The 114,058-nt window shown below is 61.8% G+C and carries 100 protein-coding genes, 1 other RNA gene and 1 pseudogene (1 of these 102 cut by a window edge); 21 read left to right on the top strand and 81 right to left on the bottom strand.

The genetic code is table 11. The annotated features are described in order from the left end of the window. The 3 genes in view from ACH2DG_RS10375 to ACH2DG_RS10365 are tightly spaced (at most 9 nt apart) and all read right to left on the bottom strand, a layout consistent with a single transcriptional unit that may run on beyond the window. Positions 1 to 271 carry the 5' portion of a TlpA disulfide reductase family protein gene (locus ACH2DG_RS10375; protein WP_395025940.1) on the bottom strand. The gene continues 293 nt to the left of window position 1, outside the view, so 271 of the gene's 564 nt are visible here — the first part of the coding sequence; it begins with the start codon at positions 269 to 271; its stop codon lies beyond the left edge, outside the window. A gap of 9 nt (positions 272 to 280) precedes the next feature. Then, a complete protein-coding gene (locus tag ACH2DG_RS10370) occupies positions 281 to 886 on the bottom strand; it encodes a hypothetical protein (RefSeq protein ID WP_395025939.1) in 606 nt (201 codons plus the stop codon). Then, entirely contained in the window at positions 879 to 1,001 is a 123-nt protein-coding gene (locus ACH2DG_RS10365; protein WP_395025938.1) for a hypothetical protein, read from the bottom strand. The genes ACH2DG_RS10370 and ACH2DG_RS10365 overlap by 8 nt, the downstream gene beginning before the upstream one ends. On the opposite strand from ACH2DG_RS10365, the gene mpl reads away from it, so the two are divergent. Further along, positions 1,000 to 2,403, top strand: coding sequence for a UDP-N-acetylmuramate:L-alanyl-gamma-D-glutamyl-meso-diaminopimelate ligase (gene mpl, locus ACH2DG_RS10360; protein WP_395025937.1), 1,404 nt, complete (start codon positions 1,000 to 1,002; stop codon positions 2,401 to 2,403). The genes ACH2DG_RS10365 and mpl overlap by 2 nt on opposite strands. 108 nt (positions 2,404 to 2,511) lie before the next feature. On the opposite strand, the gene ACH2DG_RS10355 is transcribed toward mpl, so the two are convergent. The 5 genes from ACH2DG_RS10355 to rodA form a co-directional block, all read right to left on the bottom strand. Continuing rightward, on the bottom strand, positions 2,512 to 2,823 hold the full coding sequence (locus ACH2DG_RS10355) for a hypothetical protein (RefSeq protein WP_395025936.1): 312 nt from the start codon (positions 2,821 to 2,823) through the stop codon (positions 2,512 to 2,514). Between the two features lie 119 nt (positions 2,824 to 2,942). Further along, positions 2,943 to 4,097 (bottom strand): 3-deoxy-7-phosphoheptulonate synthase, encoded by a 1,155-nt coding sequence (locus ACH2DG_RS10350; protein ID WP_395025934.1) that lies wholly within the window; start codon positions 4,095 to 4,097, stop codon positions 2,943 to 2,945. 408 nt (positions 4,098 to 4,505) lie between these two features. Continuing rightward, positions 4,506 to 5,972: a metalloprotease TldD gene (gene tldD / locus ACH2DG_RS10345; RefSeq protein ID WP_395025982.1), complete on the bottom strand. Its 1,467-nt coding sequence runs from the start codon at positions 5,970 to 5,972 to the stop codon at positions 4,506 to 4,508. A gap of 234 nt (positions 5,973 to 6,206) precedes the next feature. After that, on the bottom strand, positions 6,207 to 6,542 hold the full coding sequence (locus ACH2DG_RS10340) for a YegP family protein (RefSeq protein ID WP_395025933.1): 336 nt from the start codon (positions 6,540 to 6,542) through the stop codon (positions 6,207 to 6,209). A 54-nt stretch (positions 6,543 to 6,596) separates the two neighbouring features. After that, complete coding sequence (gene rodA, locus ACH2DG_RS10335; RefSeq protein WP_395025932.1) at positions 6,597 to 7,769, bottom strand: rod shape-determining protein RodA; 1,173 nt, start codon at positions 7,767 to 7,769, stop codon at positions 6,597 to 6,599. A gap of 70 nt (positions 7,770 to 7,839) precedes the next feature. Here rodA and ACH2DG_RS10330 point away from each other — a divergent pair, with 70 nt between their 5' ends. The 6 genes from ACH2DG_RS10330 to ruvC all read left to right on the top strand — a co-directional run bounded on the left by ACH2DG_RS10330 (position 7,840) and on the right by ruvC (position 13,893). Continuing rightward, positions 7,840 to 8,427, top strand: a complete 588-nt coding sequence (locus tag ACH2DG_RS10330) for a YqiA/YcfP family alpha/beta fold hydrolase (protein WP_395025931.1) — start codon at positions 7,840 to 7,842, stop codon at positions 8,425 to 8,427. 179 nt (positions 8,428 to 8,606) lie between these two features. Continuing rightward, positions 8,607 to 10,673, top strand: a complete 2,067-nt coding sequence (locus ACH2DG_RS10325; protein WP_395025930.1) for a ribonuclease catalytic domain-containing protein — start codon at positions 8,607 to 8,609, stop codon at positions 10,671 to 10,673. Positions 10,674 to 10,681: 8 nt separating this feature from the next. Further along, positions 10,682 to 11,554, top strand: coding sequence for an energy transducer TonB (locus ACH2DG_RS10320; RefSeq protein WP_395025929.1), 873 nt, complete (start codon positions 10,682 to 10,684; stop codon positions 11,552 to 11,554). Positions 11,555 to 11,613: 59 nt separating this feature from the next. Beyond that, positions 11,614 to 12,459 carry a shikimate dehydrogenase gene (aroE, locus tag ACH2DG_RS10315; RefSeq protein ID WP_395025928.1) on the top strand — a complete coding sequence of 282 codons (846 nt, stop codon included), beginning with the start codon at positions 11,614 to 11,616 and terminating at the stop codon, positions 12,457 to 12,459. 22 nt (positions 12,460 to 12,481) lie between these two features. Next, positions 12,482 to 13,267, top strand: a complete 786-nt coding sequence (locus ACH2DG_RS10310) for a transglycosylase domain-containing protein (protein ID WP_395025927.1) — start codon at positions 12,482 to 12,484, stop codon at positions 13,265 to 13,267. Positions 13,268 to 13,344: 77 nt separating this feature from the next. Next, positions 13,345 to 13,893, top strand: a complete 549-nt coding sequence (gene ruvC, locus ACH2DG_RS10305) for a crossover junction endodeoxyribonuclease RuvC (RefSeq protein ID WP_395025926.1) — start codon at positions 13,345 to 13,347, stop codon at positions 13,891 to 13,893. 315 nt (positions 13,894 to 14,208) lie between these two features. Here the strand turns inward: ruvC and ACH2DG_RS10300 are convergent, their stop codons facing one another. The 26 genes and pseudogenes from ACH2DG_RS10300 to dapF form a co-directional block, all read right to left on the bottom strand. Then, complete coding sequence (locus ACH2DG_RS10300) at positions 14,209 to 14,691, bottom strand: RcnB family protein (protein WP_395025925.1); 483 nt, start codon at positions 14,689 to 14,691, stop codon at positions 14,209 to 14,211. Between the two features lie 235 nt (positions 14,692 to 14,926). Then, positions 14,927 to 15,103, bottom strand: a complete 177-nt coding sequence (locus ACH2DG_RS10295) for a hypothetical protein (RefSeq protein ID WP_395025923.1) — start codon at positions 15,101 to 15,103, stop codon at positions 14,927 to 14,929. Between the two features lie 9 nt (positions 15,104 to 15,112). Beyond that, positions 15,113 to 16,036 (bottom strand): UDP-3-O-acyl-N-acetylglucosamine deacetylase, encoded by a 924-nt coding sequence (gene lpxC / locus ACH2DG_RS10290; protein ID WP_395025922.1) that lies wholly within the window; start codon positions 16,034 to 16,036, stop codon positions 15,113 to 15,115. A 338-nt stretch (positions 16,037 to 16,374) separates the two neighbouring features. Further along, positions 16,375 to 17,622, bottom strand: a complete 1,248-nt coding sequence (gene ftsZ, locus ACH2DG_RS10285) for a cell division protein FtsZ (RefSeq protein WP_395025920.1) — start codon at positions 17,620 to 17,622, stop codon at positions 16,375 to 16,377. A 165-nt stretch (positions 17,623 to 17,787) separates the two neighbouring features. Further along, the gene (gene ftsA / locus ACH2DG_RS10280) at positions 17,788 to 19,017 is read right to left on the bottom strand and encodes a cell division protein FtsA (protein WP_184706309.1); all 1,230 of its coding nucleotides are present in this window, start codon (positions 19,015 to 19,017) and stop codon (positions 17,788 to 17,790) included. A gap of 61 nt (positions 19,018 to 19,078) precedes the next feature. Then, complete coding sequence (locus ACH2DG_RS10275) at positions 19,079 to 19,876, bottom strand: cell division protein FtsQ/DivIB (RefSeq protein WP_395025918.1); 798 nt, start codon at positions 19,874 to 19,876, stop codon at positions 19,079 to 19,081. Between the two features lie 18 nt (positions 19,877 to 19,894). Beyond that, the gene (locus ACH2DG_RS10270; RefSeq protein ID WP_395025917.1) at positions 19,895 to 20,869 is read right to left on the bottom strand and encodes a D-alanine--D-alanine ligase; all 975 of its coding nucleotides are present in this window, start codon (positions 20,867 to 20,869) and stop codon (positions 19,895 to 19,897) included. Next, entirely contained in the window at positions 20,866 to 22,299 is a 1,434-nt protein-coding gene (gene murC / locus ACH2DG_RS10265) for a UDP-N-acetylmuramate--L-alanine ligase (protein ID WP_395025915.1), read from the bottom strand. The genes ACH2DG_RS10270 and murC overlap by 4 nt, the downstream gene beginning before the upstream one ends. After that, on the bottom strand, positions 22,296 to 23,357 hold the full coding sequence (murG, locus tag ACH2DG_RS10260; RefSeq protein WP_395025914.1) for an undecaprenyldiphospho-muramoylpentapeptide beta-N-acetylglucosaminyltransferase: 1,062 nt from the start codon (positions 23,355 to 23,357) through the stop codon (positions 22,296 to 22,298). Before murG ends, murC begins: the two co-directional genes overlap by 4 nt. Then, entirely contained in the window at positions 23,354 to 24,622 is a 1,269-nt protein-coding gene (gene ftsW / locus ACH2DG_RS10255; protein WP_395025912.1) for a putative lipid II flippase FtsW, read from the bottom strand. The genes murG and ftsW overlap by 4 nt, the downstream gene beginning before the upstream one ends. Continuing rightward, complete coding sequence (murD, locus tag ACH2DG_RS10250; protein ID WP_395025911.1) at positions 24,619 to 26,628, bottom strand: UDP-N-acetylmuramoyl-L-alanine--D-glutamate ligase; 2,010 nt, start codon at positions 26,626 to 26,628, stop codon at positions 24,619 to 24,621. Before murD ends, ftsW begins: the two co-directional genes overlap by 4 nt. Before the next feature lie 5 nt (positions 26,629 to 26,633). Continuing rightward, a complete protein-coding gene (mraY, locus tag ACH2DG_RS10245; protein WP_224151269.1) occupies positions 26,634 to 27,812 on the bottom strand; it encodes a phospho-N-acetylmuramoyl-pentapeptide-transferase in 1,179 nt (392 codons plus the stop codon). After that, on the bottom strand, positions 27,806 to 29,230 hold the full coding sequence (gene murF, locus ACH2DG_RS10240; protein ID WP_395025981.1) for a UDP-N-acetylmuramoyl-tripeptide--D-alanyl-D-alanine ligase: 1,425 nt from the start codon (positions 29,228 to 29,230) through the stop codon (positions 27,806 to 27,808). Before murF ends, mraY begins: the two co-directional genes overlap by 7 nt. 2 nt (positions 29,231 to 29,232) lie before the next feature. After that, complete coding sequence (locus ACH2DG_RS10235; RefSeq protein WP_395025910.1) at positions 29,233 to 30,753, bottom strand: UDP-N-acetylmuramoyl-L-alanyl-D-glutamate--2,6-diaminopimelate ligase; 1,521 nt, start codon at positions 30,751 to 30,753, stop codon at positions 29,233 to 29,235. Then, positions 30,750 to 32,495, bottom strand: coding sequence for a peptidoglycan D,D-transpeptidase FtsI family protein (locus ACH2DG_RS10230; RefSeq protein ID WP_395025908.1), 1,746 nt, complete (start codon positions 32,493 to 32,495; stop codon positions 30,750 to 30,752). Before ACH2DG_RS10230 ends, ACH2DG_RS10235 begins: the two co-directional genes overlap by 4 nt. After that, on the bottom strand, positions 32,492 to 32,773 hold the full coding sequence (gene ftsL / locus ACH2DG_RS10225; RefSeq protein ID WP_224152572.1) for a cell division protein FtsL: 282 nt from the start codon (positions 32,771 to 32,773) through the stop codon (positions 32,492 to 32,494). Before ftsL ends, ACH2DG_RS10230 begins: the two co-directional genes overlap by 4 nt. A gap of 43 nt (positions 32,774 to 32,816) precedes the next feature. After that, complete coding sequence (gene rsmH / locus ACH2DG_RS10220) at positions 32,817 to 33,746, bottom strand: 16S rRNA (cytosine(1402)-N(4))-methyltransferase RsmH (protein WP_395025906.1); 930 nt, start codon at positions 33,744 to 33,746, stop codon at positions 32,817 to 32,819. A 7-nt stretch (positions 33,747 to 33,753) separates the two neighbouring features. Beyond that, positions 33,754 to 34,179, bottom strand: coding sequence for a division/cell wall cluster transcriptional repressor MraZ (gene mraZ / locus ACH2DG_RS10215; protein ID WP_224151265.1), 426 nt, complete (start codon positions 34,177 to 34,179; stop codon positions 33,754 to 33,756). A 672-nt stretch (positions 34,180 to 34,851) separates the two neighbouring features. Further along, positions 34,852 to 36,168, bottom strand: coding sequence for an ATP-dependent protease ATPase subunit HslU (gene hslU / locus ACH2DG_RS10210; protein ID WP_395025904.1), 1,317 nt, complete (start codon positions 36,166 to 36,168; stop codon positions 34,852 to 34,854). Positions 36,169 to 36,334: 166 nt separating this feature from the next. Further along, positions 36,335 to 36,880: an ATP-dependent protease subunit HslV gene (gene hslV / locus ACH2DG_RS10205; protein WP_395025903.1), complete on the bottom strand. Its 546-nt coding sequence runs from the start codon at positions 36,878 to 36,880 to the stop codon at positions 36,335 to 36,337. 208 nt (positions 36,881 to 37,088) lie between these two features. Next, positions 37,089 to 38,747 carry a hypothetical protein gene (locus ACH2DG_RS10200; protein ID WP_395025902.1) on the bottom strand — a complete coding sequence of 553 codons (1,659 nt, stop codon included), beginning with the start codon at positions 38,745 to 38,747 and terminating at the stop codon, positions 37,089 to 37,091. 44 nt (positions 38,748 to 38,791) lie between these two features. Beyond that, positions 38,792 to 39,277, bottom strand: a pseudogene (gene dksA, locus ACH2DG_RS10195) (RNA polymerase-binding protein DksA); the annotation flags it as partial. Positions 39,278 to 39,700: 423 nt separating this feature from the next. Further along, on the bottom strand, positions 39,701 to 40,813 hold the full coding sequence (locus ACH2DG_RS10190) for a CobW family GTP-binding protein (protein ID WP_395025901.1): 1,113 nt from the start codon (positions 40,811 to 40,813) through the stop codon (positions 39,701 to 39,703). Positions 40,814 to 41,204: 391 nt separating this feature from the next. After that, positions 41,205 to 42,173 carry a tyrosine recombinase XerC gene (locus ACH2DG_RS10185; protein WP_395025899.1) on the bottom strand — a complete coding sequence of 323 codons (969 nt, stop codon included), beginning with the start codon at positions 42,171 to 42,173 and terminating at the stop codon, positions 41,205 to 41,207. Between the two features lie 8 nt (positions 42,174 to 42,181). Continuing rightward, positions 42,182 to 42,871 (bottom strand): DUF484 family protein, encoded by a 690-nt coding sequence (locus ACH2DG_RS10180; RefSeq protein ID WP_224151258.1) that lies wholly within the window; start codon positions 42,869 to 42,871, stop codon positions 42,182 to 42,184. Between the two features lie 87 nt (positions 42,872 to 42,958). Then, on the bottom strand, positions 42,959 to 43,831 hold the full coding sequence (dapF, locus tag ACH2DG_RS10175; RefSeq protein ID WP_395025898.1) for a diaminopimelate epimerase: 873 nt from the start codon (positions 43,829 to 43,831) through the stop codon (positions 42,959 to 42,961). A 99-nt stretch (positions 43,832 to 43,930) separates the two neighbouring features. Here dapF and ACH2DG_RS10170 point away from each other — a divergent pair, with 99 nt between their 5' ends. Beyond that, on the top strand, positions 43,931 to 45,619 hold the full coding sequence (locus ACH2DG_RS10170) for an MBL fold metallo-hydrolase (protein ID WP_395025896.1): 1,689 nt from the start codon (positions 43,931 to 43,933) through the stop codon (positions 45,617 to 45,619). Positions 45,620 to 45,753: 134 nt separating this feature from the next. Here ACH2DG_RS10170 and pssA read toward each other — a convergent pair whose 3' ends face one another. Next, entirely contained in the window at positions 45,754 to 46,377 is a 624-nt protein-coding gene (pssA, locus tag ACH2DG_RS10165) for a CDP-diacylglycerol--serine O-phosphatidyltransferase (protein ID WP_224151255.1), read from the bottom strand. Positions 46,378 to 46,417: 40 nt separating this feature from the next. Continuing rightward, positions 46,418 to 46,666, bottom strand: coding sequence for a DUF6139 family protein (locus tag ACH2DG_RS10160; RefSeq protein WP_395025895.1), 249 nt, complete (start codon positions 46,664 to 46,666; stop codon positions 46,418 to 46,420). 234 nt (positions 46,667 to 46,900) lie between these two features. Between ACH2DG_RS10160 and ACH2DG_RS10155 the strand changes: the two genes are divergently transcribed. Continuing rightward, complete coding sequence (locus ACH2DG_RS10155) at positions 46,901 to 47,668, top strand: RNA pseudouridine synthase (protein ID WP_395025894.1); 768 nt, start codon at positions 46,901 to 46,903, stop codon at positions 47,666 to 47,668. Positions 47,669 to 47,775: 107 nt separating this feature from the next. Further along, on the top strand, positions 47,776 to 48,123 hold the full coding sequence (locus ACH2DG_RS10150; protein WP_395025893.1) for a zinc ribbon domain-containing protein YjdM: 348 nt from the start codon (positions 47,776 to 47,778) through the stop codon (positions 48,121 to 48,123). A 192-nt stretch (positions 48,124 to 48,315) separates the two neighbouring features. Here the strand turns inward: ACH2DG_RS10150 and rnpB are convergent. The 7 genes from rnpB to ACH2DG_RS10115 form a co-directional block, all read right to left on the bottom strand. After that, positions 48,316 to 48,655, bottom strand: an RNA gene (gene rnpB, locus ACH2DG_RS10145) — RNase P RNA component class A. A gap of 48 nt (positions 48,656 to 48,703) precedes the next feature. Next, the gene (locus tag ACH2DG_RS10140) at positions 48,704 to 49,411 is read right to left on the bottom strand and encodes a hypothetical protein (protein ID WP_395025891.1); all 708 of its coding nucleotides are present in this window, start codon (positions 49,409 to 49,411) and stop codon (positions 48,704 to 48,706) included. A gap of 81 nt (positions 49,412 to 49,492) precedes the next feature. Next, positions 49,493 to 50,365 carry a hypothetical protein gene (locus tag ACH2DG_RS10135; protein ID WP_395025890.1) on the bottom strand — a complete coding sequence of 291 codons (873 nt, stop codon included), beginning with the start codon at positions 50,363 to 50,365 and terminating at the stop codon, positions 49,493 to 49,495. 190 nt (positions 50,366 to 50,555) lie between these two features. Then, the gene (locus ACH2DG_RS10130; protein ID WP_395025889.1) at positions 50,556 to 51,992 is read right to left on the bottom strand and encodes a sensor histidine kinase; all 1,437 of its coding nucleotides are present in this window, start codon (positions 51,990 to 51,992) and stop codon (positions 50,556 to 50,558) included. Positions 51,993 to 52,005: 13 nt separating this feature from the next. Then, positions 52,006 to 53,079, bottom strand: a complete 1,074-nt coding sequence (locus ACH2DG_RS10125) for a response regulator (protein WP_395025887.1) — start codon at positions 53,077 to 53,079, stop codon at positions 52,006 to 52,008. 22 nt (positions 53,080 to 53,101) lie between these two features. Further along, positions 53,102 to 53,674 carry a molybdopterin-dependent oxidoreductase gene (locus tag ACH2DG_RS10120; RefSeq protein WP_395025886.1) on the bottom strand — a complete coding sequence of 191 codons (573 nt, stop codon included), beginning with the start codon at positions 53,672 to 53,674 and terminating at the stop codon, positions 53,102 to 53,104. Between the two features lie 192 nt (positions 53,675 to 53,866). Beyond that, a complete protein-coding gene (locus ACH2DG_RS10115; protein WP_395025884.1) occupies positions 53,867 to 54,667 on the bottom strand; it encodes an AraC family transcriptional regulator in 801 nt (266 codons plus the stop codon). Between the two features lie 113 nt (positions 54,668 to 54,780). On the opposite strand from ACH2DG_RS10115, the gene ACH2DG_RS10110 reads away from it, so the two are divergent. Next, entirely contained in the window at positions 54,781 to 55,689 is a 909-nt protein-coding gene (locus ACH2DG_RS10110) for a DMT family transporter (protein ID WP_395025883.1), read from the top strand. Here the strand turns inward: ACH2DG_RS10110 and ACH2DG_RS10105 are convergent. Continuing rightward, positions 55,676 to 55,837: a hypothetical protein gene (locus tag ACH2DG_RS10105; protein WP_184706371.1), complete on the bottom strand. Its 162-nt coding sequence runs from the start codon at positions 55,835 to 55,837 to the stop codon at positions 55,676 to 55,678. The genes ACH2DG_RS10110 and ACH2DG_RS10105 overlap by 14 nt on opposite strands. A gap of 171 nt (positions 55,838 to 56,008) precedes the next feature. Here ACH2DG_RS10105 and cysK point away from each other — a divergent pair, with 171 nt between their 5' ends. Continuing rightward, positions 56,009 to 56,926: a cysteine synthase A gene (gene cysK / locus ACH2DG_RS10100; RefSeq protein WP_395025882.1), complete on the top strand. Its 918-nt coding sequence runs from the start codon at positions 56,009 to 56,011 to the stop codon at positions 56,924 to 56,926. 71 nt (positions 56,927 to 56,997) lie between these two features. On the opposite strand, the gene ACH2DG_RS10095 is transcribed toward cysK, so the two are convergent. The 7 genes from ACH2DG_RS10095 to ACH2DG_RS10065 form a co-directional block, all read right to left on the bottom strand. Beyond that, a complete protein-coding gene (locus tag ACH2DG_RS10095; protein WP_395025881.1) occupies positions 56,998 to 58,551 on the bottom strand; it encodes a tripartite tricarboxylate transporter permease in 1,554 nt (517 codons plus the stop codon). A gap of 3 nt (positions 58,552 to 58,554) precedes the next feature. Beyond that, positions 58,555 to 59,037, bottom strand: a complete 483-nt coding sequence (locus ACH2DG_RS10090) for a tripartite tricarboxylate transporter TctB family protein (RefSeq protein ID WP_395025980.1) — start codon at positions 59,035 to 59,037, stop codon at positions 58,555 to 58,557. 182 nt (positions 59,038 to 59,219) lie between these two features. Beyond that, complete coding sequence (locus ACH2DG_RS10085; protein WP_395025880.1) at positions 59,220 to 60,731, bottom strand: sensor histidine kinase; 1,512 nt, start codon at positions 60,729 to 60,731, stop codon at positions 59,220 to 59,222. Then, positions 60,728 to 61,423, bottom strand: a complete 696-nt coding sequence (locus ACH2DG_RS10080; protein ID WP_395025879.1) for a response regulator — start codon at positions 61,421 to 61,423, stop codon at positions 60,728 to 60,730. The genes ACH2DG_RS10085 and ACH2DG_RS10080 overlap by 4 nt, the downstream gene beginning before the upstream one ends. A gap of 303 nt (positions 61,424 to 61,726) precedes the next feature. Then, positions 61,727 to 67,744: an excinuclease ABC subunit UvrA gene (uvrA, locus tag ACH2DG_RS10075; protein ID WP_395025878.1), complete on the bottom strand. Its 6,018-nt coding sequence runs from the start codon at positions 67,742 to 67,744 to the stop codon at positions 61,727 to 61,729. A 330-nt stretch (positions 67,745 to 68,074) separates the two neighbouring features. Further along, on the bottom strand, positions 68,075 to 69,088 hold the full coding sequence (locus tag ACH2DG_RS10070) for a porin (RefSeq protein ID WP_395025876.1): 1,014 nt from the start codon (positions 69,086 to 69,088) through the stop codon (positions 68,075 to 68,077). Positions 69,089 to 69,396: 308 nt separating this feature from the next. Then, positions 69,397 to 71,055 (bottom strand): MFS transporter, encoded by a 1,659-nt coding sequence (locus tag ACH2DG_RS10065; RefSeq protein WP_395025875.1) that lies wholly within the window; start codon positions 71,053 to 71,055, stop codon positions 69,397 to 69,399. 277 nt (positions 71,056 to 71,332) lie between these two features. Between ACH2DG_RS10065 and ACH2DG_RS10060 the strand changes: the two genes are divergently transcribed. Together ACH2DG_RS10060 and ACH2DG_RS10055 are read left to right on the top strand one after the other, a co-directional pair. Then, on the top strand, positions 71,333 to 71,641 hold the full coding sequence (locus ACH2DG_RS10060) for a DUF485 domain-containing protein (RefSeq protein ID WP_395025873.1): 309 nt from the start codon (positions 71,333 to 71,335) through the stop codon (positions 71,639 to 71,641). Continuing rightward, positions 71,638 to 73,359, top strand: coding sequence for a cation acetate symporter (locus ACH2DG_RS10055; RefSeq protein WP_395025871.1), 1,722 nt, complete (start codon positions 71,638 to 71,640; stop codon positions 73,357 to 73,359). The genes ACH2DG_RS10060 and ACH2DG_RS10055 overlap by 4 nt, the downstream gene beginning before the upstream one ends. A gap of 75 nt (positions 73,360 to 73,434) precedes the next feature. Here the strand turns inward: ACH2DG_RS10055 and ACH2DG_RS10050 are convergent, their stop codons facing one another. The 9 genes from ACH2DG_RS10050 to ACH2DG_RS10010 all read right to left on the bottom strand — a co-directional run bounded on the left by ACH2DG_RS10050 (position 73,435) and on the right by ACH2DG_RS10010 (position 82,548). Beyond that, the gene (locus ACH2DG_RS10050) at positions 73,435 to 74,082 is read right to left on the bottom strand and encodes a DsbA family protein (protein ID WP_395025870.1); all 648 of its coding nucleotides are present in this window, start codon (positions 74,080 to 74,082) and stop codon (positions 73,435 to 73,437) included. A 68-nt stretch (positions 74,083 to 74,150) separates the two neighbouring features. Continuing rightward, positions 74,151 to 74,453, bottom strand: coding sequence for a DUF1289 domain-containing protein (locus ACH2DG_RS10045; RefSeq protein ID WP_395025868.1), 303 nt, complete (start codon positions 74,451 to 74,453; stop codon positions 74,151 to 74,153). Beyond that, on the bottom strand, positions 74,450 to 74,950 hold the full coding sequence (locus tag ACH2DG_RS10040) for a YbaK/EbsC family protein (RefSeq protein WP_395025866.1): 501 nt from the start codon (positions 74,948 to 74,950) through the stop codon (positions 74,450 to 74,452). The genes ACH2DG_RS10045 and ACH2DG_RS10040 overlap by 4 nt, the downstream gene beginning before the upstream one ends. Positions 74,951 to 75,143: 193 nt before the next feature. Next, positions 75,144 to 76,055, bottom strand: coding sequence for a hydroxymethylglutaryl-CoA lyase (locus ACH2DG_RS10035; protein WP_395025864.1), 912 nt, complete (start codon positions 76,053 to 76,055; stop codon positions 75,144 to 75,146). Between the two features lie 43 nt (positions 76,056 to 76,098). Then, positions 76,099 to 77,022 (bottom strand): 2-hydroxyacid dehydrogenase, encoded by a 924-nt coding sequence (locus ACH2DG_RS10030; protein WP_395025863.1) that lies wholly within the window; start codon positions 77,020 to 77,022, stop codon positions 76,099 to 76,101. Between the two features lie 65 nt (positions 77,023 to 77,087). Beyond that, positions 77,088 to 79,094: a biotin carboxylase N-terminal domain-containing protein gene (locus ACH2DG_RS10025; RefSeq protein WP_395025862.1), complete on the bottom strand. Its 2,007-nt coding sequence runs from the start codon at positions 79,092 to 79,094 to the stop codon at positions 77,088 to 77,090. A gap of 69 nt (positions 79,095 to 79,163) precedes the next feature. Beyond that, positions 79,164 to 79,940 (bottom strand): DUF4126 domain-containing protein, encoded by a 777-nt coding sequence (locus ACH2DG_RS10020; RefSeq protein WP_395025861.1) that lies wholly within the window; start codon positions 79,938 to 79,940, stop codon positions 79,164 to 79,166. Between the two features lie 93 nt (positions 79,941 to 80,033). Continuing rightward, a complete protein-coding gene (locus tag ACH2DG_RS10015; protein WP_395025859.1) occupies positions 80,034 to 80,822 on the bottom strand; it encodes an enoyl-CoA hydratase/isomerase family protein in 789 nt (262 codons plus the stop codon). 118 nt (positions 80,823 to 80,940) lie between these two features. After that, positions 80,941 to 82,548, bottom strand: a complete 1,608-nt coding sequence (locus tag ACH2DG_RS10010; protein ID WP_395025857.1) for a carboxyl transferase domain-containing protein — start codon at positions 82,546 to 82,548, stop codon at positions 80,941 to 80,943. Between the two features lie 91 nt (positions 82,549 to 82,639). Between ACH2DG_RS10010 and ACH2DG_RS10005 the strand changes: the two genes are divergently transcribed. After that, positions 82,640 to 84,367: a Na+/H+ antiporter gene (locus ACH2DG_RS10005; protein WP_395025855.1), complete on the top strand. Its 1,728-nt coding sequence runs from the start codon at positions 82,640 to 82,642 to the stop codon at positions 84,365 to 84,367. A 106-nt stretch (positions 84,368 to 84,473) separates the two neighbouring features. On the opposite strand, the gene ACH2DG_RS10000 is transcribed toward ACH2DG_RS10005, so the two are convergent. Next, positions 84,474 to 86,213 carry an AMP-binding protein gene (locus ACH2DG_RS10000; RefSeq protein WP_395025853.1) on the bottom strand — a complete coding sequence of 580 codons (1,740 nt, stop codon included), beginning with the start codon at positions 86,211 to 86,213 and terminating at the stop codon, positions 84,474 to 84,476. 141 nt (positions 86,214 to 86,354) lie between these two features. Between ACH2DG_RS10000 and ACH2DG_RS09995 the strand changes: the two genes are divergently transcribed. From ACH2DG_RS09995 to ACH2DG_RS09985, 3 genes are all read left to right on the top strand, one after another. Continuing rightward, on the top strand, positions 86,355 to 87,413 hold the full coding sequence (locus ACH2DG_RS09995) for an AraC family transcriptional regulator (RefSeq protein WP_395025978.1): 1,059 nt from the start codon (positions 86,355 to 86,357) through the stop codon (positions 87,411 to 87,413). A gap of 184 nt (positions 87,414 to 87,597) precedes the next feature. Then, positions 87,598 to 88,278 carry a glutathione S-transferase family protein gene (locus tag ACH2DG_RS09990; protein WP_395025851.1) on the top strand — a complete coding sequence of 227 codons (681 nt, stop codon included), beginning with the start codon at positions 87,598 to 87,600 and terminating at the stop codon, positions 88,276 to 88,278. A 14-nt stretch (positions 88,279 to 88,292) separates the two neighbouring features. After that, complete coding sequence (locus ACH2DG_RS09985; protein ID WP_395025850.1) at positions 88,293 to 89,921, top strand: AMP-binding protein; 1,629 nt, start codon at positions 88,293 to 88,295, stop codon at positions 89,919 to 89,921. Between the two features lie 16 nt (positions 89,922 to 89,937). Here the strand turns inward: ACH2DG_RS09985 and ACH2DG_RS09980 are convergent, their stop codons facing one another. The 6 genes from ACH2DG_RS09980 to ACH2DG_RS09955 all read right to left on the bottom strand — a co-directional run bounded on the left by ACH2DG_RS09980 (position 89,938) and on the right by ACH2DG_RS09955 (position 97,890). Then, positions 89,938 to 91,557 (bottom strand): GMC family oxidoreductase, encoded by a 1,620-nt coding sequence (locus ACH2DG_RS09980; protein ID WP_395025848.1) that lies wholly within the window; start codon positions 91,555 to 91,557, stop codon positions 89,938 to 89,940. Next, positions 91,554 to 92,288: an ABC transporter ATP-binding protein gene (locus ACH2DG_RS09975; protein ID WP_395025847.1), complete on the bottom strand. Its 735-nt coding sequence runs from the start codon at positions 92,286 to 92,288 to the stop codon at positions 91,554 to 91,556. Before ACH2DG_RS09975 ends, ACH2DG_RS09980 begins: the two co-directional genes overlap by 4 nt. Then, positions 92,281 to 94,095, bottom strand: a complete 1,815-nt coding sequence (locus tag ACH2DG_RS09970; protein WP_395025976.1) for an ATP-binding cassette domain-containing protein — start codon at positions 94,093 to 94,095, stop codon at positions 92,281 to 92,283. Before ACH2DG_RS09970 ends, ACH2DG_RS09975 begins: the two co-directional genes overlap by 8 nt. A 2-nt stretch (positions 94,096 to 94,097) precedes the next feature. Continuing rightward, on the bottom strand, positions 94,098 to 95,018 hold the full coding sequence (locus ACH2DG_RS09965) for a branched-chain amino acid ABC transporter permease (protein ID WP_395025845.1): 921 nt from the start codon (positions 95,016 to 95,018) through the stop codon (positions 94,098 to 94,100). Between the two features lie 72 nt (positions 95,019 to 95,090). Continuing rightward, a complete protein-coding gene (locus ACH2DG_RS09960; RefSeq protein WP_395025844.1) occupies positions 95,091 to 96,290 on the bottom strand; it encodes an ABC transporter substrate-binding protein in 1,200 nt (399 codons plus the stop codon). Between the two features lie 112 nt (positions 96,291 to 96,402). Next, a complete protein-coding gene (locus tag ACH2DG_RS09955) occupies positions 96,403 to 97,890 on the bottom strand; it encodes a PLP-dependent aminotransferase family protein (protein WP_395025843.1) in 1,488 nt (495 codons plus the stop codon). 185 nt (positions 97,891 to 98,075) lie between these two features. On the opposite strand from ACH2DG_RS09955, the gene ACH2DG_RS09950 reads away from it, so the two are divergent. Further along, positions 98,076 to 99,365, top strand: coding sequence for a hydroxymethylglutaryl-CoA reductase, degradative (locus ACH2DG_RS09950; protein ID WP_395025841.1), 1,290 nt, complete (start codon positions 98,076 to 98,078; stop codon positions 99,363 to 99,365). A 64-nt stretch (positions 99,366 to 99,429) separates the two neighbouring features. Here the strand turns inward: ACH2DG_RS09950 and ACH2DG_RS09945 are convergent, their stop codons facing one another. Both ACH2DG_RS09945 and ACH2DG_RS09940 read right to left on the bottom strand, forming a co-directional pair. Further along, a complete protein-coding gene (locus tag ACH2DG_RS09945) occupies positions 99,430 to 100,092 on the bottom strand; it encodes an HAD family hydrolase (protein WP_395025975.1) in 663 nt (220 codons plus the stop codon). A 46-nt stretch (positions 100,093 to 100,138) separates the two neighbouring features. Continuing rightward, positions 100,139 to 100,549, bottom strand: a complete 411-nt coding sequence (locus ACH2DG_RS09940) for a YchJ family protein (protein WP_395025840.1) — start codon at positions 100,547 to 100,549, stop codon at positions 100,139 to 100,141. Between the two features lie 297 nt (positions 100,550 to 100,846). Here ACH2DG_RS09940 and ACH2DG_RS09935 point away from each other — a divergent pair, with 297 nt between their 5' ends. Then, positions 100,847 to 101,344: a DUF421 domain-containing protein gene (locus ACH2DG_RS09935; protein ID WP_395025838.1), complete on the top strand. Its 498-nt coding sequence runs from the start codon at positions 100,847 to 100,849 to the stop codon at positions 101,342 to 101,344. Here the strand turns inward: ACH2DG_RS09935 and aliA are convergent, their stop codons facing one another. The 4 genes from aliA to badH form a co-directional block, all read right to left on the bottom strand. Continuing rightward, positions 101,345 to 102,988, bottom strand: a complete 1,644-nt coding sequence (gene aliA, locus ACH2DG_RS09930; protein WP_395025837.1) for a cyclohexanecarboxylate-CoA ligase — start codon at positions 102,986 to 102,988, stop codon at positions 101,345 to 101,347. It abuts the gene before it with no gap. A gap of 64 nt (positions 102,989 to 103,052) precedes the next feature. Next, a complete protein-coding gene (gene aliB, locus ACH2DG_RS09925; protein WP_395025836.1) occupies positions 103,053 to 104,204 on the bottom strand; it encodes a cyclohexanecarboxyl-CoA dehydrogenase in 1,152 nt (383 codons plus the stop codon). Between the two features lie 21 nt (positions 104,205 to 104,225). Further along, positions 104,226 to 105,008: a 2-ketocyclohexanecarboxyl-CoA hydrolase gene (gene badI / locus ACH2DG_RS09920; RefSeq protein WP_395025834.1), complete on the bottom strand. Its 783-nt coding sequence runs from the start codon at positions 105,006 to 105,008 to the stop codon at positions 104,226 to 104,228. A 26-nt stretch (positions 105,009 to 105,034) separates the two neighbouring features. Continuing rightward, the gene (gene badH, locus ACH2DG_RS09915) at positions 105,035 to 105,799 is read right to left on the bottom strand and encodes a 2-hydroxycyclohexanecarboxyl-CoA dehydrogenase (RefSeq protein ID WP_395025833.1); all 765 of its coding nucleotides are present in this window, start codon (positions 105,797 to 105,799) and stop codon (positions 105,035 to 105,037) included. Between the two features lie 81 nt (positions 105,800 to 105,880). Between badH and ACH2DG_RS09910 the strand changes: the two genes are divergently transcribed. Next, positions 105,881 to 106,399 (top strand): MarR family winged helix-turn-helix transcriptional regulator, encoded by a 519-nt coding sequence (locus ACH2DG_RS09910; RefSeq protein ID WP_395025832.1) that lies wholly within the window; start codon positions 105,881 to 105,883, stop codon positions 106,397 to 106,399. Between the two features lie 164 nt (positions 106,400 to 106,563). On the opposite strand, the gene ACH2DG_RS09905 is transcribed toward ACH2DG_RS09910, so the two are convergent. From ACH2DG_RS09905 to ACH2DG_RS09870, 8 genes are all read right to left on the bottom strand, one after another. Continuing rightward, positions 106,564 to 107,694: an acyl-CoA dehydrogenase family protein gene (locus ACH2DG_RS09905; protein ID WP_395025830.1), complete on the bottom strand. Its 1,131-nt coding sequence runs from the start codon at positions 107,692 to 107,694 to the stop codon at positions 106,564 to 106,566. A 101-nt stretch (positions 107,695 to 107,795) separates the two neighbouring features. Continuing rightward, positions 107,796 to 108,464 (bottom strand): SDR family oxidoreductase, encoded by a 669-nt coding sequence (locus tag ACH2DG_RS09900; protein WP_395025829.1) that lies wholly within the window; start codon positions 108,462 to 108,464, stop codon positions 107,796 to 107,798. Further along, positions 108,461 to 109,087: a pyridoxamine 5'-phosphate oxidase family protein gene (locus ACH2DG_RS09895; RefSeq protein WP_395025827.1), complete on the bottom strand. Its 627-nt coding sequence runs from the start codon at positions 109,085 to 109,087 to the stop codon at positions 108,461 to 108,463. Before ACH2DG_RS09895 ends, ACH2DG_RS09900 begins: the two co-directional genes overlap by 4 nt. Next, positions 109,084 to 110,178: a hypothetical protein gene (locus tag ACH2DG_RS09890; protein WP_395025826.1), complete on the bottom strand. Its 1,095-nt coding sequence runs from the start codon at positions 110,176 to 110,178 to the stop codon at positions 109,084 to 109,086. The genes ACH2DG_RS09895 and ACH2DG_RS09890 overlap by 4 nt, the downstream gene beginning before the upstream one ends. Before the next feature lie 37 nt (positions 110,179 to 110,215). Further along, positions 110,216 to 111,397: an acetyl-CoA C-acyltransferase gene (locus ACH2DG_RS09885; protein WP_395025825.1), complete on the bottom strand. Its 1,182-nt coding sequence runs from the start codon at positions 111,395 to 111,397 to the stop codon at positions 110,216 to 110,218. A 122-nt stretch (positions 111,398 to 111,519) separates the two neighbouring features. Then, complete coding sequence (gene can / locus ACH2DG_RS09880) at positions 111,520 to 112,182, bottom strand: carbonate dehydratase (protein ID WP_395025823.1); 663 nt, start codon at positions 112,180 to 112,182, stop codon at positions 111,520 to 111,522. 53 nt (positions 112,183 to 112,235) lie between these two features. Beyond that, the gene (locus tag ACH2DG_RS09875; RefSeq protein WP_395025822.1) at positions 112,236 to 113,417 is read right to left on the bottom strand and encodes an isovaleryl-CoA dehydrogenase; all 1,182 of its coding nucleotides are present in this window, start codon (positions 113,415 to 113,417) and stop codon (positions 112,236 to 112,238) included. 94 nt (positions 113,418 to 113,511) lie between these two features. Continuing rightward, on the bottom strand, positions 113,512 to 113,916 hold the full coding sequence (locus ACH2DG_RS09870) for a MerR family DNA-binding transcriptional regulator (protein ID WP_224151200.1): 405 nt from the start codon (positions 113,914 to 113,916) through the stop codon (positions 113,512 to 113,514). Positions 113,917 to 114,058: the final 142 nt, after the last annotated feature.

Below are 114,058 nucleotides of genomic sequence, written 5' to 3'. Positions count from 1 at the left end.
CACAGGGCGGGCACCATGTTGCCCAGAAATTCAGCAGCAGCGGCTTTCCTTTGAACGCCGCCATCTCGATGGCAGGCTGCCCCGCAAGGCCTGGAAAGGTCTGGCTCCAGATGGCTTCGTTCGCCCCAGGTGCCATCTCTCCGACGCTATGGCGCCACCATGCCCAGCCCGCGCCGGCAGCGACAGCACCCGTTGCAACTGCGCCGGTCAGCCAGCGTCGGCGCGTCGGGGATGGCGGAATCGAAGGAGGGGAATCTGTCTCTGTACGCATGGCGCTCTTTCAGTCTTTTGCTGGCACAGGTTCGGCCAGCAGGCGGCGCACCGCGTCCACCGAGCCGCGAAGTATGCGGCCACTGGCGTCGGGCTTCAGGGCGCCGCGCAGGTCGTCGGCATCGTAAATCAGGTAGTGCACACCCACCGCCTCGCCCAAGGGTTTGCACAGGCTGCTGATGGACAGCGCATCCACCTGTTCGCCGTGAAAACCATTCACCGACGAGACGTCGTAGCGTACATCACGGTCAATCAACGCAATCTCGGCTGATTTGGAGTCATCACAGAAGAGCTGTATATAAATATCGGACAGCCGTGTCGCCGTGCCGTTCCAGACCGCGCCCGTCAGATGCGGGCGAAACGCCTCCATGCGCTCCATCCATAGCAGTGCCCATTCCCGCAGCGCACGCAGCTCGGCAGGCTGCGTATCGGCACAAAACAGCGTGAGGTATTCGCGCACTGCCGCTTCCAGCACATCGTTGTCAGGCAAGGCCGTGCGCGCGGGCAAGCCCAGTTGCTTGACTGCCCGTTTCTTGGCCGGGCCCCATTCCAGGCCTTCTTCCACCACCATGCGCGCGGCAGTGTTGGCAATTTCCCAGGTCACTTCACTATTCATAGCGCCCCATTGTGACGGATTTGCCGCAACGGGCGGATTTTGCTTGTTTTGCTTGCAATTGCGGCGCAGGGATTACCTCTGCCAGCAGCCGCGCAACCTTAGAATCGGTCTCCATGCACATTCATATCTTGGGTATTTGCGGCACCTTCATGGGTGGTGTGGCAGCTTTAGCGCGCGAAGCAGGCCACAAAGTCACAGGTTGCGATGCGGGCGTGTATCCGCCCATGAGCGATCAACTGCGTGCCCTGGGCATTGAACTGATCGAAGGCTACAGCCCCGACCAGATGGCGCTGAAGCCCGACATGTATGTGATCGGCAATGTGGTCAGCCGCGTGCGCCTGCCCGACGGCGCTCCCAAGTACCCGCTGATGGAAGCGATTCTGGATGCCGGCGCGCCCTACATCAGTGGCCCGCAGTGGCTGGCCGAAAACGTATTGCAAGGCCGCCATGTGCTGGCCGTGGCGGGCACGCATGGCAAGACGACCACAACCTCGATGCTGACCTGGGTTCTGGAAGCAGCCGGCCTCCAGCCCGGGTTTCTGGTGGGCGGCGTGCCACTGGATTTTGGCGTCTCCGCCCGCCTGGGCGCGGCAGAGCGCCCAGGCACGGGAGATAAGCGCCCGCTGTTCGTCATTGAGGCCGATGAGTACGACACCGCCTTTTTCGACAAGCGCAGCAAGTTTGTGCACTACCGCCCGCGCACCGCCGTGCTCAACAATCTGGAGTTCGACCACGCCGACATTTTTGACGACCTGGCGGCTATCGAGCGCCAGTTCCACCATCTGGTGCGTACGGTGCCCGCCACCGGCCGCATCGTGGCCAATGGCGTGGAAGAGAGCCTGACGCGCGTCTTGCACCAGGGGTGCTGGAGCGAGGTGGTGCGCTTTGGCGCGGCGGTGGATGACTTCCGTGCCGAAGGCGACTCGTCGGCCTTTGATGTGCTCTACAAAGATGAGCGCGTGGGCCGCGTGGAGTGGTCACTCTCAGGCATCCATAACCAGATGAACGCGCTGGCCGCCATCGCTGCAGCCCAGCATGTGGGGGTTGTGCCAAAGATGGCTGCGCAGGCGCTGTCCCGGTTCCAGAACGTCAAGCGCCGCATGGAACTGCGCGGTACGGTGCAGGGTATCGCCGTCTACGATGATTTTGCCCACCACCCTACCGCCATCCGCACTACGCTGGATGGACTGCGAAAACAAGTGGGTGCTGGCAAACGCATCCTGGCCGTATTCGAACCGCGTAGCAACACCATGAAGCTCGGGGCCATGAAGGCGCAGCTCCCCTGGTCGCTGGAATCCGCCGATCTGGCGTTCTGCCATACCGCTGGCCTGGATTGGGACGCCGCCCAGGCACTGGCCTCCATGGGCGCCCGCGCGCATACCGCGAGCAATGTCGAAGACCTTGTCGCCCAGGTGGTGCATGCAGCGCGCTCAGGCGACGTGGTGGTATGCATGAGCAATGGCGGCTTCGGCGGCATCCATGACAAGCTGCTGAAGGCCTTGGCGCAGCCACGCTGAACCACAAAAAACATAGCAGCCAGCATTCACCAGCTGGTCGCCATTGGCAGTTTTCATGAAAAAAAGCGAGACCGAGGTCTCGCTTTTTTTGCATGGCCGCTTGCCTGGTCAGAAGCTCACGGTCATGGCTTTCGTATTGACCAGCACGGTAGGCCTCCCAACGGCACCCACACTGGCCTTGGCAAACTGGGCCAGCCAGTCTGGATCACCCAGCAGCGCAGCACCAGCAGCTTGAGCCACGACAACGATCTTGTCCGCAATCAATACCTTGCCGCTGGCGCGCAGCGGCTCGCAATCCATGCGGATGAACTCCTGATCCAGCCAGCGGCGCCCCTCCTCATTGGACATGGCTTCTGAGCTGTCAAAATCGTGGAAAAACTCCGCGCCGCCATCCAGCAGCACCCGTACTTCGTTGCGCATGAAAAATCCCTGCTTGGTGATTTGAGAAGGCTGCACGCCTGCGGCAGTACAGCCCTAAGAACGTGTTTGCGATCTCTACGCAGCCGCGCTGATCGCGGACACGTCCTGAAGCCGCCAGCTTACACGGTTGCTGCGCTGGCTTCCTCGGTGTTTGCGCGCACGCGGCGTGCCTTGACGGCATTGGACAACTCCGCCAGGCTGGCCAGCGAATCGTCCCAGCCCAGGCAGGCGTCGGTGATGCTCTTGCCGTATTCCAGCGCCGCAGGGTCGTTCTTGCCCGGGGTGAATTTCTGCGCTCCGGCCTGCAGATGGCTCTCGATCATCACGCCGAACACACTGCGCGAGCCGCTTTCGATCTGCTGGGCAATATCGTGTGCAACGTCCTTTTGCTTTTCGTGCTGCTTGCTGCTGTTGGCATGGCTGCAGTCAATCATCAAGGTGGCGGGCAAGTGTGCAGCCTCCAGGTCCTTGCACGCAGCGGCAACGTGGGCGGCATCGTAGTTCGGGGTCTTGCCACCGCGCAGGATCACGTGGCAGTTGGCGTTGCCCTTGGTGTGCACGATGGCTACCTGGCCGTTCTTGTGCACCGACAGGAAATGGTGCGGGCGGCTGGCCGACTGGATGGCATCGGTCGCAATACGGATATTGCCATCGGTGCCGTTCTTGAAGCCCACGGGCGCCGAGATACCCGAAGCCAGCTCGCGGTGCACCTGGCTCTCGGTGGTGCGCGCGCCAATGGCACCCCAGCTGATCAGGTCGCCAATGTACTGGGGCGAGATCATGTCGAGGAATTCGCTGCCTGCAGGCACTCCCTGGCGATTGATTTCAATGAGCAACTGGCGTGCGATGCGCAGGCCTTCGTCAATGCGGTAGCTTTCGTCGAGGTAGGGGTCGTTGATCAGGCCCTTCCAGCCTACCGTGGTGCGGGGCTTTTCGAAGTAGACGCGCATCACGATCTCTAGCGTGTCTTCGTACTCCTTGCGCACGGCTTTGAGGCGGCGGGCATATTCCAGCGCGGCCTGCGGATCGTGGATGGAGCAAGGCCCGATGATGACCAGCAGACGGTCATCGTCGCCGGACATGATGTTGTGGATGTTCTGACGGGTATTGTTGATCAATGCTTCCACGGGCGTTCCGTGGATCGGGAAGAAGCGGATCAGATGCTCTGGAGGCGGCAGCACGGTGATGTCCTTGATACGTTGGTCGTCGGTTTGGCTGGTTTTCTCGACACCGCGATACCAAGCATCGCTTGTGGGTTGGGCTTGCTGAGTCATCTGAGGATCCTGAATGTGTGGGTGGTTTATGCAAAAAAAAACCGCCGGGCTTTGCAGCTTCGGCGGTTGTCTGGGAGGTTTGGGTGCTCGCGCGCTTATGCCTCTCGTCCGCCTGGGACCGAGAACCAAAAGTAAAAATAAAAAGCGCTACGTGCTTGCATGTTTTTCAATGTACCACATTCGCTTGCTCTCAGGGCAAGCGATTTGCTGCAAACGCACAAAAATTGCGAAAACACGTCAGACAACCAGTAATTTGCATTTTTATTTCTTGAATTTATCAAATCACACACTAAAACATCAGATCCAAATGCTGCGGTGCCGCATTTTTGCCGCGAAAAACAAACGCCCGCATGACCTCTGCCATGCGGGCGTTGCACCAAATTGCCTTTTTAAAACCCTGAGTGTGGATCAGGCCGTGCCTCCAACGGTCAGACCGTCAATCCGCATGGTGGGCTGCCCCACGCCCACGGGCACGCTCTGGCCTTCCTTGCCGCAGGTGCCTACGCCACTGTCCAGGCGCATGTCGTTGCCGATCATGGTCACATGCTTGAGGCATTCCGGCCCACTGCCCACAATGGTGGCACCCTTCACGGGATATTGGATCTTGCCGTTTTCCACCCAGTAAGCCTCACTGGCCGAGAAGACGAACTTGCCGCTGGTGATGTCGACCTGGCCGCCGCCGAAATTGGTGGCGTACAGGCCCTTCTTGATGGACGCGATGATTTCCTGCGGGTCCTTGTCGCCGCTCAGCATGTAGGTGTTGGTCATGCGCGGCATGGGGATGTGTGCATAGCTTTCACGGCGACCATTGCCTGTGGGCTTGACCTTCATCAGCCGGGCATTCATCGCATCCTGGATGTAGCCCTTCAGGATGCCATCCTCGATCAACACATTGCGCTGGGTGGGCTGGCCCTCGTCATCCACATTCAGCGATCCACGACGGTCGGCAATGGTGCCATCGTCCAGCACCGTCACACCCTTGGCCGCCACGCGCTGGCCGATCATGCCACTGAAGGCACTGGAGCCCTTGCGGTTGAAGTCGCCCTCCAAGCCATGACCTACAGCCTCGTGCAGCAGCACGCCAGGCCAGCCTGGACCCAACACCACGGTCATTTCGCCAGCAGGCGCAGGGCGCGAATCCAGGTTGACCAGCGCAGCCTTCACCGCTTCATCCACATATTGCTGGATCAGCGTATCGTCAAAATAGGCCAGGCCGAAGCGGCCACCGCCGCCGGCCGACCCGACTTCGCGGCGGTTCTTGCTCTCGGCAATCACCGTGACGGACAGGCGCACCAGCGGGCGCACATCGGCAGCCAGCGTGCCGTCAGCCCGGGCAATCAGCACCACGTCGTGCTCGGCCGCCAAACCGGCCATCACCTGTTTGACGCGCGGGTCCTTGGCACGGGCCAGGGCTTCCACCTTTTCCAGCAGTTTCACCTTGGCGGTGCTGTCCAGGGTGGCGATCGGGTCCAGATCGGGGTAGAGCGAACGGCTGGGCGCGATCTTCCTGGCGGGCACGCGCACCTGGCGGGACTGGCTGTGTGCGCCGATCGCGCGCACGGTATGGGCTGCATCAAGGAGCGAATCGAGCGAGATGTCGTCCGAATAGGCAAATGCGGTCTTCTCGCCTGCCACTGCGCGCACGCCCACGCCCTGGTCGATGGCGAATGATCCGGTCTTGACGATGCCCTCTTCCAGGCTCCAGCCTTCGGCACGGGTGTACTGGAAGTACAGGTCCGCATCGTCCACCTTGTGGGCGCGGATATCGGCCAGCGCGCGCGCGAGGTGGCTGTCATCCAGGCCAAACGGCGCAAGCAGCAGGCTGCGCGCGATGTCCAAACGTTGTTCGGTGGAAGCCGTCAGCGGCTTGGCCATGGCAAGATCAAAAGGTGCATTCATGGGATTGATTTTAGAGGCAGCGCAATGGCCGCCGCAGTCTGGTGTCATGCAGATGCGGCCAGATCGCCCGGATGCAAGCAATAAAAAACCGCAGTGCTCGTCAAAGCACTGCGGTGCAGCTTGTCAGCCACGGCCTGAGGTCGGCCCTGATTGCTATCAAAAACAAAGTTCAGATTGATTCAGGAAGCGCACTCAAAGCCCATTTCGTCTTCAGATGGCCTGGTCGTCAATCGTGGCAGTCGGCCCGTTGGCCTTGACCGAGTCGATGCCCCCATCACGCGCCTTCTCGCTGGAATACATCTGGCTTTGTCCAATAACCTGGCCATTGCCTGCCTTGAGCGTGAAGTAAGGTGAGTTGTCTTTGCCAGCCAGGCGCTCATAGCGGCCATCGTCGGCGGCGTTCTTTTTCACCGACTCGATGCCATTGACCGCGCTGGCCTTGGCTTCGTACATCTCGCTTGTCAGGATGATCTGCCCATTGGTGGCGAGCAGGTTGAAAAAGAACTTCCCGTTCTTGGACTTCTTCAGTTCAAACTTGGCGGCCATGCAAACTCCTTGTGAAGTGGAACAGTGCCGTTGTACCAAGAAAAGGCACAGGAATCAAAGTCTTGGCGGTTGATCTTGCACTAGTTGACGTTGTGAGCGCGCCACCGACATCAGAATGCCCAGCGCCAGCCCCAGCGTCACCATGGCCGTTCCGCCATAGCTGACGAATGGCAGCGGCACTCCCACCACCGGCAGAATGCCGCTGACCATGCCCATGTTGACAAAGGCGTAGGTGAAAAAGATCATCGCCACCGCGCCCGCCATCAGGCGGCCAAACAAGGTGGGCGCACGCATGGCGATCACCAGTCCGCGCCACACCAGCATCAGGAAGAAGAAGATCAGAAGCAGGTTGCCCGCAAGGCCAAACTCCTCGGAGAAGGCGGCGAAGATGAAGTCGGTAGTGCGCTCGGGAATGAACTCCAGGTGGGTCTGCGTGCCCGCCATGAACCCCTTGCCCATGAAACCGCCCGAGCCGATGGCGATCATGCCCTGGATGATGTGAAAGCCCTTGCCCAGCGGATCGCGCGTCGGGTCCAGCAAGGTGCAAATGCGCTGGCGCTGGTACTCGTGCAGCACCACCAGATCCATGCCGTCCTCGCACAGGTGGTGGCCGTATATTGCTATCAAGATAAGACCTACGGCCCCAATCAGCACGGGTGGCAGGATGAGCTTCCATGACAGGCCCGCAAAATAGATCACAGCCAGGCCTGAGGCCATCACCAGCAGCGAGGTGCCCAGGTCGGGCTGCTTCATGATCAGCCCCACTGGAATGGCCAAGATGGCAAAAGCCATCAGAAAATCGGTCGCCCGCAATGCGCCTTCACGGCGCTGGAACCACCAGGCCAGCATCAACGGCATGGCGATCTTGAGCAGCTCACTCGGCTGGATGACGATACCGATGTTGACCCAGCGCTGAGCCCCTTTTTTGGTAATGCCAAACAGCGCCACCGCCACCAGCAGAGCCACCCCCAGCCCATACAGGGGCAGCGCAAAGCTGGCCAGCCGGTGCGGCGGGATCTGCGACACCACCAGCAAGATCCCCAGTGCCAGCAGCATGTTGCGGCCGTGGTCGATAAAGCGCGTGCCGTGGTCGAACCCTGCGGAATACATGGCCGTCAATCCAATGGCAGCCAGCGCGCCAATGATGAAGATCAGCGGCCAATCGTAGCCGCGCACCATTGGCAGCAGGCGCTGCACCACATTCGGTTTGTCTAGAACTTCGGACATGGCCGCCATTATCGGCGTTGTCTGACATATGCCGCTGCAGGCCATTGATGAGTTCACTATCATTTTCGGCATGACCACCCATTTGCTCTACCTGCACGGCTTTCGCTCGTCACCCCAATCGGCAAAATCCCAACGCATGCAGCGCCATGTAGAAGGCCTGCGCCAGCACATCGTCTGGGCATCGCCACAACTGCCCCCTTCCCCCAAAGAAGCGGCAGATGTCATGCTGCAGGCCACGCGCAACTGGGCTGGCCTGCCCGCACAGAGCCTGGCCGTCATCGGCTCGTCGCTGGGCGGCTTTTACGCCAGCTGGATCGCCCAGCAACTGGGTTGCAAGAGCGTGATGATCAACCCGTCGACCACGCCCTGGGTCACCCTGGAAAAGCACCTGGGCGAGCAAACCGCGTGGCACAACCCGCAGGAAAGCTTCTTCTTTCGCCCCGAATACCTGAATGAACTCAAGGCGCTGGATGTGACGGGCCAGCCGCCCGCCGCCCCACAGTTGCTGATTGCCGCCAAGGGAGACGAGGTACTGGATTGGCGCGACATGGTGGCACGCTACCCGGCCGCAGAAGTATTGCTGCAGGAAGGTGGCGACCACGCCCTCAGCAACTTTGACGACTATCTGCCCGAGATTGACCGCTTTTTGGGGTGGTAGCGCTTTATCATTTTTCGCACCTGTGAATCAAGGTTTGGCACCAGCTCACACGTCAAAACTACCAAGTTCATAGCTGCTTGCGCTTACCCATCAAGCGCAAACAGCCAATTTGATACAAAAAATCCAAAAAACCCTGCAGTGGCGGCCCATGGGCGCATGCCATGGGAAAATGCCTGCCTATGTATGCACTCTTTGACGACGCTGGCAAATTTCTGGCCGGCCGTATCCTCTCCGAAGCTGAAAGCTCTGCCCAGATTGAATTGGACTCCGGGAAACGGGTCAAGGTCAAAGCCGCGAATGTGCTTCTCAAATTCGACAAACCCACGCCCGCCGAGTTGATTGCGCAGGCGCAGGCCCTGTCGGCGGACATCGACCCGCAGCTCGCCTGGGAGTTTGCCTCCGACGAGGAGTTCGGTTTTGCCGATCTGGCGCGCGACTATTTTTCCGAGAGCGCATCGACCATCGAGCAGGTGGCCGCGCTCTTCAAGCTGTTCGAGGCGCCGCACTACTTCCGCCGCGCAGGCAAGGGCCGCTTCAAGAAGGCACCCGCCGAGATCGTGCAGCAGGCGCTGGCCGCCATCGAGAAGAAAAAACAGATCCAGGCCCAGATCGACGCCTGGGCGAAGGAGCTGGTAGCCGGCACCACACCCGAGCCAGTGCAGCAACAGCTCTACAAGATTCTGTTCCGTCCGGACAAGAACGCGCCCGAGTACAAGGCCGTGGTGGAAGCCAGCCGCAAGGCGCAATTGGCCCCGCTGGCCCTGCTGCAAAAGGCTGGCGCCATCAACTCGTCCTACCAGTTCCACTGGCAGCGCTTTCTGTTCGACAACTTCCCCAAGGGCACGGGCTTTCCGGCGGTCACGGCGCCCCAGCCTCCCACCGATCTGCCGCTGGCTGACGTACAGGCCTATTCCATCGACGATTCGCAGACCACCGAAATCGACGATGCACTGTCGGTACGCGGCTTGGGAAGTGGCCAGGTGACGGTGGGCGTGCACATTGCCGCGCCCGGCCTCGCGATCGAGCCCGGCTCGGCGCTCGACCATCTGGGCCGCAACCGCTATTCCACGGTCTACATGCCCGGCTACAAGGTCACCATGCTGCCCGACGAGGTGGTGCAGATCTACACGCTGGACGAGGGCCGCGCCAATCCGGCCGTGTCGCTGTATGTCACGTACGACGAAGAGACGCTGGAAGTCATCTCCAAGGAAACCCGGCTGGAACGTGTGCCGGTGGTGGTCAACTTCCGCTACGACAAGCTCGACCACATTGCCACCGAAGAGTGGCTGATGGACAGCAGCCTGCAGGTTGAAAATACGCCCCAACCCTTGCTGGAAAAGCGCGAAGAGCTCACATTTTTATACCGCCTCTCGCGCCATCTGAAGGCGGGACGGGAAGTGGTGCGCGGCAAGCCCGAGAACTTCAACCGCCCCGACTACAACTTCCGCCTCGTCGGCAATGACGGTGCGGTGCCCAACGGCTCCGAAACGGTGGAGATCAGCGTGCGCAAGCGTGGCGCGCCACTCGACCTGATCGTGGCCGAGGCTGCCATCGTGGCCAACAGCAGCTGGGGCCAGTTGCTGGCCGACTATGGCGTGCCCGGCATCTACCGCAGCCAGGCAAGCCTGGCGCCCGGCATCAAGGTGCGCATGTCCACCAAGGCACTGCCGCATGCAGGCATCGGGGTCAAAAGCTATGTCTGGGCCACCTCACCGCTGCGCCGCTATACCGACCTGGTCAACCAGTGGCAGATCATTGCCTGTGCGCGCAACGGCGCAACGGCAGCGCTGGTGGCCCCGTTCAAGCCCAAGGATGCAGAGATGTTCTCCATCATCAGCGGGTTTGACGCCGCCTACAGCGCCTACAACGGCTACCAGGCAGGCATGGAGCGCTTCTGGACCCTGAAATACCTGGAACAGCACCAGATCAGTGAGCTAACTGCAACAGTCATGAAGGAAGGCGCCGCCGGCAGCATGATGGTGCGCGCAGATGCACTACCATTGGTGTTTCCGGTACTGGGCGCGCAGAATTTGCCGCGTGGTGCCCAGGTCCGGGTCAAACTGGGGGAGATCGACGAGATCACGCTCGATGTGACTGGAACCGTGCTGGAGAGACTGGACGATACCGGGGCCGAACAGGCCAGCGAGGACTCGCCAGAAGATGAGGAGGAGGCCGTGGCCGGGCCCATCGCGATTGCGGTGGACATGAGCGACGGCGAGGACGCGGCGACAACAAAAACCGATTAACCGGAACCGTGAAGTTTCTGCAATTTCTTCGTTCGCTTTCCACACTGCAGCTGGCGCTGCTGATCTCGGTTCTGGTGCACGCCGTGGTGCTCAGCATCCGCTTTGTCGACCCTGAAGCCTTCGACCGCGTGTTCGAGGACACGCCGCTGGAGGTAATCCTGGTCAATGCCAAATCGGACGATGCCAAGCCCGACAAGGCCCAGGCCGTGGCCCAGGCCAATCTGGCAGGCGGCGGCGAGTCTGCCAACACTGCAGAGCGCGCCACCAGCCCCATGCCCTACTCGGCCATCACCAACATGGGCGATGATTTCGAGGAGCGCCAGCGCCAGATCGACGCCATGCAGACGCAGCAGATGCAATTGCTCGCCGACCTGCGCAACCAGCTGGCGCAGTACCGCCCGCCCGATACGCGCAAGGCCAGTGCATCGCAGTCCGACATGGAGCAGGAAGAAAAGCACAAGCAGCTCCTGAAGATGCTGGCCGAGATTGAAAAGCGCATCCACGAGGAAAACGCCCGCCCCAAAAAACGCTACATCAGTCCCGCCACCCGCGAAGAAGTGTTTGCGCTGTACTACGATGAGTTACGCCGCAAAGTGGAAGACCGGGGCACGGCCAACTTCCCTGAAGCCGGCGGCAAGAAGCTGTATGGCGAATTGATCATGATCATGACGGTGAACCACGACGGCCGCGTGCTGGGCACCGAGGTGTACAAAAGCTCGGGCAACCAGCAGCTGGATCGCCGTGCCGAAGCCATTGCGGTCAGCAGTGGGCCATTTGGCCACTTCGGCCCGGCGCTGCGCGCCAAGGCGGACCAGATTGCCGTGGTCTCCAAATTCCGCTTCACCCGCGAGCAGACGCTGGAAACCGCCAATTTGCAGTAAAGTGGAGCAGATTTTGATGCAGCGGGCACCTTGGTGCCCGTTTTTCCACGCGCACCACCATGTCTACCGCCGACCGCTACTGCGTCATGGGCAACCCCATTGCCCACAGCCGCTCACCCCGCATTCACAGCCTGTTTGCCGAACTGACAGGCCAATCCCTGGTGTACGAGCGCGAGCTGGTGCCGCTGGATGCATTTGAAGCACACCTGCACCGCCTTGTGAATAGCGGCACGAAGGGCATGAACGTCACCGTGCCCTTCAAGCTCGATGCCGCACGCCTGGCCGATACGCGCAGCGACCGCGTGGCGCTCTGTGGCGCTGCCAACACCCTGGTGGTGGGCACAGATGGCCGCATCCACGCCGACAATACGGATGGCCTGGGCCTTGTCGCCGACATCACCCGCAACGCCGGTGTGGCCCTGGGCGGCCAGCGCGTGCTGCTGCTGGGCGCGGGCGGCGCTGCGGCCGGCGCACTGGCGCCGCTGATGGAACAAGCCCCGACCCAACTGGTGGTGTGCAACCGCACGCACAGCAAGGCGCAGGATCTGGCTGTCCAACACGCCGAAATTGCCTCGCTATACAAAACAGAGCTATTGGCACTTGACAGCAGCGCACTGACAGGTGTTTTCGATGTCATCATCAACGCCACTGCCAGCAGCATGCAGGGCGCGGCCATCCCGGTGCCCCCCCATGTGCTGCGCGCCGGCACGCTGGTGTACGACATGATGTACGGCCCTGCTGCCGAGCCATTCCTGCAATGGGCGGCACAGCACGGTGCATCCGGGCGCGACGGCCTGGGCATGCTGGTGGAACAGGCCGCAGAAGCTTTCTGGCTGTGGCGGGGCGTGCGCCCGCCATCGCAGCCCGTGCTGGCGCAACTGCGAGCCGAGTTGGCAGCGCATTGAGGCGTAGCGGCCAGGCAATGTCATGAAAAGCATCGCACGCTGGTTAGGTTGGGCACTGCTGCTGGCACTGGGCCTGCAGCTGTTCTTCGTCGGTCGCATAGCGCTGATGGCATCCATCGACCCGGCCTCCACCGCGTTCGAGCGCAGCGAGGCCTGGCGCCAGGTGCGCCACGAGGGCCATCTGCGGTGGAGCCAGCAGTGGATGCCCTACAGCCGTATCTCCGACCATTTGAAGCGCGCCGTGATTGCCGCTGAAGACGATGATTTTGCGAACCACGACGGCGTGCAGTGGGATGCGATTGAAAAAGCCCGCGCACGCAACGCCCGGGCCGTGGAACGCGCAGAGCAGCAGCAAGAGCAGGCCCTTGCCCGCGCGGAGGCCCAGGCCAAAAAACGCGGCGAAGCCTTTGACCCGAGTACAGTGCCCACGCGGCCCGTCAAGCTGATGGGCGGCTCCACCATCACCCAACAGCTGGCCAAGAACCTGCTGCTCTCCTCCGAGCGCAGCCTGCTGCGCAAAGGGCAGGAACTGGCCCTCACCTACATGCTGGAGTATTTGCTTTCCAAGCAGCGTATTCTGGAGCTGTATCTGAACCACGCTGAATGGGGCAATGGCATCTTTGGCGCCGAGGCTGCCGCGCAGCACTACTTTGGCAAATCGGCAGCGCAGCTGGCGCCACACGAGGCAGCGCGCCTGGCCATCATGCTGCCCAACCCCAAAGGGGCAGAGAAAAATCCGCAAACCGCTTACCTGAACCGCCGTACTTCCACGATCACCGCACGCATGCGCTATGCTGAGTTGCCATGAGGGCCTGCTCTCTTTTCGAGAGGAAAAAGGCCTCCAGTGCAGAATTGGCCTGCGCATACAGCTATCGTTTCCATTGCATGAGAATTATTGGCATTGACCCCGGCCTGCAGACCACCGGCTTTGGCGTGATCGACGTCGACGGCCAGCGCCTGTCCTATGTGGCCAGCGGCACCATCCGCACCACCACACTGGACCTCGGCGACCTGCCCGGCCGGCTGAAAATGATCTTTGATGGCATCTCCGAAATCTGCCAGCGCTACGAGCCCGATATGGCCTCGGTTGAAATCGTCTTTGTCAACGTCAACCCGCAATCGACCTTGCTGTTGGGCCAGGCGCGTGGATGCGCGCTGACGGCGCTGGTGTCGCAAAACCTGCCGGTGGCCGAGTACACCGCGCTGCAGATGAAAAAGGCCGTGGTGGGCCATGGCCGCGCCGCCAAGAACCAGATCCAGGAAATGGTCCGCCGCCTGCTGCAGTTGCCGGGCCTGCCCGGCACCGATGCCGCCGATGCGTTGGGCATGGCGATCACCCATGCACACGCAGGCCTGGCCATGGCCCGCATGTCCGAAGCAAGCCCTCTGCAACGCAGACAGCACGCCATGTACAAGGCAGGCCGCAGCTACTGAGCCCACACCAAGGCAGGCTTTCAGGGCGCCCGCGCCTTCATCCGGCTGCCTGCGCTTCATTCATTCCCCCGCCCGCCCTGCCAACAGGCAGTACAACAGAATGTGAGGATAGGCTGGGCAAAAAAAAACCTGTGCACTTCGTAGGCGCACAGGTTTGGCCGGCTGCAGGATTCCTCATGCGTGGATCCGGACACTCCGTGAAGCAGTGTTCGGCATCAGGTGCAGCCACCAAAGTAAGCTTTGGACGGGTTCCGTGCCCAAAGGTTCAACCCAGAGCGCGGACAAACCCAGAATTATGGCCGCATACAGACGATATCAATAGGCATTGAAGACAATATTGGCAATTAGTCCGGTACCGACGGCGATGAGCAGATAGTCACCTCCGTATTGGATCCACTGGTAGCCTCTTGGCGGTGGCGTCAGACGGTGCATTCGCCAGTCACCCACCACATAGCTGTATCCACGATAAGGGGCGGGTACGTAGCCCCCGCGGTACCAGTCATTGCGCGGCCCCACGCCACGCCCCCGGTCGGGTACCACGACGACACGAGGGGGAGGACGGTGGTCATGCCGGTAATCACGGCGGCGGTCATCATAGCGACGGTCATGGTCACGATCACGGTCCCAATGGCGACGCTGGCCGGGAGGGCCGTAACCATCCGGGCCACGGCCATCGCGCTGCTGCATGTGGCGGCCATCCGGCTGGGCTTGTGCGGGCGTACTCACGGCCATCGCGCAAGCCAGGGCGAGGCCCAGGCTGCCTGCGATGGTGGAGATCGTGCTGCTCAGTTTTATCATGACCTGTTTCCTTTCGAAAAACGCGGCGGCGCCGGGCTCACCCATTACCGCTGTGCATGACTGTTTAACGTGAGGCCGAGACCAGCGGTTTACCCCTCAGGCTCAGGTTTACCCTCTGTATGCCTTGTGTAAAGCGCCACATGGAGCCTCGAATCTGCCGCAAAAGCCCTGTACATGCCATTTCTGTGTGCCAGCAAGCGTCGAGAGCATGGGGCTGTTTACGGAATTTTTACCTTCAGACCATGCGGCCCACGAACAATACCGCAAAGAACGCCAGCGCCGCAATCACGGTCCACTTGATCAGCAGCACGGACCACTGGCGATAGCGGCGCTGGCCCGTGCCTAAATAGACACAGAAGCTGATGGCCGACATCAGCACCAGCAGCATGAAGATCCAGCGGAACATCAGCATGCAGCGGGCCTACCAGGCGAGTGCTGCCTGCGCAAAGCCCTGAGGCGCTTCACGCACATGCTCGAAGGTGACGATATCCCAGGCATCGCGCTGCTGCATCAACTCGCGCAGCAGCAGGTTGTTGAGCCCGTGCCCGGAGCGGAAGGCGCTGTAGGCCGCCAGCAATGGGTAACCCACGATGTACAGGTCACCCATGGCATCCAGAATCTTGTGCTTGACGAACTCATCGTCATAGCGCAGCCCATCGCTGTTGAGGACTTTGTAATCGTCCATCACGATGGCGTTGTCCAGGCCACCGCCCAGTGCCAGGCCATTGGAGCGCAGCATTTCCACATCTTTGGTGAAGCCGAAAGTACGCGCACGGGCGATATCGCGTGTGTAGTTGCCGGCACCCAGGTCAAACTCGAACATCTGGCCAGTCGAATCCACGGCCGGATGCGCAAAATCGATCTCAAAGCGCAGCTTGTAGCCATGGTAGGGATCCAGCCGCGCCCACTTGAGATTGTTGCCCTCTCCCTGCCGGATCTCCACCGGCTTGAGCAGGCGCAGAAAGCGCTTGGGCGCGTTCTGCAGCTCGATGCCAGCGCTTTGCAGCAGAAAAACGAACGAGGCGGACGAGCCATCGAGGATCGGGATTTCTTCAGCCGTCACATCGATATACAGATTGTCGATGCCCAGACCGGCGCAGGCCGACATCACATGCTCCACCGTGTGGATGCGCACGTCGCCCTTGCCCAGGGTCGATGCCATGCGGGTGTCCACCACCGCTTCCGCATTCACCGGAATATCCACCGGCTCGGGCAGATCGACACGGCGAAACACGATGCCGGTATTGGCCTGCGCAGGGCGCAGGATCAACTCGACACGCTGGCCGCTGTGCAAGCCCACGCCTACGGCGCGGGTCAGGGATTTGATGGTACGTTGCTGAAGCATAACCTGTTGATTTTACGCCGTGCCAGCCTGTGAGACTGCACAAAATACCAATCGCCCGGATAGCGAAGGCCTGTTGCCCGATTGCTTGCAGATTTTGCCGATCTGTGCGCAAAGCAGATGCGGAGAGATCGCAGACACGTGCCAGGCACGTCTCTGAGAATGCGTTGACGATCTCTACGCAGCCGCGTTGGAGTGCCATCGGGATGAGTTCGAAGGGCCAGCGCGAGGAGATCGTCAACACGTTCTAATAACAACGCGCTGACAACCCCAAAGGTTGCAGCGCGTTGCAGTTTGATTCATCCATGTGCCCCGGGCAATGGATGGTGCCTTCACATCACTCAGTCTGCCTGCTTGCGCAGGAAGGCAGGGATTTCCAGGTCTTCCATGCCGCTCGACGACATGGCATCAACACGCGCCGAAGCCGCGTTGCGTCCGGTGCGCCAGACCGATGGGGTCTTCTTGTCGGCAAAGTCGTTGGCAAAGCCGGTGCCCATGGGCATGGCATTTTGCGCAGCCAAGCCGGCCACAGGAGCGTTCACCGATTGTGGCGTGTAGGCAATGTCGTCCGTACCCGTGCGCAGGCCCACGCTGCCTTGAATCACCGAGATGGGCTGGCGCTTGGCCACAGGACGCGACAGGCCGGTGGCCAGCACAGTCACACGAATCTCGTCACCCAGGGTTTCGTCGTAGGCTGCGCCGAAGATCACGTGCGATTCAGGCGATGCGTAGGCATTGATCGTGCTCATGGCCTGGCGCGATTCGGCCAGCTTCAGGCTGCCCTTGGTCGCCGTCACCAGCACCAGGATGCCCTTGGCACCCGACAGGTCGATACCTTCCAGCAGCGGGCATGCCACCGCTTGCTCTGCAGCAATGCGTGCACGGTCTGGGCCGCTGGCAGTGGCCGTACCCATCATGGCCTTGCCTGGCTCGCTCATCACGGTCTTCACGTCGGCAAAGTCGACGTTGATGTAGCCGTGGTCGTTGATGATTTCGGAGATGCCGCCAACCGCGTTCTTCAGCACGTCGTTGGCGTGCGCAAACGCCTGGTCCTGGGTGATGTCGTCACCCAGCACGTCCAGCAGCTTCTCGTTGAGCACCACGATCAGCGAATCCACGTTGGCCTCCAGCTCGGTGAGGCCGCCATCGGCGTTGGACATGCGGCGCTTGCCTTCCCACTCGAACGGCTTGGTCACCACGCCCACGGTGAGGATGCCCATCTCCTTGGCAACGCGTGCGATCACTGGTGCAGCGCCCGTGCCCGTGCCACCACCCATGCCTGCGGTGATGAAGAGCATGTGCGAGCCAGCGATAGCGGAGCGGATATCTTCGATGGCGGATTCGGCAGCCTCACGGCCGTTTTCAGGCTTGCTGCCAGCGCCCAGGCCGGTTTCACCCAGCTGGATCACGCGATGGGCATGGCAGCGCTCCAATGCCTGCGCATCGGTGTTGGCCGAAATGAACTCGACACCCTGAACACTGTTGGCGATCATGTGCTCGACAGCGTTGCCGCCGCCGCCGCCCACGCCGATCACCTTGATCTGGGTGCCCTGGTTGAATGTGTTGCCTTCATACATTTCGATGGTCATTGCCTGCTCCTCTCGCTCGCGCGTCAACATGAAAAAATTGGGTTACGGATAATTCACTCTTTAATGAACAAATGGTTGCTGGTGGCCCTATCGGTCGCCAAGGGTCGTGAACCTTGGGCACTGAAGGGCTGCTTTGCGCCAGCCAACAAGTGCTGTCATGCATGGTTAAAAGTTCCCCACAATAAAGTCCTTCAAACGCCCAAAAGCCGATTTCACCGAACCGGTTTTCTGGGCCACCTTGTAGCCACGCATGCGTGCCATGCGGGCTTCTTCCAGCAGGCCCATGACGGTGGCAGCGCGGGGCTGGGCCACCATCTCGGCCAGGGTGCCGGAATACTTGGGAATGCCACGGCGCACGGGCTTGAGGAAGATGTCCTCCCCCAGCTCGACCATGCCCGGCATCACGGCGCTGCCGCCCGTCAGCACAATGCCCGACGACAGTACCTCCTCATAGCCTGACTCGCGGATGACTTGCTGCACCAGCGAGAAAATCTCTTCCACACGCGGCTCGATCACGCCGGCCAGCGCCTGCTTGGACAACAGGCGCGGGCCGCGATCGCCCAGGCCCGGCACATCGACCTGCGTGTCCGGATCGGCCAACAGCTGCTTGGCGCAACCGCTCTCGACCTTGATGTCTTCTGCATCCTTGGTGGGGGTGCGCAACGCCATGGCGATATCGCTGGTGATCAGATCACCGGCAATGGGGATCACCGCCGTGTGGCGAATGGCACCACCTGTGAAGATCGACACATCGGTGGTGCCAGCGCCGATGTCGACCACGGCAACGCCCAGTTCACGCTCGTCATCGGTCAGTACGGCCTGACTCGACGCCAGGGGGTTCAGCAGCAGCTGCTCCACTTCCAGGCCACAGCGGCGCACGCACTTGATGATGTTCTCGGCCGCACTTTGCGCGCCGGTCACGATGTGGATCTTCGACTCCAGGCGCAGGCCGCTCATGCCGATGGGTTCGCGCACATCCTGGCCGTCGATTGCAAACTCCTGCGGTTCCACCAGCAGCAGGCGCTGGTCAGACGGAATATTGATGGCCTTGGCCGTATCGAGCACGCGCGCTACATCTGCAGCCGACACTTCCTTGTCCTTGACTGCCACCATGCCGCTGGAATTGATGCCGCGGATGTGGCTGCCCGTGATACCGGTGTAGACGCGCTGGATGTTCAGGTCGGCCATCAACTCGGCCTCCTTCAAAGCCTGCTGAATGCTCTGCACCGTGGCGTCGATATTCACCACCACACCGCGCTTCAAACCGTTGCTGGGCGCCACGCCCAGTCCGGCCAGCTTCAGCTCACCATTGCCCAGCACTTCAGCCACGACCACCATGACTTTGGCCGTGCCGATATCAAGGCCTACCACTACATCTTTGCTGTCTCGTGCCATGGTCAGTTGCCCTCGATGATTGAGTGATTGGTATGGTTCATGTGTTGCATCTCTGAATGTTCTACTTCTTGGGTGCAGGTCTGGCCGCCGAGGTGGAGCCCGTGCTCACGCCCTGCATGCGAACGGCATAGCCGCCAGCATGGCGCAGGTCGGCAGAGGTCAGCGAGGCAACGCTTCGCTTGTACATGCCGGTCACTTCCGGCAGGGACTCGGCAAACTTGCTCACGCGCTGGCGCACTTCTGTTTCTGTGCCTTGGCCCATCTCTATCACCGCACCCGATTGCAAGGTGGCCTTCCAGCTGCCGCTGCTGCTCTCGTCCAGCCCGATCAGGGGGTTGTCGAGCTTGGCGTAGATGGGTGCGAGCGCCCGGAACATGCCCAGCACCTCCATCGACCGGCCGGCCCGGCCAGACAGATGGGGCAGATTGTGCAGATCCGGGTCTGTGGAATCTCCTTCAAACATCTGGCCATCGCTGTTGAGCAGGCGCGATTCGCCCTCTGCTCCCCAGACGGCCGCCGCATCCTGTTCGGTGATCGTGACCGACAGGGTGTGCGGAAACTCGCGCCGCACCTGGGCCTGGCGCACCCACGGCGCCTGCTCGAAAATCTTGCGCGTCTCGTCCAGATCCATGGTGAAGAAGTTGCCCTTGAGCGCTGGCATCACATTGGCCTGCAACGAAACGGCACTGTTGTGCTCCATCTCGCCTTGCACCACGATGCGGGCAATGCTGAGCGCAGGGTGGTGGATGGCCCAGCGCGCACCGGCTGCCAGCACCATGGCGCCGCAACCCACGAACAATGCCGTTGCCAGCATGTTCATGAGCCTGACGTCAAAGGGGACTGGCATGGTCTGTTCCATGGTGTGTCTGTCCTTCTTTCAAACCTCGGCGCCTTGCGCCGCGTCGGTGGATGCCGATGCCAGCAGGTGCAGGCACAGGTCTTCGTAGCTCATGCCGGTGGCGCGAGCGGCCATCGGCACCAGCGAATGGCCGGTCATGCCCGGAGAGGTGTTGATCTCCAGCAGAAAAGGCTTGTTGTCGGAGGCGCGCACCATCACATCGGCACGCGACCAGCCACGGCACCCCAGGGTGCGGAAGGCCTTTTCCGCCAGATCACCAATGGCAGCCTCCATGTCGGCAGGCAGGCCGCTGGGGCAGAAATACTGCGTGGTGTCGGTGAAGTACTTGTTCTGGTAGTCGTAGTTGCCTTCGGGCGCCACGATCTTGATCACCGGCAATGCCTTCGCATTGCGCCCCTGGCCCAGCACCGCGCAGGTGGTCTCCACGCCTTCGATGAACTGCTCGCACAGCACTTCCGGGTCATAGCGCGATGCCAGCTCGTAAGCCTTGGCGCATTCTTCGGGCGTGCTGATTTTGGACAGGCCGATGGTCGATCCTTCGCGCGCTGGCTTCACGATCATCGGCGAGCCCAGCGCTGCAAGCGCATCGCGCGTATCCTGCTCGCTGGCAGCCATGCGCCACTCCGGGGTGGACAGCCCTTCAAAGCGCCAGATGCGCTTGGTCATGATCTTGTCCATCGCAATGCTCGATGCCATGACACCCGGGCCGGTGTAGGGAATGCCCAGCAACTCGAGCGCACCCTGCACCGTGCCATCTTCCCCATGGCGGCCATGGAGCGCGATGAAGCAGCGTACGAAACCCTGCTTGCGCAGCTCGCCCAGGTCTTGCACGGAAGGATCGAACGCATGCGCATCGACCCCTTTGGATTGCAGCGCTGCCAGGACGCCCTTGCCGGACATCAGCGAGACTTCGCGCTCGGCAGAACTGCCACCCATCAGCACGGCAACCTTGCCCAGTGCCTTCACATCGATATTCATCATTTTTTCACTCATACCGCGCTCTCCTTTTGCGCAATACGCTCATCATTTGATAGCAAATCCATCACTTTTCCGGCCACCGACCCGATCGACCCCGCACCCATGCACAGCAGCACATCGCCATCCTTGGCGTGGTCCACAATCGCTTGGGGCATCTCGGCAATCTGCTCTACAAAGATGGGTTCGACCTTGCCTGCCACGCGCACCGCACGGGCCAGCGCCCGGCCATCGGCCGCCACGATCGGCGCTTCGCCAGCGGCATATACCTCGGCCAGCAACACGGCGTCAGCGCCACCGATCACCTTGACGAAATCCTCAAAGCAATCGCGTGTGCGGGTGTAGCGGTGGGGCTGGAAGGCCAGCACCAGACGACGGCCCGGGAACGCGCCGCGCGCGGCCGCAATGGTGGCAGCCATTTCGACGGGGTGATGGCCGTAATCGTCAATAACGGTGAACTTTCCACCATTGGCCAGACTTGCTTCTCCATAGCGCTGAAAACGGCGGCCCACGCCCTTGAAACCTGCCAGTCCACGCAGCAGGGCTGCGTCATCCAGTCCCAGCGCCATGGCCACGCCAACGACGGACAGCGCATTGAGCACGTTGTGTTCGCCAGGCAGGTTGAGCACCACATCCAGATCCGGCAGGCCTTCGGCCGTACGGCGCTGCACGGTAAAGCGCATCTGGCCATTGTCGGCGCGTACATCGACCGCACGGATCTGCGCTGCCTCGTTCAAGCCGTAGGTCGTGACCGTGCAGGCCACGCGGTCCACGATCTCGGCCACGGCAGGGCTGTCGGTGCAGACGATGGCGTTGCCGTAGAACGGCATGCGGTTGAGGAAATCGACGAACGCAGACTTGAGGCGGCCAAAGTCATGGCCATAGGTGTCCATGTGGTCGGCATCAATGTTCGTGACCACCGCCATCACGGGCAGCAGGTTCAGGAACGATGCGTCCGACTCGTCGGCCTCGACCACGATGTACTCGCCGCTGCCCAGCCGCGCATTGGCACCAGCACTGTTGAGCTTGCCGCCAATCACAAAGGTCGGGTCCCAGCCCGCTTCGGCCAGCACGCTGGTGACCAGGCTGGTAGTGGTGGTCTTGCCATGGGTGCCCGCAATGGCGATGCCTTTGCGCAGGCGCATCAGCTCTGCCAGCATCTGCGCGCGGGGCACCACAGGAATGTTGCGAGCGCGGGCGGCCAGCACCTCGGGGTTGTCGGCCTGCACCGCCGTCGAGGTGACCACGGCCTGAGCGTTGGCGATATGTGCCGCATCGTGGCCGACAAAGGTAGTGATGCCTGCATCGCGCAGGTGCTGCAAGGTGGCGCCGTCGGACAGGTCTGAACCCGACACCACATAGCCCAGGTTGTGCAGCACTTCGGCAATGCCGCTCATGCCTGCACCACCGATACCCACGAAGTGAATGCGTTGGATGGCGTGCTTCATCGTGCCACCTCCTCGCAAGCTTGAGCCACACGTTGTGCGGCTTCCAGTTTCTGCATTGCTTTTGCCTTTTGCGCTTTCTCCACCAACGTGGAGCGCTCTATATTTTCTAGCATTTCAGCCAGATTTTGTGCGCTTAAAACGCTTTGTTGCACCAACCATCCTGCACCGCAATCCACCAGGAAACGCGCATTGGCCGTCTGGTGGTCATCCACTGCTGCAGGGAAAGGAACGAACACCGCAGCGGCGCCTACGGCGGCCAGCTCCGTCACCGTGCTGGCACCCGCGCGGCAGACGATGATGTCTGCGTCGGCATAGGCCCTGGCGGCGTCGTCGATGAAGGGGGTCAAGGTGGCTTGCACACCTGCTGCCGCATAGTTGGCCTGCAGCGCATCGATCTGCTTGGCGCCGCTTTGGTGAGTGACCCGTGGCCGAGATGCCTCGGGAATCAGTGCCAGCGCCTGGGGCACGACCTCGTTCAGCGCCTTGGCACCCAGGCTGCCGCCCACCACCAGCAGATGCAGAGGACCCGTGCGGCCTGCGAAACGTGCAGCAGGCTCGGGTTGCTGCGTGAACTCGGCACGCAAAGGGTTGCCCACCCATTCGGCACCGGCAATTGCATCCGGAAAGGCACTGAACACGCGCTTGGCAAAACGCGCCAGCAACTTGTTGGCCATGCCGGCCACCGAGTTCTGCTCATGCAGAACGATGGGAACCCCGCCCAATACTGCAGCGAGCCCACCAGGCACGGTGATGTAACCGCCCATGCCGACCACCACATCGGGCTTCACACGGCGCAGCACGGCACGCGCCTGCGACAGCGCCTTGGCCATGCGCAGGGGCAGGCCCAGCAATGATGCAGCGCCCTTGCCCCGCACGCCGGAAAACGCCACCGTCTCCAGCGGAAAGCCCCGTGGTGGAACGAGGCGCTCTTCCATGCTGCCGGGAGCACCCAGCCAATGCACGGTCCAGCCGCGGTCACGCAGCTCTTGCGCCACGGCCAGCCCCGGGAAGATGTGCCCCCCTGTTCCGCCAGCCATGATGAGTGCGGTCTTGCTCATGCGCGCGCACCTCCCGCACTCATGGCCTTGTTCTCGCAATCAATGCGTAGCACGATGGCGATGGCAACCAGGTTCATCAGGATGGCCGAGCCGCCAAAGCTCATCAGCGGCAGCGTCAAGCCCTTGGTTGGCAAGGCACCCAGGTTCACCCCCACGTTGATAAAGGTCTGGAAGCCGATCCAGATGGCAACCCCCTGGGCCACCAGACCCGAGAAGATCCGATCCATGCGGATGGCCTGGCGGCCAATCTCGACAATGCGGCGGATCATGAAGAAAAACAGGCCCAGCAGAATCACAATGCCCACCAGCCCCAGTTCCTCACCGATCACGGCCAGCAGGAAGTCGGTGTGCGCTTCGGGCAGCCAATGGAGTTTTTCCACGCTGCCGCCCAGGCCCACACCAAAAATCTCACCCCGTCCAATTGCAATCAGCGAATGCGACAACTGGTAGCCTTTGCCCAGCGCATGCTTTTCGCTCCATGGATCCAGGTAGGCGAAGATACGTTCGCGGCGCCATTCGGATGTCATCACGATCATGGCAAAGGCCGCCACCAGAATGAGCGCGATGATGAAGAACATGCGTGCGTTGACGCCGCCCAGAAACAGGATGCCCATGGCGATCACGGCAATCACCATGAACGCCCCCATGTCGGGCTCGGCGAGCAGCAGCGCACCCACAATGCCCACCGCCAGGCCCATGGGCAGCACGGCGCGGAAGAAGCGCTCCTTCACCTCCATCTTGCGGACCATGTAGTCGGCCGCGTACATGATGACTGCGATCTTGGCCAGCTCGGACGGCTGGAAATTCATGATACCCAGCGACAGCCAGCGGCGCGCGCCATTCACCACCGTGCCCACATGCGGAATCAGCACCGCAATCAGCATGAGGATGGAGCCGATGAAGAGCCAGGGCGCCCAGCGCTCCCAGACCTTCATGGGAATCTGGAATGCCAGCACTGCAGCCACAAAGCCCAGGCCTACGCTCAGCAGGTGGCGCTGGAAGAAATAGTAATGCGCAATCTTGCCGAAACGAGGGTTGTCCGGCATGGCGATCGAGGCAGAGAACACCATGACGATGCCCCACGACAGAATTGCCACCACCAGCCAGATCAGCACCTGGTCGGCACCAAAGAAACTGGCCGTGTTGGTAGGCATCTGGCGGTACTCATTGCCACCCACGCGCACCGGCAGGATGTCGACAGGCTTCTCACCTGCCGGCTTGAACCAGCCACCAAACTTGTCACGCAGTGCTGTGGTTGCGCTCATGGCTGCACCTCCAGGCTGCTGCCTTTTTCTTCGGCCAGTGCGGCGACCGCCTGGCAGAACACCTCGGCACGGTGGGCATAGTTCCTGAACATGTCCAGACTGGCGCAGGCCGGAGACATCAGCACCGCATCACCCGCGCGGGCCTGCTGGCTGCACAGCTGCACCGCCTCTTCCATGGTCTGCGCATGCTGCATCGGCGCATGCGTGTCGGCCAGTGCTTCTTCTATCAGCGGCGCATCGCGGCCAATCAGTACCACTGCGCGCGCATAGCGCAGCACAGGATCTGCCAGCGGCGAGAAATCCTGGCCTTTGCCGTCGCCGCCCAGGATCAGAACGATCTTGCGGTCCGCACCCAAACCCATCAGTGCGGCTACCGTCGCACCGACGTTGGTGCCCTTGCTGTCGTCAAAGTACTCGACGTCATCCACCACGCCAATGGGCTCGACGCGGTGGCGTTCGCCCCGATACTCGCGCAGGCCAAACAGCATCGGGCCGAAGGCAGCACCCGCGGCATGGCCCAGCGCCAGTGCAGCCAGTGCGTTCATGGCGTTGTGGCGACCGCGAATGCGCAAGGCATCGGCCGGCATCAGGCGTTGCACAAAAATTTCGTCGCTCGCAGCCTGGTTGCGCTTGTTGCTGGCACTGTTGCCATCGTCCTGCGCCCGTACCAGCCATGCCATGCCATTGACCACTTCCAGCCCGAAATCGCCAGGCTGGCTGGGCATGTCCAACCCAAAGCTGATGTGCGCGCGCAATTGAGGGCGTTGGAGCTTGATGCGTACGGGCGGTGGCAGCATTTCCATCACCATCGAATCATCACGATTGAGCACCATCAATGCGTTCTTGCCAAAGATTCGGGCCTTGGCAGCGGCATAGGCCTGCATGCTGCCGTGCCAGTCCAGGTGATCCTGCGTGATGTTGAGCACCGTAGCGGCCGTGGGCTCGAATGCATGCGCATCTTCGAGCTGAAAGCTGGACAGCTCCAGCACCCAGGCCTGCGGCAGGTCTTCGGCATCGATGCGTTCAGACAAGGTATCGAGCAAGGTGGGGCCGATGTTGCCTGCCACCGCAGTGCGGATACCTGCATGCTCAAGCAGTTGCCCCGTGAGCGAGGTTACTGTGGTCTTGCCATTGGTGCCGGTGATGGCTAGCACCTTGGGTTGGTAGCCATGCGCCTGTGCGAGGCTGCCCAGCGCCATCGAGAACAGGTCGAGCTCACCACTGACGGGCAGGCCAATGGCTCGCGCAGCCTCCACAACCGGCGCCACGACAGCAGGACTCAGGCCTGGAGAGCGGTATACAGCACCCAGACTCTGGCCATCAATCAAGGCAGCAGAAAACTCTCCCGCCACAAAGCGCACCGCCGGCAACTCAGCCTGCAGCTGAGCAAGCTGAGGCGGCGCTTCGCGCGTGTCTGCCACGGTCACATCCGCGCCTGCGCGCACGCACCAGCGTGCCATGGCGAGGCCAGAGGCGCCCAAGCCCAGCACCAGCACCCGCTGCCCTTGCAGGTGCTGAGCCTGACCTTGCGGCCACTGCACTGGCACCGGTGGGTATTCCACCACCTGCTCGGCAGGCTGTGCGGCTACTGCCGTCACTTCGCCGCTGGCGGCATCGGAGATGCTGGGGTCTGCAAAAATCTGCGCCACAAAAGCGGCAGCATCCTTGGCCGCCGTCAGTGTGGATACGTCAGGAATGGGCTCTGCAATAGGGGCAGCAGGCTCAGCGACTGCATCAGGCACCACTGGCGCGGCGGCGTTTCCTTCATCGGCACTGTGCGCCGCAGGTGCTTCGCCTTCCACCACATCACCCTGCGGCACAGGCAGTGCGGCTTCATCTTCTACAGCAAGGGTTGCCACGGATTCAGAAGCAATTGGCGCCTGCAGTCCTTGCACCAGCGTCGCATTTTCATCTACTGCGTGCTGCACAGAATCAGCCACCGGCGCAGTGCCATCCGGCGCCATCGCAGGGTTGTCGGTGAGGGGCTTGAAGGCTTCGGTAGACATGGTGTTTACCTCAGCTTCAGGGTGGACAGGCCAATCAGGCACAGCAGCATGGTGATGATCCAGAAGCGCACCACAACCTGCGTCTCCTTCCAGCCACTCTTCTCGAAATGGTGGTGGAGTGGCGCCATCTTCAGCAGTCGACGGCCTTCGCCATAACGCTTTTTGGTGTACTTGAACCACACTACCTGCATCATCACCGACACAGCCTCGGCCACGAACACTCCGCCCATGATGGCCAGCACAATTTCCTGGCGCACGATGACGGCGATGGTGCCCAGAGCACCGCCCAGCGCCAATGCGCCCACATCCCCCATGAAGACCTGGGCTGGATGGGTGTTGAACCACAGGAAGGCCAGACCCGCGCCAAGCATGGCACAGCAGAAAATGAGCAGCTCACCCGCGCCACCGATGTGTGGAAAGAGCAGGTAACGCGAGAAATTGACTGAGCCGGTGACATAGGCAAACACACCCAGGGCCGAACCCACCATCACCACCGGCATGATGGCCAGACCATCCAGACCATCGGTCAGGTTGACGGCATTGCTGGAGCCAACGATCACCAGGTAGGTCAGGATCACAAAGCCAAGCACGCCCAGCGGATAGCTCACCTCCTTGAAGAAGGGAACCATCAAGCCTGCCTTGGGCGGCAGATCAAGCGAGAACCCGGATTTGACCCAGCTGACAAAGAGGCTCCACACCTCGGTATTGGTGTTCTCGGAAATGCAGAACACCAGGTACAGGGCGGCGCCCAGGCCGATGATCGACTGCCACATGTATTTTTCGCGCGAGCGCATGCCTTCGGGGTCCTTGTTGACTACCTTGCGCCAATCGTCCACCCAGCCAATGGCACCAAAGCCGAAGGTCACTGCGAGCACGACCCAGACGAAACGGTTGGAGAGATCGAACCACAGCAGGGTCGAAATCAGGATCGACAGCAGGATCAGCACGCCACCCATGGTCGGCGTGCCGCTCTTGCTCAAGTGAGACTGCATGGCGTAACCCCGGATCGGCTGACCGATCTTCAAGGCGCTCAAGGTGCGGATCACCTTGGGGCCAGCCACGAGCCCGATGATCAAGGCGGTCAGCGCCGCCATCACGGCGCGGAACGTCAGGTACTGGAAGATCCGCAGAAAGCTGAACTCCGGCGACAGGCTTTGCAACCAGCTGGCAAGCAGTATCAGCATGCTGCCTCCTTGCAGGCGCCCTGCGCATTGTCTGTCTTGCCTGCACAGGCTTGCATCGCCTGCACCACTTGCTCCATCTTCATGAACCGCGAACCCTTGACCAACACACTACCTACGTGAGGCATCACCATGCATACCGCCTCCTGCAAGGCCTGCATGCTCTCAAAATGCCGAGCGCCTGCACCAAACGCTGAGGCAGCAAATGCACTCTGTGCCCCCAGCGCAAACAACTGCGCTATGCCTTTTTGCTGTGCCAGCGCACCTGCTTCCGCATGGAACTGTGGGCCGTTGTCACCCACCTCGCCCATATCGCCGAGCACCAGCAATTGCGGTGCAGGCAGCTCGCGCAGCACCTCAATGGCTGCCTCGACCGAATCGGGATTGGCGTTATAGGTGTCATCCACCACGGTGACCTTGCCCGCAGGCGTTGCCACCGACAGCGCACGCGACCGGCCCTTGACCGGCTCGAACGCCGTCAGGCCCTGTGCGATGACCGCGACCGGCACACCCGCCGCATGCGCGCACGCAGCCGCAGCCAGCGCATTGCGCACGTTGTGTCGGCCCGCTATCTGCAGCGCAATGGCCGCACTGCCTGAAGGTGTAAACAGCTCCAGCGTCCAGGCGCCGTCGCCCCAGGCCACATTGCGGGCAAATACCTGGGCACCGTCAGCCTCGTCGCCAAACAGCAAACTGGTGCGAGCGCCAGCCAAGCCTTGCCACAGCGACGTGTACAAATCGCCTGCCGGAAAAACCGCTACGCCGTTGACGGGCAATGCAGACAGCACGCTTCCGTTTTCACGCGCCACCGCCTCAACGGTATGCATGAATTCCTGGTGTTCACGCTGGGCGTTGTTGACCAGACCCACCGTCGGCTGCGCCATGGCTGCCAGCAGCGCGATCTCGCCGGGATGGTTCATGCCCAGCTCCACCACACCGATGCGGTGGTCGGCAACCAAGCCCAGCAAGGTGAGCGGCACGCCGATTTCGTTGTTCAAATTGCCCCGGGTGGCAAACCCGGCGTCACCTGCATGCACCCGCAGGATGGACGCGATCATCTGCGTGACCGTGGTCTTGCCGTTGCTGCCCGTGACCGCCACCATGGGGAGGGCAAACTGCGCACGCCATGCGGTAGCCAGTGCTCCCAAGGCCTTGAGGGTATCCGGCACTACGATGCCGGGCAGGCCTGCGCTGCCTGGATCGGCGTTGCACAATGCGGCAACCGCACCCGCCGACTTGGCTTGCGCCAGAAATGTGTTTCCATCAAAGCGCTCGCCCTTGAGCGCCACAAACAAATCACCAAGCTGCAGGCTGCGTGAATCGGAGTGCACGCGCAGCAGCGGCACTGCACCGTCACCCACAAGCCTTGCCTGTGGGATGTGCTGCTGGATGAACCCCAGCGCCTGGTGCAGGGTCATCATCGTCATAGTTGTTCTTTCCGCTTGGCCAGCGCCGCCTTCGCCTGCGCCGTGTCGAGAAACGGGTGCTTCACACCCGCAATCTCCTGATAGTCTTCGTGCCCCTTACCTGCCACCAGGATCACGTCCTCGCTGGCAGCACGGCACACGGCTTCGTCGATTGCAGCAGCACGGTCGGCCTGCACATGCCAGTGCGCGCTTTTCGCCATGCCTTGCACGATGTCGTCAATGATGGCCAATGGCACTTCGCCACGGGGGTTGTCACTGGTCACGATCACTTCATCTGCCTGGGTTTGCGCAATGCGCCCCATCTGTGGGCGCTTGGTGGCATCACGGTTGCCGCCGCAGCCGAACACGCACCACAGCTTGCCAGCGCGCTGCGCTGCGAGCGGACGCAAGGCCTGCAAGGCCTTCTCCAGAGCATCGGGCGTATGCGAGTAGTCGACAGCAATCAGAGGAGCCCCGGCTTCGGTTACCTGCTCCATGCGGCCGGGCACGGCAGCCATTCCGGCGCATGCATCCACGGCCTGCTGCAGGCCAACCCCCAGCGCTCGCACGCAGGCAATCACTTCCAGCAGGTTGAGCACGTTGTACTGACCGATCACCTGGCTGTGAAGCGTGACGGCCTTGCCGCCTTCCACTACCTCAAACACCAGGCCGCGCTCGCCGGCACGGATATGTCGTGCCGACAGACGCGCGGTCGGGTTGTCAGCGATCGAGACCGTCCACAGGTCGAGCGCCTCAGCCGCCAATTCGGTCGCCAGTTGTGCCCCCTTGGGGTCATCCACATTCACCACCGCAGCCTGCAATCCCGGCCACGCGAAAAGCGCACGCTTGGCAGCCCAATAGGCGTCCATGCTGCCGTGGTAATCCAGGTGATCCTGGGTGAAGTTCGTGAAGATGGCAGCCCGGATGCGCGTTCCTGCCAGACGGTGCTCCTCGATGCCAATGGACGAAGCCTCGATGGCGCAGGCGCCATAGCCCGCATCTACAAAATTGCGGAATGCGCGCTGCAGCAATACGGGGTCGGGGGTGGTCATTCCCGTTACATCCAGCTGGTGCGGCGGGATGCCGACGCCCAGGGTCCCCACCAGCGCACTGCCGCGGTGCGGCAACACGCCTGCGTCGGCCAGATGCGCCACAGCCTGTGCCAGCCACCAGCTGATGCTGGTCTTGCCATTGGTGCCGGTGATCGCCAGCACGTCCAACGCCCGACTGGGTTCGCCAAACCATGCATTGGCAATTTCGCCTGTTGCCGCCTTGAGCTCAGGCATGGCCGCCACGGGCATGCCCGCGAAATCGAATGGCTCCATGCCAGCTTGCTCGACCAGGCACGCAACGGCGCCACGTTGCACGGCTTGCGCCACGTAGGCACGGCCATCGTTGACACCACCGGGCCAGGCGATAAAGGCATCGCCCGGCTGCACCTTGCGGCTGTCGGTCTGCAAGGTGCCGCCGGCAACATGTGCCTTGAGCCAAGCCATGGCCTCGTCCACGCTGCGCAGCAGTTGGGGAGTCGCATTCATAGCGGCTCCTCCACTTCGTTGGCAACGATTTGCGGTTTGACGGTCATATCAGGCTGCACACCCATCAGGCGCAAGGTCTGCTGCACGACTTCGCTGAACACCGGGCCAGCAACCGTGCCACCATAAAAGCTGCCTTGCGATGGCTCATCGATCATCACCGCAACGATGATGCGCGGGTTCTCGATCGGAGCGATACCGGTGAACCAGGCGCGGTACTTGCCCGCTGCATAGCCCTTGCCCTGCTGCTTGCGCGCGGTACCGGATTTGCCGCCGATCGAGTAGCCGACGGTCTGCGCCTTCTGACCAGTACCGCCAGGCCCTGCCGCCAGCCACAGCATGTGGCGCACTTGCTCTGCCGTTTTCTTGGAGAACACGGGCGTGCCTGCCGGGCGCCCCACACTCTTGAGCATGGTGGCCGGAATCACGTTGCCGTCATTGGAGAAGACTGTGTACGAGCGGGCCATCTGGAACAGCGAAGCCGACAGACCATAGCCATAGGAGATAGTGGCCTGCTCCACAGGCTTCCAGCTCTTCCAGGGACGCAGGCGGCCGCTGGCCGCGCCTGGGAATGCGATCTGCGGCTTCTGCCCATAACCCAGGGCGGAGTGCACGTTCCACATTTCCTGCGCCGACATTTTTTGCGCCACCTTGAGCGCGCCCACGTTGCTCGACTTCTGGATCACGCCGTCCACGGTCAGCGCACCGTAGTTGTGCGTGTCAGTGATCGTGAAGCCGCCAATGGCATAGCGACCCGGCGTGGTGTCGATGATGGTGGTGTTCTTGACACGCCCCAGCTCCAGCGCGGTTCCCACGGTGATCGGCTTCATGGTCGAGCCTGGCTCGAAGGTGTCGGTGATGGCACGGTTGCGCAGCTGCTCACCGGTCAGCCGCAAGCGGTTGTTCGGGTCATAGCTGGGGTAGTTGGCCAGCGCCAGCACTTCACCGGTGTGCGCATCCATCACCACCACGCTGCCTGCCTTGGCCTTGAAGGCGGCCACCTGGTCGCGCAGCTTCTGGTAGGCAAAGAATTGCACCTTGCTGTCAATGGAGAGCTGGATGTCCTGGCCTTCCTGCGGCGGGGTTTCGACGCCCACGCCTTCCACCACACGCCCCAGGCGGTCCTTGATGACACGGCGCGAACCGGCTTTGCCGCCCAGTTCCTTGTCGAATGCCAGCTCCATGCCTTCCTGGCCATGGTCTTCCACATTGGTGAAGCCCACGACGTGGGCTGCAGATTCACCTTCCGGGTATTGGCGCTTGTATTCCTTGCGCAGGTAGATGCCCTTGACATCCAGTGTCTTGATCTTCTGGCCAATGTCCCAGTCCAGCTGCCGCTTGATCCAGACAAAGCTCTTGTCTTCGTCAGCCAGTTTGGCGTTGAGCTGGGCGTAGGGCATGCCCATCAGCTTGGCGATTTCGCGCAGCTTGGATTGGGTGGCTGCATCGTCCTGATCCACATCCTCGGGAATCGCCCAGATACTGGCGGCCGGTACGCTGGAAGCCAGGATCAGGCCATTGCGATCCAGCAACCTGCCTCGGTTGGCAGGCAATTCGATGGTGCGCGCAAAGCGCACTTCACCCTGCCGCAGAAAGAAGTCATTGCCGATCACCTGCACGTAAGCTGCGCGCCCGATCAGGCAGAAAAAACCCAGTGCGAGCGCCAGCATGACGAAACGGCTGCGCCACATGGGCGTGCGCTCGGCAAGCAGCGGGCTGGTGGAGTAGCGCATGTCGCGGCTCATTGCGCAGCTCCCACGCCCGGCTCTGGCACATACACAGTCACTGCAGGCGTTGCCGTCTGCATTCCCATCTTGTCGCGCGCCAGTTGCTCCAGGCGCAGGGGTGTGGCCTGGGCACGCTTTTCCACCTGCAGGCGCTGGTGGTCGGTTTCCAGCTGGCGCGACTGCGCCACCGTGCGGTCCAGCTCAGTGAACAGCTTGCGCGCTTCATACTGCGACTGCACCAGCGCCATGGCGCTGAGGATCGACAGAATCAGCAAAAGGATATTCAGGCGCAGCAGCACAGATATCCTTTCTTCTTGAATGCAGGCAGGTACAGCGCGCTCATGCCGGCACCTCCGTACGCTCTGCCACGCGCATCACGGCACTGCGGGCCCGTGCATTGGCCGCAACCTCCGCCTCGCTGGGCTTGACACGCTCCAGGGCCTTGAGGCGCATGGGCTGCGGCGCCGCAAAGGGCGCACGGCGGTCATAAACCTCTTTGGAATGCCTGGCAATGAACTGCTTGACGATGCGGTCTTCCAGCGAATGGAAGCTGATGACCACCAGCCGCCCGCCAGGGGCCAGCACCCGCAGGCTGGCCTCTAACGCCTGCTCGAGCTCCTCAAGCTCGGCATTGATGAAAATCCGAAGAGCCTGGAATGTGCGCGTGGCAGGGTTTTGCCCAGCCTCGCGGGTCTTGACTGCGCCAGCCACGAGCTCGGCCAGATCGGCAGTGGTGGCGACTGGCGAGCCAGCCTCCCGCCGCGCAACAATCGCCTTTGCAATGGGGCCAGCAAACCGTTCTTCACCGAAGTCACGTATCACCTCCGCAATCTGCTGCATTTCCGCCTCTTGCAACCACTCGGCCACGCTTTGGCCGCGAGTGGTGTCCATGCGCATGTCGAGCGGGCCGTCGAAGCGGAAACTGAACCCGCGCTCAGGACTGTCGATCTGGGGCGAGCTCACACCCAGGTCCAGCAACACCCCGGCAACCGATGCAGCCGGGAGTTCCGCCATGTGGCTGAAGCCTTCGTGGCGAATGGAAAACCGGGCGTCACTGATGCGCGCCGCCTCGGCAATGGCCTCCACATCCTTGTCAAAAGCAATCAACCGCCCGTTGGGCGGCAGTTGGGAGAGCACCAGGCGCGAATGCCCGCCGCGCCCGAAGGTGCCATCGACAAAGATGGGATCCTGATCCACAGAGGCCTGCAGCAAGGCATCAACCGCCTCGTTCAGCAGGACGGTGGTGTGTTGATAGTTCTTGTTTTCCACACGCACCTCAGAATGCAAAGTCTTTCAACGCCTCGGGCGTCATCTTTTCCAGGGCTTCGGCTTCCTTCGCTTCGTAAGTAGCCTTGTCCCATAGCTCGAAATGGCTGCCCATGCCCATCAGGATCGCTTCCTTGGTGATGCCGACAGCCGCGCGCAACTCGGGCGACACCAGCACACGGCCGGTCGCATCCATTTCCACTTCCATCGCATTTCCAAGAAACATGCGCTTGTACCACTGGGCATCCAGCGGCAGCTTGGCGATCTTGGAGCTGAACACCTCCCACTCATCGCGGGGAAATACCATCAGACAGCCATGCGGATGGCGCGTGATGGTGATCGAGCCACCTGCCTGCACCAGCGCGTCGCGATGCCGGGTCGGTATGGACAACCGACCCTTGGCATCGAGGCTGAGTGAAGAGGCTCCCTGAAACACGGTGTGGTCTTTGGTGATGGGTTCCGATGGTTGGGAAGTGCACTTTTTCCCACAAAATTGCACTTTTCCCCACTGTATCAGGATTTACCCAGCGCACCAAAACCTCACACAATCATTTGCAATGAAAACACAAGTAAATCAATAACTTATATCTGCATCATTGCCAAAACGCTGAAAAAATTTCCGTTAACTCATAAGCACTTAGGATCGCCTCTAGATCCAGACTCTGAGCACTTTTCGGCGAAAATGGACGCCGTTTTAGATTCTTTTAGTTACAAATAAACAATCTGCATGACAGCCTGCAAAGCGATGCACTGCACAAAAGCAAGCGCCCGCCAACATGTGGCGAGCGCGCTGTGCATCATACGCTGATGGAGGGGGCGATCTGCCTTAGAACGTGTTTACGATCTCCTCGCGCCGCGACAGTGATTTTGCGGGATGGGATGCTAGGCGCAGTGCGCAGCCAATAGCCAGCTATTGGCAAGTGCTGCAACGACGCAGACCGCCCCTAGCCGGGCGCCCGCAAAATCGCTGTCCCTCCGGGTTGGAGTGAAATCGGGCGATTTCTGCGCGCTCGCCCTTGCTTGCACCCCGGTGCAAGCTGCGGCCCAGCGCTTCGAACTCATCCCGATTGCACTCCAACGCGGCTGCGTAGAGATCGTAAATACGTTCTTATAGGATGTAACGCGACAGGTCTTCGTTCTGGCTGAGCGAACCCAGCTTGCCGTCCACATAGGCAGCGTCGATGGTGATGGTCTGCCCTCCCAGCCGGGTGGCGTCGAAGCTGATTTCCTCCAGCAGGCGCTCCATCACCGTCGCGAGGCGACGGGCACCGATGTTCTCGGTGCGCTCGTTCACATCGAAGGCAATGTAGGCAAGGCGGGTGATGCCATCGGGACGGAAATCGAGCGTCACCCCTTCGGTCGCCAGCAACGCCTGGTACTGCTTGACCAGCGAGGCGTGGGTCTGCGTCAGGATGGCTTCAAAATCCTGCACCGACAGCGATTCCAGTTCCACCCGGATCGGGAAACGCCCCTGCAGCTCGGGGATCAGGTCGCTGGGCTTGGCCAGATGGAAGGCGCCCGAAGCGATGAACAGAATATGGTCGGTCTTGACCATGCCGTACTTGGTGGAAACCGTGGTGCCTTCGACCAGCGGCAGCAGGTCGCGCTGCACGCCCTGGCGCGACACATCGGCGCCGCTGCTTTCCTGGCGCGCGGCAACCTTGTCAATCTCATCGATGAAGACGATGCCGTTCTGCTCCAGGTTGTCGATCGCCCGGGTCTTCACGTCGTCCTCGTTGACCAGCTTGGCCGCCTCTTCATCGGCAATCAGCTGCAACGCCTCACCGATCTTGAGCTTGCGGGTCTTGCGCTTTTCCTGCCCCATCTGGTTGAACATGCCGCGCAGCTGCTCGGCCATTTCTTCCATGCCCTGCGGGCCCATGATCTCGATCTGCTGCCTGGCTTCGGCCAGATCGATTTCGATTTCCTTGTCGTTCAGCTCGCCCTGGCGCAGCTTTTTGCGGAACACCTGGCGAGTTCCCGTATCAGGCGCCGCTTCGCCAGTGCGCGCTGGTGGCAGCAGCACATCCAGAACCCGCTCTTCCGCCGCATCTTCGGCGCGGGCCCGCACCTTCTTCATGTCCGTGGCGCGCGTCTGCTTGATGGCCACTTCGGCCAGATCACGGATGATGGCATCCACATCCTTGCCCACATAGCCTACCTCGGTGAACTTGGTCGCCTCCACCTTGATAAACGGCGCATCGGCCAGCTTGGCCAGACGGCGGGCAATCTCGGTCTTGCCCACGCCGGTGGGGCCGATCATCAGAATGTTCTTGGGCGTGATCTCCTGGCGCAGCCCATCCGCAACCTGCTGGCGGCGCCAGCGGTTGCGCAGCGCAATGGCCACGGCGCGCTTGGCCTTGGCCTGGCCGACGATATGGTTGTCGAGTTCGGAAACGATTTCCTGAGGCGTCATCGATGACATATGGCAAAAATCCCGTCTAGCGCTTCACTGACAAGCGCCTATAGATATCAATTCAGTAGTATCTGGTCTGCATCCGCTTCCCGCGTCCCGCTTTCCGTTTCCCATATCCATCCCGCGCGCGGAAAGAAAATGTTCGGGAAGGCAATCGACTGATGAAGGGAGAGGATCACAGTGTCTCGATGGTGTGGTGCATGTTGGTGTAGATGCACAGTTCACCCGCAATGCCAAGCGACTTGCGCACCACGTCTTCTGCAGACAGATCGGTATTGTTCAGCAAGGCCTTGGCAGCGGAATGCGCGTAGGCACCACCCGAGCCGATGGCCACGATGCCCTGCTCGGGCTCCAGCACGTCTCCGTTGCCGGTAATGATGAGGGATGCGGAGTGGTCTGCCACCGCCAGCATGGCCTCCAGGCGGCGCAGCACGCGGTCGGTACGCCAGTCCTTGGTCAGCTCAATGGCGGCACGGGTCAACTGGCCCTGGTGTTTGTCCAGCTTGGCCTCGAAGCGTTCAAACAGCGTGAATGCATCGGCCGTTGCGCCGGCAAACCCTGCCAGTACCTTGCCGCCGTAGAGCTTGCGCACCTTGCGCGCCGTGCCCTTGACGACGATATTGCCCAGAGTGACCTGGCCGTCGCCGCCAATGGCGACCTGGATGCCTTGCGGCGTTTCGCGCCGCACGCTGAGAATGGTTGTGCCGTGATACTGTTCCATAGTCTTCGGTATATGGAGTCCTCACCTTGCATTCCAAGCCCCTCGGGGCTGAATTTCAGGCATACCGCGCGGCACAAGTGCATTCCATACGCAAAAAAGAGAGCTTACTGCGCACCTTCTCTCGAACATTCGGCATATTGCATGCCTGAATATCAAGAAAGACAAGCACAGTCCGCTCTCTTTTTTATAACAACCTGCGCGAGATTCTTTAGTTTTCGCGTTGGTTGACGATGGAATGCTCGTTAATGCCGATCAAGTTGAAGAACACGGCATTGAGCCGGTGCAGATTGCCAAAGCGCACCAGTGCATTCTTCTGCTGGCACTCGGCCACCCAGTTCAGCACCGAGCCAGCGGCGACAAAGTCGATGCGCATCAGACGATCACAACGCACGGTGAAGGGCTGGCCAGGCTCGACCATCGGCGTGAACGCATCCAGCATCTGCGATGCATCGCCTTCAATGACGCCCTCCAGCACCGCCTGCGGGCCATCCGTGGCCGCATGCTTCCTGCTGTCGTTCTGCAACTCGGAGATCAGCAGCGAATCCACCACCGGTTTGGCGCTGCTGCGACTGCTGTCGCTCGCAAATTCCAGCTTGGGTGCCACCCAGGAAGGCGGCGAGACCTCATAGGTGACGCAATAATCCAGCGCCGCCGATTCAAAATCCTGCTCCAGCCCCATGAGCCGCAACATGGCCATGCGCAGCAGCCAGCGGTCTTCCAACACGGCCTTGTCGCCCACCGGTGTTTCCTGCTCCAGCACCGCCAGCAGCTTGTCAGTACCGGCAAATACCACGCGGGCCTCCCGCTGCTCGGCCCAGAAACGGAACAAAGTGAGCAGTGGCGTGACCACTTCGTCGCGCACCTCTCCCACACGGGACCAGTTGAGGGTCCACGGCGGCACAAAGCGCTTGAGATTGCCCTGCAGCCCCGACAGCGCCGCTGCACTGAGCGACGGGGGCGCCTGCCAGTTGAGCAAGCGAACATCCGCATCACCTGCGTCGGCAGACTGTGCCTTGGCACCCAGTTCATCGGGCATGGAAAACCACACCGGCGCCGAGCGGCCATACTTGCTGGCGAATTCAATGGCGTGGAAATCGAACTTGGTCTGGTCGCCAGTGGCGCGGTACAGGTCAAACAAGGTGAGCCACACCACCAACTGGCCCATCAGATCGCCATTGCGCTGTTGCACCAAGGCAAGCAGAGACGATTCTGCGCCAGCGCTGTCACCATTGGCATACAGCACCGCGGCCTCTTCCAGATCCACATCGTGGATGAAGCGGCCTGATTCCACCTGCTCGTCAAATACGCCCGGTGCAAGTGGTGCGGTCATCACGGATTCCGCCTGTGGCACAAGCGGCGTGGGGGCAGACACCACGGATTCCGGAGGAACAGGGGCAGTGCCGGGCTCCGGCGCAGGCGCCGCGCCGGTGATGCTCGCGGGAGCGGATGCCGCTGCGGCGCCGTCACCCGACCACCACTGCTTGGACATCTGCTGCTCAATTTCGTTGATCTTTTCGAGCGTATTGGCCGGACGGGTCAGCTTGGAACCCTTGGCAGCTGCGCCTTCGGCCATAGCGGCTTCGAGCATGGCTGCGGAATTGCGTGGCCCCAGGCTGTCTGCAGCAGGTGCGGTGGATTTGTTGGCCTCGCGCCGGATCTTGCGCAACTGGTCAAACTCGAGCTTGCGCACGAAATCGTTGCGGCGCTTGCGCTCCATGATTTCTTTGAGCGCCTGCTTGGAGTACTGCTCTTCCGGATTCTCGGGTTCGGGCACCTTGTCCAGCTCCGACCACTGGGTGGTCGGCTTGGTCACAAAGCGCACGACCTTGGACAACAAACCCTTGGGCGGCTTATTGGCCTCACTCATGGCTACTCCCTCTCTTTGGTGTGTCCGGCGTCGGCCCTCCAGCCTCAATCGCCAAACATTTTTTGCTTCAGCTCACGGCGCTGCTGCGCTTCCAGCGACAGCGTGGCTGTCGGGCGCGCCAACAGCCGACCCACGCCGATCGGCTCGCCGGTTTCGTCACAATAGCCGTAATCGCCAGAATCAATGCGTGCGATCGACTGGTCAATCTTCTTGAGGAGCTTACGCTCCCGATCGCGAGTGCGCAAGACCAAGGCGTGCTCTTCTTCGATGGTGGCACGGTCAGCGGGGTCAGGCACCACCACGGTGTCTTCGCGCAGATTCTCGGTGGTTGCATCCGCATTCAGGTGGATGCCCTTTTTCAGCTCCACCAGCTTGTTGCGAAAGAACGCGAGCTGCACATCATTCATGTACTCGCTCTCGGGCATGACCAGCACTTCATCATCCGTGAGCGCATCTGCCGGCTTCGACTTCCAGGCATTGGCCAGCTTGGTGTCGCGTTTAGGGGTGGTTTGCGTTGTGGTTGGCATAGTTCTCTTGACTGGCTAGTGCAGTTCATCCATGCGGCGGACGTCCGCCGGGTTACAAAAGGCGCCAAATGACACAGGTTCAGCGCCCTACTCTCTGGCCGATCCGGAAACCGGGCCGCTTTGAAGACGCGCCGCAAGGCTACGACTTCGCTTTGTACAAGTTCTCGCCACCGGCACTCCGGCAGCGCAGGCCTTGCATGCACAAGCCTCCTTCTCTGTCGTCACCAAGGCTGCCGGCATTCCTCAGGCTGCAGCCATGTCACCGATCCAGTCCCGCCCTTGCAAGCTGCGGATACCGTGTCTTCCGCTTTGCTGCATTTAGGGCCGCGATTGTATATGCCATTGACGCCTGCCAACAAGGGATTGCGGCCCTCGAACAACGCCGGGTTTGCCCTGAGGCGCACCCGATCACAGGCGTTTACAAACTCAGGCCGTCACCACGCACTGATCCAGACCTTGCTTGAAGATGTCCTGTGGCAGGTCGATGCCAATGAACACCATCCTGCTCTGGCGCGTCTCATCCGCAGTCCACTCCGGCCCCAGATCACTGCCCATCAGCTGGTGCACGCCCTGGAAAATCACTTTACGATTGGTGCCCTTCATTGCCAAGACGCCTTTATAGCGCAGCATGCGGGGGCCATAAATGTTCACAATGGCACCGAGAAAATCTTCCAGCTTTGCCGGATCGAAGACCTTGTCCGTCCGGTAGACAAAGCTTTTCACATCATCGTCATGGTGATGGTGGTGCGGGTGATTGCAATGCTCGCCATGTTCGTGGTCATGGGCATGGTCGTGGCCGCAGTCTTCGCTGTGCGCATGGTGATCATGGTCGTGATCGCACTTGCCATGGTCATGGTCGCAATGGCTGTGGTCATGGTCGTCTTCCTTGAGGAAATCGGGATCGATGTCCAGTTTCGCATTCAGATTGAATCCGAACAGGTCGAACACCTCCTTGAGCGGCACGTCGCCAAAGTGCACCGCACGAATGGGCGCACGCGGGTTCATGTGCTTGAGGCGGTGGATGAGCGCATCTTTCTCGGCTTCCGTCACCAGGTCGGTCTTGGACAGGAAAATCTGATCGGCAAAGCCCACCTGGCGGCGTGCCTCCTGGCGCGTGTCCAGTTGCTGGTTCGCATGCTTGGCATCCACCAGCGTGATGATGGAGTCGATCAGGCAGGTCTCCGCGATCTCTTCATCCATGAAGAAGGTCTGCGCCACAGGGCCGGGATCAGCAAGGCCCGTGGTCTCGATCACAATGCGATCAAAATCCAAAAGGCCCTTGCGGCGCTTGGCAGCCAGCAATTGCAGGGCTTCGCGCAGGTCTTCACGGATGGTGCAGCAGATGCAGCCATTGCTCATCTGCAGAATCTGCTCCTTCGATTCCGTCTTGAGGATGTCGGTGTCGATATTCTCTTCTCCGAACTCGTTCTCGATCACGGCAATCTTCATGCCGTGCGATTCATGCAGCACGCGCTTGAGCAGCGTGGTTTTGCCCGAGCCAAGAAAGCCCGTGAGGATGGTGACTGGAATGAGAGACATAAAACACCCGAAAGTTACACACGGGGCGGCGGTTGTGGCTGCGTCTGCTCGCCATCCTGGACGGGGCAGTTGCGGACCGACCGATTGAGCCGTCGCTCCAAACACATCTATATAGCACCATTCCGCGCCATATCAAGGCGAGCGGAAGAGAAAGCCGGCTATTGTGGCATGGTTTGCCCAATGGGGGGATTTGGGCTGTTTCGGGCCGCCAGTACTTGCGGGCAAAACGGAATTTGCTATTCAATAGATAGCAAACCAGCCATGGGTGCCTAACTTCGCTTCTACTGACCAGGCGAGATCCACCATTCCATACAAGCTATCAATTCAATAGCCATGAAGGCCATGCCCCTTTTTTTGGAGGCCCGCACCGCCCCAGGGCATGCAAAATTATTCAATCCTTCTTGCGCGCCCGAGGATGAGCCTGGTCGTAGACCTGCGCCAGATGCTGAAAGTCCAGCCTGGTATAGACCTGCGTGGTGGTGATGCTGGCATGGCCCAGCAGCTCCTGCACGGCACGCAGGTCCTGGCTGGACTGCAGCACATGGCTGGCAAAGGAATGGCGCAGCATGTGCGGATGCACCGGCGTCGTCATGCCCGCAGCCACACTGCGCTCGCGCAGGCGCTGCCAGACGCTGGCGGCCGATAGGCGTGCACCACGCACGCCAATGAAGAGCGCAGGATCGCGCTGCCCTGCCGCCGGCATCCCCTGGGTACGCAGTTGCAGCCATGCATGCAAGGCGGCCAGTGCCTCCTTGCCCACCGGCACAGTGCGGCGCTTGCTGCCTTTGCCCAGCACATGGGCTTCGGCGGCCTGCAGATCCACCCAGCCGCGTGCATGGTCGCTGGCAATCACATCCAGCCCGACCAGCTCGCCCACGCGCAGGCCGCTGCCGTACATCAGCTCCACCATGGCGGTATCGCGCGCCTGCACCCACGGGTCGCCCTGGGCATTGGCGCTTTCGGCAAAGCGCACCGCATCGTCCACCGACAGCGCCTTGGGCAGCGGCTTGGGTGACCTGGGGGCCCGCACATCCTGCACGGGGTTGTGGGCAATCAGGCCCTCGCGCCCGGCCCAGGTGTAAAAACCGCGCCAGCCCGAGAGGATCAGCGCGATGCCGCGCCCGCTGCGGCCTGCCGAATGCATCTGCGCGACAAAGCGGCGAATATGGCTGGAGGTGAGCCGCAGCGCAGGCGTTGCAGCATCTGCCGCCATGGCCTGCAGGCGTTGCAGATCGAGCAGATACAGGGTCTGCGTGCGGGCAGCCAGACGCTTTTGCACGCGAACATGTTCCAGATAGCGCAGCATCTCGGGCGCCAGCGTCTGCTGCGCCTGCTCTGATTCTCTGCTACCGGAAGCCATGCAATCCTTCAGCGCAGGCGCGACAGCACGCTTGCGGCGATCTCGCCAATGCGCTCGAGCAGATCGGTGCTCATGTCTGCGTCGAAGCGCATCGGATCGGGCGAGCCCAGTACCAGCAACCCCCAGGCTGGCGCGTCACCATTGATGGCGCCGTCGCGCAGGGGCAGCAGCACCACCGATTGCGCCTGCGCGCTGTCCGGCAGCCAGCCTGCAGGCTCCACACCCACGTTAGGGCCGCAGTACGGGGTGGAGAGCGAACCCGCAAAGCTGCGCGCATCGGCGCTGATGCCCTGGGCAAAAGCTTCGTTCAGATAGGTCTCGGCCACGTCCCACAGCCGGATGGCGACCTGGGGCACGTCGAAATGGCGCGCCAGACCGTCGGCAATGGCCTCGGGCAGCTGCACCGGGTTGCGGGTCTTGACCACATCGCAGCTCCAGTGATGGATGCGATCGATGGTGTGGTGGTTCTGGCTGCCATTGCGCATCATGTCCATGATGCGGTGCTCCAGGCCCTTGATCTTGTCGCGCAGCATCTCGGCCTGGCGCTCCTGCAGGCTGACGGTGCGATTGCCATAGGGGCTGATGATCTGCACGCCGGCGAGCACCTGGGCCTGGCGTTCAAAGAAATCAGGCGTCTGGATCAGAAATTCCGCAATGTCTTCTTCGGTGATCGGGGGAACCTGGTTGTCGGTCGTCATGGTGTCTCTCGTCTCTCGTGGAACGTGTTCGTAGTGGCTGCAGGCGCTGCCACACCGTCTGTTGCTTGCGGGCGCAACGCAGACTGTTCAGTCCGGAATGGTGATGCGCCCTTCAAATACCGTCGTCGCCGGACCGGTCATCATGACCGGGTCATTGGCATCACCGCTCCAGGCAATCGTCAGCAAGCCGCCACGGGTCTGCACATCGACCGGGCTTTGCAGCAGCCCCTGCTCGATACCTGCCACCACCGCCGCGCAGGCGCCGGTGCCGCATGCCAGGGTCTCGCCCACGCCACGCTCGTATACGCGCAGGCGCACATGCCGCGCATCCTGCACCTGCAAGAAGCCTGCATTCACCCGCTCTGGAAAGCGCGGATGCGACTCCAGCAGTGGTCCCAGCACCTGCACAGGCGCGGTATCCACATCATCCACCAGCAGTACGCCGTGCGGATTGCCCATGGACACCGGAACTACCAAAACCGTAGCACCCGGCGCTTGGCCGTCCGCCGCCACAGGCCATTTCTTTGCATGGTGCTGCACCACCGGCGTCAAGCCGCTGGTATCGAAAGGTACGTCGGCAGGATCGAGGCGCGGCCGCCCCATGTTGACGGTGACGCGGCCATCGGGCATCAGCTCGGGGGCGATCACGCCCTTTTTCGTCTGGACACGGATGGCCTTCTTACCGGTCAGCCCCTTGTCATACACAAAACGGGCAAAACAGCGCGCGCCGTTGCCGCACTGCTCCACTTCGCCCCCATCGGCATTGTGGATGATGTATTCAAAATCAACCTCCGGCGCGGGCGCGGGTCGCACGGTCAGGATCTGGTCCGCCCCCACGCCGAAGTGGCGGTCGGCCAGGAAACGGTACTGATCAGCGCGCAGGCCCAGCGGGCCAGCAGTCTCGTCCAGCACGACAAAGTCGTTGCCGGCGCCTTGCATCTTGGTGAAGCGGATTTCCATCCAGCCATTATCGCTGTCTGGCGCACTTCGGTACCGAAGCGGCGCATTTGCGCAATGCGTGTGACACCTGGGGCCGCAGCCTGGTTTGATAATGCCCGCATGACCCGCATCAGCCAGCTTCTCCACGCGCAGCGCGAGCCCGTGCCTGCGCGTACCGCCTCGACCGTCCTGTTTTTGCGGGATGCGCCAGACCCGCAGGGCGCGCCAGGCACCACACGGCTGGAAGTGCTGATGTCGCGCCGATCCGACAAAGCCCGCTTTGCGGCCAACCACTATGTCTTTCCCGGTGGCTCGCTGGACGCCGAAGACCGGCTGCACCACGACCAGTTGGCGCGCCGCCCCACGCAGACGGCCGAAGCGCTCACCTACGCCCAGGCCGCCATCCGCGAGAGCCTGGAAGAAATGGGCGTGCTGCTGGCGCGCCATGCCGATGGCCGCTGGGCGACACAGGCCGAAGTGGCGCAGATCGACCGCACCCAGCCGCTCTTGCCGCAGTGCGCCCGGCTGGGGCTGACCCTGGCGGCGGACGCGCTGTGGCCGCTGGCACGCTGGACGGCGGCGCTGGAGATCCCCATCCGCTTTGACGTCCCCTTTCTCGTTGCCCGCATGCCCGAGGGCCAGACGCCCGTCACTGACGACGCCGAGCAGTTTGAGCCGCTGTGGTGCCACCCGGCAGATGCCCTGCAACGTGCTGCGCGGGGCGAAATGACCTTGATGTTCCCCACGCAGACCACGCTGGAACGCTTGGCCCAATACCCCACGGTGCAGGCGCTGCTGGACGTGCTGCAGGCCTTGCCGCCCGGGCAGATGCTGTGGGAGACCCTGCCACGCGGGGGGCTGGTGAATGGCAAGGTGCAGCGCTTCATGGAGCACCAGACCGTATACGGCGAGCTGGCCCTGGTCTGCCCAGACGGCCAGTTGCACCACGCTGTGGGCTGGCAAAGCGAGCAGCCCGTGCCGCTTTTGAAGAATGTGATGCGTCTTACCGCCGACAACGGCGGCACCATGACCGGCCCCGGCACCAATACCTACCTCATCGGTGAAGCGGCCACGGGCTATATCGTCGTCGATCCCGGCCCCAAACCCCAGGCGCAGGACGACCCACATCTGGCGCGCATCATGGCGGCCACGGGCGGCGACATTCGCGCCATCGTCTGCACCCATTCGCACCCGGATCATTCCCCAGGCGCTGTCCCTCTGCAGGCGCTGGTGGCGCAATCAGGTGTTGCCGCGCCCGTGATCTGGGGCCTGCCGTCGGCCCCCATGGCACGCGCGGGCAGCCAGTTCACACCGGATCGGGAGCTGCCCGACGGCGCCACACTGGTGCTGAGCCACCCGGATGGCGCCGCCCACAGCCACACCCTGCGCGCCGTCCACACCCCCGGCCATGCGGCCAACCATGTGTGCCTGGTGCTGGAGGAAGACGGCCTGCTGCTGAGCGGCGATCACATCCTCAACGGCAGCACCACCGTGGTTGATCCGCCCGATGGCAACATGCGCCTGTACCTCGCGTCGCTGAAAAAGCTGGCAGATGCCTGCCAGGCGGGCGATGTGGGTTTCATCCTGCCCGCCCATGGCTACGCGCTCGCGCACCCGCTGCGGGTAATAGAAAAGCTGCTCGCCCACCGCATGGCACGCGAAGCGAAAGTGAAGGCGGCCATGGCGCACAGCCCCGACGGCACCCCGGAAGACTGGGTGGCAATTGCCTATGCCGACACGCCACAGGCGCTGTGGCCGGTGGCCAAGCGTTCGCTGCTGGCACATGTGGAGCATATCCGCGGGCTGTAAATACCCGCACTAAAAAGCATAGCCGCGAGCGCTTTTCTGTATTCGATTTCGATATGCTTCACATCCAAAATCCAATACAAATCAGCGCAGACAGCTCTCTTTTTGATGTGCCGCAAGAGAGGCACCCGCAGTGGCTACAGCTTGGGAATCCTGATCCGGCTGATCATCAGCGAGCCCGACAGCGCAAACAACAGCACCAGCGGGTGCAGGGTAAAGCCCGCAATCTTGACTGCGCCCAGCCACAGGTCGGCGCGCACGGCGCTCATGGCGGCAGCCACTGCCAGCATGGCCACCAGCACGATCGAGGTCGGGATGGGCGTGCCTTCGAAATACTTCACCTTACCGGACGGCCCCTCTGCCAGCTCCTCGGCGGTCACGTTGTAGCGCGCAAGGCGCGAGACCCCGCAGGCCACAAAAAAGCCCAGTACCACGCGGTCCCACAGGCCCTGCATGCCGCAGGCATAGGCAATGATGGCGGGCGCCACGCCGAATGAAATCACATCGGCCAGCGAATCGAGTTCGCGCCCCATCGCCGATGACTTCTGGCGCCAGCGGGCAATGCGCCCATCCAGCACGTCAAAGATCAGCGCCGCCAGCACCAAGGCCGCAGCAAAGTAGATGTGGCGCCGGTCGCCGGTCTCCAGATAGCTCATGGCGGAAAACAGCGCGCCCACGCCACAGACCGCATTGCCCAGAGTGAACCAGTCCGCCAGATGGAACTCGCGGATCATCGAAAAACGTTTTACAGGACTCGTCATTACTGCATTATGAAAGCACTGCGGTGCGCTGCGGCCGCAATCAGGCTTCGTCGCCGTCGGTCATTTCAGCCACCGCCGTGATTGCATAGCCCTTCTCCTTGAGCTGGCGGCCAGGATCCTCAATGCCGTACTGCGGCCAGTTGGCAGCCGACTCATCGAGCTCCACATCACGGGCTTCGTCGTGCCAGTCGTAGTTGGTGACTTCGCCAGGCAGCACGCGGCCGTGCGGCACGGCGAGATGAGAGAACTTGCCATCGGCTTCGCTGCGGCGAAAAACATCCATGCGCATAAACATTTCCTTGCTAGGGTTGAAGTCCAGTTTTCAATCTAAAGCCATGCGAAGGCACCGCTCGTAGGAAAAAACCCCACAAGGCCAGCATGCATCATCCGCCAATGCCCGAGCCTGCGCCTTCCGCATTGCATAGCCTTTAAAATAAGCGGTTGCGCATATCCTTCAAGCGCAGATAGCTCCTTTTTATATAGCAAACGGCTTTCACATACCGTCTTGCTCACCTGCTGCACCATGCCCCTCCACGACCAGGACCCTGATCCGCACTCCATCCGCCTGTCCAAACGCCTGGCCAACGAGATCGGCTGCTCGCGCGCCGAGGCCGAGCACTACATCGACGCCGGTTTTGTCACCGTGGATGGGCAGGTTCAGGACACGCCAGGCGCCCGCGTGCGGCCAGACCAAGCAGTGGCCCTGCAGCCAGGCGCCAATCTCAAGCCCATTCAGCCTGTCACGCTACTGCTGCACAAGCCGGCGGGCTACAGCCTGCGCCTGCCGCAACCCGGGGGCGGTACACCCAGCGCCGCCAGCCTGCTCACGCCAGACCATCTGGCAGATATGGATACGCCACAGCCCGTGCACCCGCTGCCGCGCCACTTCCGTAACCAGCAGTTTCTGCTGCCGCTGCCCCGCGCCGCCAGCGGCCTCGTGGTGTACAGCCAGGATCCGCGCATCATCCGCCGCCTGACGGAGGATGCCGACCTGGTGGAGCAGGAATGCCTTGCCGAGGTGCGCGGCCAGATGGCGGAAGACGGCCTCGCACTGCTGGCCCAGGGTCTGTATGTGGAAGGCGACCGGCTTCCCCCCATCAAGGCCAGCTGGCAAAACGAAACCCATCTGCGCTTTGCATTGAAGCGCGTGGCGCCGGAGTGGGTTGCACCTGTCTGCGCCGCACTGGGTCTGGAGCTGACAGCCCTCAAGCGCTTGCGCATCGGTCGGATATCGCTGGGCAAGCTGCCGGAGGGGCAGTGGCGGTATCTGCAGGGGTATGAGCGGTTTTAGCGCACCTCCGTACCTTCAAGTTGCCAATTCAATTGCCAAGCAATCCCGCGCGAAGAATTTGAACAAATTCTTAAAATTGCTTGAATCTTTAATAAATATATCTATTCATGTCTTCTGTTCTTCCACCCTGCCCCCAGTGCCAGTCCGAATTTGTCTATGCCGACGGCCCCTTGCTGATCTGCCCGGAATGTGCCCATGAATGGCCCGCAGCCGCCAGTCCGGAGCCTGAAGAAGAAGCCAGGGCTGTCGTCAAGGATGCGGTGGGCAATGTGCTGCAGGACGGCGACAGCGTCACCGTCATCAAGGATCTCAAGCTCAAGGGATCGTCGCTGGTGGTGAAGGTCGGCACCAAGGTGCGCAACATCAAACTGGTGGATGGCGACCACGATATCGACTGCCGCATCGATGGCATCGGCAACATGCAGCTCAAATCGGCCTACGTGAAAAAGGCGTGAGCGGTATTGGGCAGGCGCTGCATTCCCAGCGATAGCCCTCGTCTGATCTTCTTGTGCTGACAGGGGACTGCGGGCATCGATGCCCATGAATTCAGGCGCATGCTGCGCACATCCAGCCAGTGCCAGCTGTTACCTTATTTGAAAAAGAAAAGCGGCCTCGGTTTCCACCAGGGCCGCTTTCCTTTGCAAGAAGTGTGAAGTCTGCCGATAAGCCGGATTCTGTGCACCCGGGTTGCCCCGGGCGTGACCGCCATTACTCTGGGCCGGGTGTCGCCACCACGGCTCGACGCTACCTACCCGCCAACTCTGCGGAACCACATCAACGCTGGCCTACTTGGTATTGCTGCGCGTAGAGATTGCCCGTTTCACCCCGGGTGGTTTACCTTGCGGTACGCCCCCCGGACTCGTCTCTGTTGCTCTGATCCTCACCTCACGGTGGGCAGCCGTTAGCTGCTACGCTGTCCTGTGCAGTCCGGACGTTCCTCCAGTGCGGCCTTTCGGCACTTGCACCAGCGGCGGTCTGGCAGGCTTCACGGAGTGCATTATCCCATGCGCAGGTACCGTTCCAGATGCTTGTTGATTACTGAGCCACGGCGGCCTGCAGGTCGGCCTTCATGCAAACTGCATATGCGTTATAGAAGTAGCCAGAAAAACCGTCCCGCTGGGAGATGATGTACCAGGTCTGCATCTTGCTGCTCTGGTCTGTTGTCTCCAGAAAACTCGATTCGGTACGGGCATTGGCCGAAATGCCACCGTCTTTGGTGTACGTGGCCCAGCCGTTCAGCGCAATATGTCCCACCGGGCAAGTGATCTTGATATCACCCCGGCCCTGAACAATCCTTCCGCTCTTGTAGGCAATAAGAACCACCGAGGCATCCGCAGTGCCGGTATCGCCCTTGAGCCCTTGAATGCCTTGTGGCCCTGGAGCACCTTGCGGGCCTTGGGGTCCCTCCAGACCTTGAGGACCGGCTGGCCCCACCGGGCCTACCGCGCCGACGGAACCCGCTTCACCTGCAGGCCCCTGCGGCCCTGTACCACCTGCACAGCTCTCCAAGGTGCCGTCCGGGGTGGCGCATACGTACTTCTTCGTTTCACTGGAGGCCACACTGGGAACGGTCATGCCGCCGCTGGCGAAGCTTGCCGTGGCCTGGCCATTGTTCTTGATGATGACAGCGCCACCTTCACCGCCATCCACAATGATGTCGTTGGCAGCATTTGCATTGCCCAGGCTGAACAGGGCTGCGCAGGCCATGCTCAGCGCCTGCAGGGAAAACCGGTTGGATGTCATGTTGTTTCCTTGAATATTCTTGGGTTGGTGCCTGCCATGCGAATGGAAACGCAGGCGAGGAAAAAAAGCGCTTCTGGGGGATCAGGGCCTGGAGCGACGCCGGCTCACGGCTGCCGCAGCCCCTACCAGTGCACTGAGCGCCAGCAGGCCGCCCAGATCCAGCGCGGGAACAGGTGCCGGCTGGGCCACGCCACCCGGCTCGGGATCGGTCACCAAGGCGCGCGCAAACCAGTTATAGGCAATGCCGCCCGCGATCTTGTTGGTCTGGTCTTCCGCCAGCCAGGTGTCCAGTGACTGCACGCCATTGACACCCACATTGCTGATGCTGGGCGGTGCAGCGCCGGTGTATTTCAGCCAGGCCTGCGTAGCCACCGGAGCGCGGGCGGGCTCTGGCGTGGCCTTGGCCAGCATGGAGGGGTTGGCCGCGCTCCCCGAGACGAGATTGACGCCACTGAGCTCCAGCAAAGCCGTGACCGTGGTGGTCTGCGCTACGGGCATGGCAACGGTGTAGCGGGGCGCGTCCGGTGCAACGGAGCCGATGACTTTCCACGCGTAAAAGCTGGGAGACCCTTTGATCTGGCCCTGCGCAATGCCACAGCCAGAAGCACCCGGCCCCATCGTCACCGTGCTGGAGCCCGCATTGAAGGTGCCCGCAGCCACATCCAGGGTGCCTGACAAGGCCACGGCGCCTGCACCCGCAGTGAATACACTCCCTTGTTGCAGACCGAGCTGCCCCAATCCGCCCAGTGCCGCATCGCCTTGCTGGGTGTAGGTGCCGCCAACGTTCAGATCGCCGCACCCCAGCTGGATGGAAGTGCCAGCACCGGTAGTGATGCTGGTACCAGCGGGCAATTGGATTCCAGCTGCCTGTGCCGCAAGCGCCAGGCCGGTGGCCATGATGGCGATGCCTGGCTTGAGGACCTGGCGTCCTCGTCTCCTTGGTTTGTTTTTCAACATGCCTCTTTCTCGATGCAAACAAAACATTGCATCTGTATAAAAATTTCAACAAATGTAAAAAGTATTGAATTTTTAAACCCCGTCCGTTTGGACAGGGTGGGCAGATTAATTTGTAACAGTGGCCTGAAATTTCACGGGATCATTGGAATTACGGGCATGTTTTCAAACGGTGCCTCGCTGCATCCGGCTACCGTTCGCTTTCGGCAGTGCTGCAAGCTTGCGCGTTGTCCTGGGAGACACCATCCCTATTTTTATTGAGCACCGGCAGACTCAAGGTGAAGGCAAGGCCGCCATCCGGGGGGAGGAAGGCGTTCAGATCACCGCCGTGCAGCCGGGCAATGGCCCGCGCCAGGTACAAGCCCAGCCCCGTGCCTTCGCTTCCATGGCTGCGCGCGCTGCGGTAGAAGCGTTCAAAGAGCAGCGGCAGCTCTTCTGCAGCAACGCCCGAGCCATGGTCACGCACCGAGCAATGCAGCCGGTCCCCGGCGCGTTCCAGACGCAGGTCCAGCGGGCTGCCAGCTGGCGTGTACTTGCAGGCGTTGGCCAACAGGTTGTGCAGCAGGTGAATCAACAGCTGTGCATCACCGGCACAAACGTAGTCCGCAGGCGGGCCCTGGCACTCAATGCTCACCTGGCGCTCACCCAGCATGGGTTTATTGCCTTCCACCACGTGGCTGGCCAGCTCTGCCAGATTGACGGGCCGGGCCTGCAACTGGATACCACCACCGTCGAGCTTGACGCTGGTGAGCACGCTGTCAAGCAGACGCGTCAGCCCTTCGACCGTATGGCGGGTCTCGCCCATGCGCTCCAGCACCTGCTCGGACTGTTCACCACCACTGCGCCTGGCCTGGCGCATCAGCCGCTGCGCGGTGGAATCGATCACCGCCAGCGGTGTGCGGAACTGGTGAGACACCAGCGAGACGAAGTTGCGGTAGGTCTCGGTTGCGCTCTGGGCGCGGTGCAGATCATGGATCGTCTGCTGCAGCGCATCGCGCTGCGCGGCAATGGTGCGGGCATTGGTGCGCTGGCGCTGCAAGGCAGCCACCAGTTGCCACATCAGCCAGCCGCCGCACAGGGCCACCATGCCGATGGCGGCAAAAGCCGCCTTGATCCATTGCTCCAGCTGGTCCAGGCGCCGGCTCTTCTCTTCTCTCTCGCGTACCATGACCTGGTTGCCCGCAGCCGCCAGCGCAGCAATCAGTGTGCGCAACTCCTGCTGGGCAACGGGATTGTCCGTGCCGATCAAAAGCTGCAGCAGATCCACCTGCTCGAATGCAGCCATGGCGGGCACCAGCGCATCAAGCTGCCCGTAATGCCGCAGAATGCGGCGCTGCGGGCCATCGGTCAGCAGGGAAAGACGGCTGTGCAGCAGATCCGCCTGCAAATGAATATCCTCCGCATCGCTCTGCTGCAGGCGCAGACGGGCCAGATCGCGTTCCAGCAGCGTCGCCTGGTGCTGGGCCTGCGCCAGTGCCCAGACCATGTTTTCGCCTTCGCGCTGGCTCAGCTCCCGGTGCAGGACCAGCAACTGCCAGACCACCACCAGGCTGCCCGCGAAAAACAACACCGTTGCAGCCAGCGTCAACCGGTACTGCAGGCCGCGGCGGATGGGCAGATCAGGCATGGCAGACCCCGTATCAGTGCGACGCCGGCGCGGATGCGCCCAACGCCGCCGTCAGCAGTACGGCAACCAGTTCGGCCTGGCGGCCTGTCTGGGTTTTGGCAAACATGTTGCGCAGATGAAAGGCCATGGTGCTGGCACTGACCTGCAGTTGCGCGCACATCTGCTGCTTGCTCATGCCATCCACCAGCAGCCGGGCCACCTGCGTTTCCGCAGGCGTCAGTGCAAAACGGCGCGCCAGGGCTTCGGCGCTGGGTTTGACGGATTGCTGCAGGCTATTGATGAAAAGCGCAAAGCGTTGGCCGCGCGCATCCGGTGCGCCGTCCCCGGGCTCCTCCTCGTCGCCACTGTCCTTGCCCGAGAGTGACTGGATGGCCAGGCACCAATAGGGCGGGCCGCCAGGAACGGCTGGCACATCGAAGCTGGCCGACTCCTGCTGGCTGCGCAGGAATTGACGCACCCCGGGATGCTGCGCCAACACCTGGCGCAGCACCATCTGCCCGGCGGCATCGACAACCAGCGGGCTGTCTTGCTGTGCTTGGCCATGGCACTGCGCATAGGCCTGCCGGTTGGCAAACTGGATCGACAGCTGACCGTCACAGACCAGGGCGCAGTGGCCCAGGCTGTCAAGCACCCCGTGCCAGTGCCTGTGCACCTCGTCCAGGCTGCGCTGCAAGGCATCACGTTGCAGCCGTTGAAGACGCTGCACCTTGGCGAGCCGGGCGTCCACGGTGGCCAGCAGCAGGTCGTAATCGACCGGCTTGATCAGGTAGTCGTCCGCACCCGCGCGCGCGCCACGCAGCACATGCTCGCGGTCGCTGAGCGCCGTCAGCAGCAGGAATGGAACACTGGAATGCGCATCCGTCTCGCGCAACTCGGCCAGCAGATCCAGGCCGCTCTGGCCGGGCAGACCGACATCGCACAGGATGAGCGAGGGCTTCATCCGCGACAGCACCAGCAACGCGGCAGGAACATCGGGAACGCCGATGGGCTGGTAACCAGCCTCTTCCAGTTCGTCGCACAGATCGCGCAGCAGCAAGGGCTCGTCCTCTACACACAGGATCAGCGGTCGGCGAATGGCTTTGAGCATGCCTGGCTCTTTCTGGTAGCGCTTACGGGGCATCACTGACGAGCAATTGGCTCAATTGCCAGGCCCAGCGGTGGTCATACTTGGCGTCCTGCAGCACGGTGTCGCTGTCCCGTGGATAGATGATCCACAGCGGCCCCTTGTCGCGCCGCGTCAGCGCCTTGCCGTCCATGCTGAACGCCAGTACCACGGGCCAGCGCTGAAAATCCTGTGCAGGAATACTCACCGTGTAGCCGTTGAGCGCCTGGGCTTGCACCGTCATTCCTGGGGTGATGCGCACCCCTGCCGCTTGCAGCACATCGCGCGCCAATGGCCCGGTGAAGCGCGACACGCCATCCGTCCAGGGTGTTGCAGTGACCGTGGTGCTTTGTGGCAGGGCCGCAATCTGCCCCGCACTCAACCGCGTCGCGGCTCCACGGTATTGAACGCTGAGCGCGCCTTGCGGCTGCAGGCCGGCAGAACCCGCAGTGGCATCGCTGGCCACAGTACCTTGCGCCCACACGGGCTGCACGCAAACCAGCAGAAGGCCACGGAGCAGACCCTTGCGCAACGTGGACCGGAACGGGTGAAGGCGGGGAATTTCTGCAGGGGCTGGCATGCGCTGTCTCTCCTTGCCAGCGCCGGCGTATGGGGCGCATGGTCTGAGCCCCGATACTGCCCCTTCGGAAACATTTGGTAAATAGTCCAAATGTACTAGCGGAGCCCATCCAAAAGTACACCCTTCAGCCGCTAATCATTATTCATTCTCGCAAAAAAAGAATGTAAGCACACACAAACAAATCAGAAAAATTCAGGAACCCGCAACCAATTCGCGTCGGAATTGTTCGGGCGTCATGCCGGTTTCCCGGTGGAACATGGCAATGAAAGCAGACGCCGTGCTGTAGCCCAGGTCAAAGGCGATCTCCTGCACGGTACGGCCCTGCCCCAATGCCTCCACCGCACACAGGTGGCGCAGGCGCTGCCGCCATTCGCCCAAAGCCATGCCCAGTTCGCGCTGGCAGTGGCGAGCCAGGGTACGCTCGGTCATGTGGGCCTGCTGCGCCCATTCGGCCACCGAACGGCGGCTTCCTGGATCGACGCGCAGGGCATCCAGCACACCCGCCAGCGCCGCGCTGCTGGGCGAGGGCAGAAAACTGCCTTCAAAGCGCGCCTGGCACAGCTGATCGACCAGCGCCTGCGCGAGTCGCAGGTCCTGCGGCGAAAGCGGCACTTGCAGTTGGCGGTCGGCAAAATCCGCCAGAATGCTTCGCCCTATGGGGCTGATGCGCAGAATGCAGGCCTGCCGGGGCAACACGTCGCACAGCTGGGGCTGCACGTAGAAGGAGCGGTACACCGCAGCGTGCTGCACATAGCAGCAATGCTCCTGGGCCGGCGGAATCCACACCCCGTACTGCGGCGGTGCCACCAGATGCCGGCCGGCGGTATCAATGGCCATGGTGCCGCAGGCGGTGTAGTTGAGGTGGCCCAGACGGTGGCTGTGCGGTGCAGCAAAGCTGCCTGCCGCAAATTCGTCATAGCGCACCAGATAGGGGCTGGTAACGCTTTCCACGTCAAAAATCGGCAAGGCGTGGGCAGAGGTGGCAGGGGACATGGTCGAAATGAGCGCGGTGCAGGAGCTTGTCCGAAGCATGGCATGGTTTGTCTGAATGCAGCTATACCTCTCGAATCAGCCACAGCGATGATAGGGGCAGTGGAAAGCAAACAATGAACTATCTCTACCCTCTTCTAGCTGTGCTGATCTGGTCGGCCAATACCGTCGTCAGCAAACAATCGGCTGGCGCCATTGCGCCTACGGAAATCGGCTTCCTGCGCTGGGTGCTGGCGGTGCTGATCGTCACCCCCGTGCTGCTTCCGGCCGTGTGGCGCAACCGCGCCGCCGTTCGCCAGCATGCCTGGCAGATTCTGGTACTGGGCCTTTTGGGCATGGTGATCTACCAGAGCTGTGCCTACTTTGCTGCAGGCTATACGACGGCCACGCACATGGGCATCATCCTCACCCTCTCTCCCATGCTGGTGCTGGCCATCTGTGTGGGCCTGCTGGGCCAGCCGCTGACCATGGGCGGCGCGCTGGGCGCCGTGCTGGCCTTCGGCGGCGTGCTGCTGGTCGTCAGCGAAGGGCATCCCGGGCAGCTGCTGGAGCAAGGCCTGAACCGGGGCGATCTGCTGATGCTGCTGGCCTGTGCGGCCTATGCGGTCTACAACGTGCTGCTCAAACGCTGGCACATGCCTGCCATCAGCAGCTGGCAACTGCTGTACCTGCAGATGGTGGTGGCCATGGTTGCGCAGCTGCCGATCTACCTTGCCTCGCCCAAGATCGGCATCAACGCACACAACTGGTACATGGTGGCCTATGCGGGCACCATGGCGTCCATCGTGGCGTCGTGGATGTGGATGACGGCCGTGGTGCGCCTGGGGCCCAGCCGGTCGATCATGTTCTTCAACCTGACGCCACTGTTCACCGCTCTGATTGCGGCAGCCTGGGCCAAAGAGCACTTACAGACTTATCTATGGATTGGCGGAGCACTCACCATCCTGGGCGTGGTGCTGGCAGAGCGCTGGAAAACACCGGTGCGGCTGGCCCGGTCTGCCACCGCGCGCACTACATCAGGTTGAGGATGCTGTAGCTCATCAGCATGAGCAGGCAGACCACCGCCACCAGCATCAGCCACGGCGCCCAGCGCCGGGAACGCCACGAGAACCCCACCAGCAGCGCCACACAACAGACAAAAAGCGCCACCATGGTTTGTTGAAAAGTGAGCAAATCGTCCCCCTCCATCGGCATTCAGATCACTGCATGGTAATCGGCAGCACATCCGCCTGCCCTGACACAGGCCAACAGAGCATCTTGGAATATTGATATTCCATGCGGAAACATGAACTCGTTCACAATGGGTCCAGGTTTTTCGTCTCACCGACTTGCGCAGGAGGTTCCATGAAGTTCGACAACATTTTGCAAACCATCGGCAACACGCCATCGATCCACATCAACCGCCTGTTTGGCGCCAATGCGAATGTCTGGATCAAATCCGAGCGCAGCAACCCCGGCGGCTCGATCAAGGACCGCATTGCGCTGGCCATGGTGGAAGACGCGGAGAAATCCGGCGCGCTCAAGCCAGGCGGCACCATCATCGAGCCCACCAGCGGCAATACCGGCGTGGGCCTGGCCCTGGTGGCGGCCGTCAAGGGCTACAAGCTGATCCTGGTGATGCCCGAGAGCATGTCGATCGAGCGCCGCCGCCTGATGCTGGCCTATGGCGCCACCTTTGACCTGACCCCCAAGGAAAAAGGCATGAAAGGGGCCATCGCCCGCGCCGAAGAACTGGCTGCCAGCACCCCAGGCTCCTGGATTCCCCAGCAGTTCGAGAACCCCGCCAACGTTGCCGTCCACGAACGCACCACCGCGCAGGAGATCCTGGCGGACTTTCCCGATGGTCTCGACGCCATCATCACCGGCGTGGGCACCGGTGGCCACCTGTCGGGCGTTGCCCACGTGCTCAAAGCCAAGTTTCCCCAGCTGAAAGTATTTGCGGTGGAGCCAACGGCTTCACCCGTCATCTCGGGCGGCGCTCCAGCCCCGCACCCAATTCAAGGTATTGGCGCGGGCTTCATTCCGCGCAACCTCGATACCAGTGTGCTGGATGGCGTCATCCAGGTCGACGCCGAACCTGCACGCGAATATGCCCGCCGCGCCGCACGCGAGGAAGGCCTGTTTGTCGGTATCTCGTCCGGCGCCACGCTGGCGGCCATTGCGCAGAAGCTGCCGGAGCTGCCTGCAGGAGCCAAGGTGCTGGGCTTTGCCTATGACACCGGCGAGCGCTATCTGTCCGTGGAAGGCTTTCTGCCCGCCTGACAGAAACCTGGGCTCCGCATGAAAAAGCCGCTCTTGAGAGCGGCTTTTGGTTTTGTGGAGCAGGACGCGGCTTACTTCGCAATCGCAACGCCGCCACCCGCCGTTTCCTCCTCCACCGCCGCTTCCACCTGGCGTACACGCGACTTCTTGCGCCAGGCAGACCAGGTCACCGCCAGCAGCAGCAATGCGCTGATGCAGACGAAGGTGGCGCTGATGGGCCGCTGCATGAAGATCAGCATGTCACCCCGCGACAGCAGGAGCGCACGGCGGAAGTTCTCTTCCATCATCGGTCCCAGCACGAATCCCAGCATGATGGGCGCCACCGAGAAATCGAGCACCATCAAAATGGCGCCGATGATGCCGAAGGCCAGCACCTCCCAGATGTGGAACAGGCTGTTCTGGGTGGTGAACACCCCCACGGCAATGAAGAACATGGCCGACGGGAACAGATACTTGTAAGGTACGGCCAGCATCTTCACCCACACACCGATCAACGGCACATTCAGGATCATCAAGATCACATTGCCAATCCAGAAGCTGGCAATCAGGCCCCAGAAGATATCCGGATGCTCGGTGATCAGCTGCGGGCCGGGCTGGATACCCTGGATCAGCAGCGCGCCCAGCAGCAGCGCCATCACGGCATCGCCGGGGATGCCTAGGCTCATGGTGGGGATGAAATCCACCTGCGTCTTGGAGTGGGCCGACGCCTCGGGAGCCGCCACGCCTGCAATCATGCCGGTGCCAAATTGGTTCGGGTCCTTGGCCACTTTCTGCTCCAGCGCATAGGCGATGAAGGTGGTGATCGTGGGGCCCGTACCGGGCATGGCGCCAAACAGCGTACCCACTGCCGTGCCGCGCACCATGGGCCAGAAGGCCTCCTTCAGCTCTGCCATCGAAGGGCGCATGTCGCGGATGCGCATCTTGGTGTTGCTGGTGATCGCCTTCATCTTGTTCACGTTCAGCAGAAAGTCGGCAATGCCGAACAATCCCATGGCCACGGCCACCATCTCCAGGCCATCGCTGAGATCCGGAATATCGAAGGCAAAGCGGAAGGTGCCACTGTTCACGTCCGTGCCCACGACCCCGCACAAGAGGCCGAACAAGGTCATCGCCACGCCCTTGAGCGGAGAGCCGCGCGACATGGTCGAGCCCGCCAGCAGGCCCAGCAACATGATCGAGAACAGTTCTGCCGGGCCAAACTTGAAGGCAATCGTCGTCAGCAGTGGAGACGCGAAGATCATCACGATGATGCCGACCGACGCTGCAAAGAACGAGCAGATCATCGTGATGCCCAGCGCCGTTCCGCCCTTGCCCTTCTTGGTCATCGGGTAGCCGTCCAGGCAGGTCACCGCATGCGGCGGATGCGAAGGCAGATTCAGCAGGATGGCACCAATGGCGCCGCCGTATTGCGAACCATAGAAAATCCCCGCCAGCATCAGAATGGCAGGCACAGGGTGCATGGTGTAGGTGAGTGGCAGCAGGATCGAGATGGCCGACAGCGCTCCCATGCCCGGCAGCACGCCGATCAGGTTGCCCACCAGCACACCAAAGAAGGACCACATCAGGTTGTGGCCCTGAAAGGCGATGCCAAAGCCGAACCAGAGGTCTTGCAGTGCTTGTCCCATGGCTTACATCCCCCACTTGACGAGCGGCATCTGCACCTGCAGCGCCCACCAGAAGACCACCACGGCAACGATCATCATCGACATCGCCAGCACGAAACTCGCCATCACGCTGTTGTTGCGGTCGCCCAGCGCGCTGATGAAGACAATGGCGAAGGTGGCAGGCAACAGGCCCAGGTACTCCCCGCAGAAGTAGAACGCCACCGTGCCCAGGATGATGCAGGCCGCGCCGCGAAAATCCGGAATGTCGTGGTTGTGGCCCACCAGGGCGGCCTCGCCTCCGCTCGGCTTCTTCTTGGCCGTGAGGGCGATCAGCACACCCGTCAGCGCCAGCAGAATACCCACCGCAAAGGGGAAGTAGCCAGGCCCCATGTGGTCCAGCGTGCCGATGTTGTAGCTGCGTGCGGCGTAGGCTGCGCACCCACCCACCAGCACCATCAAGGCACCGCCGTAGTAATCCTTGTTGTAGCTCTTTCCACCCGGGCTCATGGCAGCTCCCTGGCGGGCAAGCCCCGCAGTTGCGCCGCGTGGGGCGCAGACCATGCATGCAGCATCTTCGTCTCCTTTTTGTTGCAATTTCATTGGAAAGTCTAGAAAACGAACCTTCCAAACTGCTGCCAAAAACGGAGCCGATCCCCAAAATACGTATATCTACGTAGAAATTGTCAGTTTCATGAAAGCTTGTCCATGACAGGCCGATCCAGTGGCAAAAGCACGCAGACGCAGAGCCCGCGGCCACCTTCGCCGTCGGCCAGCAACACATCACCATGCATGCGCCGCGCATAGGTGCGTGCAATAGCCAGCCCGAGGCCAGAGCCGGTCGTCTGCACACCTGCGGCACTGGACTGCAATCGCTCAAAGCGTGCAAACGCACGCTCGCGGTCCGCAGCGGCAATCCCCGGACCGTTGTCCTGCACCAGCACCCGCACCTGCTCGGCCTGCACCTGTACCAGCACGCTGATCCGGCCGCCTGCCGGGGTATAGAGAATCGCGTTATGCACGATATTGGCCAGCAACTCGTACAAGGCATTGCTGCTGGCTGCGACAGGGGCCACCAGCCCAGGATCACCCTGTGGCGCATCGTCCGGGTCAAAATCTTCGCCGCGCGCATCGACAAAGCCCAGATCCTGCTGCTTTTCCAGCGCCAACGGCAAATGCGCCAGCACCGCCTCGCGGGCGACTGCGTTGGCATCGCAGTGCTGCGACTGCAGCGCCTCCTGCGCAGGCTGGCTGGCATTGGCCAGGGACAACAGTTGCTCTGCAACCCGGCGGCTGCGCTGCAGTTGCTGCCGCATGCTCAGCAGGCTGTTGCGAATGGCTGCGGGGTCGCTCTCACGCAACGCATAGCCAGCCTGCGTGGTCATGATGGCCAACGGCGTGCGCAATTGGTGCGAGGCATCTGCCAGAAACTGGCGCTGCGCCTGCAAGGCCTCGCGCTGCTGGGCCAGGTGCTCGTTCATCGCGTCGACCAGCGGCCGCACCTCGGCAGGTACATGGCTCGTATCCAGGGGCTGCAGGTCATCGCTGCCGCGCTCGCGGATGGTGCGGCGCAACGCCTGCAGGGGCCGTAACCCCCAGCCGATGCCAAACCACACCACCAGAACCAGCACCGCCAGGGTGCGCGCGTCACGCCACAGCGTCTCCCACAAAAGGTCTTGCAACACGCCGCTCACGCGCCTGGTGTCTTGCGCCGTCTGGATCAGCACACGCCATTCCTGGCCATCACGGTCATGCACCACCCGCAACAGTGCTGCGACGCGAACCGGCTGGCCCTTCACACTGGCGTTGTAGAAGCGGCGGTCTCCATCGGCTCCGTGCATGAAATCATGCGGAGGCGAGCCGCTGGTATCGGGAGGTGGCGGAAACGAAGCCGCCCCCATCAGCACGCGCTGGCGGCTGCCGTCGGGCGCCTGCATTGCCACGCGCAGATACTTGTGCTGGCCGTTGACGGCTTCGAACATCGAGATGATGTGAAATGGCGCCGTGAGCGTGACAGCCCCCGCTTCGTCCCATCCCAGACTGTCGGCCAATGCCTGCGCAGGCTCCAGCAGGCTCTGGTCATAGGCCCTGTCAAGCTCGCGCCTGAGGCTGGCCGAATCGCGCCAACTGTCGAATACAAACAGGCCGACCAACACCGGCACCAGCACCCACAGCAGCCGCCAACGCAGCCCGCGCCAATTCATGGCGCAACCGGGCCACTCAGCAGATTCTGGGTGGGCTCCAGCATATAGCCCAGCCCGCGCACCGTGACGATGTGCACGTCGCTGCCAGCGAGTTTGCGGCGCAGGCGGTGCAGCACCTGTTCGATGGCGTCAGGGCCCACCGCGCTCTCCTGTGGAAACACCTTGGCCGCCAGCCGTGCCTTGCCCACAGGCGCGCCGATGCGCGCCACCAAGCCTTCCAGCGCCGCATGCTCGCGCGGCGTCAGGCTGAGCACGGCATCGGCCAGCCAGAAGGTGCCATGGTTGCCGTCATACCGCAGCGATCCACATTCCACCTGAGGTTGCGCCCGGCCCTGGCTGCGCCGGTGCAGCGCAGCAAGCCGCGCTTCCAGCTCGGCCAGTTCAAAGGGCTTGGTCAGATAATCATCCGCGCCACGGTGCAGGCCTTCCACGCGGTCTTGCACCGCGCCCTGGGCCGTCAACACCAGCACCGGCACACGGTTGCCTCGGGCGCGCACGGCAGACAGCCAGTCAAAGCCATGCTGGTCTGGCAGTTGCAGATCCAGCACCACCACATCAAAGCTGCCATCCTGCAGCAATGTGGTGCCCAGCCCTGCGTTGTGCGCATGCTCAACGCTGATATTGGACTGCCTGAGCGCCCGCCCCAGCCAGTTCGCCATTTCCAGTTCGTCTTCAATCAGCAGTATGCGCATGGTGGTGTCGTAGATTTCCGGGGAGATCGAATAACCACCGCATCATACGGCGGCGCCCAGACCGGCGCCCACCCGCATCAATCCGCGATGGGCTCCGGCATCCCGGGAACAGGAACCGGCGGTGGCACGGGCTGCGGTGGCGGGTCTTGTATGGGCGGCTGGCCCGGGTGCTTGGGGTCTATGGTCATCACGGGTACCTCGGCGACGTCACATAACGGGCTCTCCATTGTGCCCACAAGGCAGCGCTGCGCCCTGTCAGCCAGGAGCGCAGCCTGAAAACCTGTCATCCGTGCCCTGTGCGCCCTAGGTGCGCGCCAGCACGGGAGCCAGCGCCTTGCCGGTGTGCGTACCGAACTGGACCAGGTCTTCCGGCGTGCCCGTGGCCACAATGCGACCACCGTCCTTGCCGCCTTCCGGGCCCAGGTCGATCACCCAGTCGGCTTCGGCAATCACATCCAGATCGTGCTCGATCACCACCACGCTGTGGCCACCATCGACCAGGCGGTGCAGCACCTTGATGAGCTTGTCCACATCCGCCATGTGCAGGCCGACGGTGGGCTCGTCCAGCACGTACAGCGTATGCGGCACCCTGTTGCCACGGCGGGTGATGTCGTCACGCACCTTGGTGAGCTCGGTCACCAGCTTGATACGCTGGGCTTCGCCGCCGCTCAGGGTGGGCGAAGGCTGGCCCAGCGTCAGGTAGCCCAGACCCACGTCCTTGAGCAGTTGCAGCGGGTGCGCAATGCTGGGCATGCTGGCGAAGAATTCGACCGCCTCGTCCACCTCCATCTGCAGCACCTCGCCAATGCTCTTGCCGCGCCAGGTGACGGCCAGCGTCTCGGGGTTGAAGCGCGCGCCGTGGCAGATTTCACAAGGCACTTTCACATCAGGCAGAAAGCTCATCTCGATGGTGCGCATGCCCTGGCCTTCGCAGCCGGGGCAACGGCCTTCGCCGGTATTGAAGCTGAAGCGCCCGGCAGCATAGCCACGGGCCTTGGCTTCCAGGGTTTCGGCAAAGAGCTTGCGGATGGTGTCCCAGAAGCCGATGTAGGTGGCAGGGCAACTGCGCGGCGTCTTGCCGATCGGGGTCTGGTCCACTTCCAGAACACGGTCGATGCCTTCAAAGCCTTGCAGGCCCGTACAGCCCACCAGCGCGGGCGCCTTGCCCGCATCCATTTCGTCACGCCCAGCCTTGGTGGCGCGCTGGCCCACCCAGGCCGCCACATTGCTGAGCAGCACATCGCGCGCCAGCGTGGATTTTCCCGAACCCGATACGCCCGTGACCGCCACCAGCCGCTTGAGCGGCACGCTTACATTGACGTTCTGCAGGTTGTGCAGCTTCGCGCCCAGCACCGTCAGCCAGTGCAGCGGCGCAGAATCATCGGCGCGCGCCGGTGCCGCCAGCGCTGCATTGGCCTGCGCGCTGTCGGCAGCCAACGCGGCTGCAGCATCCGCGGCCATCTGCTTTTTCGTGCGTTTTTTTGTCTTAGCGCCTGCTTCGCCTGCGCCTGCAGCCATCAAGGCAGGCGTTGCCTCTACCGCCCCCGCCACCAGCCTACGGGGCTGGAACGGGTGCCGCATTGCGTGCAGCAGGTAACGGCCGGTTTGCGAATCGGCTGCCGCCATCACATCGGCAGCAGAGCCTTGCGCCACCAGGTGGCCGCCACGCTTGCCCGCGCTGGGCCCGATGTCGATGATGTGGTCGGCGCGCCGGATGGTGTCTTCGTCGTGCTCCACCACGACCAGCGTGTTGCCCTTGTCACCCAGCTTGTGCAGGGCATTGAGCAGGATATGGTTGTCACGGGCATGCAGGCCAATGGTGGGCTCATCGAGCACATAGCACACGCCTTGCAGATTGCTGCCCAGTTGCGCAGCCAGGCGAATGCGCTGTGCCTCGCCGCCCGAAAGCGTGGGCGCCCCACGGTCGAGCGTCAGGTAGCCCAGGCCAACTTCTTCCAGGAACGCCAGGCGGCTGTGGATTTCGGGCACCAGGTCGCGCGCGATGTCGCTTTCACGCTGGCTCATGCGCCCTGCCGACTGCAGGCTCTCCACCCACAGACGCACATCGGTCACCGACAGCTGCGCAATGTCGGCAATCGATTTGCCATGGAACAGCACTGCACGCGCTGTGGCATTGAGGCGCGTACCCTGGCAGGTGGGGCAGACGGTTTCGCCCACATCTTCGGCCTCGGGTTCTTCAAAGCTCTGCTCGCGGCCCCGGTTGTCTTCGGCCATGACCGAATCGTCATACACCTTGCGCTGCTCCTTGGTGAGCTTGACTCCGGTGCCCACGCAATCGGGGCACCAGCCGTGCTTGCTGTTGTAAGAGAACAGGCGCGGATCCAGCTCGGCGTAGCTTGTGGCGCACACCGGGCAGGCCCGCTTGGTGGAAAACACCTGTAGCTTACCAATCGCCGCCGTATCGCTACCAGCCTGCATGGCGGATTCGAGCGTATCGATGGCCGAAAGCACGTGCAGCACGCCCTTGCCCAACTCCAGTGCGGTGGTGAGCTTTTCGCGCAGCAGGGCTTCGTTGTCCGGCGTGACCTGGATGCTGGCCACCGGCAGCTCCACCGTATGCTCCTTGAAGCGGTCCAGCCGTGGAAAGCCCGTGGTCGGCAGGAACTGGCCGTCCACTCGCAAATGCGTATAACCGCGAGGACGCGCCCAATCGGCCAGCTCGGTATACACGCCCTTGCGCGCCACCACCAACGGTGCCAGCAGGCCGATCAGTTGACCGCGGTATTGCGACATCAGCTGCGCAGCAATGCTTTCCGGGGTTTGCGGTTGCACGGCTGCACCGTCCTTGGTGCAATGCTGGATACCAAGCTTGACGTACAGAAGCCGCAGAAAATGCCAGACCTCGGTCGTCGTGCCCACCGTGGATTTACGTCCTCCGCGCGAGAGCCGCTGCTCGATGGCCACGGTCGGCGGAATGCCGTAGACCGCATCCACCTCGGGCCGCCCTGCGGGCTGCACGATGGAGCGCGCATAGGCGTTCAGCGACTCCAGATAGCGGCGCTGGCCTTCGTTGAACAGGATGTCGAAAGCCAGGGTGGATTTGCCCGAGCCGGAGACGCCCGTCACCACATTGAACTTGCCACGCGGAATATCGACAGAGAGGTGCTTGAGGTTGTGCTCTTTGGCGTTGACGATTTCAATGGCATTTTTTGCTGTCTGTGCGCCACTGGCATGCGTTTCCTGCTCTACTTTGTAGAGCGCCTTGGCCTCCTGCACGCTGTGCGATTTCTCCAGCGCAGCGGCTGCGGTGCCGCCCGCCATGGCAATCTCGTAGTCGCGCAAGGCCTGCGCCGTGTGTGAGGTGCCGGATTTGCGCACCTCTTCGGGCGTGCCCTCGGCCACCACCAGCCCGCCCTTGTCGCCCGCGTCCGGGCCCAGGTCGATCAGCCAGTCACTGGCCCGGATCACGTCCAGATTGTGCTCGATCACGATCAGCGAGTGGCCCGCCTCCAGCAGCTTGCGCAGCGCGCGCATCAGCTTGGCGATGTCTTCAAAGTGCAGGCCCGTGGTGGGCTCGTCAAACAGGAACAGCGTGCCCTTCTTGGCAACCGGCTGCCTGGATTTGGATGCGCTCTTCGCAGCTTCGGCCAGAAAACCGGCGAGCTTGAGGCGCTGCGCCTCGCCGCCACTGAGCGTAGGCACGGGCTGGCCGAGCTTCACATACTCCAGCCCCACATCCACAATCGGCTGCAGCGCACGGATCACGTCGCGGTCCTTGGCAAACAGGGTGGCAGCTTCGCTCACGGTCAGCTCCAGCACATCGGCCACGGTCATCAGTCGGCCATCGCGCTCGATGCGAACCTCCAAAATTTCGGGCCGGTAGCGCTGGCCGTTGCAATCGGGGCAGCGCAGGTACACGTCCGACAGGAACTGCATCTCCACATGCTCGAAACCCGAGCCGCCACAGGTCGGGCAGCGTCCATCGCCACTGTTGAAGCTGAACTTGGATGCGGTGTAGCCGCGCTGCTGCGACAGGGGTGCCGTGGCAAACAGCTCGCGCACGGCGTCCCACGCCCCTACGTAGCTGACGGGGTTGGAACGCGCAGTCTTGCCAATGGGGGATTGGTCTACAAATACCACATCGGCCAGGTGGTCGACACCGAGCAGACGCTCGTGCGCGCCTGCCGATTCGGTGGGCTTGCCAAAATGACGCATCAGCGCGGGCGCCAGCACGTCCTGGATCAGCGTGGATTTGCCCGAGCCCGATACACCGGTCACCACAACCATACGCTGCAGCGGAAAATCCACCGATACGTTCTGCAGGTTGTGCTCGGTCGCGCCTTCCAGAATCAGGCGCGGCGTGCTCTCGGTCACCATCCGCTTGGCACCCATGCCCACCTGCTTGCGGCCCCCCAGGTAGGCCCCGGTCAAGGTATCGGCCCGGCGCAACTCGGCAGTGGTGCCATCAAAGACAATCTGACCCCCTTTCTCGCCAGGGCCCGGGCCCATGTCGATCATGCGGTCGGCGGCAAACATCACAGCCGGGTCGTGTTCAACCACTACCAGGGTGTTGCCCGCATCGCGCAGGCGCCGCATGGCCACGGTAATGCGCTCCATGTCGCGTGGATGCAGACCGATGGAAGGCTCATCGAGCACGAACAAGGTATTGACCAACGATGTACCCAGCGCCGTAGTCAGGTTGATGCGCTGCACCTCGCCGCCACTGAGGGTGCGGCTCTGGCGATCCAGCGTCAGGTAGCCGATACCCACATCACACAGGTATTTGAGGCGGTTACTGATTTCTTCATGCAGCAGTTTCAGCGCCTGCGCATCACCATCGTTGCTGCGACGGATGTCCATGCTCGCAAAGAAGTCGCGCAGGCGCTCGATGGGCAGCAGCATCAGATCGTGCAGGCTCAGGCCTGGTAAATTCTCCAGTTGCGCACGCGTCCAGCCCACACCACGCGGCATGAAGCGCTTGGCGGGCGGCAAGGCGGCATCGGCATCCTGCTTGCTGCCCACCCGCCACAGCAGGCTCTCGGTCTTGAGGCGGGCGCCACCGCAGGTGGGACACGGCGTATAGCTGCGGTATTTGGACAGCAAGACGCGGATATGCATCTTGTAGGCCTTGGTCTCCAGGTATTCAAAGTAGCGGCGGATGCCGTACCACTGGCGGCTCCAGTTGCCATCCTTGTAGCTCGCTTCGCCATTGATGACCCAGTCCTTCTGCTCGGCCGTCATCTTGGCCCAGGCCGTGTCGCGCGGTATTCCGTGCGATTCGGCATGGCGCATCAGATCGTCCTGTATCTCCTTCCAGGCGGGCGTCTGGATTGGCTTGATGGCGCCGGTGCGTAGCGTCAGCTTTTCGTTCGGAATGACCAAACCCCAATCCACACCGATCACCCGGCCAAAGCCCCGGCAGGCCTCGCAGGCCCCCACGGCGGAGTTGAACGAGAACATCGACGGGATCGGCTCGCGGTAGCGCAGGCCACTTTCCGGGCAATGCAGGCCGGAGGAAAACTTCCATAGCACGGGCTCCCGGGCTTCGGCCGCCTCTTCGGCATCGGGCATGGTGTACACCGTCATCACGCCGCTGCCGCGCTTGAGCGCCACTTCAATGGCCTCGATCACGCGCGCCTTCTCTGCCTTGCTGATGCGGAACCGGTCGGCCACCACATCCAGCACCTTGACGCGCTCCGGCGCTGCGTCGTCCTTGCCGGCCTTGGCCGCTTTGGTCTTGACGGCGCTCGCTTTCTTTTTGATAGCATCCTGCGCTTGGCTGTTGTGCGCTGGAGCATCTATTTCGCGCTCAGCCTGCACCTTGGTAAAACCGCTGGCAGACAGCCACTGCTCTACCTGCTCGGCACTGGTGTTGGTAGGCAGCTCGACCGGGAAGGTGATCACGACACGTGGATCATCGGCCTGTGTGCGTTCCACCAGCTTTTCGTATATGGTCTCCGGCGTGTCGTGCTGCACCGGTAGCGCGGTCTGCAGATCAAACAGGTGACCTGCACGCGCCACGAGCAATTTCAGGTGATCGTTCAGCTCCGTCATCGTGCCCACGGTGGAGCGGGAGCTGCGCACGGGATTGGTCTGGTCGATGGCAATGGCGGGGGGAACGCCCTCGACCTTGTCTACAGCGGGCTTGTCCATGCGGTCGAGAAACTGGCGCGCATAGGCACTGAAAGTCTCGACATAGCGGCGCTGGCCTTCGGCGTACAGGGTGTCGAACACCAGGCTCGATTTGCCCGAGCCACTCGGGCCCGTCACCACCGTCAAGTCACCCGTGCGAATGTCCAGATCCAGATTCTTGAGGTTGTGCTGACGCGCACCACGGATGCGAATGTTTTCCTGTGCCATACCGATGATTTACCCAGTAATACGGAGCACAGCCTCCCACAAGCAATCCGACACCCGTGCTGGCAATCCACCTGAAAAACAGCATGCAGCAACGCGGAGGCAGATCGGAATGCACGGCTGTACAAGACCAAAAAAGCCAAGAGCAACCATTCTAGGGAGTTCACCGGCACGCGCAGCAGGCCTGTGCCAAAGCCCTAAAAACTACTGTACATATTTACAGATTTGTTAGCAAATGGCATCGTACGCTGGCTGCAGCGCACGGACGTAAAAAAACCCGCATTCCTGAGAATGCGGGTTTTTTGGGAATCGGCTTTCTGCCGCCCAGGCAACTTAGAAGTTGTGACGCACGCCGACAGCGAAGGAGCTGAAATCGGCACCGGCAGTGCCGGTCATGTACGAAGCACCGGCCTTGTTGTTGACCTTGGTGTAGTAGCCATACACCTTGGTGCGCTTGCTCAGGTTGTAGTTGTAGCCCAGGGTGTACTGCAGCGCGGAGCTGTCTTCCACGTTCTTCATCTTGCCAGCCTTGCCCACGTTCAGGTGGAACTCGTTGTTGCCCAACAGGTAGGCGCCCGACAGGCGGTACGCAGTGCGGGTGCCGGTGTCGGAGCCGAAGACCTGGTCAAAGCCCATGTTCTTGCTGCGCTGCACATAGCCGCCCAGCAGGATGTTGGAGCCAATCTTGTAGAAGCCGCGGATCGCGAACTGCTGCGAGTTGTCGAGCTTGGTGTAGCCAGCGCCCAGGGCCAGAGGGCCGTTTTCATAGTTGGCGGCCACATCGTACAGGTTCTTGTTGCCGAACTGTGCGTTCTTTTCGTACAGGCCCGTCGCCACTTCCACATTGAAGCCACCGAAGGTAGGCGTCTTGTACGCAACACCGTTGGAGATGTAGGAAGGCGACTTGCCGTCGTTCGACACATAGGCGTAGAAGGCATCAGCCGACGAACCCGTGTCGTGGTTGTGCATGCTGATGTAGTCGGCCGTGGCGAAGTACGAAGAAGGGGTCCAGTGGCCCAGACGGATCTGGCCGAAGTTGCCCGACAGGTTCACTTCGCTCTGACGGTTGAAGCTCATGCCAGCGCCCGAGTTGCCAGCGCCGGTATCCGAAGCGAAGCCCGACTCCAGCACGAAGCCAGCCTTCAGGCCACCACCCAGGTCTTCCGTGCCCATGAAGCCGATACGCGACGAATTGTTGTACAGGCCCGTGGTCGTCTGGTCACCCGCCTTTTGGCGTTCCACCGTGGTGTTGATACGGCCATACACTTGTACGCTGCTTTGAGCCAGAGCGGCGGTGGAGCCGGCAATTGCCAGGCCTGCAATCATCAAACGGTTCAGGGTGCGCATAGAGTCCTCGGGAGATGGGTTATTGAATTTTTGTGCATCGCACAGGCGGCAACTGTAGATACAGATTGACGCATTGCTTTGCATAGCTTTCAAATTTTAGGCGGGAGGCCCGAGGAAGCCGGTGATTTGTCAGAGTGTTTTTGGAAGAGTGACGCGTTGCTACCACAGTTTGATGACATTCCTAGTATTAACCATTAGAAACGTCCTCAACAAGGTGTCGCAATGAAAACAGCGCCCGAAGGCGCTGTTCTTGCATGCATCAGGAAGCGCTTCTCGCGCCTTCCCAATGCTGTCTGTTTGAAAGCAGATCAGTCGTCCGCGTAAATATCCACATCCTTGGTTTCGCGGATGAAGAGCGTTCCGACCACGAAGGTGATACCGGCAATGATGATCGGGTACCACAGGCCGTTATACATATTGCCGGTCTGCGCCACGATGGCGAACGCCGTGGTGGGCAACAGCCCGCCAAACCAGCCATTGCCGATGTGATAGGGCAGCGACATCGAGGTGTAGCGGATGCGGGTCGGGAACATTTCCACCAGCATGGCGGCAATCGGCCCATACACCATGGTCACCAGGATCACCAGATAGGTCAGCAGCACCACCATCAGAACCTTGTTCATCTTGGCGGGGTCTGCCTTGGTGGGATAGCCGTCCTTGGCCAGGGTTTCCGCCACAGCCTTCTTGAACCCGGCGTCCTTGGTTTTCAGGTCGTCGCCTGTGAGGCCGGCCGCGCTGTAGCTCGGAATCACGTCATTGCCGATCTTGATGACTGCTGCCGTGCCGGCGGGCGCCGCTTCGGTTTCATAGCTCACCGAATTGGCGGCCAGCAACTGTTTGGCCACATCGCAGGAGCTGGTGAACTTGGTGGTGCCGGTGGGGTTGAACTGGAACGAACATTCAGCCGGATTGGCCACCACCACCACCTTGTTCCTCGCCTGTGCCGCTGCCAGATCCGGATTTGCCGCTTCGGTCAGCATCTTGAACACGGGGAAATAGGTCAGCACCGCCAGCAGGCAGCCAGCCATGATGATGGGCTTGCGGCCAATCCTGTCGGACAGCGAACCAAAGATCACGAAGAACGGCGTAGCGATCAGCAGGGCCACGGCAATCATCAGATTGGCGGTCACTGCATCCACCTTCAATTGCTGCGTCAGGAAGAACAGCGAGTAGAACTGGCCGGTGTACCAGACCACCGCCTGACCAGCCGTCAGACCCACCAGCGCCAGAATCACGATCTTCAGGTTCTTCCACTGACCAAAGGATTCCTTCAGAGGTGCCTTGGAGGTCTTGCCTTCCGCCTTCATGCGCTGGAACGCGGGCGACTCCGACAAGGTCATGCGAATCCACACCGAAACACCCAGCAGGACAATCGACACCAGGAACGGAATGCGCCAGCCCCAGTCATTGAAGGCAGGCTCGCCCATCGCAGTGCGGGTACCCAGAATCACCAACAGCGACATGAACAGGCCCAGCGTTGCCGTGGTCTGAATCCATGAGGTGTAGGCGCCCCGCTTGCCATGCGGCGCATGCTCGGCCACATAGGTTGCCGCGCCACCATACTCGCCACCCAATGCCAGACCCTGCAGCATGCGCAGCACGATCAGGATGATGGGCGCTGCCACGCCGATGCTGGCGTAGTTGGGCAGGATACCGACGATGAAGGTCGAAGCGCCCATCAGCAGGATGGTGACCAGAAAGGTGTACTTGCGGCCGATCATGTCCCCCAGGCGGCCAAACACCAGCGCGCCGAATGGCCGCACGATAAAGCCTGCGGCAAATGCCAGCAGCGCAAAAATGAAGGCAGAAGTGGGATCGAGCCCCGAAAAGAACTGCTTGGCGATGATGGCCGCCAGTGAACCGTAGAGATAGAAGTCGTACCACTCGAAAACGGTACCGAGTGACGAGGCGAAGATGACCTTGCGCTCTTCCTTCGTCATCGGCCGTGCTGCTGCACTGGTTGCCATAGATGTCTCCTGAATTTTTCTGTCGCTAGGGCGGACAACGCAACGGGGCATCGCCCGAGATGCACTATCCGGACGATTGCTGACTAACTCCTTACAAAAACATCTCACACCCAGTTACAAACATTCTTTTTTCATCAGGACTTACCCGCAGCCCACCTGCTGCAGGTGCGAACCCGGGCAGGTTCGTAAGCGGTTCGTCAGTTGTACTTTCCAGAATCCAATGGACGCAGCGATGCGATTGCTGCGCCCCATGCGGCCCACTCATTGGAGACACAACATGAACGACCCTGTCGTTGCCAAAATCCAAGCCAATCCCCGGTACCAGGAACTCAAGCGCAAGCGCAATGCCTTCGGCTGGACGCTCACCATCCTGATGCTGGTCGTCTACTACGGCTATATCGGCCTCATCGCCTTTGACAAGGAATTCCTCGCCACCCCCCTGGGCACGGGCGTCACCACCTTGGGCATCCCCATTGCCCTGGGCGTGATCATCTTCACCGTCCTCATCACCGGCATCTATGTGCGGCGCGCCAACACCGAGTACGACGCCATGACGCAGCAAATCCTCAAGGACGTCGCCCAATGAAAATTCGCAATCTCATTCTTCCCGCCGCACTGGCGATGGCAGGTGCCGCACATGCCGCTGGCGGCGATGTCGGCGAGACCGCCAAGCAGGCCACCAACTGGACGGCCATCATCCTCTTCGTCGCCTTCGTAGCAGGAACGCTGTGGATCACCAAATGGGCTGCGTCCAAGACGCGGTCGGCAGCTGACTTCTACACCGCTGGCGGCGGCATCACCGGCTTCCAGAATGGCCTCGCCATCGCAGGCGACTACATGTCGGCCGCATCCTTTCTGGGCATTTCGGCATCGGTCATGGCCAGCGGCTACGACGGACTGATCTACTCCATCGGCTTCCTGGTGGGCTGGCCGATCCTGACCTTTCTGCTGGCCGAGCGGCTGCGCAACCTGGGCAAATTCACCTTTGCCGACGTAGCGGGCTATCGCTTTGCGCAAGGCCCGTTCCGCGCTTTTGCGGCCAGCGGCACGCTGGTGGTGGTGGCCTTCTACCTGATTGCCCAGATGGTGGGTGCCGGCCAACTGATCAAGCTGCTGTTCGGCCTGGATTACTGGATCGCCGTGGTGCTGGTGGGCGCGCTGATGATGATCTACGTGCTGTTCGGCGGCATGACGGCCACGACCTGGGTGCAGATCATCAAGGCCTGCCTGCTGCTGGCGGGCGTCACCTTCATGGCCTTCATGATCATGGCCCACTATGGCTTCAGCCTCGAAAAGCTGTTTGCCGACGGCGTGCGCGTCAAGACCGAGATTGCCACCAATGGCGGCGCGGCGCCCGATCTGGCTGCCAAGCTGGGCCTGTCGATCATGGGGCCGGGCGGCTTCATCAAGGATCCGATCTCTGCCATCAGCTTCGGCATGGCATTGATGTTCGGCACACTGGGCCTGCCCCACATTCTGATGCGCTTCTTCACCGTGCCCGATGCCAAGGAAGCGCGCAAGAGCGTGTTCTGGGCCACCACCTGGATCGGCTATTTCTATATCGTCATCTTCATCATCGGCTTCGGCGCCATCACCATGGTACTGACCAACCCCGAACTGGCCGATACCGCCAAGGGCGTGATCAAGGGCGGCGCCGGCACCGCCAACATGGCTGCCGTGCTGGTGGCCAAGAGCGTGGGCGGCGATGTGTTCTACGGCTTCATCTCGGCTGTCGCCTTCGCCACCATCCTGGCGGTCGTTGCTGGCCTGACGTTGTCGGGCGCCTCGGCTGTCTCGCATGACCTGTATGCCACCGTGTTCAAGCATGGCAAGGCCGACAGCGCTTCGGAGCTGCGCGTCTCGCGCATCACGACCCTGGCCCTGGGCATCATCGCCGTGCTGCTGGGTATCGTGTTCGAAAAGCAGAACATCGCCTTCATGGTGTCGCTGGCCTTCGCGGTGGCGGCTTCGGCCAACTTCCCGGTACTGCTGCTGTCGGTGCTGTGGAAGGGCTGCACCACCCGTGGCGCGGTGATCGGTGGCTTCCTGGGCTTGATCTCATCAGTGGCGCTCACCATCGTCTCGCCCTCGGTGTGGGAAGCAACGCTGGGCTACCCCAAGGGCTCGGCCTGGTTCCCCTACACCTCGCCCGCACTCTTCTCGATGACCATCGGCTTCGTCGGCGTCTGGCTGTTCTCGGTGCTGGACAAGAGCGCCCAGGCAGCCAAGGAACGCGATGCATTCGCCGCGCAGCAGGTGCGCTCCGAAACCGGCCTGGGTGCAGCGGGTGCCTCCGGGCACTGATGGCATACCATCGATCCACAAAAAACCGGGCTCGCCCGGTTTTTTCATGTCTGATCTTTGGCAATAAGGGGCAAATCAGGCGGGCTTGAGCCCCGATGGCCGGTTCGCGACGCTGTCCCATTCATTGCCTGCAAACCATGCGTCGCCATTCAGGTAAGCCGTCAGCATCGGCAGGCCATCCAGTCCCCAGAACTGCCTGCCATCCACAGCCATGGCGGGCACCCCAAAAACGCCAGCCGCCACCGCAGCATCGGTATTGCGGCGCAACAAATCCTTGGCGCGTTGATCAGCGCCCTCGTCCGTCTTGATCTGCTCTGCCAGTTGCAGCTCCAGCGCCTGCAGGCGGCCGGCATCCAGTGCAGCAGCGCCACCCAGCCACACGTGGCGAAAGATGGCGTCGGCGGTAAAGCGGTTGATATGGCCATCGTGGCTGGTACGCAGGGCCAGACGCAGCAGCGGCAAGGGATTGAATGGGTGTTGCGCAGGCATATCCAGGCCGCAGCCGAGCGAGTGTCCCAGCCAGCTGACATGGCGATAGGTCCACTCACGCTTGCCTGCGATACCTGCGGGGCCAGGGTTGTTGTGCTGCTGCAGCAAGGCCCCCAGCAACACTGGGGTGTAACGCACGTGCACGCTGTGGCCTTGCAATGCCTTTGGCAGCGCATGAAACGCCAGCCATGCGTAGGGTGAGACAAAATCCAGATAGAAATCAATGGTCTTCATACGATTCTCTCTACCATCACAGTCACAACACGACTTTGTTTGGCTGCGCCATTGCGCGCCTACTGGGTCTATTCGTCCTTCGGCAGGGCACGCCCATCGTGGCCCAGGCCTGCGCGCGCCAGCAGTTGCTGCCACATCTGCAAGCGGCCTGCGTTATCGGATTTGGACCACGCACGGATCTCGTCAATCGAGCGGTAGCATCCCAGGCACAGGCTGCGGTCTGCATTCATTTTGCAGATCGACACGCACGGCGAAGGCACCACATCGTCATACCCCGCCGCAAATGCGCCGCTCGCCCGGACCAGCTTGGTCCGCGCCGCCAAAGGCGCATTGGTGTATACCTCGGTAATCTTGTCATCCAACTCGGTCATGCCGCATCCTTCACCACATCAGCCACCGGCGCGCCGGTCAGCTTCTCCAGATCCTGAGGAGCGAGCGGAAATACGCCATAAGGGTGGCCTGCGGCAGCCCATACTTGGGCAAAGCGGTACAGATCACGGTCGATCAGCGTGACAGGTTCGCTGGCGTGCCCCACGGGCGATACGCCGCCAATCGCAAACCCCGTGCGCTCCTTCACAAAATCGGCGTCGGCCTTGCCCACTTTGCCGATCAGCGCTTCCACCTTCTTTTCGTCCACACGCCGGTCGCCGGAGGTAATCACCAGCACACAGGCGTCATCGCTCTTGCGCCGGAAGATGATGCTCTTGGCGATCTGCCCCACGACGATCCCCAATGCATCGGCGGCTTCCTGCGCCGTGCGCGCCGCGTCATTGAGCATCTGCGGCGCATGCGGATGGCCCTTGTCCTGCAGCACCCTGGCGACACGCTGCACGCCTTCGGGCAGGCTCTTCAACTCCGCTCCACACATGGTTCTTGCTCCTTGGTCTTGATGCCCAGATTGTGCCGCCCTGCCATCACTGTCGCAGCGACCATGGCAATACACTTCATTTTTGATAGCTTTCAGCACTCATGGATTAAGCACTGCAACCGCTTTTCATTCAAAACAAAGCCCGCACTGCACAGGGCGGGCTTTGCGTTGCGCCATTGTGGCCAAAGCCGCATCAGCCGGCCCGCTTGTTGATCAGCGCCACCGCCACGCGCGAATTGGGCTTGCGCTGCAGGAAATCGCTGATGAAGATGCCTGCATCGACCAGCTTGTCCAGATCAATGCCGGTCTCGATGCCCATGCCATGCAGCATGTAGACCACATCCTCGGTTGCCACATTGCCCGTGGCGCCCTTGGCATAAGGACAGCCTCCAAGGCCTGCAATGGACGACTGGAAGTTCCAGACACCCATCTGCAACGCTGCCAAGGTGTTGGACAGCGCCTGGCCATATGTGTCGTGGAAGTGGCCGGAGACATGGTCCACATCAAAATACGGCAGCGTCGCTTCGATTGCCTTTTGCACTTTCAGCGGCGTGCCCACACCAATCGTATCGGCCACATCGACCCGTTCCACGCCGATGCCCTTCATCAGCTCCGCGAGGTAGGCGACACGCGACGGAGCGATCTCACCTTCATAAGGGCAGCCCACGGTGCAGCTCATGGCGCCGCGCACCGCAATGCCTGCGGCCTTGGCTGCAGCCACCACCGGCGCAAAGCGCTCAATGCTCTCGGCAATGCTGCAGTTGATGTTCTTCTGGCTGAAGGCCTCGCTCGCCGCGCCAAACACCACGATCTCGTCAGGCTTGGAATCGACGGAGGCCTCATACCCCTTCATGTTGGGCGTGAGCACCGAATACTGCACGTCCGCCCTCCGCTGCACGCCTGCCATTACCTCGGCGTTGTCGCCCATCTGCGGCACCCATTTGGGCGACACGAAGCTGGTGACCTCGATCTCCTTGAGCCCGGCATCCTGCAGGCGGTGCACCAGCTCGATCTTGACCGAGGCAGGCACGGGTGATTTCTCGTTCTGCAGGCCATCGCGCGGGCCCACATCGATGATCTTGACTTGCTTGGGATAGGTAGCCATGGGTGCTCCTTGTTTCTTTTCCATCAGATTCAGAAAATTGCGTTCAATATCCACGGTCGGCATACACCACACCGGTCACACGTTCGCCCGCAGCAAAAGCCTGGAGCTTGCGCAGAATCTGCTGCAAGGTCTCCTCCGGCAAGGTGCGTGCAGAGCCATGCGGCGTGATGCCGATCTGCGGGCAGCGCCAGAATGGATGGTCCGCCGGCAACGGTTCCGTGCGGAACACATCGAGCATCGCCCCTGCCACTTGGCCGCTGTCGATGGAGGCCAGCAGGTCCGCCTCCACCAAGTGCCCGCCCCGGGCCACATTGATGACATATGCGCCGCGCTGCAGTTGCCCCAGCAGCTGGCTGTCGATGATGTTTTCCGTCTCCGGCGTCAGCGGCAGCAGGTTGACCAGGATGCGCGTGCCCGCCAGAAAATCCGCAAATTGCTCCGCGCCGCTAAACGTCTGTACACCGTCGATCTGCTTAGCCGAGCGGCTCCAGCCGAGCACCGGAAAGCCAAACTGTGCCACCGCCTTGGCAACCCGGTCGCCCAACACACCCAGGCCCATGATGCCGACCGGGAAATCGCTGCGCATGCGAAGTGGGGCCAGTTTCCACTCACCGGCCAGCTGCTGCACGCGGTATTGGCCGAGGCCCCGGAAATGGTCGATCACCGCGTGGCACACATACTCGGCCATCTGCACGGCCATGCCCGCATCCTCCAGCCGCACCACGGGCACATTCGCGGGCAGCTGCAGCTGCAGCAAGCCATCCACGCCAGCACCCATGTTGAAAAGTGCCTTGAGCCCTGCGCCCTGTTCATCCAGCATCTGCTGCGGCGGGCGCCACACCAGGGCGTAATCGGCCTGCGGTGCGCCAGGGGCCCAGGCCCAGGCCTGCGCGTTCGGAATATGCTGGGCAATGGCAGCCAGCCACGCTGCGGGGTTGCCCCCTTCGGAATAGACGACGATCTTCATGGCGTGCATTTCAGCATAGAAAAGCGCCCTGCCCCGTCATCCACGAGGCAGGAGGCGCGCCGCTCTTACTCAGCAGCCTTGAGCTTGAGCAGCTCGGCGCCTTCCGTGACCTGGTCGCCTGGTACGAACAACAGCTCGACCACTTCGCCGTCAGCAGGCGCGGCAATGGTGTGCTCCATCTTCATGGCTTCCATCACGGCCAGCGGCTGGCCCTTGCTTACCTTGTCGCCCGCCTTCACGGCAAACGAGACAACCTTGCCGGGCATTGGAGCGGTGAGGCGCCCGCCTTCGCTTCCCGCGTCTCCCGCGTGGGCCAGCGCATCGATGGCGGTGATCTCGGCGGCGCCACGCGGAGCAAACACGTGCACCACTTCGCCTTGCTGCCAAGTCTGGATCTGGTCGCGGTGGCGGTTGAACTGCAACTCCACCAGTTCGCCATTCGGCGTGAATTGCAGCGGACCGCTGGTATCACCCACCGTTAGCACCAGGCCGCTGGGTTCGTAGCGCAATGCGGCCTGCAGCTTGTCGCCGCCAAACTCGAAATCAAAGCGGCGCTCGGTCACCCCATGCGACTGCCAACCATCGCGGCGGCTGAAGGGGTCTGCGGTTTCACCAGCGCGCTCCAGCAGCAGCTCCGCCACCACAGCGGCAGCTGCGGCCGTGTCCACGCCCAGGGTGCGGCGCTTGAAAAGACGCGCCTCTTCGCGCTGGATCAGCGCGGTATCGAGCTTGGCCTGCGCAAACGACGGCGTAGCCAGAATATGGCGCAGGAACTGCACATTGGTCTGCAGGCCCACGATGCGCACCGCCGCCAGCGCAGCGTCCAGGCGCGCCAATGCCTGCGCGCGGTCCTGGCCATGCACGATGAGCTTGGCGATCATGCTGTCGTAGAACGGGCTGATCGCATCGCCCTCGCGCACGCCGTCGTCGATGCGCACATCGCTGATGGCAAAGCTGCTGCACACGGGTTTGCGATAGACGTGCAGGGTGCCGGTGGCAGGCAGGAAATTGTTCTCGGGGTTTTCGGCGCAGATACGCGCTTCGATGGCATGGCCGATGATCTTCAGATCGCCTTGCTGCTTGGGTAGCGGCTGGCCATTGGCTACCAACAGCTGCCACTGCACCAGGTCTTCGCCCGTGATGGCTTCGGTCACCGGGTGCTCCACCTGCAGGCGGGTGTTCATCTCCATGAAGTAGAACTTCATGGCTTCTGGCTGGTCGTAGCCCCCGGGCTGCTCAACGATGAACTCCACCGTGCCTGCGCCCACATAGCCTACGGCCTTGGCGGCGGCAACAGCTGCCTCGCCCATCTGCTTGCGGAGGGCTTCGGTCATGCCAGGGGCAGGGGCCTCTTCCAGCACCTTCTGGTGGCGGCGCTGCACCGAGCAGTCGCGCTCGAACAGATAGACGCAGTTGCCATGGGTGTCGCCAAACACCTGAATTTCGATATGGCGTGGGCGCAGTACGTATTTCTCGATCAGCACGGCGTCGTTGCCGAAGCTGTTGATGGCTTCGCGCTTGCACGATTCCAGCGCCGCCGCAAAGTCTTCGGTCTTTTCCACCAGACGCATACCCTTGCCGCCACCACCGGCACTGGCCTTGATCAGCACGGGGTAGCCAATGCGGTCTGCTTCCTTGTGCAGCATGGCCGGATCCTGGCCCGCACCGTGGTAGCCGGGCACCAATGGCACGCCCGCCTTTTCCATCAGCTGCTTGGACTCGGCCTTCAAGCCCATTGCGCGAATGGCGTTTGCAGGCGGGCCGATGAACACCAGATCAGCGCCTGCGCATGCGGCGGCAAAGTCCTCGTTCTCGCTCAGAAAACCGTAGCCAGGGTGGATGGCCTGCGCACCAGTGGCCTTGGCTGCTTCGATGATGCGCTCCCAGCGCAGGTAACTGTCCTTGGGGGCCGAACCGCCGATATGCACTGATTCATCGCAGGCGGCCACATGCTTGGCCTGCGCATCGGCATCCGAATACACCGCCACGGTCTTGATGCCCATGCGGCGGGCGGTTGCCGCCACGCGGCAGGCGATTTCACCGCGATTGGCGATCAGAATCTTGGTAAACATAAAAAATCTCCTCAGTCTCAGTATTTCTTTAGCCACATGTGCCTCCCCGGGGGGAACAGCCATGCACCATCAAAAGCGTTGCATATCGGTGCTCGTCGCCGGCACCACCGGTTCGTCATAGCCCATCCAGCGCCGCACCCGGCGGATGACGGCCTTCAGGAATTTCCACAGCGTCCAGGTCACGATCCACATCACCACCAGCACCACGGCCAGCGCCACGGCAAACACCACCGGGTGGTTGATGGCCAGCCACACCGCGCCGATCGATGCGCCGTCTTCCACGAGGCTGGCGCCCCAGTTGGAAAAAGGCTCCGGGCTGGTGTTGATGGCAGCGCGCGTGGTGGTCTTGGCCACCTGGCTGCTCAAGGCCAGGGTTCCGCCCATCAGCGCTGCGGCGGTGGCCATGGTGGCGTTGTCGGCACCGAAAACGCTGGCCGCCAATGCGGCGCCAGCGGGTACACGGATCACGCTTTGCACCGCATCCCACACCGAATCCACACCCGGAATCTTGTCGGCAAAGAACTCGACGAACAGCAGCGCCCCGCTGATGACCAGGATCACCGGCTGCTGCAGTACTGTCAACGCGCCCGGCAGCGGCAGCCAGCCCGTTGCACCCAGCATGCCCGTCACAAAAACCACGGCGTACAGCCGGAAACCACTCGCCCAACCCAGCGCTGCAGCCAGCGCCATCAACTGGCCCCAGTCCCACTGCGCCATGGCGTGGCCCATCTGGTTCGCCACCTGGCCAACCTGGTCGGCCGCCTGCCCCACGGTTTGCGCCGTGTCCTTGTCCAGGTGCACGCCTATGCCGTGCATCCAGTTGACGATGGTGTTCCAGATATCCATGGTTCGGGCTCCTCAAATCGAATCAGCAAACGCGCTGGTTATAGCGCCAGCGGCCGCTTGCTGCCTGCCATCCAAGGTCGCTTTGTTGCTGAATCAGCCTCCCAGCCATCCGGGTTTGCGTTTGTTCAAGAATGCCTGCACGCCTTCCTTGCCTTCGGCGCTGGCACGGATGTCGGCAATGCCTTCGACCGTGGCCTGGATCAAGCCTGCATTGATCTCGCGCTCGGCCACATCCAGCACCAGCTTCTTGCAGGCCCGCACTGCTGCGGGCCCCGCGCTCAGCAGGTGCTTGAGCAGGCCGTCCACCGCGCCATCGAGCGCATCGCTCTCGACCACCTGGTGCACAAAGCCGATGCGCAGGGCCTCTGCGGCATCAAAACGCTCGCCTGTCAGAAAGTAGCGGTGCGAGGCGCGCGGACCCATGGCACGGATCACGTAAGGGCTGATGGTGGCGGGAATCAGGCCGATCTTGACCTCGCTGAGGCAGAAACCTGCATTGGCGGAAGCCACTGCCATGTCGCAGCACGCGACCAGGCCCATGCCACCGGCATAGACATCGCCTTGCACGCGGGCAATGGTGGGTTTTTCGCATTCGTAGATCACGCGCAGCATCTCGGCCAGCTTGCCGGCGTCCACCAGGTTTTCGTCGCGCGTGTAGTCGGCCATGGCGCGCATCCAGTTCAGGTTGGCGCCTGCGCAGAAAGCCGGGCCTTCGGCTGCCAGCACCACGGCGCGCACATGCTCCTGCTGGCCCACCAGCTGGAAGGCCTTGGTGATGTCGGCGATGACGGCATCGCTGAAGGCATTGCGTACATCGGGCTGGGTCAGGGTGATGGTGGCGACCTGCCCGGTGGCTTCCACGGTCAAAAACGTGCTTTTCATGGTTGTCCTCGCTGCTGCCTCGCGGCAGCGCCTGTCTCACATCTGCAAGAAAATTGCTATGGTTTCAGGATGGGCTGCGCACACCAGCCGTGCGCCAGCGGCCTGAAACATCCAGAACTTACATACGGAACACGCCGAACCGGGTGTCTTCAATCGGCGCGTTGCGCGTGGCCGCCAGGCCCAGCGCCAGCACACGGCGGGTGTCGGCCGGGTCGATCACGCCGTCGTCCCACAGGCGGGCCGATGCGTAATACGGATGGCCCTGGTCTTCATACTGCTGGCGGATCGGGGCCTTGAAGGCCTCTTCTTCCTCGGCACTCCACTGGCCGCCCTTGGCTTCGATGCCGTCGCGCTTGACGGTTGCCAGCACGCTGGCCGCCTGCTCGCCACCCATCACGCTGATGCGCGCGTTGGGCCACATCCACAGGAAGCGCGGCGAATATGCACGACCACACATGCCGTAGTTGCCAGCACCGAAGCTGCCGCCGATGATGATGGTGAACTTGGGCACGCTTGCCGTGGCCACCGCCGTCACCAGCTTGGCGCCATGGCGGGCGATACCTTCATTTTCGTACTTGCGCCCGACCATGAAGCCGGTGATGTTCTGCAGGAACACCAGTGGAATCTTGCGCTGGCAGCACAGCTCGATGAAGTGCGCACCCTTGACCGCCGATTCGCTGAACAGGATGCCGTTGTTGGCGATGATGCCCACCTCCATGCCTTCGATACGGGCAAAGCCGCACACCAGGGTGGAGCCGAAGCGGCTCTTGAACTCGTCGAAGTCGCTGCCGTCGACCACGCGGGCAATGATCTCGCGCACATCAAAGGGCTTGCGGGTGTCGACCGGAATCACGCCGTACAGCTCTTCGGCCGGATAGGCCGGTGCCTGCGGCGCCCGGTCCGCCGCATTGGTGGCCTTGGCCTTGTTGAGGTGGCTGACGGCCTTGCGCGCCAGCGCCAGCGCATGGGTGTCGTTGTCGGCCAGATGGTCGGCCACGCCCGACAGGCGTGTATGCACATCGCCGCCGCCCAGGTCTTCTGCGCTCACGACTTCGCCCGTGGCGGCCTTCACCAACGGCGGGCCGCCCAGGAAGATGGTGCCCTGGTTCTTGACGATGATGGACTCATCGCTCATCGCCGGCACATAGGCGCCACCGGCCGTGCAACTGCCCATCACCACGGCGATCTGCGCAATACCCTGGGCCGACATGTTGGCCTGGTTGAAGAAGATGCGGCCGAAATGCTCGCGATCAGGGAAGACATCGTCCTGGTTGGGCAGGTTGGCGCCACCCGAATCGACGAGGTAGATGCAGGGCAGGCGGTTTTGCGCTGCAATTTCTTGCGCCCGCAAATGCTTTTTTACCGTCATCGGGTAGTACGTTCCCCCTTTGACCGTGGCATCATTGCACACGATCATGCAGTCCACGCCACTGACACGGCCCACACCGGCAATCAGGCCCGCGCCGGGGGCATCGTTGTTGTACATGTTGAGAGCCGCCAGCGGCGCCAGCTCCAGAAAAGGCGTACCGGGATCGAGCAGCATCTGCACGCGGTCACGCGGCAGGAGCTTGCCACGGCCCACATGCTTGGCGCGCGCGGCCTCGCCACCGCCCAGGGCTATCTTTGCAGCCTGGGCACGCAGATCATCCACCACGGCCCGCATGGCTTGTGCGTTGGCCTGAAAATCTGCTGATCTGGCGTTCAGCTGTGTACCAAGTTTGCTCATGCTTGTCCTCTTTTCTAGTCTAATGTTCCAGCGTTCTCTTCAGAATCGCGTTTTCTTTCAGAATAGTCTGTAACTATAAAAACCACAGACCATGCATACCGTTGAAACTGTCCTGCTCGTGCTGATGATCGGTGCCGTCACCGGCATCATTGCGCGCTACATCCGAGCCATTCCGCTGCCGCTGATACAGATCATGCTGGGGGCTGTGCTGTCGTGGCCCCAGAATGGCCTGCACATTGATTTCGATCCCGGCCTGTTCATGCTGCTGTTCATTCCGCCGCTGCTGTTTGCCGACGGCTGGCGCATTCCCAAGCGCGAGTTCTTTGCGTTGTACCAGCCTATTTTGAAATTGGCATTCGGGTTGGTGCTGTTTACCGTGATCGGCCTGGGCTACCTGATCCACTGGATGATTCCGGAGATGCCGCTCACCGTGGCCTTTGCGCTCGCCGCCGTCATCTCGCCGACCGACGCCGTGGCGGTATCGGCCATTACGCGCAACCTGGGCATGCCAGCGCACACCATGCATGTGCTCGAAGGCGAATCGCTGCTGAACGACGCCTCGGGCCTCGTCGCCTTGAAGTTTGCCATTGCCGCCACCCTGACAGGCCTGTTCTCGTGGGCCAAGGTGACGCAGGAATTTCTGTGGATTGCCCTGGGCGGCCTGGGTGTGGGCGCCGTCGCGGGCTGGGGATTCAGCTACCTGCGCGAGACCGTAACCCGCCGCCTGGGCGACGTGGCCGCCACACAGATGGTGCTGCTGCTGGTGCTGCTGCCCTTTGCCGCCTACCTGCTGGGCGAAGAAATTGGCGTATCGGGCATACTGGCCGCCGTCGCGGCGGGGGTGGCCACCAATTTTGGCGACCTGAACCGCGCCGACTACATCTCCGAGCGCATGCAGACGGCAGGCACCTGGGCCATGGTTGAATCGGCCTTCAATGGCGCCATCTTCCTGCTTCTCGGGTTGCAGCTTCCATCCATCATTGGCGTTACCCTGCGGGATGCGGGCCACGACTGGTGGATTCTGGTGGGCTATGTAGCCATCATTTCGGTGGCGCTGCTGGTGTTGCGCTGGATCTGGTTGATGCTGGGCGTGCGCAGCAGTCTGCACAAGGCGCACAGGGCCGGCAAGCTGGTGGAAAAGCCCGATATGTGGCTGAACCTGGCTACCACCCTGGCAGGCATCCGCGGTGCGGTCACCTTGGCCGGTGCACTGTCCGTGCCCTTGCTCCTGAACAATGGCCAGCCTTTTCCGGCGCGCGACATGCTCATTTTCCTGGCCACTGGCACCATTCTCTTCACCCTGGTGATCGGCAGCATCGGCTTGCCGCTGGTACTGCGACGCGTGCCCAAGGTGAGCGAGCCCGAATCGGTGATCGAAGAGCGCCAGGCACGCCTGGCCGCTTGCCGCGCTGCCATCAACAGCCTGGCGATCAACGAAGAAACCACTGCCCAGCAACCAACCGAATGGCAGGCTCAGCAGCACGAGATCGAAGGCCGCATCGCCCGCGAATACCGCAACCGCATCGACATGCTGGACGAAGACCGCTCGCCCGATGCCGCCGACGCGCCCGATGCCGCGAGCCCCGAAGCGGTGCAACAGCGGCGTGAACGCTATGTGATGGAGTTGGAGATGCGGCTCAAGTGCATCAAGGTGGAGCGGCACACGATCTATGCCGAACGCCAGCACAACCGCATCAATGACGAATCCCTGCGCAGCCTGGTGCAGGAGCTCGATCTGAGCGAAATCACCCTGCGAAAACGCCTGGATGTGGCCCGCCGCGCCGCCGCCAAACAAGCCGCCAAGCGGGAGAGCCCCTGAAAAACGTAGCTGCTGGCGCGCATGGCAAGCCATTTTCAGGCTTACCCCAGTCTGAGAATATGGATTGACGCGCGCCACAAACTCACCTTTTAGTGCAGTCCGGCCTTCAGGCCGTCTTGGCGATTTCCAGCTTCAGCGACTCGATCATCGCCTCGCGGATCTTGAACTTCTGGATCTTGCCGGTGACCGTCATCGGAAATGCGTCGACAAAGCGGATGTAGCGTGGCACCTTGTAGTGCGCAATGCGGCCCTTGCAGTAGTCGCGTACATCGTCCTCGGAGAGCGACTGCCCTGCCTTGGCGATCACCCAGGCGCACAGCTCCTCACCAAAGCGGCTGTCGGGCACGCCCACCACCTGCACATCCTGCACCTGGGGATGGGTGTAGAGAAATTCTTCAATCTCGCGCGGGTAGATGTTCTCGCCGCCGCGGATCACCATGTCCTTCATGCGACCGACGATGTTGACGTAACCCTCCGTGTCCATCGTGGCCAGATCGCCGGTATGCATCCAGCCTTCCGCATCAATGGCTTCCCGCGTCTTGGCGTCATCGCCCCAGTAGCCATGCATCACCGAATAGCCGCGCGTGCACAGCTCGCCCGAGATGCCATTGGGAACCGTCTCGCCCGTTTCCGGGTTGATGATCTTCACTTCCAGATGCGGCTGCACCTTGCCCACTGTGGAGACGCGCTTGTCCAGCGGAGTGTCGGTGGAGCTTTGGCAACTGACCGGGCTGGTCTCCGTCATACCGTAGGCGATGGTGATTTCGGACAGGTTCATTTCGCTGACCACACGCTTCATCACCTCGATCGGGCAAGGCGAGCCCGCCATGATGCCGGTACGCAAGGTGGACAGATCGAACTCCGAAAAACGCGGGTGGTCCAGTTCGGCGATGAACATGGTAGGCACGCCGTGCAGGCCTGTGCACTGCTCGGCCTGCACCGCTTCCAGAACGGTGACCGGGTCAAAACCATCGTTTGGATAGACGATGGCCGAGCCATGCGTCATGCATGCCATGTTGCCCAGCACCATGCCAAAGCAATGGTAGAGCGGCACGGGAATGCAGAGCCGGTCTTGCTCCGTCAGCTTCATCGCTTCGCCAATGAAATAGCCGTTGTTGACGATGTTGCGATGGGTGAGCGTTGCGCCCTTCGGAAAACCCGTGGTGCCACTGGTGAACTGAATATTGACCGGATCGTAGGGCGTCAGCGTCCTGGCGATCTCTGCAATCTGCGGGTCCTGGACATCACCCATGGCGATGAAGCGCGAGAAGCGCTCCATGCCGGGTTGCTCGCTACCTTGGGGCACACCTGAGCCGGCAGCACCTGAGCCGGCCGCGTCAATCCACACCACCCAGCGCAGGTCGGGCAGCTTGGCGCTGTGCAGCTGGCCGGGTTGGCTGGCGGCCAGTTCAGGGGCCAGCTCGCGCACCATGCCCAGGTAATCGCTGGTCTTGAAGCGTTCCATCACGAACAAGGCCTTGCACTGCACCTTGTTCAGCGCATATTCCAGCTCGGAGGTCCGGTAGGCCGGGTTGATGTTGACCAGGATGATGCCGACATGCGCTGTGGCAAATTGCAGCAAAACCCATTCCACATTGTTGTGCGACCAGATACCCACGCGGTCGCCCTTCTGGATGCCGGCGCGCAACAGCGCGCTCGCCAACTGAAAGGACTGCGCCAGCAGTTGGCGGTAGCTCAGGCGGATATTCTGGTGGCGGCTGATCAGCGCATCGCGGTCGCCAAAACGGGCAGCGGTATCCACCAGTTGCTGCCCGATGGTTTTGTCCAACAGGCGCGGCTCTGTGGCGCCGCGCGCGTAGCTGGTCGTCAAAGCGATGTCGCTCATGCTTGTCTCCTGTCTGCAAAGCGCTGCGCGCGCCTGCGTATCTGGTATATCTTGATTGCGCACCAGCATACGCCAGCGGGCCGCGCAAATGGTGGCAGGCAGGTTGCAAAAGTCGCCAGTACAATCAACGTTTGCTGGCAGATTTTCGTCCCACCCATGACCAAGCCGCTTCCGTCATCCGCAGTTATCCATCATCCCGCTGTTACGCCCATGGCTTTTGTGCGCGCGATTGCACGGGCCTACCAGCATCGGGGCCTGAATCCGGACAAGGCCTTGCATCTGGCGCAAATTGATCCCTTTGCGGTCGAACAGGATACCGTGGGCATCACCGCCTTGCAGTTCGAGACCCTGTCCGATGCCGCCATGCAGGAGCTGGACGACGAGGCCCTGGGCTGGTTCAGCCGCCGACTGCCCTGGGGCAGCTACGGCATGCTGGCACGCGCATCCCTGACCAGCCCGGACCTGGGTGTGGCCCTCAAGCGCTGGTGCCGCCACCATGGCCTGCTGACAGATGACCTGCAGCTCAGCCTGCAGGTGCATGGCAACACGGCCACGCTGGAGATTGTCGAGCACGCGGGCCTGGGCGAGCTGCGCGAGTTCTGCCTGGTATCGATGCTGCGCAACATCCACGGCCTGTCGAGCTGGTATGTGGATTCGTCGCTGCCGCTGTTCAAGGTGGCGCTGCCGTTTCCCGCCCCCGGGCATGCCGATGTGTATTCGCTGCTCTTTCCCGGAGAAGTGCAGTTTGACGCGCCGGTCACCAGCATGCAGTTCGATGCACGCTACCTCGCCTTGCCCATTGCGCGCGACGAAGCCGCCTTGCAGCGCATGCTGCAGCGCGCCCTGCCGCTGACGGTGCGCCCCTACCGCCGCGACCGTCTGATGGTGCAGCGCGTGCGCCAGTTGCTGGCTGCAGACCCATCTGCCATGCACAGCGCAGAAACCCTGTCAAAGAAACTGCATCTGTCGCTGCGCACCCTGCACCGCCAGCTCAAGGACGAAGGCGCTTCACTGCAGGCCCTGAAGGACGAAGTGCGGCGCGAACGCTCGCTCACCCTGCTGCACCGCACCAACCGCCCGATCAAGCAGATTGCGCAACTGGCGGGGTTCAGCAACGACAAGAGCTTCATCCGCGCGTTTCGCACCTGGATGGGCATGTCCCCCGCCGAATACCGCAAGAGCACCCGGCCACCGGCATGAAGCATGCGGCATGAAGTGCAACCTGGCTGACACCTAGAAGAACCCCGCCACACCCCATCCATGCCAAGATGCTGCAATAACGATTGCACGACTTGCGCAAATACAAACCAGGCCAGATCGGCAGCCGGTGGGCATATCCACCGTGCACCATGGTTTGCGCGGGTCCTCAACAGGAGACATTGCCGTGATGGAGCTCTACCACTGTGTCAGCGCGCGCTCGTTTCGCGCGCTGTGGATGCTGGAGGAACTGGGCCTGCCCTACCAGTTGCACATGCTGCCCTTTCCGCCACGCGCGCTGGCCAAGGACTACCTGGCTCTCAACCCGCTGGGCACGGTACCTCTCCTGATCGATGGCGCCACACGCATGACCGAGTCCAGCGCCATCTGCCAGTACCTGGCGAGCAAGGCACCAGCACAGCAGATGAATGTTGCCCCCGATGACGCCGCTTATGGCAGCTATCTGAATTGGCTGTACATGTCTGACACCACCCTCACCTTTCCACAGACACTGGTGCTGCGCTATTCCTTTTTTGAGCCCGCCGTGCGACGCCAGCCCCAGGTGGCCGAAGACTATGAGCGCTGGTTTCTGGGCCGCCTGCGCGCGGTGGAGGCGGCCGCGCAGTCCTTGCCCGCAGACCAGCCTTATCTGTGCGCGGGGCGCTTCACGGCTGCCGATGTGGCCATCGGCTACGCGCTGATGCTGTCCGACTACCTGGGCATGAGCGCCCAATGGGGCCCGGCCACGCAGCACTATTGGATGTGCCTGCAGCAGCGCACTGCATTCTTGCGCAGCCTGGAGGTCGAAAAGCAGGCTGCCTTGGCCCAGGGGGTCGATCCGATACCGTCACCGCTGATCAGGCCTTGACGAGGGAGCACCACATGATTGACATCCACGACCACACCACCATCGGCCAAGCGCTGGCAGCCGCCGTTGCCAGATACAGCGACCTCAGCCTGCTGGCGGTTCCTGCCAACCCAGGGCGCAGCTATCTGCCCGAGGGCCGCGAGTTCAGCTACGCCGAAGCAGGCAGGCTGATTGATGCACTCAAGACGCTTTACCAGGCAGCAGGCTATGGCGTGGGCCACCGCGTGGGACTGCTTCTGGAGAGCAGGCCCGAGCATATGCTGCACAAGCTGGCGATGAACAGCCTGGGCATCTGCTGCGTGCCCATCAACCCTGATTACAAGCGGCGCGAGCTGAACTACCTCATCGACCACGCGCAGCTGGATATGATCGTCTGCCTGCCCACACGCCTCGCGGCGGTGCAGGAATCGCTGCAGGACACGCGCACCCAGCCCAGCATCGTCACCACCGATCCGGAAAGCTACACCGCACTCACCCTGCCCCCGGCCCAGCGTCCAGCCCAGGGCGCGGTCACCGCAGACACGCCCGCCAGCATTCTCTACACCTCCGGAACCACCGGCCAGCCCAAAGGCTGCGTGCTGTCGCATGCCTACGAGCTGGCGGCTGGCAAATGGTATGCGTCCCACCCCGGCTATGTGTCGGTGCAGGAAGGCAAGGAGCGCCTTTTCAATCCGCTGCCACTCTTTCATGTGAATGCGTCGATCCTGTCCTTCTACTGCATGCTGCTGTCGGGTGGCTGCCAGATCCAGACCGACCGCTTTGCCCCCAGCCGCTGGTGGGAAGAAGTGGCCAGTACACGCGCCACCATCGTGCACTACCTGGGCGTGATCATTCCGCTGCTGCTCAAGCAGGCGCCGACCAAGTGGGAGCACAGGCACTGCGTGCGCTTTGGCTATGGCGCTGGTGTGGAGCCGCAGTTGCATGCGGCATTTGAAGCGCGCTTTGGCTTTCCGCTCATCGAGCTGTGGGGGATGACCGAGGTGGTGCGCACCATCTCCGACCATGGCGCCGATCGCCAGGTGGGCACACGATCCTTCGGCAGAAGCGCACCGGGCCTGGAAGTGATGGTGGCCGACGAAAGCGGCCAGCCCGTGGAACCCGGTACACCGGGCGAGATGCTGGTGCGCTACTCCGCCCAAACGCCGCGCAAGCACTTCTTCAGCGAATACCTGGACAATCCCGAAGCCACGGCCAAGGCCTGGGAAGGCGGCTGGTTCCACACCGGCGACGTGGTCGTGCAGGACCCGGGCGGCCTGCTGCACTTCATGGACCGGCGCAAGAACATCATCCGCCGCAGCGGCGAGAACATTGCCGCCGCCGAAGTGGAAGCCGTGCTGCTGTCGCACCCCAAGGTGCACCAGGTAGCCGTGCTGGCGGCCCCGGACGATATCCGTGAAGAGGAGGTGCTGGCCAGCATCGTGCTGTCTCCGGGTGTGGAGGCTGGCACCGCCATCTGCCAGGAACTGTTTGCCTTCTGCCAGCAGGAAATGGCTTACTACAAGGTGCCGGGCTGGTGGTGGTTCACCAGCGAGATCCCCACCACCGGAACACAAAAAATCCAGAAGCACCGCATTCTGGCCACCGGGCAGAGCGCGCAGACCCTGCCCAATGTGCTGGACATGCGGGCGCGCAAGAAACGCTGACGTTCCCCGCCATCCCTCAGCGGGCGTTGCGGATCATCTCGGCGCCCTTCTCCCCGATCATCATCGTGGCAGCACAGGTGTTGGCCGACGGAATCTCGGGCATCACCGACGCGTCCACCACGCGCAGATTGCGAACGCCGTGCACGCGCAACTGTGCGTCCACCACAGCACCCGCATCGCTGCGTGGCCCCATACGCGCCGTGCCATTGACGTGGTAAGAGGACACCCCGTAGCGGTAGATGAAATCCAGAATCTCGTCATCGGACTGCACCTGCGCACCAGGCATGGTTTCCGACTCGCGGAACGGCGCCAGCGCCTGGGTCTGCAGCAAGGCGCGGGCAATGCGCACACCGCGTACCAACGTCTGCCGGTCCTCTTCGTCGTCCAGATAATTGGGCTGCACAACCGGATCGGCCCAGGGGTTGGCGCAGGCCAGCGAAACACTGCCCATGCTTTGGGGACGGTGCTGCCACACGCCACAGGTCATGCCGGGAAACCGGTCGAGCATGCCCACATAGCCTTCGCGGTAGCTGGCGGGAGAGAAAACACCCTGCAGATCCGGCCGCGCCAGCCCTGGCTGTGACTGCCAGAACCAATGCACCACGGAAGGGCTGAGCGCCAGAATGCTGGGCTTGCCGCGCAGCCAGTCAGCCGCCTGCCCCCACAGGCGCGGAACGCGCGCCAGCTCATTGATGGTCACGGCATTCCTGACGCGAGCCACGAGGCGAATCGAGAAATGGTCTTTCAGATGCTGACCCACGCCCGTCAGATGCGCATGCGTCTCCACGCCCAGCTCGCGCAGCCGATGTCCATCGCCAATGCCAGATAGCATCAGCAGCTTGGGCGTATTGATCGCCCCTGCGCAGACAATCACCTCGCGCCGGGCGCGGACCGTACGCTGCAGACCCGCCCGCGTGTATTCCACGCCCGTCGCAGCAGCGTTTGCAATCTGTATGCGCTGAACCTGGGCGCCGGTCACCACCCGCAGATTGCTGCGCCGCTGTGCAGGCCGCAGAAATGCAGCGGATGTGCTAACGCGCCAGCCCCGGTCGATCGTGCGTTGAAAATAGCCGACGCCTTGCTGGCTGGCACCGTTGTAATCCGGGTTGAGCGGCATGCCCAGTTCTTGCGCACCTTGCAAAAAGGCTTCGCAGACCGGGTGCGGCCAGTGTGGGAGGGTCACCTTCAAGCTGCCCGCGTGTCCGCGCAACGCCGGGTCTCCACCATCGACAAAAGTTTCGCTGCGCTTGAAATACGGCAGCACCTCGTCATAGCTCCACCCTGGATTGCCACGCGCAGCCCAACCGTCAAAGTCTTCCCTTTGACCCCGGTTGTACACCAGCCCGTTGATCGATGTGGATCCCCCCAAGGTCTTGCCCTGGGGCAGGGGAATGCGCCGTCCTGCGGTACGCCCATTGGGCTCGGAGCTGAACTGCCAGGCCCGCTCCGGGTTGAAGATGACCTTGATGAACCCCGCAGGCAGCTTGAGGTAGGGGTGCCAGTCCGCCCCGCCTGCCTCCAGCACGCAGACGCTGACACCCGAATCCTCACTCAGCCGCGCGGCAACAATCGCGCCTGCCGCGCCGCTGCCCACAATCACATAGTCGAAGGTTTCGCTGGCGCCTGCCGCTGTCATGCGTGCGCCCCCAGGTAGGCAGCACGCACCTTGGGATCGCGCCGAAGCTCGGCAGCACTGCCTTCCAGCGTGAATCGCCCCGTTTCCAGCACATAGGCGCGATCCGCCACGCCCAGCGCCTGATTGGCCATCTGCTCCACCAGCAAGATGGTGACACCCTGCTGCTTGAGCTGCCGCACGATGGCAAATATCTCCTTGACGATCAGCGGAGCGAGACCCAACGAAGGCTCGTCGAGCAATAGCAACTGGGGGCGGGCCATCAGCGCCCGCGCAATTGCCAGCATCTGCTGCTCGCCGCCCGACATGGTGCCTGCCATCTGCTCGCGCCGCTCACTCAGGCGCGGAAAAGTGGCGAACTGCCGCTCGATGTCTGCCGCGATGGCCGCGGCCCCATCCCTGCGGTGGTAGGCCCCGAGCAGCAGATTGTCATGCACGGTCTGGTCTGCGAACACCTGACGGCCTTCCGGGCTTTGGGCAATGCCCAGCGGCACGCGCAGATGGCCGGGCATGCGGGTAATGTCCTGGCCAAGGAATGCAATCGAGCCCCCTGCTGCGGGCTCCAGACCCGATATGGCTTTCATGAGCGTGCTTTTGCCAGCACCATTGCCACCGATGATCGTCACCACCTCACCGGCATTCACATGCAGCGAAACGCCCTTGAGCGCCTGAACCGCCCCATAGTGCACCTGCAGCGATTCCACGCGCAGCAATGCAGTTGCCTGGTCAGACATGGAGGCCTCCTGTCGCATCGTTGCCATCTTCTTCCTCATCGCTGCCCAGATAGGCGGCGATCACGCGGGGGTTGCTCTGCACTTCGGCTGGCGTGCCTTCTGCGATCTTCTGGCCGTAATCCAGCACGATCACATGGTCGGAGACCGCCATCACCAGATCCATATGGTGCTCAATCAGCAGCACGGTGATGCCCAGATCGCGGATGCGTGCAATCACCTGCACCAGCTCCTGCGTCTCCTGCGGGTTCAGACCTGCAGCAGGTTCATCCAGCAGGAGCAGCTGCGGGTGCGTGGCCAGGGCGCGCGCCAGCTCCAAGCGCCGCTGCAGTCCATAGGGCAGGCTGCCAGCGATATGAAGCGCCTTGTCGCGCAGGTGGAGCCGGTCCAGAATCTGCAGCGCCTCGTCTCGCGCAGCCAACTCCGCGCGATGTGCCTTGCCCACTCCCAGCAAGCTTGCAAAAAAGCCAGCCTTGATGTGCGAATGCAGACCCACCTTGACGTTGTCGAGCACCGTCATGTCACTGAATAGCCGCAGATTCTGAAAGGTACGCCCCAGGCCCATGCGCGCAATCCGGTTGGGCGACACCCCGACAATGCCTTGCCCCGCGAACTGAATCGTTCCTCGCTCCGGCGTCACGATCCCCGAGAGGATATTGAGCAGCGTTGTCTTGCCCGCACCATTGGGGCCGATGAGCGAATGCACATGCCCGGGCCGAATCTGGATATCGACATTGTTGGTCGGCACCACGCCGCCATAGGCCTTGTACAGACCTTCACCGTCCAGCAGAGCGCCGGTGGCGCCAACGCCTGCAGAAGGCTTCAGTTGCCATGCAGGCAGGTCCGTCGGCAATTGCTCCTTGGGCACCAGCCTCGGCATGAACCTGCGCGCAAAGCTGCGCACGAATCCCGCCAACCCATTGGGCATGGCGTAAAGCGCAAAAAGCAGCAGGGCGCCATAGGTGAAATGCTGCACATCCGGCCAACGGGACAGCAGCGAATCCAGCAAGGTGAGCACCACTGCGCCCAGCAGCGGGCCATAGACCGAGTTACCCCCAAACAGTACGATCAGCAGGAAGAAGATCGACAGATTGAAGGTGATGAAGTCGGAATTGATGTACTGGTTCTGCTGCGCTATCAGCGCTCCGGCGATGCCGCAGGTGAACGCACTGATCACAAAGGCCAGCACCTTGAACTTGTACACGCTCACACCCACGCTTTCCGCCGCGACCTCGGCCGTGTTCACCGCCAAAAACGCGCGGCCGAACCGGCCATTCAGCAAATGGCGGAACATCACATGCAGCAGCACACACAGCGCCAGCACAAACCAGACCCAATGCTGGGTGCTGAACATCTGCCCACCGATCTGCAGCGGCACCACACCGTAAATTCCCTGCTGGCCTGCGAACACGTCCTGCCATTCAGAGACGATCTTCTCCACCACGATGCCAAAGCCAATCGTCACCATCGCCAGCGCCGGGCCTTTCACGCGCAGGGCTGGCAATGCAATGACCACGCCGAACAGACCTGCGAGCACACCAGCCGCCGCAAACGCAGCCCATGGATTCCACCCCCATCGAGCAGTCAGCAGGGCAACGGCATAGGCGCCCACGGCAAACAGGCCGGCATGGCCGAGCGACTTCTGGCCGGTGTAGTTCACCAGCACATTCAGCCCCGATGCGGCGATGTAGTTCACCCCAATCAGAAACACAATGCGCAGATAGAAATCATTGCTGGTCGCCAGCGGTATGGCCGCCACCAGCACGGCCACCACGAGCAGCCACAGGTAATGCTTGAACTCGCTGCGCATCATCAGACTTTCTCCACGATCTTCTGGCCCAGCAGCCCCTGGGGGCGCACCACCAGAACCACGATGATGAGCAAGAAAATGCTGATCTCGCGCAGCTCTGCCTGCCACAGCCCCACCAGCGCCTCAATCAGCCCCAGGATGAAGCCACCGAGCATGCAGCCGCGCGGACTGGTCAATCCACCCAGAATGGCCGAGGAGAACGCCTTGAGCGCCAGCGACATGCCCATGAACACCGACGCCGTGGTGATGGGTGCAATCAGCAGCCCGGCCAGCCCCGCCAGGCTGGAGCTGATGACAAACGCCAACACGACGATCGCAGACACATTGATGCCCATGAGGGTTGCGGCGCTGCCGCTTTGTGCAACGGCGCGCACTGCCTTGCCGATCCGGGTACGCCGCATGATGAAATCAAGGCTGAGCAGCACGGCCACACTGGCGACCAGCACCAGCACTTCCTGCGGCAGCACGCCTGCGCCGCCAATGCGGATCACATCGCTGCCCAGGGGCGAAGGCATCACCATGGGTGAAGGCCCCCAGATGGCCAGTGCCGTGTTCTGAATGATGATGCCGAACCCGATGGTGCTCATGACCCAGGCCATGCCGCCACGCCCCACAAACGGGCGCACCGCTGCGTAATAGAGGACCACGCCCAACACCCCCAGTACCGCCATCGTGCCAACGAGGCTGAGCAGGTAGCGGCCCAGCGTCACATCAGCGGGAATCAGCGTATCAGTAACATTCTTGCCCACCAGCAGCAACAGCACCGAGACCGCGACAAACGCGCCAGCCACCAGAAACTCGCCCTGGCCGAAGTTCAAGGTCTTGGTGGTATTGAAGGTGATGTTGAAACCCACCGCCACCAGGGCATAGACACTGCCCAACGCAAGCCCGCTGAAGACAGCCTGCAGTATTGAATCAAACATACTCGCCCCACGCACGTGCTGCAAATGACAAGGCCGCCGGGCGGCTCCATGACCGCCGCGGCCCTGAACGGCTTACTTCTTCAGGTCGGCAGGCTTGAGCGATTTGTAGACATCGTCCTCAAAACGCACCACTTCGCTGCCCTTCCAGCGCGCCAGGTAGAAGTCACTCACGCTCAGGCCTTCGTGGTTGGCCTTGCTGAATGGCTTGTCATAAGTCTTGATAACGCCCTCGGTCTTGGAGAGGTTCTCCAGTGCGGCAGCCACCTTTTCGCCATCGGTGCTGCCTGCCTGCTTCATGGCGGCAGCCAGCAGCATCACCGAATCGTAGGCCTGCGCGGAACATGGGAAGGTGGTGAGCGTCGGGAAGTTCACTCGCACACGTTTGCCCAACGACTTGGTCTTGTCCGAAGTGTCTTCGGTGGTGGATGCCGCCATGATCAGGTGCTCGGCGAGCTTGGTGCCCGCCATCTTGGGCAGGAGCGAGCTGAGGTTTCCCCAGGTTCCCAGGGTGATCGGCATGTAATTGATCTTCTCCATGCTGCGCAGCACCTGCGCGGCACCATCGGCAATGCCGTAGATGATCACGGTATCTGCGCCCGCCGCCTTGATCTTGTTGAGCTGTGAGGTCATGTCGGTGTCCTTGGGGCCGTACTTCTCGACCGCCACGGGCTTCACGCCGTGCAGCGCCAGAATGTCGGTCGCATCCTTGATGCCCCCTTGGCCATAACCGGTCGAATCCGCAAGAATCGCGATCTTCTTGTCCTTGGAGGCCTTTACCGCATAGGCGCCCAGCAATGCCACCTGCTCGCGATCCACCATGGAGATGCGGTAGAGGTAGTTCTGCGGCTCCTTGGCATAGCGCGTGGTGATCTCGGTCGCGGTACCAATCGGTACCACCACGGGCACTTTCTTCTGCTGCGGAATATGCAGCCATGCAAGCGCATTGCCCGAATTGGCAGGACCGACGATGCCACTGACCTTCTCGCTGTCGATCAGCTCCTGCACGGTCTGAATCGCCTTGGGCGGCGTTCCCTGGTCATCGCGGACCACGCCAACAACCTTGCGCCCCAGAATGCCGCCCGCCTTGTTGATGTCTTCAATCGCCGCCTCGAAACCCCAGCGACCTGCAATGCCAAGCTCCGCCACGCCACTGGCCGATTGGTCAGCGGTATAGCCGATCTTGATGTCCTGCGCCTGCGCCTGCGCAGAGAGTACGAAAACACTGGCGCCCAGTGCTGCGATTCTGGTGAGTCGATAGATGGTTCTGCTCATGCTTGTCTCCTTGCTTCGTTGTCAATTTCCTGGCCCCGGACTTCGCACCATTCGGCGGCGATGTGCGGCTCAATATAGTGGTTCCTCTTTCAAAGCCTCTTCTGGCTAACGCCTACGTAAGATTGCTTAGCAAACCCTTTCCCGGTGCATTTTCCAAGACGTTCAACCGGGCTCTGCTTCCGTCAACCACCACGGACTGTGCGTTTTTCTTCAGTGCCAACTGCGACTTCACCGCTGCCTGAAAGCGCGGATCCAGCATGGCTGCCACATTGCAGCGCGACCATGGCGATGGCGCTGCAGAGTCCAGATGGAATATGCGGCCCGGAGCCATCTTCACGCCATGCGCAAGAAGCACCTGCGCCCATTCCAGCGAATCCTCCACACCGGGAAACCGCACCCACAGGTATAGCGTCTGTGCACTGCGGGCAAACACCGTGCATCCTTGCTCATCCAGCCACTGCTGCGCCTGCGTGGTGGCTGCGCCCAGTTTCTGTCGCAGCTTGACCAGATGGCGCTCGTACCGGCCCTCGCGCAGCATCACGTCCACCATGCGCTCGCAATATTCCGATCCGCTCACATGAATCAGTGTCTTCAAATCCGCCAGGTCGCTGGCCAGCGCGGCGCTGCATGCCACATAGCCCACTCGCAAGGCCGCTGAGAAAGATTTGGAAAAGCTGCCAATGTAGATCGTGCGCTCCAGCTGATCGAGCATGGACAGGCGCACCGCCGAGGTCGGTTTGAAATCGGCAAAAGGATCGTCCTCCACAAGCAGCAGGTTGTGCTTCTCTGCCAGTTGCAGCAGCCGATAGGCCTTGTGCAGGCTGAGATCCGATCCCGTCGGGTTGTGTGCCAGCGACTGGGTGAAGAACAGGCGCGGGCGCTCTGTCTCCAGAATGCTTTCGAGCGCCGCAAGGTCAGGCCCATCGGCCAGTCTGGGGACGCCTATCACGCGCGCGCCCGCCAGCTTGAGTTTGCCAAACAACAGGTAGTAGCCCGGCTCATCCACCAGCACCGTCGCGCCCGGCGGCACAAAGTAGCGGATCACCAGATCCAGCGCATCATTGGCCCCCTGGGTGAGCAGCAACTGGTTCTGTGTCACCGACAGGCCCAGCACACCCAGCTTGCGCACCAGACTGTCGCGCAGGGGCGCATAGCCAAAGCGGTTGCCGTAGCGAAACAGCGAGCCCAGTCCGGTGCGCACCACCTTTTGGTGGTAGCGGTCCATTCGCATGTCTGCCAGCCATTCGATCGGCGGGAAACCATCCCCCACGGCAGCCACCTCCGGCTGGCGAATGAGTTGCTCGCGCGCCAGCCAGACCGTATCCATCGCGCGCACCAGCTGGCCGTTGTCCTCGTCAACGGCCTTGGCTTTGCGCAACTGGAGCGACACGTAAAAGCCAGAACCACGCCGAGGCTCCACCATGCCGCGCGAGACCAGCAGATCAAACGCCGACACCACCGTGTTCTTGGCATAGCGGTGTAGTTGCGCCAGCTCCCGCAGCGAAGGCAGCTTGTCACCAGGCTGGTAAATGCCGTTGGCGATCTGCTGGCCGATCAGATCGGCCAGCTTTTCAGCAATAGGGGCGCAGCGTCGAGACATGGTGGTGCGAAGTGTGTCCGAGAAAAGCCCGCTCCGGTACACCATTGGAAGCATTGCTGCACCGCAACGATGCTGTTTGCCCAAACTGTACCTTTTTTGAAAGGTACAGCTTCCATACAGTTCGAGCCATTGTTTGACGCCGCGTGGGTGATGTAGCGGCAATTTTTTTTGGACACTCCTTGAATATGGCCATCGACTCTCGACTCCCCAATTTCCGCGCCCTCACCCCTGCACAACGCTGGGAACACATTGCACAGGCCTGCCAGCTGAGCGACGAGGAACGCGCACTGATCGCCCGGCCCGGCGCACTTCCGCACACATTGGCCGATGGCATGATCGAGAACGTGATCGGCACCTTCGAGCTGCCCATCGGCGTGGCCGGCAACTTCCAGATCAATGGGCGCGACGTGCTCGTGCCGCTGGCCGTGGAAGAGCCGTCCATCATCGCAGCGGCGTCGTACATGGCCAAGCTCGCACGCGACAGCGGCGGCTTCCAGACTTCGAGCACCCAGCCACTGATGCGTGCACAGGTACAGATTGTTGGGCTCAGCGACCCTTACGGAGCACGGATTGCGCTCTTCCAGGCGCGAGACGAGATCATTGCGCTCGCAAACAGCCGCGACAAAGTACTGATTGGCCTGGGCGGCGGCTGCAAGGACATTGAAGTGCATGTGTTCCCCAGTTCGCCGCGCGGCCCCATGGTGGTGATGCACCTGATCGTGGATGTGCGCGACGCCATGGGCGCGAACACGGTCAACACCATGGCTGAATCGGTATCACCGCTGGTGGAAAAGCTGACGGGCGGCTCGGTGCGCCTGCGCATCCTGTCGAACCTGGCCGACCTGCGCCTCGCCCGCGCCCGTGTGCGCCTCACGCCTCAAACCCTGGCCACCCAGGAGCGCAGCGGCGAGGAGATCATCGAAGGCATTCTGGATGCCTACACCTTTGCCGCCATCGACCCGTACCGTGCCGCCACCCACAACAAGGGCATCATGAACGGAATCGATCCCGTGATCGTCGCCACCGGCAATGACTGGCGTGCGGTGGAAGCTGGCGCGCACGCCTATGCCTGCCGCAGTGGCCACTACACCTCGCTCACCACCTGGGAAAAGGACAACAGCGGCGCGCTGATAGGCACCATCGAATTACCCATGCCAGTAGGCCTGGTCGGCGGCGCGACCAAGACACACCCGGTGGCGCGCCTGGCACTCAAGATCATGGGTGTTCAATCGGCACAGGAACTGGGCGAGATTGCAGCCGCCGTTGGCCTCGCCCAGAACCTCGGTGCGCTACGCGCACTTGCTACCGAAGGCATTCAGCGCGGCCACATGGCGCTGCATGCCCGCAACATCGCGCTGGTGGCAGGCGCCGTAGGTGAAGAGATCGACCAGGTGGCACGGCGCCTGGCCGCAGAACACGATGTGCGTACCGACCGAGCGCTGGAGGTGCTGGCGCAATTGCGCGCCACACAGTAAGCGCCCCGTTCACTCCGTTCAAGGAGCACACCAGCGCCCAGACTCCTGAAGGCCTGCTGCACGCTCATACCAGTTGCGGCAGTTCACCCATGTGCGCAAAGCAGCGTGATGCACCAGCGGCCTCCAACTCGTGCGCCGGGCACACGGCATGCAGTGGCGGATGGTAGGCCCATACCGTGGCCTGTGCGGCGACGCCCGCTTGCGTGCCCGTTACGCTGTCTTCAATGACGAGGCAGCGTTGGGGGGCGGCTCCCAGTGCGGCTGCCGCCGCCAGGTACACATCGGGAAAAGGCTTGGTACGCGGCAATTCATGCCCGCTGAAAATACGGCCCTCAAAGTACGGCAGCAAACCGGTGATTCGCAATTGCATCTCCACCTTCTTGCGATCTGCTCCCGAGGCGCAGGCAATCTGCCCGCCCATCTGCGCGTGCAGTGCCTTTACAGCCTCTACGGCACCCTCGATTGCCTTCACATCCTTCTCCAGCGCCGTATTGCGGCGCTCATAGAACTCCTCCATCCAGGCATCGGTCAGCGGCTTGCCGGTGTTGGCCTCGATCAGATCCTTCTGGCTGCGCACCATCTTACCGATGAACAGCTGCAGGCAGGCTTCGCTCGTAAGCGCCCAACCTGCTTCATTGAGCATGGCGCAGAGCACGCGGTTGGTGATCGTTTCGCTGTCTACCAGCACGCCATCGCAGTCAAACAGCACTGCGTCAAAGCGGGCAATCCTTGTCATTTCGTATCCTCATGGGTGTGCGCAGACCATGGACCAGTCAGAACTGGTCGCCATCCACATAAAACCAGCGCCCGTGCTCCTGCACGAAACGGCTGCGCTCATGCAGCCGCACAGCGCGGCCCTGTACTTTATAGCGAGCGATGAATTCAACCTCTGCATGCGTGCCGTCCTGGACCTGAAAGTCTTTCACCTCCAATCCCAACCAGCGACATTGCGGGTCGAAATCCAGGCTCGGTGGGCGCTGCGGCGCGTGCCAGGTGGCCAGCAGGTAAGGTGCCCGCTCCATAACAAACGCGGTATAGCGGGAGCGCATCAGCCGCTCGGCGTCCGGCGCCGGGGTGTGCAGAAAGTCGTCGATGAAGCGGCCGCAGCATGCGCTGTACGCTACCGCTGATCCACAAGGGCACGCAGTAGCGTCGGTGCCTGCTGCCGCTTTCTTCTTGGCCATGGCTCTGTCTCTTTTCAGTATTTGCAACGGGATTGCCGTTTGCGCCGCCTCTGAGGCGCCTCCTTGCCGGGGTCACGCTGGCAGCAAAGCCCGTATTGTGCCAAATATGCCTTTGGTGCATACAGAATGCGCGCAAGTAGCTACTGGAACAATAGCAAAAAGACAACCATGCCAGAGTCTGCCTGCGTATAGGGTAAACCTCGCCCAGCACGGACTGCGCACTATGATTGCCGGGTCAGCGGGCACATTGCATGCACATGCAGGCGCCGCCCGTCCACAGGTTCTGAGGAGTCAGCCATGTTTTCTATGAGTGTTCCGTGGTGGGAATTTGTCGTGCGCGGCTTTGTCGTCTATGCATTCTTGCTGGTGTTTCTGCGCCTGACCGGACGCCGCCAGATCGGGCAGTACGATCCCTTCGACCTGATTTTGTTGCTGATTCTGTCGAACGCTGTGCAGAACTCGATGAACGCAGGTGACAACTCTCTGATCGGCGGCCTCATCTCGGCCACCACACTGATTGCCTGCCACTCCATCATGGCGCAGCTGAGCTATCGCAGCAGAAGGGTATCGCGCTGGGTCGATGGCATTCCCAAGCGGCTCATCTCCAACGGCCAGGTCAACCGGCAGGTAATGGACGCCGAGCTCATCACGAGCGATGACCTGAAAGCTGCCCTGCGCGGCGCCGGTTGCCTGCACACCTACGAGGTGGAGCAGGCCACCATCGAAACCAATGGCCAAATCACGATTGTGCTGCGCAACCGCGACAGCACCGAGGACGCGCCCGACGGAGTGTAGCTAGGCAAGTGCGGCCTTCAACTGCTCGCGCAGCTTGAACTTCTGGATCTTGCCCGATGGCGTGGCTGGCATTTCTGCCAATACCACCAGACGCTCAGGCAGGTAGTGCGGGGCCACCTTCTGTGCCCGCAGAAAGTCGGTCACATCACTCAGCGCTGGCTCGGCCGCCCCTGGCTTGAGCACGATCACCGCACAGGCACGCTCGCCCAGGCGCTCGTCGGGATAGGCCACCACGGCGGCCTGCGCGACAGCCGGGTGTCTGTAGAGCAGGGACTCCACCTCCACCACCGGAATGTTCTCGCCGCCCCGAATGATCACATCCTTGCTGCGGCCGGTGATGCGGATGTAGCCTTGCGCATCCATGCGCGCCTGGTCGCCGGTATCGAACCAGCCGTCATCGGTGGTGGCATTGAGGTGCGGGCGTTTCAGATAGCCTCCAAAGTTGGAGCTGGCCCTGACCCACAACTGGCCAATTTCGCCGCGTGGCAACTCCCGGCCCAGATCATCCACCACCTTCACCTCAGCACCAGGCAATGGCAGGCCGTCGGTGTCCACCGCACGCTGCGTGTCATCACTGGGGAGCGTGGTGGTGACAGCACCATTTTCCGACATGCCCCAGGCGGAGATGATCTGCGCCCCCAGCGCCGCCTGCGCCTGCTCGACCAGAGGGCCGGGTATCGGCGCGCCCGCACACAGAAAGGTTTGCAGGCTGGGCACCGGGCCACTCACCGCCACTTCGCGTGACAGGTCAGCCAGAAACGGCGTCGATGCCATTGTGAAGGTGCAATGCCATCGCCGTATCAGCTGCGCAGCAGTGGCCGCGTTCCATACATCCAGCAGCACCGCCGTCGCGCCCAGCATCACCGGCATCATCAGCCCGTACATGAAGCCGGTCTGGTGCGCCATGGGCGACGCCATGAGCACCACGTCGGCGCTGTTCAAAGCCAGCCGTTTTGCATAGGCGTGGATGTTGGCCATCAAGGTATTGGACGAGTGCATGACGCCCTTGGGCTCACCCGTGGTGCCGCTGGTATAGATGAGCTGTGTAACGGCATCGGGCTGTACCCGGTTTTGTTTGAGAATCTGCGCCGCATCGGCAGCCTCTTCCCACGCGGGCTGTGCAAGCAAGGCTTCAAAGCTGTCAGCACCCGCTCCGCCAATCGCCACGACATGCTGCAGGTGCGGCAACTGCGGCTGAATGCCTTTGAGCATGGCCTCGTAATCCACATTGCGAAAGCCTTTGAGCACCACAATCACCTTGGCTTCACCGTGGCCGAGCATGAACAGCAGTTCACGCTCACGGAAGATCGGCATCAATGGATTGAGCACAGCACCAATGCGCGCGCATGCCAGGTACAGCACCGTGAACTGCCAGACGTTGGGCAACTGGCAGGCTACGACATCGGTGGGCCGCACACCCAGTCGCCACAGCCCCACCGCCACACGGTCGGCCATGCGTGCCAGCTCCGCGTAGCAAAATTGCTGCGCGGTCTCTTCGCCCGTGCACTGTCCCACCAGCGCCAACCGGTCGGGCCACTGGCGCGCTGCGTGGTCCAGCGCATCGTTGATGGTGATGTCCCGCCACCAGCCTTGGCTTCGCATCTGCGCGCGGCGCGGTGCCAGCAATACGGCATCAAACTGCATGTGTGTCTCCTGTCTATTGTGGATTGGCTCTGCACCTGTCACCGCGCGATGGCGGCCGCACTGTCTATGCAGGAACGGCTTGCCTGCCAGCACGGTCGCGGGCGATGATGGTCTTCATGATCTGGGCCGTTCCGTCGCCAATCTGAAAGCCCAGTACATCCCGCAAGCGCTGCTCCATCACACCCCGGTCGTAGCCGCCATGGCCGAACATCAGCAGACACTGGTGGATGCAGTCGTACGCGAGCTTGGGCGCCCACCATTTGCACATGGCCGCTTCCGCACTGTGGGGCTTGCCCTGGTCCTTGAGCCACAGCGCCTGCAGGCACAGCAGGCGTGCAGCGCTCACCTGCGTATCAAAATCAGCCAGCGGGTGCGACACACCCTGGAACGCAGACAAAGGCTTGCCAAAGGCCTGGCGCTGCGCGACATACTGCCAGGCATCGTCCAGCGCCGCACGCGCCACGGCCAGCACCTGCAAGCCGATCAGCGCGCGCGAATAGTCAAAGCCCTGCATCACCTGTACAAAGCCCTTGTTCTCGTCCCCCAGGCGATGCAACAGCGGCACCCGCACATTGTCGAAAAACAGCGATCCCCGGCCGATGGCGCGCTGACCATGGCAATCAAAGCGGCTGCGCGTGATGCCCGGCAAGTCCATTGGCACCAGCAAAGCCGTCACGCCATGCGCTCCCGACTCCACCGTACCAGTGCGCCCAAACACAACGGCAATATCGCATTGATCGGCGGCGGAGATAGAGGTCTTCTCGCCATTGACCACATAGCAGTCACCATCGCGCTCGATCCGCAGGCGCAGGTTGGCCGCGTCAGAACCACCCCGGGGCTCGGTCAGCGCAATGGCGCACAACGCCTCTCCCGCCACCATTTTCTGCATCCACGGCCCGGTAATACCAGGTTGGCCATGGGCGGACAGGATTTGTGCATTGAGCGACGCCAGCAACGGCACATACGACATGCTCAGATCCGCGCGCGCCAACTCTTCATGCACCACCCCGGCTGCGAGGCACCCCATGCCCTGCCCACCCAGATGCTCGGGCAGCTCCGGGGCAATCAGGCCCATGTCACCCATCTCGCGCATCAGGCCGCGATCAAGAACGCGGGTCTGATCGCGCTCCAGAAAGCCGGGGGCCACGCGCTCTTGGGCAAACCTGCGCACCGATTCGGCCAGGGTCATCAAATCGTCGTTCAAATACGGATTCATGGGCACCTCTTGCAGGTTGCGTTACTTGGCGTGTTTGCGGAAATCGGGCTTGCGCTTTTCCTTGAGCGCTGCCACGCCTTCGCGCGACTCGTCGGTGTCGTAATACAGCTTGAGCGCGTACATGCCCATGCCGGCAATGCCCGCCTGGTGCGCGGTGTCCATGTTGAAGCTGCGCTTGGCAATGGCAATCGCGGTGGGGCTGCGCTCGCAGATGGTCTCGGCCCATTCCTGCACGGTGGCATCGAGCTGCTCTGGCGCCACGCAGAGGTTGGCCAGGCCCATGGCCACCGCCTCTTCGCCGGAATAGCGCCTGTTCAGGTACCAGATCTCGCGCGCTTTTTTCTCGCCCACTACACGCGCCAGGAATGCCGTGCCGTAGCCGGGATCCACCGATCCCATCTTGGGGCCCACCTGGCCGAAGATGGCCTTGTCGGAGCAGATGGTCAGGTCACAGATCGTGCACAGCACATTGCCCCCGCCAATGGCATAGCCTTGAACGCGGGCGATCACCGGCTTGGGCACGTTGCGGATCGCATCGTGCAGCTCTTCCATCGGCAAACCAATGGTGCCGCGGCCATCGTAGTTGCCGTCGTGGGCCGATTGGTCACCTCCGGTACAGAAAGCCTTGTCGCCAGCACCCGCGAGCACGATGCAGCCCACGCTCCTGTCGTAGCCTGCCTTGTTCAACGCGCGAATCAGCTCGTCGCAGGTGGTGCCGCGAAAGGCATTCATCTTCTCGGGCCGGTTGATGGTGATCCAGGCCACGTGGTTGCGCACTTCGTAGAGGATGTCTTCAAATTCCATGTCAGTCTCCTTCTTGAATGGGGCCATCAACCGGCCATCGTGAGGCCTCCGGATACGCTGATGACCTGGCCGGTCACATAAGCGGCATCGCCGGAGGCAAAGAACAGAATCGCGCCCGGCAGGTCTTCGGGCTGGCCGATGCGGCCCAGCGGAATGGATCGGGTAAAGGCTTCGAGCAGCTTTTCAGGGTTGGTGGCGCCTTCCTTGTAGCTGGCGAACAAGGCCGTGTCCGTCGGGCCGGGGCAGACCACGTTTACGGTGATGTTGTGGCGCGCATGTTCGCGCGCCAGGGTTTTGGACAGTGCCACCAGCCCGCCTTTGCAGGCTGCGTACACGGCCTCTCCGGATGAACCCACACGCGCTGCATCAGATGCGATATTGACAACGCGCCCTGCCTTGCGCTCTACCATGCGCGGCAGCACCGCATGGTGCATGTGCAAGGCGCCCACCAGGTTGATGGCAATGAGTTGCTGCCATTCACTCTCGTTGGTCTTGGTGAATGGCTTGAACACGTCCCAGCCGGCGTTGTTGACCAGCACGTCGATAGCGGCCCACTGCTCCGCCCGCTGCACTGCGGCATCCACGCTGGCACGGTCGGTAATGTCGCAAGCTAGGGCCTGCGCCTGCCCACCAGCCGCGGCAATAGCACCCGCCACTGCCTGCGCTGCAGCCAACTGCTTGTCGAGCACGGTCACCCGGGCGCCTTCGCCCGCAAAGCGTTTGCAGGTGGCACCACCAATACCGCCGCCACCGCCCGTTACTACAACATGTTGCCCATCAAAACGTGCCATGATTCAACCTTTCTTGCGCATTGCATCGTTTAATTGGACAATATATTTACACAAATGCATTGCCATGGCAATATAGAAATCATGAGCAAATCCGCAAACAGCACTAGAGAAAACCCGAATCAGTTGCGAACCGATCTGGCCAATCGGCTCTACTTCAAGCTGTACCAATGCGCCAACATGTTGCACAAAACGGGCACCAAGGCCGTGGAGGCCCAGGGCCTGACGACGCAGCAGTGGGCGGTGATGGGTGCGCTCTCGCGTCCCGAATCCGCACAAGGCATGGGCATGGGAGACCTGGCGCGCTATCTGTTGATGAGCCGCCAGAATCTGACCGGACTGCTTTCGCGCATGGAGGCCGCTGGCTATGTGCACAGCGTGCCCGACCCCGCAGACAAGCGCTCACGCCTGGTGCAGCTGACAGACGCTGGCCAGCGGGTGTGGCAGCACGATGCGGCCGAATCGATTGGTCGTTACTACGAGCAGGCGTTGGAGGGTTTTTCGAGCAACGACATGGTTCATACCCTGCACTACCTGCTCAAGCTGCTGGACAACATGAAGGCCATTGATGCCCAACAAAATGCGGGCAAGGAAGAGAGCTGAAAACCGGCACCCGCACCTTTGCTGGTCTGTAGCAGCACGGTAGATGCCACCCTTCTTTCCTGCGAATAGGAGAAACGGGTTGCTTGCCGCAGAGGTGAACAATCGCAAAAAAATGCCCCGCTGCGTTCATCCACAGCGGGGCATAGCACCAAAACGGATAGCGGTTACATCAGCGCGCGGGTGATGATGATTTTCTGCACATCGCTGGTGCCTTCGTAGATCTGGCATACCCGCACATCGCGGTAGATGCGCTCGACAGGAAAGTCATTCACCACGCCATAGCCGCCCAGGGTCTGTATGGCCGCACTGCAGACGCGCTCGGCCATCTCGCTGGCAAACAGCTTGGCCATGGCGGCCTCCTTCAAGCACGGCAAGCCGGCATCCCGCAAGCTGGCGGCATGCCAGATCAGCTGGCGCGCAGCCTCGATCTGCACGGCGCAATCGGCCAGGCGAAAGCTGACGGCCTGGTGGTTGATGATGGGTGTGCCAAAGCTCTCACGCTCCTTGGCATATTGCACCGCCACATCAAACGCACTGCGTGCCATGCCTACGCTTTGCGCCGCAATGCCGATGCGGCCGCCTTCCAGCGCACCCAGCGCAATCTTGTAGCCTTCGCCTTCGGCGCCGATCAAGTTCTCGGCCGGAACCACACAGTTGTCAAAATTGATCTGCGCCGTATCGCTGCTGTGCTGGCCGAGCTTGTCTTCGAGGCGGGCCACCTGGTAGCCAGGGTTGCTGGTGGGCACCAGGAATGCGCTCATGCCCTTTTTTCCGGCGCCTTTGTCGGTGACTGCAATCACGATGGCGATGTGGCCGTTCTTGCCGCTGGTGATGAACTGCTTGACGCCGTTGATCACATAGCTGTCGCCCTGGCGGGTGGCAGTGGTGCGCAGTGCGCTTGCGTCTGAGCCGACGTGCGGCTCCGTCAGGCAGAAGGCGCCCAGCATTTCGCCCCGCGCCAATGGAGCAAGCCACTGCTTTTTCTGCGCATCGCTGCCGTAGCGCATCAAAATCGCATTGACAGGGCAGTTGGTGACGCTAATGGCCGTGCTGGTGCCGCCGTCGCCAGCGGCAATCTCCTCCAGAACCAATGCCAGGCTCATGTAATCCAGTCCTGCCCCGCCCAGGGCTTCGGGTACGCAAATGCCGTATGCACCCAACTGCGCCAAGCCCTGGTGTGCGGCTGCGGGAAAGCTATGGTCGCGGTCCCACTGCGGCGCGTGGGGCCACAGCTCTGCCTGCGCAAACTCACGCACGGCGTCTCGTATCATTTTCTGATCATCGGTCAGAAGCATGTGTCTGTCTCCAGTGTCTTTTTGGTTTCGATAAAAAATGCGGCTTGCACATCTCCAGATTCAACGCTGGCAAGAGCCTCTCTCCTCACGTACCCTACGGATTACCAATGGGCGGCACGCCGACCATCGTGGTGCAGCAGGCGGCCCTTGTCAGCATCGGTGACGGAGGCCAGGGTCTCGCGCATGCCTGCCACGCTCTCTTGCACGGTCAGTGGCGCACCATCGCCACCCATCTCGGTCTGCACCCAGCCCGGGTCAATGGTGATCAGCCTGGCGCGCGGATAATCGTGCTGCGCGGCCGCCACAGCCATGTTGAGCGCCGCCTTGCTGACGCGATAGAGCCAGGCGTCACTCCCGTCCACACCCTCGATCTGCGACATGGAAGACGATACAAAGGCAAACACGCCCTGCGCATCTTCGACCAAGGGTGCAACCTGGGGCAGCACCTGCATGGCACCCAGCACATTGGTGTGCATGACGGCATCAAAATCCGGTTGCGTGGGCGGCGTGCGCGCATCGGGCTGACGGATGACACCTGCCACGAACAAGGCCACATCAATCTTCTCGCCATCCAGCAGCCATGCAAGGCCGCTGACACTGGCGGGCTGCGCCACATCCACCAGTTGCACTTCGGCGCCCAGCGCCGTCAAACGCGCCTGTGCGCCCGCATCACGAACTGTGGCAATCACCCGGCAACCGTCGGCGCGGTATTGCCGCACCAACTCCAGCCCGATGCCGCGCGACGCGCCAATGATCAGAACCGTGGTCATCGGCCCACCTGCTCCTGCGCAATCAGCGCCTCATAACGGGCCACCATGTCCGCCTGCGGCTCCGGTGCCGTCTGCAGGCCGATCTGGTCGTGGATCATCTGGTTGAGCGATGGCAGCACGCTGCGTTCTACCTGGGCCTGCGCACTCCACAGCCGCGAGCGCATCAGCGCCTTGGCACAATGCAGATAGGCTTCGCGCACCTCGATCTCGATCACAAGTCTGGGCAATTGCCGCTCACCGGCAAACTGCTGGATGAATGCATCTTCGTCGCGCAACCGGGCCACTCCATTGACCCGCAGAGTTTCGTCCACGCCGGGCAGCAAAAAGAGCAACCCGATGCGCGGATCGCGCACCAGGTTGTCCAGCGAATCAAGCCGGTTGTTACCGCCCGCATCGGGCAGCAGCAGGTGCTGCGCATCGGTGCATTTGACAAAGCCCGGCGGCCCGCCGCGCGGCGATGCGTCCAGCATGGCGCCATCCTTGCCCGCCGTGGCCATCACGCACAGGGGCGACAATGCCACAAAGCGCTGGCAGTGCGCGTCGAGATGGTTCAGCTCCTTGCGCACGGCACGTTCTGCCGGCTGGGCATACAGGGCTCGCAGTTGTTCGTGCGTGGTGATCATGCCGCGTTGCCCTCCGGCCGCGGGCCCGTGGCAGCATAGAGCGCGCAGAACTCCTGCCACGATGGATCGAACATCGCACTGACTTCCACATCCAGAGATTCAGCATACTGCTGGGCAGCCGCATGCACCTGCGGCACGGCAGACTGTGGGTTCTCGATGTAGTAGCCAGACACCAATTCGCCCTCACCATTGAGGCGACTGAAGGCCAGAATGCCTTGCTCCATCGGCTCCCAGAGGGACTGCAGGCTTTCCTGCACCTGTTTGGCGGCGTCCAACTCATCCTGGTTGCCCACGGGCATGACCACCTCCAGGTAATGCGCCAGATCAGCCCGTGTGGCGACCGCGTTGGCGCTGGTGCGCAGCGACAGCAGATCGGCAGGTGCATCCTCATGTGCATCGCGCTGGCGCACCTCAAACACCGTCCACCGGTCGTCATCCCCCTTGGGGAAACGGTAGCTGCGCCCCATTTCATCGCGCAGGAACGCATCGAATATGGCGGGAAACACCGACAGCGGCTCTGCACCGCTGACGCCTTGCGAGAACGCCTCGACAAAATCCACCGGCCCCACGCGCACCGCAAAATCCCATTCACCCAGCACGTGGTCGAGCATGATGAAGCTCATGTGCCGTGCATGGTCAAGCATGTCCTGCGGAATGATCTTTTCAAACGACAGTTCCAGCCCGACCACGCCACCCGCGTCGTAGTGCGCTACCAGCACATCCGAGCAGGCCAGCTCAAAGCCATCCATGCCCATGCTGAAATCGCTGCCCAGGGTGCGCGTACGGAACGCCTGCACCTTGTAACCCGGCAGACTGGGGGCTGCGCGCACGAGGGCCATGGCATTTTCGAACTGCTCGGTGTTGCCATGGGCGCTGATCACCAGACGCTTGAACAGGCTGCCGTCGGCATGCTCCAGCTCCAGCGCCAGTTCAGGCGCATACCGCGTCAGAATCTCGTTGGCCTTGGTGACAAACTCCTGCTCGGGCAGGAGCGCGAGATTGCGCTCATCGTAGGCAAATGCCTGCCAGAAGCCTTCAATGGCTGCGGCCTCCAGCAGCACGGGCTGGTCGGTATGTGCTTCGTCGTTCATGGCGAGGAGCCTCCTTTACCAGCCCATTGTGCAAGATTTAGATGATTTCGATCGCCATGGCGGTTGCTTCACCCCCGCCGATGCACAGGGTTGCCAGGCCGCGCTTCTTGCCACGGGCCTTCAAGGCATGCAGCAGCGTGACCAGAATGCGCGCACCGCTCGCTCCAATCGGGTGACCCAGGGCGCACGCGCCGCCATTCACGTTGACGATGTCGTGCGAGATGTTCAACTCCGCCATCAACGCCATGGGAACCACGGCAAAGGCCTCGTTGATTTCCCACAGATCCACGTCTGCCACAGACCAGCCGATCTTCTTGAGCAGCTTTTCGGTCGCGCCCACGGGAGCCGTGCTGAACCATTCCGGCTCTTGTGCATACGTGGCATGGCCAACAATGCGTGCCAGCGGCGTGCAGCCCAGTTCCTTGGCAGTCGATTCGCGCATCAGCACCAGGGCGGCAGCGCCGTCGTTGATGCTGGAGCTGGATGCGGCGGTGATGGTGCCGTCCTTCTTGAAAGCTGGCTTGAGCGAGGCAATCTTGTCCAGACGCGCCTTGGCGGGGCCTTCGTCCTCCGAAATCGTCACCTCGCCCTTGCGGGTGGAAACAGTCACCGGTGTGATTTCTTCCTTGAAAGCGCCTGATTTGGTAGCAGCCTGCGCACGCTCCACGCTCGCAATGGCGAATTTGTCTTGCTGTTCGCGGGTGAAGTTGTACTTGGCAGCACAGTCCTCTCCAAAGGTCCCCATGGAACGACCCGGCTCGTAGGCATCCTCGAGGCCATCGAGCATCATGTGGTCAAACACCTTGTCGTGGCCCATGCGGTAGCCGCCCCGGCCCTTCTTGAGCAGATAGGGCGCATTGGTCATGCTCTCCATCCCGCCAGAAACCATCACATCGCGGCTGCGCGCCACCAACTGGTCATGGGCCAGAATGGTGGCCTCCATGCCTGCGCCGCACATCTTCGAGAGCGTCACGGCACCCGTGCTCTTGGGCAGGCCACCCTTGAACAGCGCCTGGCGTGCTGGTGCCTGGCCCTGCCCAGCCATCAGGCAGTTGCCGAACAGCACTTCCTCCACCTTTTCAGGCGCAATGCCCGCACGCGCCACTGCAGCCTTGATGGCGGCACCGCCCAGATCGTTGGCAGACAATTCAGCAAAATCTCCCATGAAGCCCCCCATGGGGGTGCGGGCAGCGCTGACGATGACGACGGAATCTTGCATGGGAGTCTCCTGGAACAAAAGAGGAGCAGTTTGCGCTTGGTACACAATGGATTCAAATGCTTGTGAGATTGAAATCGTTGTGCATCAAGCGGTAACCGCTATTGTTTTTACATCAATGGAATTCAGCTGCGCTCACGTGTGGCAACGAGTTCTACCGCACGGCGGCGGACTTCGGCAATGCCGCCAACATCAGGCACAGTCATTTCCAGATTCGTGATGTGGCCGTTCTTGAGGCTGTAGCACCAGCCGTGCAGCACCACCTTCTGGCCGCGCGCCCAGGCATCCTGCATCACGGTGCTCTGCGCCACATTCATCACCTGCTCGATGGCATTGAGTTCGCACAGCGCATCATGGCGCCATTGTGGCGACAGGCTTTGCAGCAGTTCAGCGTGCTTGTCGCGTACATCCTTCACATGGCGGATCCAGTTGTCGGCCAGGCCAACACGGGCGTCTTCCAGCGCAGCGAGCACGCCACCGCAGCCATAGTGGCCCACCACCATCAGGTGCTCCACCTGCAGCTGGTCGATGGCGTACTGAATGGTAGAGAGGCAGTTCAAGTCGCTGGGCACCACCACGTTGGCGATATTGCGGTGCACAAACACTTCGCCTGGTGCCAGACCGGTGATCTGATTGGCCGGTACACGGCTGTCAGAGCAGCCAATCCACATGTACTTCGGGTTCTGCTGCGCCATCAGGCCGGTAAAAAAACCGGGGCGATCACGCTCCATCTGGTCCGCCCACTCGCGGTTGTGGACGAACAATTCTTCGATGGAGGTTTGGGACATAAGCAATCCTTTTAGGTTGTTTTTACAAGGATGACGCCAGCAGCCCGCAGTTTTCAGCAGGTTTCAGCAAACAACTCGCGGCCAATCAGCATGCGACGAATCTCGCTGGTGCCGGCGCCAATTTCATAGAGTTTCGCATCTCTCCACAGACGACCGAGCGGATACTCGTTGATATACCCATTGCCGCCATAGATTTGCACGCCTTCACCGGCCATCCATGTTGCTTTCTCCGCGCACCACAGGATGACGCTCGCGCAGTCCTTGCGTACCTGGCGAACATGGTCAGATCCCAGAAGATCGAGATTTTTAGCAACCGTATAGGCAAAAGAGCGACCCGCTTGCAGCACGGTGTACATGTCTGCCACCTTGCCCTGGATGAGCTGGAACTCTCCAATGCTCTGGCCAAACTGCTTGCGGTCGTGGATATAAGGCACGACATTGTCCATCACGCTCTGCATGATCCCCAGCGGACCTCCAGTCAACACGGCACGTTCATAGTCCAGACCACTCATGAGCACCTTGGCACCGCCATTGACCGTACCCAGTACGTTCTCAGCCGGCACTTCCACGTTCTGGAACACCAGCTCACCCGTGTGGCTGCCTCGCATGCCCAGCTTGTCGAGCTTCTGTGCAATCGAGAAGCCCTTCATGCCCTTCTCGATCAAAAAGGCTGTCACGCCGCGTGCACCCAATTCCGGCTCCGTCTTGGCATACACCACCAGGGTATCCGCGTCGGGGCCATTGGTGATCCACATCTTGTTGCCATTGAGCAGGTAATAGCCACCCTTGTCCTCGGCCTTCAACTTCATGCTGATCACGTCAGAGCCCGCACCAGGCTCGCTCATTGCCAAAGCACCTACGTGCTCGCCGCTGATCAGCTTGGGCAGGTATTTCGCCTTCTGCGCCTCATTGCCATTTCGGTTGATCTGGTTCACGCAAAGATTGCTGTGTGCGCCATACGACAGGCCCACCGACGCACTGGCACGCGAGATTTCCTCCATAGCCACCATGTGCGCCAGATAGCCCATATCGGCGCCGCCATACTGCTCGGACACCGTGATGCCCAGTACGCCCAGATCACCAAACTTGCCCCACAGATCCATGGGGAACTGGTCATTGCGATCAATCTCGGCAGCACGCGGCGCAATCTCCGCCTGTGCAAACTCTCGCACCGCGTCGCGCAGCGCGTCAATATCTTCACCGAGTTGGAAATTCAATCCTGGAAGTCCGGACATGTGCTTGTCTCCTTGGGTTCGCTGTCATGGTCAACAAGTTGTCAGCTTGCTGGATCCGGATGACAACTACGTTTACGTTAACGTCAAATATAAGCTATTTTTTTTCTGCTGGCATCTGCAGCAGCTCCTGCGCTTCTCTCAGATGTTCATCAATTTCTGCCAAATTGGCTTGCAAATCTGCCAGTTGCCCCAGCAGGCGCCCGCGTTGTGCCGAGAGCACTTGAACAAAGCGATTCAACTGCATCTGTGTGTCGCGCGGTGATTCATAGAGATCAAGAATCTCCTTGGCCTCCTGCAAGCTCAGACCCAAGCGCTTCGCGCGCAAGGTCAAACGCAGGCGCGTCCGATCCTTGGCGGAGTATATGCGCTGCTTGCCGCTCGCTCCTGCCCTATCAGGATGCAGAAGACCCATGTCTTCATAGAAGCGAATAGCCCGCGTCGTGAGGTCGAACTCCGCTGCAAGATCGCTGATGGTATAGGTGAGTGCAGTTGTCCCCATGCAGTATTCCTGTTGCTATGTATGCATTATGAGCCCGAGTTACGCGTGCAGGCGTCACACATGTATTGAACAGCAAGGCTAGCGCCAAAAAGCAAAACCCCCGCAGTCGGAGACTGAGGGGGTTTGGGAATAAAAGCCTGAC

The sequence above is a fragment of the Comamonas odontotermitis genome (assembly GCF_040396735.1).
Taxonomy (GTDB): domain Bacteria; phylum Pseudomonadota; class Gammaproteobacteria; order Burkholderiales; family Burkholderiaceae_C; genus Comamonas; species Comamonas odontotermitis_C.
This window is presented reverse-complemented; position numbering and strand designations above follow the sequence as displayed.

What these genes read in the sequence shown, in the direction of transcription:
- ACH2DG_RS09965 (WP_395025845.1), bottom strand. Translation starts at nt 95,018, where the DNA reads ATGTTTGATTCAATACTGCAGGCTGTCTTCAGCGGGCTTGCGTTGGGC.
- mpl (WP_395025937.1), top strand. Translation starts at nt 1,000, where the DNA reads ATGCACATTCATATCTTGGGTATTTGCGGCACCTTCATGGGTGGTGTG.
- ACH2DG_RS09940 (WP_395025840.1), bottom strand. Translation starts at nt 100,549, where the DNA reads ATGGCCAAGAAGAAAGCGGCAGCAGGCACCGACGCTACTGCGTGCCCT.
- ACH2DG_RS09870 (WP_224151200.1), bottom strand. Translation starts at nt 113,916, where the DNA reads ATGGGGACAACTGCACTCACCTATACCATCAGCGATCTTGCAGCGGAG.
- ACH2DG_RS09900 (WP_395025829.1), bottom strand. Translation starts at nt 108,464, where the DNA reads ATGACCACGGTTCTGATCATTGGCGCGTCGCGCGGCATCGGGCTGGAG.
- ACH2DG_RS10325 (WP_395025930.1), top strand. Translation starts at nt 8,607, where the DNA reads ATGTATGCACTCTTTGACGACGCTGGCAAATTTCTGGCCGGCCGTATC.
- ACH2DG_RS10085 (WP_395025880.1), bottom strand. Translation starts at nt 60,731, where the DNA reads ATGAATTGGCGCGGGCTGCGTTGGCGGCTGCTGTGGGTGCTGGTGCCG.
- ACH2DG_RS10125 (WP_395025887.1), bottom strand. Translation starts at nt 53,079, where the DNA reads ATGCTCAAAGCCATTCGCCGACCGCTGATCCTGTGTGTAGAGGACGAG.
- ftsZ (WP_395025920.1), bottom strand. Translation starts at nt 17,622, where the DNA reads ATGACCATCGAAATGTATGAAGGCAACACATTCAACCAGGGCACCCAG.
- ACH2DG_RS09935 (WP_395025838.1), top strand. Translation starts at nt 100,847, where the DNA reads ATGTTTTCTATGAGTGTTCCGTGGTGGGAATTTGTCGTGCGCGGCTTT.
- ACH2DG_RS10330 (WP_395025931.1), top strand. Translation starts at nt 7,840, where the DNA reads ATGACCACCCATTTGCTCTACCTGCACGGCTTTCGCTCGTCACCCCAA.
- ACH2DG_RS10040 (WP_395025866.1), bottom strand. Translation starts at nt 74,950, where the DNA reads ATGTGTGGAGCGGAGTTGAAGAGCCTGCCCGAAGGCGTGCAGCGTGTC.
- ACH2DG_RS09885 (WP_395025825.1), bottom strand. Translation starts at nt 111,397, where the DNA reads ATGCAAGATTCCGTCGTCATCGTCAGCGCTGCCCGCACCCCCATGGGG.
- can (WP_395025823.1), bottom strand. Translation starts at nt 112,182, where the DNA reads ATGTCCCAAACCTCCATCGAAGAATTGTTCGTCCACAACCGCGAGTGG.
- aliB (WP_395025836.1), bottom strand. Translation starts at nt 104,204, where the DNA reads ATGAATCCGTATTTGAACGACGATTTGATGACCCTGGCCGAATCGGTG.
- ACH2DG_RS10020 (WP_395025861.1), bottom strand. Translation starts at nt 79,940, where the DNA reads ATGGATATCTGGAACACCATCGTCAACTGGATGCACGGCATAGGCGTG.
- ACH2DG_RS10370 (WP_395025939.1), bottom strand. Translation starts at nt 886, where the DNA reads ATGAATAGTGAAGTGACCTGGGAAATTGCCAACACTGCCGCGCGCATG.
- ACH2DG_RS10170 (WP_395025896.1), top strand. Translation starts at nt 43,931, where the DNA reads ATGACCCGCATCAGCCAGCTTCTCCACGCGCAGCGCGAGCCCGTGCCT.
- ACH2DG_RS09950 (WP_395025841.1), top strand. Translation starts at nt 98,076, where the DNA reads ATGGCCATCGACTCTCGACTCCCCAATTTCCGCGCCCTCACCCCTGCA.
- ACH2DG_RS09890 (WP_395025826.1), bottom strand. Translation starts at nt 110,178, where the DNA reads ATGAACGACGAAGCACATACCGACCAGCCCGTGCTGCTGGAGGCCGCA.
- ACH2DG_RS10005 (WP_395025855.1), top strand. Translation starts at nt 82,640, where the DNA reads ATGCATACCGTTGAAACTGTCCTGCTCGTGCTGATGATCGGTGCCGTC.
- ACH2DG_RS10160 (WP_395025895.1), bottom strand. Translation starts at nt 46,666, where the DNA reads ATGCGCATGGATGTTTTTCGCCGCAGCGAAGCCGATGGCAAGTTCTCT.
- badI (WP_395025834.1), bottom strand. Translation starts at nt 105,008, where the DNA reads ATGGAATTTGAAGACATCCTCTACGAAGTGCGCAACCACGTGGCCTGG.
- ACH2DG_RS09905 (WP_395025830.1), bottom strand. Translation starts at nt 107,694, where the DNA reads ATGCTTCTGACCGATGATCAGAAAATGATACGAGACGCCGTGCGTGAG.
- ruvC (WP_395025926.1), top strand. Translation starts at nt 13,345, where the DNA reads ATGAGAATTATTGGCATTGACCCCGGCCTGCAGACCACCGGCTTTGGC.
- hslU (WP_395025904.1), bottom strand. Translation starts at nt 36,168, where the DNA reads ATGTCATCGATGACGCCTCAGGAAATCGTTTCCGAACTCGACAACCAT.
- ACH2DG_RS10120 (WP_395025886.1), bottom strand. Translation starts at nt 53,674, where the DNA reads ATGCCAGCCCCTGCAGAAATTCCCCGCCTTCACCCGTTCCGGTCCACG.
- ACH2DG_RS10045 (WP_395025868.1), bottom strand. Translation starts at nt 74,453, where the DNA reads ATGACCGAGTTGGATGACAAGATTACCGAGGTATACACCAATGCGCCT.
- ACH2DG_RS10110 (WP_395025883.1), top strand. Translation starts at nt 54,781, where the DNA reads ATGAACTATCTCTACCCTCTTCTAGCTGTGCTGATCTGGTCGGCCAAT.
- rodA (WP_395025932.1), bottom strand. Translation starts at nt 7,769, where the DNA reads ATGTCCGAAGTTCTAGACAAACCGAATGTGGTGCAGCGCCTGCTGCCA.
- uvrA (WP_395025878.1), bottom strand. Translation starts at nt 67,744, where the DNA reads ATGGCACAGGAAAACATTCGCATCCGTGGTGCGCGTCAGCACAACCTC.
- ACH2DG_RS10275 (WP_395025918.1), bottom strand. Translation starts at nt 19,876, where the DNA reads ATGGAACAGACCATGCCAGTCCCCTTTGACGTCAGGCTCATGAACATG.
- aroE (WP_395025928.1), top strand. Translation starts at nt 11,614, where the DNA reads ATGTCTACCGCCGACCGCTACTGCGTCATGGGCAACCCCATTGCCCAC.
- ACH2DG_RS09875 (WP_395025822.1), bottom strand. Translation starts at nt 113,417, where the DNA reads ATGTCCGGACTTCCAGGATTGAATTTCCAACTCGGTGAAGATATTGAC.
- ACH2DG_RS09985 (WP_395025850.1), top strand. Translation starts at nt 88,293, where the DNA reads ATGATTGACATCCACGACCACACCACCATCGGCCAAGCGCTGGCAGCC.
- ACH2DG_RS10010 (WP_395025857.1), bottom strand. Translation starts at nt 82,548, where the DNA reads ATGAGCAAACTTGGTACACAGCTGAACGCCAGATCAGCAGATTTTCAG.
- ACH2DG_RS10270 (WP_395025917.1), bottom strand. Translation starts at nt 20,869, where the DNA reads ATGAGTGAAAAAATGATGAATATCGATGTGAAGGCACTGGGCAAGGTT.
- murC (WP_395025915.1), bottom strand. Translation starts at nt 22,299, where the DNA reads ATGAAGCACGCCATCCAACGCATTCACTTCGTGGGTATCGGTGGTGCA.
- ftsW (WP_395025912.1), bottom strand. Translation starts at nt 24,622, where the DNA reads ATGAGCGCAACCACAGCACTGCGTGACAAGTTTGGTGGCTGGTTCAAG.
- ACH2DG_RS10080 (WP_395025879.1), bottom strand. Translation starts at nt 61,423, where the DNA reads ATGCGCATACTGCTGATTGAAGACGAACTGGAAATGGCGAACTGGCTG.
- hslV (WP_395025903.1), bottom strand. Translation starts at nt 36,880, where the DNA reads ATGGAACAGTATCACGGCACAACCATTCTCAGCGTGCGGCGCGAAACG.
- ACH2DG_RS10140 (WP_395025891.1), bottom strand. Translation starts at nt 49,411, where the DNA reads ATGACATCCAACCGGTTTTCCCTGCAGGCGCTGAGCATGGCCTGCGCA.
- ACH2DG_RS10230 (WP_395025908.1), bottom strand. Translation starts at nt 32,495, where the DNA reads ATGAGCCGCGACATGCGCTACTCCACCAGCCCGCTGCTTGCCGAGCGC.
- ACH2DG_RS10350 (WP_395025934.1), bottom strand. Translation starts at nt 4,097, where the DNA reads ATGACTCAGCAAGCCCAACCCACAAGCGATGCTTGGTATCGCGGTGTC.
- ACH2DG_RS09980 (WP_395025848.1), bottom strand. Translation starts at nt 91,557, where the DNA reads ATGACAGCGGCAGGCGCCAGCGAAACCTTCGACTATGTGATTGTGGGC.
- ACH2DG_RS10015 (WP_395025859.1), bottom strand. Translation starts at nt 80,822, where the DNA reads ATGAAAAGCACGTTTTTGACCGTGGAAGCCACCGGGCAGGTCGCCACC.
- murF (WP_395025981.1), bottom strand. Translation starts at nt 29,230, where the DNA reads ATGATGACCCTGCACCAGGCGCTGGGGTTCATCCAGCAGCACATCCCA.
- ACH2DG_RS10155 (WP_395025894.1), top strand. Translation starts at nt 46,901, where the DNA reads ATGCCCCTCCACGACCAGGACCCTGATCCGCACTCCATCCGCCTGTCC.
- murD (WP_395025911.1), bottom strand. Translation starts at nt 26,628, where the DNA reads ATGTCTACCGAAGCCTTCAAGCCCCTCACCGACAACCCTGCGATGGCG.
- ACH2DG_RS10185 (WP_395025899.1), bottom strand. Translation starts at nt 42,173, where the DNA reads ATGGCTTCCGGTAGCAGAGAATCAGAGCAGGCGCAGCAGACGCTGGCG.
- ACH2DG_RS10055 (WP_395025871.1), top strand. Translation starts at nt 71,638, where the DNA reads ATGAAAATTCGCAATCTCATTCTTCCCGCCGCACTGGCGATGGCAGGT.
- ACH2DG_RS10235 (WP_395025910.1), bottom strand. Translation starts at nt 30,753, where the DNA reads ATGAATGCGACTCCCCAACTGCTGCGCAGCGTGGACGAGGCCATGGCT.
- ACH2DG_RS10050 (WP_395025870.1), bottom strand. Translation starts at nt 74,082, where the DNA reads ATGAAGACCATTGATTTCTATCTGGATTTTGTCTCACCCTACGCATGG.
- ACH2DG_RS10030 (WP_395025863.1), bottom strand. Translation starts at nt 77,022, where the DNA reads ATGAAGATCGTCGTCTATTCCGAAGGGGGCAACCCCGCAGCGTGGCTG.
- ACH2DG_RS10295 (WP_395025923.1), bottom strand. Translation starts at nt 15,103, where the DNA reads ATGCTGATGTTCCGCTGGATCTTCATGCTGCTGGTGCTGATGTCGGCC.
- ACH2DG_RS09910 (WP_395025832.1), top strand. Translation starts at nt 105,881, where the DNA reads ATGAGCAAATCCGCAAACAGCACTAGAGAAAACCCGAATCAGTTGCGA.
- ACH2DG_RS10115 (WP_395025884.1), bottom strand. Translation starts at nt 54,667, where the DNA reads ATGTCCCCTGCCACCTCTGCCCACGCCTTGCCGATTTTTGACGTGGAA.
- aliA (WP_395025837.1), bottom strand. Translation starts at nt 102,988, where the DNA reads ATGCAGTTTGATGCCGTATTGCTGGCACCGCGCCGCGCGCAGATGCGA.
- ACH2DG_RS10065 (WP_395025875.1), bottom strand. Translation starts at nt 71,055, where the DNA reads ATGGCAACCAGTGCAGCAGCACGGCCGATGACGAAGGAAGAGCGCAAG.
- ACH2DG_RS10130 (WP_395025889.1), bottom strand. Translation starts at nt 51,992, where the DNA reads ATGCCTGATCTGCCCATCCGCCGCGGCCTGCAGTACCGGTTGACGCTG.
- ACH2DG_RS10060 (WP_395025873.1), top strand. Translation starts at nt 71,333, where the DNA reads ATGAACGACCCTGTCGTTGCCAAAATCCAAGCCAATCCCCGGTACCAG.
- ACH2DG_RS10095 (WP_395025881.1), bottom strand. Translation starts at nt 58,551, where the DNA reads ATGGGACAAGCACTGCAAGACCTCTGGTTCGGCTTTGGCATCGCCTTT.
- mraY (WP_224151269.1), bottom strand. Translation starts at nt 27,812, where the DNA reads ATGCTGATACTGCTTGCCAGCTGGTTGCAAAGCCTGTCGCCGGAGTTC.
- ACH2DG_RS10365 (WP_395025938.1), bottom strand. Translation starts at nt 1,001, where the DNA reads ATGGAGACCGATTCTAAGGTTGCGCGGCTGCTGGCAGAGGTAATCCCT.
- ACH2DG_RS10000 (WP_395025853.1), bottom strand. Translation starts at nt 86,213, where the DNA reads ATGAGCGACATCGCTTTGACGACCAGCTACGCGCGCGGCGCCACAGAG.
- ACH2DG_RS09960 (WP_395025844.1), bottom strand. Translation starts at nt 96,290, where the DNA reads ATGAGCAGAACCATCTATCGACTCACCAGAATCGCAGCACTGGGCGCC.
- ACH2DG_RS10355 (WP_395025936.1), bottom strand. Translation starts at nt 2,823, where the DNA reads ATGCGCAACGAAGTACGGGTGCTGCTGGATGGCGGCGCGGAGTTTTTC.
- ACH2DG_RS09895 (WP_395025827.1), bottom strand. Translation starts at nt 109,087, where the DNA reads ATGATCACCACGCACGAACAACTGCGAGCCCTGTATGCCCAGCCGGCA.
- ftsA (WP_184706309.1), bottom strand. Translation starts at nt 19,017, where the DNA reads ATGGCACGAGACAGCAAAGATGTAGTGGTAGGCCTTGATATCGGCACG.
- ACH2DG_RS10300 (WP_395025925.1), bottom strand. Translation starts at nt 14,691, where the DNA reads ATGATAAAACTGAGCAGCACGATCTCCACCATCGCAGGCAGCCTGGGC.
- ACH2DG_RS10200 (WP_395025902.1), bottom strand. Translation starts at nt 38,747, where the DNA reads ATGAGTGAGGCCAATAAGCCGCCCAAGGGTTTGTTGTCCAAGGTCGTG.
- pssA (WP_224151255.1), bottom strand. Translation starts at nt 46,377, where the DNA reads ATGACGAGTCCTGTAAAACGTTTTTCGATGATCCGCGAGTTCCATCTG.
- ACH2DG_RS09955 (WP_395025843.1), bottom strand. Translation starts at nt 97,890, where the DNA reads ATGTCTCGACGCTGCGCCCCTATTGCTGAAAAGCTGGCCGATCTGATC.
- ACH2DG_RS09970 (WP_395025976.1), bottom strand. Translation starts at nt 94,095, where the DNA reads ATGCGCAGCGAGTTCAAGCATTACCTGTGGCTGCTCGTGGTGGCCGTG.
- murG (WP_395025914.1), bottom strand. Translation starts at nt 23,357, where the DNA reads ATGAGCAAGACCGCACTCATCATGGCTGGCGGAACAGGGGGGCACATC.
- lpxC (WP_395025922.1), bottom strand. Translation starts at nt 16,036, where the DNA reads ATGCTTCAGCAACGTACCATCAAATCCCTGACCCGCGCCGTAGGCGTG.
- dapF (WP_395025898.1), bottom strand. Translation starts at nt 43,831, where the DNA reads ATGGAAATCCGCTTCACCAAGATGCAAGGCGCCGGCAACGACTTTGTC.
- tldD (WP_395025982.1), bottom strand. Translation starts at nt 5,972, where the DNA reads ATGGCCAAGCCGCTGACGGCTTCCACCGAACAACGTTTGGACATCGCG.
- ACH2DG_RS10025 (WP_395025862.1), bottom strand. Translation starts at nt 79,094, where the DNA reads ATGTTTACCAAGATTCTGATCGCCAATCGCGGTGAAATCGCCTGCCGC.
- badH (WP_395025833.1), bottom strand. Translation starts at nt 105,799, where the DNA reads ATGGCACGTTTTGATGGGCAACATGTTGTAGTAACGGGCGGTGGCGGC.
- ACH2DG_RS10310 (WP_395025927.1), top strand. Translation starts at nt 12,482, where the DNA reads ATGAAAAGCATCGCACGCTGGTTAGGTTGGGCACTGCTGCTGGCACTG.
- cysK (WP_395025882.1), top strand. Translation starts at nt 56,009, where the DNA reads ATGAAGTTCGACAACATTTTGCAAACCATCGGCAACACGCCATCGATC.
- ACH2DG_RS10340 (WP_395025933.1), bottom strand. Translation starts at nt 6,542, where the DNA reads ATGGCCGCCAAGTTTGAACTGAAGAAGTCCAAGAACGGGAAGTTCTTT.
- ACH2DG_RS10090 (WP_395025980.1), bottom strand. Translation starts at nt 59,037, where the DNA reads ATGAGCCCGGGTGGAAAGAGCTACAACAAGGATTACTACGGCGGTGCC.
- ACH2DG_RS10150 (WP_395025893.1), top strand. Translation starts at nt 47,776, where the DNA reads ATGTCTTCTGTTCTTCCACCCTGCCCCCAGTGCCAGTCCGAATTTGTC.
- ACH2DG_RS09975 (WP_395025847.1), bottom strand. Translation starts at nt 92,288, where the DNA reads ATGTCTGACCAGGCAACTGCATTGCTGCGCGTGGAATCGCTGCAGGTG.
- ACH2DG_RS10190 (WP_395025901.1), bottom strand. Translation starts at nt 40,813, where the DNA reads ATGTCTCTCATTCCAGTCACCATCCTCACGGGCTTTCTTGGCTCGGGC.
- ACH2DG_RS10070 (WP_395025876.1), bottom strand. Translation starts at nt 69,088, where the DNA reads ATGCGCACCCTGAACCGTTTGATGATTGCAGGCCTGGCAATTGCCGGC.
- ACH2DG_RS10035 (WP_395025864.1), bottom strand. Translation starts at nt 76,055, where the DNA reads ATGGCTACCTATCCCAAGCAAGTCAAGATCATCGATGTGGGCCCGCGC.
- ACH2DG_RS10180 (WP_224151258.1), bottom strand. Translation starts at nt 42,871, where the DNA reads ATGACGACCGACAACCAGGTTCCCCCGATCACCGAAGAAGACATTGCG.